The organism is Scopulibacillus darangshiensis, assembly GCF_004341035.1.
In the GTDB taxonomy this organism is placed as follows: domain Bacteria; phylum Bacillota; class Bacilli; order Bacillales; family Sporolactobacillaceae; genus Scopulibacillus; species Scopulibacillus darangshiensis.
Genome location: NZ_SLXK01000016.1, coordinates 1 through 87,249 on the forward strand (window position 1 = coordinate 1; position 87,249 = coordinate 87,249).

81 protein-coding genes, 2 pseudogenes and 2 other annotated features are annotated in these 87,249 nt (G+C 42.1%); of the genes and pseudogenes, 46 read left to right on the plus strand and 37 right to left on the minus strand.

Annotated elements, in window-relative coordinates; all coding sequences use genetic code 11:
- Positions 1 to 183 precede the first annotated feature (183 nt).
- Both EV207_RS11835 and EV207_RS11840 read right to left on the minus strand, forming a co-directional pair.
- Positions 184 to 1,605 (minus strand): alanine/glycine:cation symporter family protein, encoded by a 1,422-nt coding sequence (locus tag EV207_RS11835; RefSeq protein ID WP_132746364.1) that lies wholly within the window; start codon positions 1,603 to 1,605, stop codon positions 184 to 186.
- 200 nt (positions 1,606 to 1,805) lie between these two features.
- Complete coding sequence (locus EV207_RS11840; RefSeq protein WP_132746365.1) at positions 1,806 to 2,210, minus strand: hypothetical protein; 405 nt, start codon at positions 2,208 to 2,210, stop codon at positions 1,806 to 1,808.
- A 252-nt stretch (positions 2,211 to 2,462) separates the two neighbouring features.
- Between EV207_RS11840 and EV207_RS11845 the strand changes: the two genes are divergently transcribed.
- Both EV207_RS11845 and EV207_RS11850 read left to right on the plus strand, forming a co-directional pair.
- Complete coding sequence (locus EV207_RS11845; protein ID WP_132746366.1) at positions 2,463 to 3,329, plus strand: GNAT family N-acetyltransferase; 867 nt, start codon at positions 2,463 to 2,465, stop codon at positions 3,327 to 3,329.
- Between the two features lie 200 nt (positions 3,330 to 3,529).
- On the plus strand, positions 3,530 to 4,528 hold the full coding sequence (locus EV207_RS11850; protein WP_132746367.1) for an NAD(P)/FAD-dependent oxidoreductase: 999 nt from the start codon (positions 3,530 to 3,532) through the stop codon (positions 4,526 to 4,528).
- 20 nt (positions 4,529 to 4,548) lie between these two features.
- Here the strand turns inward: EV207_RS11850 and EV207_RS23735 are convergent, their stop codons facing one another.
- Positions 4,549 to 4,956: a PucR family transcriptional regulator gene (locus EV207_RS23735; RefSeq protein WP_132746368.1), complete on the minus strand. Its 408-nt coding sequence runs from the start codon at positions 4,954 to 4,956 to the stop codon at positions 4,549 to 4,551.
- Complete coding sequence (locus EV207_RS23470) at positions 4,953 to 5,183, minus strand: sugar diacid recognition domain-containing protein (protein WP_132746369.1); 231 nt, start codon at positions 5,181 to 5,183, stop codon at positions 4,953 to 4,955. Before EV207_RS23470 ends, EV207_RS23735 begins: the two co-directional genes overlap by 4 nt.
- Positions 5,184 to 5,348: 165 nt before the next feature.
- On the opposite strand from EV207_RS23470, the gene EV207_RS11865 reads away from it, so the two are divergent.
- The 5 genes and pseudogenes from EV207_RS11865 (at position 5,349) to EV207_RS11885 (ending at position 12,026) form a co-directional block, all read left to right on the plus strand.
- On the plus strand, positions 5,349 to 6,515 hold the full coding sequence (locus tag EV207_RS11865; RefSeq protein WP_132746370.1) for an NAD(P)/FAD-dependent oxidoreductase: 1,167 nt from the start codon (positions 5,349 to 5,351) through the stop codon (positions 6,513 to 6,515).
- Positions 6,516 to 6,529: 14 nt separating this feature from the next.
- A complete protein-coding gene (locus EV207_RS11870) occupies positions 6,530 to 7,495 on the plus strand; it encodes an ornithine cyclodeaminase family protein (protein WP_132746371.1) in 966 nt (321 codons plus the stop codon).
- A 13-nt stretch (positions 7,496 to 7,508) separates the two neighbouring features.
- A pseudogene (locus EV207_RS11875) lies at positions 7,509 to 8,976 on the plus strand (sodium/proline symporter).
- 109 nt (positions 8,977 to 9,085) lie between these two features.
- Positions 9,086 to 10,291, plus strand: a complete 1,206-nt coding sequence (locus EV207_RS11880) for a class I SAM-dependent methyltransferase (RefSeq protein WP_243647036.1) — start codon at positions 9,086 to 9,088, stop codon at positions 10,289 to 10,291.
- A gap of 112 nt (positions 10,292 to 10,403) precedes the next feature.
- Positions 10,404 to 12,026 (plus strand): long-chain fatty acid--CoA ligase, encoded by a 1,623-nt coding sequence (locus EV207_RS11885; protein WP_132746372.1) that lies wholly within the window; start codon positions 10,404 to 10,406, stop codon positions 12,024 to 12,026.
- Positions 12,027 to 12,058: 32 nt separating this feature from the next.
- Here EV207_RS11885 and EV207_RS11890 read toward each other — a convergent pair whose 3' ends face one another.
- A complete protein-coding gene (locus EV207_RS11890) occupies positions 12,059 to 13,123 on the minus strand; it encodes a sulfite oxidase (RefSeq protein ID WP_132746373.1) in 1,065 nt (354 codons plus the stop codon).
- Between the two features lie 262 nt (positions 13,124 to 13,385).
- On the opposite strand from EV207_RS11890, the gene EV207_RS11895 reads away from it, so the two are divergent.
- The 7 genes from EV207_RS11895 to EV207_RS11925 all read left to right on the plus strand — a co-directional run bounded on the left by EV207_RS11895 (position 13,386) and on the right by EV207_RS11925 (position 19,561).
- Positions 13,386 to 14,333: an MBL fold metallo-hydrolase gene (locus tag EV207_RS11895; protein ID WP_132746374.1), complete on the plus strand. Its 948-nt coding sequence runs from the start codon at positions 13,386 to 13,388 to the stop codon at positions 14,331 to 14,333.
- Positions 14,334 to 14,355: 22 nt separating this feature from the next.
- Positions 14,356 to 14,820 carry an NUDIX domain-containing protein gene (locus EV207_RS11900; RefSeq protein ID WP_132746375.1) on the plus strand — a complete coding sequence of 155 codons (465 nt, stop codon included), beginning with the start codon at positions 14,356 to 14,358 and terminating at the stop codon, positions 14,818 to 14,820.
- Between the two features lie 26 nt (positions 14,821 to 14,846).
- Positions 14,847 to 15,308: a GNAT family N-acetyltransferase gene (locus tag EV207_RS11905; RefSeq protein WP_132746376.1), complete on the plus strand. Its 462-nt coding sequence runs from the start codon at positions 14,847 to 14,849 to the stop codon at positions 15,306 to 15,308.
- A 102-nt stretch (positions 15,309 to 15,410) separates the two neighbouring features.
- Positions 15,411 to 17,030, plus strand: a complete 1,620-nt coding sequence (locus EV207_RS11910) for an ABC-F family ATP-binding cassette domain-containing protein (protein WP_132746377.1) — start codon at positions 15,411 to 15,413, stop codon at positions 17,028 to 17,030.
- Between the two features lie 690 nt (positions 17,031 to 17,720).
- Positions 17,721 to 18,182 (plus strand): hypothetical protein, encoded by a 462-nt coding sequence (locus EV207_RS11915; protein WP_132746378.1) that lies wholly within the window; start codon positions 17,721 to 17,723, stop codon positions 18,180 to 18,182.
- A 138-nt stretch (positions 18,183 to 18,320) separates the two neighbouring features.
- Positions 18,321 to 19,346, plus strand: a complete 1,026-nt coding sequence (locus tag EV207_RS11920; protein WP_132746434.1) for a M42 family metallopeptidase — start codon at positions 18,321 to 18,323, stop codon at positions 19,344 to 19,346.
- Between the two features lie 29 nt (positions 19,347 to 19,375).
- Positions 19,376 to 19,561: a twin-arginine translocase TatA/TatE family subunit gene (locus EV207_RS11925; RefSeq protein WP_132746379.1), complete on the plus strand. Its 186-nt coding sequence runs from the start codon at positions 19,376 to 19,378 to the stop codon at positions 19,559 to 19,561.
- A 193-nt stretch (positions 19,562 to 19,754) separates the two neighbouring features.
- On the opposite strand, the gene EV207_RS11930 is transcribed toward EV207_RS11925, so the two are convergent.
- A complete protein-coding gene (locus tag EV207_RS11930; protein ID WP_132746380.1) occupies positions 19,755 to 20,486 on the minus strand; it encodes a SurA N-terminal domain-containing protein in 732 nt (243 codons plus the stop codon).
- A gap of 104 nt (positions 20,487 to 20,590) precedes the next feature.
- Between EV207_RS11930 and EV207_RS11935 the strand changes: the two genes are divergently transcribed.
- The 14 genes from EV207_RS11935 (at position 20,591) to EV207_RS12000 (ending at position 38,792) form a co-directional block, all read left to right on the plus strand.
- Positions 20,591 to 21,319 (plus strand): MBL fold metallo-hydrolase, encoded by a 729-nt coding sequence (locus EV207_RS11935; RefSeq protein ID WP_132746381.1) that lies wholly within the window; start codon positions 20,591 to 20,593, stop codon positions 21,317 to 21,319.
- A 230-nt stretch (positions 21,320 to 21,549) separates the two neighbouring features.
- Complete coding sequence (locus tag EV207_RS11940) at positions 21,550 to 22,842, plus strand: sodium:proton antiporter (RefSeq protein WP_132746382.1); 1,293 nt, start codon at positions 21,550 to 21,552, stop codon at positions 22,840 to 22,842.
- Positions 22,843 to 22,858: 16 nt separating this feature from the next.
- Entirely contained in the window at positions 22,859 to 23,140 is a 282-nt protein-coding gene (locus EV207_RS11945; protein WP_132746383.1) for a hypothetical protein, read from the plus strand.
- Between the two features lie 68 nt (positions 23,141 to 23,208).
- Positions 23,209 to 23,453: a binding site (T-box leader), on the plus strand.
- A gap of 46 nt (positions 23,454 to 23,499) precedes the next feature.
- Positions 23,500 to 23,742, plus strand: a binding site (T-box leader).
- A gap of 85 nt (positions 23,743 to 23,827) precedes the next feature.
- Positions 23,828 to 24,826: an ornithine carbamoyltransferase gene (gene argF, locus EV207_RS11950; RefSeq protein ID WP_132746384.1), complete on the plus strand. Its 999-nt coding sequence runs from the start codon at positions 23,828 to 23,830 to the stop codon at positions 24,824 to 24,826.
- Between the two features lie 21 nt (positions 24,827 to 24,847).
- Positions 24,848 to 26,089, plus strand: a complete 1,242-nt coding sequence (locus EV207_RS11955) for an argininosuccinate synthase (protein ID WP_132746385.1) — start codon at positions 24,848 to 24,850, stop codon at positions 26,087 to 26,089.
- A 20-nt stretch (positions 26,090 to 26,109) separates the two neighbouring features.
- Entirely contained in the window at positions 26,110 to 27,480 is a 1,371-nt protein-coding gene (gene argH / locus EV207_RS11960; protein WP_132746386.1) for an argininosuccinate lyase, read from the plus strand.
- 13 nt (positions 27,481 to 27,493) lie between these two features.
- A complete protein-coding gene (gene argC / locus EV207_RS11965) occupies positions 27,494 to 28,531 on the plus strand; it encodes an N-acetyl-gamma-glutamyl-phosphate reductase (RefSeq protein WP_132746387.1) in 1,038 nt (345 codons plus the stop codon).
- 22 nt (positions 28,532 to 28,553) lie between these two features.
- Positions 28,554 to 29,786 (plus strand): bifunctional ornithine acetyltransferase/N-acetylglutamate synthase, encoded by a 1,233-nt coding sequence (gene argJ, locus EV207_RS11970; protein WP_132746388.1) that lies wholly within the window; start codon positions 28,554 to 28,556, stop codon positions 29,784 to 29,786.
- Between the two features lie 15 nt (positions 29,787 to 29,801).
- The gene (gene argB, locus EV207_RS11975) at positions 29,802 to 30,608 is read left to right on the plus strand and encodes an acetylglutamate kinase (RefSeq protein WP_132746389.1); all 807 of its coding nucleotides are present in this window, start codon (positions 29,802 to 29,804) and stop codon (positions 30,606 to 30,608) included.
- Positions 30,601 to 31,821 (plus strand): acetylornithine transaminase, encoded by a 1,221-nt coding sequence (locus EV207_RS11980; protein WP_132746390.1) that lies wholly within the window; start codon positions 30,601 to 30,603, stop codon positions 31,819 to 31,821. The genes argB and EV207_RS11980 overlap by 8 nt, the downstream gene beginning before the upstream one ends.
- Positions 31,803 to 32,897: a carbamoyl phosphate synthase small subunit gene (locus tag EV207_RS11985; protein ID WP_132746391.1), complete on the plus strand. Its 1,095-nt coding sequence runs from the start codon at positions 31,803 to 31,805 to the stop codon at positions 32,895 to 32,897. Before EV207_RS11980 ends, EV207_RS11985 begins: the two co-directional genes overlap by 19 nt.
- Entirely contained in the window at positions 32,881 to 36,120 is a 3,240-nt protein-coding gene (carB, locus tag EV207_RS11990; RefSeq protein WP_132746392.1) for a carbamoyl-phosphate synthase (glutamine-hydrolyzing) large subunit, read from the plus strand. Before EV207_RS11985 ends, carB begins: the two co-directional genes overlap by 17 nt.
- 451 nt (positions 36,121 to 36,571) lie before the next feature.
- On the plus strand, positions 36,572 to 37,402 hold the full coding sequence (locus EV207_RS11995) for an aldo/keto reductase (RefSeq protein WP_132746393.1): 831 nt from the start codon (positions 36,572 to 36,574) through the stop codon (positions 37,400 to 37,402).
- Positions 37,403 to 37,493: 91 nt separating this feature from the next.
- The gene (locus EV207_RS12000) at positions 37,494 to 38,792 is read left to right on the plus strand and encodes an arsenic transporter (protein ID WP_132746394.1); all 1,299 of its coding nucleotides are present in this window, start codon (positions 37,494 to 37,496) and stop codon (positions 38,790 to 38,792) included.
- Between the two features lie 2 nt (positions 38,793 to 38,794).
- Here the strand turns inward: EV207_RS12000 and msrA are convergent, their stop codons facing one another.
- Complete coding sequence (gene msrA, locus EV207_RS12005) at positions 38,795 to 39,322, minus strand: peptide-methionine (S)-S-oxide reductase MsrA (RefSeq protein ID WP_132746395.1); 528 nt, start codon at positions 39,320 to 39,322, stop codon at positions 38,795 to 38,797.
- A 126-nt stretch (positions 39,323 to 39,448) separates the two neighbouring features.
- Between msrA and EV207_RS12010 the strand changes: the two genes are divergently transcribed.
- The 16 genes and pseudogenes from EV207_RS12010 (at position 39,449) to EV207_RS23790 (ending at position 50,326) form a co-directional block, all read left to right on the plus strand.
- Positions 39,449 to 39,739: a DUF2087 domain-containing protein gene (locus tag EV207_RS12010; protein WP_243647038.1), complete on the plus strand. Its 291-nt coding sequence runs from the start codon at positions 39,449 to 39,451 to the stop codon at positions 39,737 to 39,739.
- Between the two features lie 9 nt (positions 39,740 to 39,748).
- Positions 39,749 to 40,657 (plus strand): DMT family transporter, encoded by a 909-nt coding sequence (locus EV207_RS12015; RefSeq protein ID WP_341539801.1) that lies wholly within the window; start codon positions 39,749 to 39,751, stop codon positions 40,655 to 40,657.
- A gap of 299 nt (positions 40,658 to 40,956) precedes the next feature.
- Positions 40,957 to 41,451, plus strand: a complete 495-nt coding sequence (locus EV207_RS12020; protein ID WP_132746397.1) for a hypothetical protein — start codon at positions 40,957 to 40,959, stop codon at positions 41,449 to 41,451.
- Positions 41,452 to 41,674: 223 nt separating this feature from the next.
- Positions 41,675 to 41,845 (plus strand): hypothetical protein, encoded by a 171-nt coding sequence (locus tag EV207_RS23055; RefSeq protein ID WP_165886923.1) that lies wholly within the window; start codon positions 41,675 to 41,677, stop codon positions 41,843 to 41,845.
- Between the two features lie 552 nt (positions 41,846 to 42,397).
- Entirely contained in the window at positions 42,398 to 42,661 is a 264-nt protein-coding gene (locus EV207_RS23475; protein ID WP_243647039.1) for a DUF6933 domain-containing protein, read from the plus strand.
- Positions 42,662 to 43,093: 432 nt separating this feature from the next.
- Entirely contained in the window at positions 43,094 to 43,837 is a 744-nt protein-coding gene (gene pyrH / locus EV207_RS12030) for a UMP kinase (protein ID WP_132746398.1), read from the plus strand.
- Positions 43,838 to 43,932: 95 nt separating this feature from the next.
- Positions 43,933 to 44,832, plus strand: coding sequence for an ABC transporter ATP-binding protein (locus tag EV207_RS12035; protein ID WP_132746399.1), 900 nt, complete (start codon positions 43,933 to 43,935; stop codon positions 44,830 to 44,832).
- A 1-nt stretch (position 44,833) separates the two neighbouring features.
- Positions 44,834 to 45,571 (plus strand): ABC transporter permease, encoded by a 738-nt coding sequence (locus EV207_RS12040; protein WP_132746400.1) that lies wholly within the window; start codon positions 44,834 to 44,836, stop codon positions 45,569 to 45,571.
- A 9-nt stretch (positions 45,572 to 45,580) separates the two neighbouring features.
- Positions 45,581 to 46,720: a sensor histidine kinase gene (locus EV207_RS12045; protein WP_132746401.1), complete on the plus strand. Its 1,140-nt coding sequence runs from the start codon at positions 45,581 to 45,583 to the stop codon at positions 46,718 to 46,720.
- A complete protein-coding gene (locus tag EV207_RS12050) occupies positions 46,713 to 47,315 on the plus strand; it encodes a response regulator transcription factor (RefSeq protein ID WP_132746402.1) in 603 nt (200 codons plus the stop codon). Before EV207_RS12045 ends, EV207_RS12050 begins: the two co-directional genes overlap by 8 nt.
- Before the next feature lie 357 nt (positions 47,316 to 47,672).
- Positions 47,673 to 48,188 (plus strand): HNH endonuclease, encoded by a 516-nt coding sequence (locus EV207_RS12055; RefSeq protein WP_165886924.1) that lies wholly within the window; start codon positions 47,673 to 47,675, stop codon positions 48,186 to 48,188.
- A gap of 77 nt (positions 48,189 to 48,265) precedes the next feature.
- A complete protein-coding gene (locus EV207_RS23060) occupies positions 48,266 to 48,439 on the plus strand; it encodes a hypothetical protein (protein WP_165886925.1) in 174 nt (57 codons plus the stop codon).
- Positions 48,436 to 48,612, plus strand: a complete 177-nt coding sequence (locus EV207_RS23065) for a hypothetical protein (protein ID WP_165886926.1) — start codon at positions 48,436 to 48,438, stop codon at positions 48,610 to 48,612. Before EV207_RS23060 ends, EV207_RS23065 begins: the two co-directional genes overlap by 4 nt.
- Positions 48,613 to 48,803: 191 nt before the next feature.
- Entirely contained in the window at positions 48,804 to 49,379 is a 576-nt protein-coding gene (locus EV207_RS12060) for a histidine phosphatase family protein (protein ID WP_132746404.1), read from the plus strand.
- A 41-nt stretch (positions 49,380 to 49,420) separates the two neighbouring features.
- A pseudogene (locus EV207_RS12065) lies at positions 49,421 to 50,039 on the plus strand (hypothetical protein).
- 56 nt (positions 50,040 to 50,095) lie between these two features.
- Positions 50,096 to 50,326: an NUDIX domain-containing protein gene (locus tag EV207_RS23790; protein WP_341539802.1), complete on the plus strand. Its 231-nt coding sequence runs from the start codon at positions 50,096 to 50,098 to the stop codon at positions 50,324 to 50,326.
- A 466-nt stretch (positions 50,327 to 50,792) separates the two neighbouring features.
- Here the strand turns inward: EV207_RS23790 and EV207_RS12075 are convergent, their stop codons facing one another.
- Positions 50,793 to 51,401 (minus strand): CGNR zinc finger domain-containing protein, encoded by a 609-nt coding sequence (locus EV207_RS12075; RefSeq protein WP_243647040.1) that lies wholly within the window; start codon positions 51,399 to 51,401, stop codon positions 50,793 to 50,795.
- 296 nt (positions 51,402 to 51,697) lie between these two features.
- Between EV207_RS12075 and EV207_RS12080 the strand changes: the two genes are divergently transcribed.
- Positions 51,698 to 52,159: a hypothetical protein gene (locus tag EV207_RS12080; RefSeq protein WP_132746405.1), complete on the plus strand. Its 462-nt coding sequence runs from the start codon at positions 51,698 to 51,700 to the stop codon at positions 52,157 to 52,159.
- 261 nt (positions 52,160 to 52,420) lie between these two features.
- On the opposite strand, the gene xerS is transcribed toward EV207_RS12080, so the two are convergent.
- From xerS to EV207_RS12170, 18 genes are all read right to left on the minus strand, one after another.
- The gene (gene xerS, locus EV207_RS12085) at positions 52,421 to 53,512 is read right to left on the minus strand and encodes a tyrosine recombinase XerS (protein WP_279389190.1); all 1,092 of its coding nucleotides are present in this window, start codon (positions 53,510 to 53,512) and stop codon (positions 52,421 to 52,423) included.
- A gap of 122 nt (positions 53,513 to 53,634) precedes the next feature.
- Positions 53,635 to 53,889, minus strand: coding sequence for a hypothetical protein (locus tag EV207_RS12090; RefSeq protein WP_132746407.1), 255 nt, complete (start codon positions 53,887 to 53,889; stop codon positions 53,635 to 53,637).
- 264 nt (positions 53,890 to 54,153) lie between these two features.
- Positions 54,154 to 54,564, minus strand: a complete 411-nt coding sequence (locus tag EV207_RS12095) for a VOC family protein (protein ID WP_132746408.1) — start codon at positions 54,562 to 54,564, stop codon at positions 54,154 to 54,156.
- 64 nt (positions 54,565 to 54,628) lie between these two features.
- Positions 54,629 to 55,771 carry a mannitol-1-phosphate 5-dehydrogenase gene (locus EV207_RS12100; RefSeq protein ID WP_132746409.1) on the minus strand — a complete coding sequence of 381 codons (1,143 nt, stop codon included), beginning with the start codon at positions 55,769 to 55,771 and terminating at the stop codon, positions 54,629 to 54,631.
- A 7-nt stretch (positions 55,772 to 55,778) separates the two neighbouring features.
- Positions 55,779 to 57,899 (minus strand): BglG family transcription antiterminator, encoded by a 2,121-nt coding sequence (locus tag EV207_RS12105; protein WP_243647041.1) that lies wholly within the window; start codon positions 57,897 to 57,899, stop codon positions 55,779 to 55,781.
- 92 nt (positions 57,900 to 57,991) lie between these two features.
- Positions 57,992 to 59,923 carry a PTS mannitol transporter subunit IICBA gene (locus EV207_RS12110; protein ID WP_132746410.1) on the minus strand — a complete coding sequence of 644 codons (1,932 nt, stop codon included), beginning with the start codon at positions 59,921 to 59,923 and terminating at the stop codon, positions 57,992 to 57,994.
- A gap of 243 nt (positions 59,924 to 60,166) precedes the next feature.
- Positions 60,167 to 60,964 (minus strand): SDR family oxidoreductase, encoded by a 798-nt coding sequence (locus EV207_RS12115; protein ID WP_132746411.1) that lies wholly within the window; start codon positions 60,962 to 60,964, stop codon positions 60,167 to 60,169.
- 15 nt (positions 60,965 to 60,979) lie between these two features.
- Positions 60,980 to 62,956 (minus strand): oxidoreductase, encoded by a 1,977-nt coding sequence (locus EV207_RS12120; RefSeq protein WP_132746412.1) that lies wholly within the window; start codon positions 62,954 to 62,956, stop codon positions 60,980 to 60,982.
- A 6-nt stretch (positions 62,957 to 62,962) separates the two neighbouring features.
- A complete protein-coding gene (locus EV207_RS12125; RefSeq protein WP_424511367.1) occupies positions 62,963 to 64,096 on the minus strand; it encodes an acyl-CoA dehydrogenase family protein in 1,134 nt (377 codons plus the stop codon).
- Between the two features lie 26 nt (positions 64,097 to 64,122).
- Positions 64,123 to 65,709 (minus strand): AMP-binding protein, encoded by a 1,587-nt coding sequence (locus EV207_RS12130; RefSeq protein WP_132746414.1) that lies wholly within the window; start codon positions 65,707 to 65,709, stop codon positions 64,123 to 64,125.
- Positions 65,648 to 67,036 carry a 3-phosphoshikimate 1-carboxyvinyltransferase gene (gene aroA, locus EV207_RS12135; protein ID WP_132746415.1) on the minus strand — a complete coding sequence of 463 codons (1,389 nt, stop codon included), beginning with the start codon at positions 67,034 to 67,036 and terminating at the stop codon, positions 65,648 to 65,650. Before aroA ends, EV207_RS12130 begins: the two co-directional genes overlap by 62 nt.
- 165 nt (positions 67,037 to 67,201) lie before the next feature.
- Positions 67,202 to 68,233, minus strand: a complete 1,032-nt coding sequence (locus EV207_RS12140) for an alcohol dehydrogenase catalytic domain-containing protein (protein WP_165886927.1) — start codon at positions 68,231 to 68,233, stop codon at positions 67,202 to 67,204.
- Position 68,234: 1 nt separating this feature from the next.
- Positions 68,235 to 69,458, minus strand: coding sequence for an acyl-CoA dehydrogenase family protein (locus tag EV207_RS12145; RefSeq protein WP_132746417.1), 1,224 nt, complete (start codon positions 69,456 to 69,458; stop codon positions 68,235 to 68,237).
- Between the two features lie 51 nt (positions 69,459 to 69,509).
- The gene (locus EV207_RS12150; RefSeq protein WP_132746418.1) at positions 69,510 to 71,147 is read right to left on the minus strand and encodes a class I adenylate-forming enzyme family protein; all 1,638 of its coding nucleotides are present in this window, start codon (positions 71,145 to 71,147) and stop codon (positions 69,510 to 69,512) included.
- A gap of 21 nt (positions 71,148 to 71,168) precedes the next feature.
- Positions 71,169 to 71,423, minus strand: coding sequence for an acyl carrier protein (gene acpP / locus EV207_RS12155; protein WP_132746419.1), 255 nt, complete (start codon positions 71,421 to 71,423; stop codon positions 71,169 to 71,171).
- Between the two features lie 225 nt (positions 71,424 to 71,648).
- A complete protein-coding gene (gene fabL / locus EV207_RS12160; RefSeq protein ID WP_243647042.1) occupies positions 71,649 to 72,422 on the minus strand; it encodes an enoyl-[acyl-carrier-protein] reductase FabL in 774 nt (257 codons plus the stop codon).
- A 527-nt stretch (positions 72,423 to 72,949) separates the two neighbouring features.
- On the minus strand, positions 72,950 to 73,243 hold the full coding sequence (locus tag EV207_RS12165) for a YrhK family protein (RefSeq protein ID WP_132746421.1): 294 nt from the start codon (positions 73,241 to 73,243) through the stop codon (positions 72,950 to 72,952).
- A 66-nt stretch (positions 73,244 to 73,309) separates the two neighbouring features.
- The gene (locus tag EV207_RS12170; protein WP_132746422.1) at positions 73,310 to 74,323 is read right to left on the minus strand and encodes a S66 family peptidase; all 1,014 of its coding nucleotides are present in this window, start codon (positions 74,321 to 74,323) and stop codon (positions 73,310 to 73,312) included.
- 158 nt (positions 74,324 to 74,481) lie between these two features.
- On the opposite strand from EV207_RS12170, the gene EV207_RS12175 reads away from it, so the two are divergent.
- Positions 74,482 to 75,084, plus strand: coding sequence for a hypothetical protein (locus tag EV207_RS12175; protein ID WP_132746423.1), 603 nt, complete (start codon positions 74,482 to 74,484; stop codon positions 75,082 to 75,084).
- Between the two features lie 7 nt (positions 75,085 to 75,091).
- On the opposite strand, the gene EV207_RS12180 is transcribed toward EV207_RS12175, so the two are convergent.
- From EV207_RS12180 to EV207_RS12230, 11 genes are all read right to left on the minus strand, one after another.
- Positions 75,092 to 75,670 (minus strand): RQC-minor-1 family DNA-binding protein, encoded by a 579-nt coding sequence (locus EV207_RS12180; RefSeq protein WP_132746424.1) that lies wholly within the window; start codon positions 75,668 to 75,670, stop codon positions 75,092 to 75,094.
- A 218-nt stretch (positions 75,671 to 75,888) separates the two neighbouring features.
- Complete coding sequence (locus EV207_RS12185; RefSeq protein ID WP_243647043.1) at positions 75,889 to 77,370, minus strand: aldehyde dehydrogenase family protein; 1,482 nt, start codon at positions 77,368 to 77,370, stop codon at positions 75,889 to 75,891.
- Between the two features lies 1 nt (position 77,371).
- Positions 77,372 to 78,121 carry an SDR family oxidoreductase gene (locus EV207_RS12190; protein ID WP_132746425.1) on the minus strand — a complete coding sequence of 250 codons (750 nt, stop codon included), beginning with the start codon at positions 78,119 to 78,121 and terminating at the stop codon, positions 77,372 to 77,374.
- Positions 78,118 to 79,467, minus strand: a complete 1,350-nt coding sequence (locus EV207_RS12195) for an MFS transporter (RefSeq protein WP_132746426.1) — start codon at positions 79,465 to 79,467, stop codon at positions 78,118 to 78,120. Before EV207_RS12195 ends, EV207_RS12190 begins: the two co-directional genes overlap by 4 nt.
- 21 nt (positions 79,468 to 79,488) lie before the next feature.
- A complete protein-coding gene (locus EV207_RS12200) occupies positions 79,489 to 80,709 on the minus strand; it encodes a M20 family metallopeptidase (RefSeq protein ID WP_132746427.1) in 1,221 nt (406 codons plus the stop codon).
- Positions 80,710 to 80,734: 25 nt separating this feature from the next.
- Positions 80,735 to 82,201, minus strand: a complete 1,467-nt coding sequence (panF, locus tag EV207_RS12205) for a sodium/pantothenate symporter (RefSeq protein WP_132746428.1) — start codon at positions 82,199 to 82,201, stop codon at positions 80,735 to 80,737.
- Positions 82,198 to 82,503, minus strand: a complete 306-nt coding sequence (locus EV207_RS12210; protein ID WP_132746429.1) for a YhdT family protein — start codon at positions 82,501 to 82,503, stop codon at positions 82,198 to 82,200. The genes panF and EV207_RS12210 overlap by 4 nt, the downstream gene beginning before the upstream one ends.
- Positions 82,504 to 82,521: 18 nt before the next feature.
- Positions 82,522 to 83,631: a tartrate dehydrogenase gene (locus EV207_RS12215; protein WP_132746430.1), complete on the minus strand. Its 1,110-nt coding sequence runs from the start codon at positions 83,629 to 83,631 to the stop codon at positions 82,522 to 82,524.
- 135 nt (positions 83,632 to 83,766) lie between these two features.
- A complete protein-coding gene (locus EV207_RS12220) occupies positions 83,767 to 85,077 on the minus strand; it encodes a sigma-54 interaction domain-containing protein (RefSeq protein WP_243647044.1) in 1,311 nt (436 codons plus the stop codon).
- A gap of 658 nt (positions 85,078 to 85,735) precedes the next feature.
- On the minus strand, positions 85,736 to 86,827 hold the full coding sequence (locus EV207_RS12225) for a DUF871 domain-containing protein (protein WP_132746431.1): 1,092 nt from the start codon (positions 86,825 to 86,827) through the stop codon (positions 85,736 to 85,738).
- Entirely contained in the window at positions 86,817 to 87,095 is a 279-nt protein-coding gene (locus EV207_RS12230; protein ID WP_132746432.1) for a hypothetical protein, read from the minus strand. The genes EV207_RS12225 and EV207_RS12230 overlap by 11 nt, the downstream gene beginning before the upstream one ends.
- Positions 87,096 to 87,249: the final 154 nt, after the last annotated feature.

Genomic DNA, 87,249 nt, shown 5'->3' on the forward strand with positions numbered 1-87,249 from the left:
GATTTTGACCTTATGGATGGAGGGGATCCAACCTCCCCACCGCGATTTGCTTGCGAAAAATGTGGCGGAGAGATGTATCCAGAGTATTATAAAGGAGTACATGGTCAGGAATATAAACTATCGGATATTCTCTAACCAAAAAAGGACCGGGCGGTTTTTGCCCGGTTTTTCTTAATAGATATATTATTCTTTCGCCTGTGTTTCCTTCTTAGGATCTCCCCAGCACTCAACATTTTTCAGCCAAGGGATACTTGAAGCCCGGAAGACTGGATCTTTGCCTTGTTTCTTTTGATCCATATAATCTTTCAAGACAGCGTAGGCAATTTTCCCAAGTAAGGTAATGGCAACAAGGTTAGTGATTGCCATCAGGGCCATGAATAGATCGGCTAAACTCCAAACTACAGGGACCGCTATTACCGCACCGAATATAACCATTAGAACAACGGCAACACGGTAAATGTTTAATAGTGTTTTTCCATTTGTGTGAAATTGAATGTTGCTCTCACCATAATAATAATTCCCAACAACTGAGCTGAAAGCGAACAGAAGGATCGAAAGTCCTACAAAAGGGCCACCCCATGAGCCAATTAAGGTGTTCATAGCATTTTGTGTCAAGTTGATCCCATCAGATATGGAGGAATTCACCCATTCTCCTGAAATAAGAATCATAAAAGCGGTTGCACTGCAGATGAGCAAGGTATCTGTAAATACACTTAACGTCTGCACCAAGCCTTGTTTTGCAGGATGGCTGACATTGGCTGTCGCTGCAGCGTTTGGCGCACTACCCATCCCGGCTTCATTTGAGAACAAACCGCGTTTGACACCATTCATGATCGCTGCTCCCAAACCGCCGCCGACAATTTCTTTTATTCCAAACGCATTTTCAAAAATTAATGCAATTATATTTGGAATTTCAGTCACATTCATGATTAAAGTGACAAGCGCGACAGCTACATAGATAATCGCCATGAAAGGGACGATAATCCCTGTGAAATTAGCGATTCGCTTAAGCCCGCCAAAAATAATTAGGGCGGTGACAATCGCAAGGATTATACCAAGTAAAAGCCGGTTGACTCCAAAGGATTGTTTAAAGGCAACTGTTATCGTGTTGGTTTGAACAGCATTAAAAATAAGGCCATATGTAACAGTAATTAGCACTGAAAAAAGCACTGCCATCCATTTGGCATTTAGGGCTTTTTCCATATAGTAAGATGGCCCGCCGCGAAAAGTATCACCATTTTTGACTTTATAGACCTGTGCTAGCGTGCTCTCAATAAAACTCGTAGCACCGCCAATTAAAGCGATGAGCCACATCCAAAAGACGGCTCCCGGTCCTCCAGTGGAAATAGCCAGTGCTACACCAGCCATATTCCCTGTACCGACACGGGAGGCTGTGCTGATTGTCCAGGCTTGGAAAGAAGACACGCCAGATTTGTCAGCCGATGTTTCGTCTTTAATAACCCGAAACATTTCCCCGAATAGTCGGAATTGAACAAACCTTGTCCGGATTGTAAAATAAATGCCTAATCCAATTAATAAAATAATAAGGACATTGCTGTACAGTTTGTCATTGATGACCCCTAGAACGGAAGTAAGTGCATCCAATATGTCTTTCACTCCTAAGTTATTATTTATGTAATGGCCGGGTGGAACGACCAATGACATATAATATTTAAAAAGGTTAAAATATTGGGATCTGAAAATCCTGAGGGTTTATTCCTCTGTCATATATATCATGAACAATGGTTTAAAACAAGGCAAAAATGTTTATCTCAAACTAGAAAGAGGATTATTAAAGGGGGTAATTAAATAAGTGTTGAGGCTTTATTCACTACAAGGTTCTGGAAATCCAGAAGAACACCACCCCTTGCCAAGAAATCAATCCCCAGAATAGCATCAAATCCATAACTTCCAAATATATCGCCAAACTGCGAGATAAATTGATTAAAACAATAGCCATTTATGTTTAAGCCATCCAATACCTGTTGGCAGCATAACTCGCTTTGCCCCCCGATGCCATACATCTTAACAGCTCGTCCTTTTTTCAAATCAGTATCCGACATCATCCCAGCATCCACAAACCGATCTGTATCAAAAACTGAAACAGCACAGCCCGTGTCCAGAAGGACATGATCAAGATGCAACGTTTTTTGCCGATATCGCACATTTATTGAAACGATCGGTAATCCATCAATTAATGCCATCTTCATTGGTTACACACTCCGCCATCACTTATATTCTTATAAAACAAACATATGCAGAACACCGAATGACTAGTAATATAAAATATAATCAATAAGTGAAGGAATTAAACAGTGTGATCGAGAAATTTTAGAGATTAACGGAAAAGTAAAGAGATGGGTGTTTTGAAGGGGCGAAGATTGATTTTTATAACCATACAAAGCACGATCTTAAACAAAACTGACGATACAATGATATAATCATGAGAGGCGTGATTTAGGATGTATTGGCATACATATGAAAACACAGATTTATTCCTTCGTGATGCGGAAGATTTTCTTTTAGAAAATGAGGCTGTCAATAATTTGCCTTTAGGGGTTCTTTATAATTTAAGGAAAGAACTCACTCATAAGGAAAAACCATTTTTGGCGGCAATCGGTGAAAATAATAACCCTGTCATCATTTTCGTCATGACCAAATTCGGTCGTCTTATATTAGCGGGAGACACTTCCCATCCAAATTTGGATGCAGCGATAAAAAAAGCAATTGAGCATATTTTAGAATCGGAAATAACCATACATAGTGCCATTGGGGTAAAAGAACTGGCTTTTGCTTTTGCAAATGAATTTACTTTGCAAACAGGCCAGACACAAATGGTTGATATGGACCAAAGAATCTACAAGCTTGATCAGGTTAACCGGATTGATGTCAGCCAAGGCTATTTACGACTGCCAACCCAAGATGAAACTGAACTCTTAAACCGCTGGGTACATGCGTTTTCTAAAGCGACATCTGATCAGCTTTCAGCAGAAGAGGCAGCGGTCCTGGTGCAACAGAAGATTAGCAGTGATACATTGTATTTATGGGATCATAACGGACCTGTTTCCATGGCGAATATGACAAGACCGACCAAAAACGGAGCAGTTATTTCTTATGTTTATACACCGCCGGAATATAAGAAAAAGGGCTATGCCACATCCTGTGTTGCTGCCCTTAGCCAGAAAATATTAGATAGCGGCTATTCATTTGCCAGTCTTTACACTGATCTTGCTAATCCAACTTCGAATGGCATCTATATGAAAATCGGCTATCAGCCTATTGAAGATTCTGTCTTGATTTCTTTTGATAAACAAGCTCTTCATTTTTAAATTAAAGTTTTTATAACGTTTTTTTAGCGAAGTCTTAAATTTTTGTTATATAATCATTGAAGAATATGATACCATTGTAATAAAATAGAGTTAGTAAAAGTAAGACCATATTCATAAAATATTAAAACATTCGAATCCAGGTTTAAAAACCACAAAGTCATATGGATATTGAGTGCTGTTTGGATGGAGGGACTAAACACATGAATGAACATGATGAATTATACGACATAACAATTATCGGCGGGGGACCGACCGGTTTATTTACCGCATTTTATGCCGGTATGAGGCAAATGAAGGTCAAAATTATTGAGAGCATGCCGCAATTAGGCGGACAGCTTGGTGCATTGTATCCTGAGAAATTCATCTATGATGTTGCCGGATTTCCTAAAGTTTCTGCGCGCGAACTTGTTGAGAGCCTGAAAGAACAAGCCTTCCAATTTGACCCAACCATCGTCTTGGACCAAACGGTTGAAAAGCTTGAACGGCTTGAAGATGAATCACTTATTCTTAGAACAACAACCGGTGAGGTGCACTATACGAAGACAGTTGTCATTACAGCCGGAGTCGGTGCATTTCAGCCCCGCCGGTTAGAAGCCGAAACCGCTGACCAATATGAGGGCAAGAACCTTCATTATTTTGTTGATAATCTTAATACATTTGCAGGCCAAAAGGTACTGATTTGCGGCGGTGGCGACTCTGCTGTGGACTGGGCAAACATGCTTGACCCAATTGCAAAAGAAGTAACTTTAATTCACCGCAGAGATAAGTTCCGTGCGCATGAGCATAGTGTGGCACAATTAATGAATTCCAAGGTCCAAATCAGGACACCGTTTGCCGTTAAGGAATTACACGGTGACGGCGAAAAGGTCCATAAAGTTACTATGCAACAAATCAAAGGCGACGAGACTTTTGAAATAGACGTGGATGCCGTGATCGTCAATTATGGTTTTGTCTCATCACTTGGACCAATCAAAGAATGGGGCCTTGATATCCAAAAGAATTCGATCATGGTTAACTCAAAAATGGAGACAAACATTCCTGGTGTCTATGCTGCCGGCGACATATGCTCCTATGATGGCAAGGTGAAATTGATCGCCACTGGGTTCGGTGAAGCACCGACGGCTGTCAACAATGCCAAACATTATCTCGATCCAAAAGCAAGAACACAGCCAATGCACAGCACCAGCATGTTTGGTTAAGAAAGGTTAGAGCCCCCGATCTATTTCGGGAGCTCTTTTATCTGCTTGCAGTTTTGATAACATTTCAAAGCAATATAGAGCAGTAGGCAATGCTCAAAGGAATGGATATCGAGCAATGTCAGCCTGCTGATTCTTTTTAATCTGTAATTTAGGGTGTTACGGTGAATATATAGCGCCTCTGCAGCCTTTGATACATTTAAATTATGCCGGCAATATTCAATGAAGGATCCTGCTAGAATTGAAAAATCCTTTTGGGAGATAAGCCCCTCCACACTAACCATCAATTTTTTCTTCATTGGCTTCGACAGCTGCCGTGGCAGAACCTCAAGTGTTATACGCCAGTCATTATAGGCGTAAAGGCTAGGTTTGATGCCTGCAAGCTCGCCTGCTTGAATGGCAGCCGCAGCATTCGCATATGATTCATTCATGTCGGATAAGTGTTGACCTCTTCGGGATAATAACTGATCATATCGTTTCGCTTGATGACATCAAGCGATGACTGATGGAGCGTCCCAACCCGGTTTGGATCAGTACAGCCGATAATATTGCCCCGTTCATCAGTCATGCTAATTGGAAACTCTAAGATTTCCGATGTTTTTTCGATGATATTTTGTGCAATATGACTAATCCTTAATATTTTTCCCGCCCCCTTAATGACTGAATTATTTAATTGTTAATTATTCTACCACGGTTCAAGAGGACTTGAAACACCAAATGTAAGCGCAAACATTTGTTCAACATAGCCATAGATTTTTACACCATCATGCGTTATAAATAAATTGAAGATTACAAATAGTCGATAGACAGGAGGCGGAAAAACGTGGCCGGTCATGCAGATATTATTATTGTCGGCGGCGGTGTAATGGGTTCCAGCATCGCCTATAACCTTTTAAATGATAGTTACGATGGCAAAATACTTGTGTTTGAAAGAGATCCGCTGTATGAATTTTCATCGACACCAAGGAGTGCAGGGGGAATCCGTCAGCTTTACACAACTGATATAAATATTCAAATTAGCAGGTATAGTCTGCAATGTTACAAAGCCTTTCCTGAAACGATGGCCATTGATGGCGAGCCGGCAGAAATCGATTTTAAACAAAGAGGTTATTTATTTCTTGCCAAAGAAGATATGATGAGCCATATTGAAGACCAATTGGTTGTCCAGCATAAATACGGCGTTCCGTCAGAGTGGCTTGACAAAGAAGCATTATCGAAAATCATACCGGAGCTGAATGTCAGTGATCTAGCAGGGGGGCTGTACTGTGCTGAGGACGGGTACCTTGATCCTTACTCCGTTATGCAAGGCTATATGAAGAAAGCGAAACAACTTGGTGCGAGATATATGCATGAAGAAGTTGACACAATCTTGACTGATCGGAATGGCATTATGGGCATCTGTACGAAGAAAGGGGAGGTTTTCCGTGCTCCAATTGTCATCAACTGCGCCGGGGCATGGGTACCTAATTTAAGTGAAAGAATCGGCGCTCAACTTCCAATTTTACCTTTAAAAAGGCAAATTTTTCAGTTCGATGTTCAAACACCTTTGGATAAACCGCTGCCGTTGACCATTGATCCTTCAGGCATCTATTTTCGCCATGAGGGTGCCGCATTGATCGCAGGCTTTTCCGAAAAGGTCGAACCAGGCATTGATTTCCATTGGGATCGTTCTTATTTTATTGAAAACATGTGGCCAATTCTAGCCGATCGCATTAGCAATTTTGAACAGATAAAAGTGAATGGGGGCTGGGCGGGATTGTACAGCCATAATACGAAAGATCAAAATGCGATCATCGGCGGCTATCCAAATATCAACGGATACTATGTTGCCGCAGGGTTTAGCGGCCATGGCATGCAGCAAGCGCCGGCTGTTGGCAAAGGAATGTCAGAGCTGATTCGAACAGCTAAATATGACACAATTGACCTATCACCTTTAAGAGTCGGACGATTTCAGGACAATGATCTGATTATAGAAAAAGCGATCGTATAACAGGAGGGTATAACATGTTGGTTTTAAATGAAAAAGCTATTGACGAAGCAGCCACAATGAAAGACATCATTAATGCCATTGAGGATGCTTACAGGATATATGAAAAAGGCGCCTTTAATATGCCAAAAAGGTCGCATATATCGGAAGGTGACAACACGCTGTTATTAATGCCTTGCCTTAACCAGAACGGATTTGGGACGAAAATCGTCTCTGTCTTTCCCAATAATAAAAAACATCCTGTCATACAGGGCCTGATGTTGCTTAATGATGGAGAAACCGGCAAACCTAAAGCGCTGTTAAACGGCAGACAATTAACAGCGGTTCGAACGGGGGCTGTGGGCGGGGCAGCTGTCCGATATTTGTCACCGGAGAGTGCAACATCAGCTGGTCTAATTGGCACCGGTGTTCAAGGCATGTATCAATTAATCGCCACATGCAGTGAGCGGACCATTAAGGATATTTATTTATCAAATCGTTCACAAGAAAAAATCCCCGCATTTGCTAAGAAATTAAGGTCACATATTTCGGCGGATACAACCATTCACATCACAGGTTCTGCCGAGGAAGCCGTCCGCCATTCAGACATTATCATCACAGCGACCACATCAAAGACCCCGGTTTTGCCAGATGATCCTGACATCTACAACGGCAAACTAGCGATCGGCATCGGGTCCTTTCAGCCTAATATGAGGGAATTCCCGCAAAGTCTGTTAACAGAAGCAGAGAACATGTTTATCGACTCAAATGATGCCACGCATGAAACCGGAGATCTCATTGACCCGCTTACAAATGGCTGGCTGCGGGACTCACAGATCCTGCCCTTTTCTAAATTAGTCAGCAGCGAGGTGGAGGTCGATTTATCACATGCTGTTCCAAGAGTGTTCAAATCAACAGGGATGGCATTGTTCGATTTGGTCGTCGCCGAGACGATTTATAAGAAAGCCAGAACTGAACAGATTGGCCAATTCATCGAATTATAGGGGGGATGATTAGGTGCATACCATCATTATTGTGGAATTTGTTTTGTACTGCGTTGCCATGCTGGGCATTGGCGTTTATTTTAGCCGGCGGGACCTGAGTCACTCTGATTTTTTGCTTGGCGGCAAAAAGCTTCCGGTGGGCTCTCGCCTTCTCAGAACGGGCCACAGGGGAATCTGCCTGGCTTTTGCTAGGTTACACGGGATTCGTTTTTGCTACAGGGCTTTCGGGGGTTTGGGTCGCTGCCGGTATTGCATTAGGTATAATTTTCTCTTGGTTATTCTTAGCAAAACGGTTTATGAAGGAAACTGATGAAAATAAGGTTCTGACCCTGCCGGATTATCTAGCAAAAAAATTTGGCCGTCATGCCCAACTCATTCGTTGGGTATCGACCATTTTAATTGTCAGCTTCATGATGTTTTATTTCGGGGCACAAATCGCTGGTGCAGGCAAAACACTCTTTGCGGTTTTTCACTTGAATCTTATCGGTGGTATGATATTAAGCCTGGCTATTGTTATCATTCTTTCATTTCTTGGCGGTTTTATTTCGGTTGTTTGGACAGATATGATTCAAAGCATTATGATGCTGGTCACTTTAGTGGTTCTTCCTATTGTTGCCCTCTTTTACATTAATGAACGGGATTTGTCAATTGCACATGCCCTGCAGACCTCAGGAGCCGGGATGGACTCATGGACCGGGGGTGCAATTGGCTTTGCTATTGGCGTGTTGTTTTTCAATAATTTCGCTTGGTTCTTTGGTTTTCTCGGCGGACAGCCACAGATAAGTGCCCGCTTCATGGCCTTAAAAAACAAAAAAGAAGCGAATACCGCAAGCGCCGTCGCCATAATTTGGACAATCCTTGCCTATGCCGGAGCCTTTATGATCGGTTTAACAGCATTAACATTATATCAAAATCATCATTTCGCAGATGTTGAAACAATACTCCCCTTTATGATTCTGGATTTATTACCGCCATGGATCGCCGGACTTCTGCTCTCAGGCATTCTTGCTGCGATCATTTCAACCGCGGATTCACAGCTTCTTGTGCTCACCAGTTCCGTCAGTGAAGACATCGTCCATAATGCACTTGGGTTAAAACTGACCGAAAAACAGCTTGTTATGGTGTCTAGGATCACCATTATTATTGCAGGTCTTGTAGGATTGACGATTGCCTTAACCTCAAAATCTCTCGTTTATCTTGTAGTGAGTTGGGCCTGGGCAGGTGTAGGGTGAACCTTATCACCGGCCATAATCTTAACATTTTTCTGGAAGCGTTATTCGGGAATAGGTGTCGTAGCCACAATTATTACCGGATTTGTCAGCACCGTCGTTTGGATCTCCACACCGCTTGAGCAAATGTTGACATCAAGATTTACAACCTTTTTCATTGCGGCGGCCGCCGGTATTGTCTTTAGCCTGATCTTCCCAGACAATAAATCCGTTAAGAAAAGCAAAGACACAACGGAAGGTGCAGCGTTTTAATAATATTAAGAAAGGCTGTTTGAATTTTTTCAAACAGTCTTTTCGTCTATTTGAACGGATATGCTATGATGGATTTTAGACAATAGACATCATCGAGGTGGGAAAATCAGTGAATTCTAGAAATGATACATTATGGCAAGCGATTTTAACAGTTTCCACAATATTGGAGAACAACACTATTCCATATACCATTGAAGGTGCTGCGGCACTCTTTGTTCAAAACATGGATTTAAATGACATCACATCGGTTGATTTTTCCATCCAATGGGATCTTTTCGACAATGCGTATGACCTGTTCCAACCTTACGAAACAACCGACATCATTAAGCATAAGGGCCAGAATCAGAACCAGTTCTATTTTAAAATAGAAGGAATACGGGTTAACATGGCGTGTTATTTCAACCATGTGGTTGCCGCCGATCCCTATCGTGTGACCGTAGAAGCAAGCGGCATACGATTATGGGTGATGTCACCTGATTATTATTTAGAGCATTTTACTAATGAAGACAACAAAGTAAAAGCAATTAAAACATATTTGAGACATCTTCAAGAAAAGAATACAGAACAAAACGAAGAAGCTTGGAATCAGGAGACTTATGATGCCTGGCTGAAACGGTTTGGAACACCTCAAGAAGCAGCTGCCAAAATTAAAGAAAACCCTGAAGGCAGGCTTTCTTCAATCTATCACCACCTTGGCAGTCTCTCTGACAGAAAAGTGATCAATTTGCTCGGGTCTCACGGGTCAAAAGCTGTTGCGATGGCATTATTAGGTGCAAAAGCAGCAGTAGTTGACCTATCTGCCGAAAATGCAAAATACGCATCCGAATTGGCCCAAGCGGCGGGGGTTGATTTGCGTTACATTGTTTCTGATGTATTAAAATTACCCGATGAGGAACTAACCGGAGAATATGGCCTTGTCTTAATGGAGCTTGGCATTCTTCATTATTTTGTGGATTTAGAACCCTTGGCAGATGTTGTTCAGAAACTATTGCAGCAGGGCGGACGGCTGATTCTGCAAGATTTCCATCCTGTATCAACGAAGCTGATCACTTCTTCAGGAAAGAAGCACAAGGTGATAGGCAATTATTTTGATAAGTCAATTGAAGTGAGAGATGTAGCTTACAGCAAACACTTGTCAGGCGATCATGGCTTGCTTAAAAAAGTGTATCTTAGAAAATGGACATTAGGGGAGATAGTGACAGCCTTTGCCAAAGCCGGCTTGATGATCAAAAAATTAGAAGAAAGCCCCAATACCAAACGTCATGACATCGGCATTCCAAAAACGTTCATTCTTGTTGCTGAAAAGATAAATTAGCATTAATGGAATGTTGCGACAATTCCCTTGAGAATATGTCCTTCTACACTTAATATAAGAGTGTAAGGTTATTTTTACTATAAAAAATAATCCACAAAGGGGAAATGTCCGCATGATGAACACGCCGTTAACTTTGGTATCGATGCTTGAGCGTGCTGAAAAGTATTTTCCGAAGAAATATGTCGTATCTAGAACATCTTCAGGCATTGCAAGGATCAGCTACAAAGAGATTGGGAGTAGGACGAGGGCATTGGCGTCTGTACTGGAACGGCTAGGTGTTAAACGCGGGGAGCGAGTTGGGACACTTGCATGGAACCACCATCGTCATCTTGAGGCTTATTTTGCGATTCCTTGTATGGGGGCTGTCTTACATACCATTAATATTCGTCTTTCCGAAGACCACCTTATTTATATTATTAATCATGCAGAAGATAAGGTTTTGCTTATTGATGAGGATATTGTGCCGCTTATTAATAAAATCAGGGATAAATTGATGACGGTTAAAGCATTTATTGTGATGACGGACAAAGAGACGTTGCCATCGTCCGCTTTAGATCCGGTATTTTCTTACGAACAGTTAATTGAAGAGGGTAATGGGGCATATTCCTTCGCGGCTGATTTGGATGAAAATGAACCAGCGGGTATGTGCTTTACGTCGGCGACAACCGGTAAACCCAAAGGTGTCGTTTATACCCACCGAGGCATCTATCTCCATAGCCTCACGCTCGGGTTAAATGATATGATGGGGCTATCTGAATCTGATGTATGTATGCCAGTCGTGCCGATGTTTCATGTGAATGCCTGGGGAACGCCATTTGCTGCCACATGGTTCGGGTCAACACAGGTCTTGCCAGGACCCTATTTCACACCGAAATTGTTAGCGGAATTAATTGATTCGGAACAAGTGACATTGACGGCCGGTGTTCCGACAATTTGGAATGGTTTATTGAAGGAACTGGAGCAGGGAGATTATGATACAAGCAGTTTGCGGGCAATTCTGTGCGGCGGCTCAGCCGCCCCGAAGTCTATGATCAAAACCTTCGAAACGAAATACAATATTCCTTTTATTGTTGCATATGGTATGACAGAAACCACACCTTTGGTAACGCTGTCCAAACTCAAAAGCTATCAAGATCATCTCACAGAAGCCGAAAGTCTCGAAATCCGCTCTAAGCAAGGTCTTGTTGCACCCGGATTGGAAATAAAAGTGATTAATGAGAGGGGCGAAATCAAGCCTGATGGCAAGGAAATGGGCGAATTGCTTATCAGAGGGCCATGGATTGCCGATGAATATTATCATGATGACAGAACACAGGAAACCTTTCGGGATGGCTGGCTCCATTCGGGTGATATCGCCACAATAGATGAAGAAGGCAATATCAAGCTGGTGGACCGGACAAAGGACCTTGTAAAAAGCGGCGGAGAATGGATTTCATCGGTTGATTTGGAAAATGCTCTAATGGCTCATGAGGCTGTATTTGAAGCAGCGATCATCGCCGTTCCGAGTGTTAAATGGCAGGAAAGGCCGGTTGCTTGTGTTGTATTAAAGGCAGAATATATGAAAGCCGTGACAAAAGATGACTTCATTCAATTCCTTGCCCCACAATTTGCCAAATGGTGGCTGCCGGATGATGTGATCTTTATGGATGAGATTCCGAAGACATCTGTAGGTAAATTTCTAAAACGGGCTCTCAGGGATAAATTAAAAGATTATAGAGTAAGTACGAATGAATAGTTGATTGGGGGACAGCCAAATCGGCTGTCCTTTCATTCAATCTTTACCTTTACGTCACTCACAGCATTATAGCCATAGCCTTTCCGGTTCCATTCCGCTTGTTTAGGCTGCATATTTCCTGCGGAATCAATCGCTCGTGACAATACCGTATACTCGCCTTTTTCGTGAACATCCCAATTATAGGTCCACGATACCCACACGTAAGGCTTAGGATGGGTATGCAACGTGGCATTGTCCCACGTTCTGCCATTGTCCACACTGATTTCAACCCTCGACACGATGCCTTGCCCCGTCCAAGCAATTCCCCGGATTTTATGGACCCCTTGACCTAAAACAGCTAGATTTAAGGGCTGTTGAATGGTCGAATTAACCCTCATGGTTGTCACGGGATACCTCCCAGCATCATTTGTTCGATGTGGATAATAAATGTAATCTGTATCCTGAAACGGCCCTTTAAAATGTGAGTTGATTAATGTTATTTTTTTGACCCATTTTACAGACGCCATCGCATACCACTGTGGAACGATCAGCCGCAATGGGTAACCATGCTTAAAGGGAATGGGCTTTCCGTTTAATTCGTAAGCAATAAGGGTGTCCGGATGTAGGGCTTTATCGATTGGCAAACTCCTCGCAAACGAAAACAAGCCAGGCCTATCTGTTCTTGTTCCAAAATCATAGCCTTCAACAACGACTTCCATGGCTTTGTCCGTGGCACCAGTGTACTCAATTAATGTTCTTAATGGTACCCCTTTCCAACGGGCCTGACTAAGAGCACCATCTTCCCATTGCTCACCAAAAACCTTCGGGTGAAAGAACGCCCGTTTTTCTCCCGAACACTCTAGGAGGACATTAAGCGTTTTGCTGGGTAAGGAGAGGATATCCTTGAAAGAAAATATGGTCGGGGTACGGACGCATCCGCTTATTGGAATATAATAAGACTCATGAGTCAATAGAGGATAACGAAAATGGTTACGGCGATAAAAATATGATGCCGGTGTAAGATCTCCACCCAAAAAGTGAATAGGGGTTTCCTGGTTTTCGGGGACTAACCCCCTTGTTAATAGAAAAGGTTTCACTTTATTCTCTTTATTTAACATTAAAAATCACCCACTAGGTATAGAATGAAGGCATAGATAACGAACAATCCTGGGCTTTAACCTTCGGTGTATAGCTCCCCCTAATTATGACCTACTAAACTTTTATGCTTGCCGTAGCTTAAATAGTCGTTTATTTTGAAGTGGGTATCTCGTTACGACTAAGAGGAATCATACCAAAATTTTCATGTCAATGATTAGCAGTTCATTGATTCTCTTTGATAGAATGAGTAAGGAGGATACCACAATAAAAAGGAGATCAATTATGCAGAATAAACCGCCAATCAATCTCGGAAATAACATTTTTCTTATTGACGGCTTCGATTTGGGCATGCCGTCACGCACCGGATCTTATGTCCTTGATGAAGATGAATTGACGATAGTTGAAACAGGACCTAGTCCATCTGTACCCTATATTGTCCAGGGTTTGAAGGAGCTCGGCAAGACCCCGGAAATGGTAAAATACATTATTGTCACGCATATACACCTTGACCACGCAGGCGGGGCAGGAGTACTTTTGGAGCAATGCCCCCATGCCAAAGTCATTGTTCATCCTAGAGGCGAGCGGCATTTAATCGATCCAAGCAAACTTGCAGCAGGCGCAAGAGCGGTCTATGGCGATAAATTCGATGCCTTATTCGATCCGATAAAAGCGATTCCAGAGGATCGCCTTATTGTCAAACATGAAGGCGACACATTAAAAATCGGGGAAAACCGCACATTAGAATTTTTGGATACCCCGGGACACGCCAAACATCACTTCAGTATATATGACCCTGTCTCAAATGGTATGTTTACGGGAGATACTGTTGGGATCCGTTACGAAGAGCTGGAAAAGGACGGCATCTATCTTTATTTGCCGACAACGTCACCGAACCATTTTGACCCTGATGCCATGCTTGATTCGATTGACCGGATCCGCAAGCGGAACATCGATAAAATATATTTTGGTCATTTTAGTGTGACCGAAAATGTTGAAGAGGTTTACCGGCAAGTGTCAGATTGGATCCCTCTGTTTGTAAAAGAAGGCGAAAAGGCGTTATCCAAAGGTAAAGATGACAAAACCATTTATACAGGTTTAATGAACCTGATTAACAACCATTTAAGCCAATACGATCTACCGGAAAATCACCCAGTCTACCCAATATTGGAGCTTGATTTACAAGTGTCAGCGATGGGAATAGCTGATTACCTTAGGAAAAAGAAACGTTAAAGATAAAGGAAGGTACATTATCATGAACATCAGAAACTCTTCTAAGGCTATCATTGTTGAAAATAATAGACTGCTCGCCATCAAGAAAAAAGATGTTAATGGCTGTTATTATATTTTACCCGGCGGCGGGCAAGAGCATGGCGAGAATCTTCATCAAACCTTGCAAAGAGAATGCCTGGAGGAAATTGGCACGGAAATTGAAATTGGTGAGTTGGTATTCATTCGCGAGTACATAGGGAAAAATCATGAACACGCAGCATTCGATGCCCAACTCCATCAAATTGAATATATGTTTCATTGCCGACTAGTTAATCCGACACAGGACTTTAAAGGCGGTACCAATCCCGATGAGGGCCAAATCAGCGTTGACTGGATCCCGTTAAAGGACCTAATGGACTGCAGGCTTTACCCGCAAAAAGTTAGAAAGCTCATTATTCAAGCTGCCGAAGGGCAAGAGGCCGCAGTGTATTTAGGCGATATCAATTAATAACGATAAATTTTGGAGGAGAGAGTGTGTTATTCAGGATTGGCGATATAAACGCCTGCAATTGGAAGAGAGTTGTTGATTTAAAGCCCTCTCCTTCTCAAATGAACTTTATTGAACCTAATGCTTTATCGATTGTCCAATCAAAATTTGAGGAAGGTTGGCATCCAGCAGCTTTATATGCCGGTGATGAAATTGTCGGCTTTGGAATGTATGGCGAGTTCCGGGAACAAGGGGAAACTGAAGTCTGGCTCGATCGGTTTATGATTGATTATCGTTCCCAAGGGTTGGGATATTCTAAGATATTCCTGCGCAAACTCCTTGAAAGGATGAAGAATGAATTCAATACGAATAAGGTTTTTCTAAGTGTTTATCAAGAAAACAAACATGCTATTAGAATTTACCGATCATTGGGTTTTCAATTAACTAACTCAAGAGACGAAAACGGTGAACTCATTTACATCCTTTGTTTTAAAGATGGACAGATCTAATCCATAAAGCTTTCAATTCTTTCAAATCCGACTAAGGGCTCCCTTTCTTCACTAGAAAATGATATAATCGGCTAGATATTACTTTTGGAGGAATCGATACAATTGATAACAGTAAATAATGTCAGTTTAAGATTTGGCGATCGAAAATTATTCGAAGATATTAATATTAAATTCACGTCGGGTAACTGTTATGGTTTAATCGGAGCGAACGGCGCCGGCAAATCAACATTTTTGAAGATCTTATCAGGTGAACTCGAATCACAAACCGGACATGTTCAAATGACCCCCGGTGAACGGCTTGCGGTTTTAAAGCAAGATCATTTTCAGTACGAAGATTATGATGTGCTTAATGTTGTCATTATGGGGCACGGCCGTTTGTATGAAGTGATGCAGGAGAAAAACGCGATTTATATGAAACCTGACTTTTCCGATGAAGACGGCATTAAAGCTGCTGAGCTTGAGGGAGAATTTGCCGAGCTTAACGGGTGGGAAGCTGAATCAGAAGCCGCAGTGCTTTTGAAAGGTCTTGGAATCGAAGAAAGTTTGCACAGCAAAAAAATGGCGGAACTATCTGGATCAGAAAAGGTCAAAGTGCTTTTGGCTCAAGCGTTATTTGGTAAACCTGACGTCTTGCTCCTAGATGAGCCGACCAACCACCTTGACTTAAAAGCAACCCAATGGCTTGAGGAATTTTTAATCCAATTCGAAAATACCGTCATTGTTGTTTCCCATGACCGCCATTTCCTAAATAAGGTCTGTACAAATATTGCCGACCTTGATTTTGGTAAAATTGAAGTCTATGTCGGAAATTATGACTTCTGGTATGAATCAAGCCAACTAGCACTGAAAATGGCTCAGGAAGCCAATAAAAAGAAGGAAGAAAAAATCAAGGATCTGCAAAATTTTGTCGCCCGATTTAGCGCCAATGCCTCTAAGTCGAAGCAAGCGACCTCCCGAAAGAAACTTCTTGATAAAATAACACTGGATGATATCAAACCGTCATCACGCCGTTATCCTTATGTCCACTTTACCCCTGAACGTGAAATCGGCAACGATTTGCTGAGGGTGGAGGGGCTTTCGAAAACCGTTGATGGCGTTAAGATTCTTGATAACATTAGTTTTACAATGAATAGAGACGATAAGATCGCTTTCGTCGGCAACAATGAAATCGCCATTACTACACTGTTTAAAATCCTAATGGGAGAAATGGAGCCTGACAGCGGATCATTCAAATGGGGTGTGACAACATCTCAAGCTTATTTTCCAAGGGATAATTCAAGTTACTTTGAAAACTGCGAGTTAAGTCTTGTGGATTGGCTGAGACAATTTTCACCACAAGATCAAAGTGAAAGTTTCCTTAGGGGATTCCTAGGAAGAATGCTATTCTCGGGTGAAGAGGCTTTGAAGCACGCCAATGTCCTCTCAGGTGGGGAGAAGGTTCGCTGCATGCTTTCTAAAATGATGCTCAGCGGAGCGAACGTCCTCATCTTAGATGACCCTACCAACCACTTGGATTTGGAGTCTATTACAGCACTGAACAACGGCTTAATGAATTTCAAAGGTTCCATAATGTTTACATCACATGACCATCAGTTTGTCCAATCGATTGCAAACCGCATCATGGAAATCACACCAAAAGGGCTTGTTGATAAACAAACCACTTTTGATGAATTTCTGGCTAATGATGCCTTGCAAAAACAAATAGAAGGCATGTACAACTAAGCGCCCAATAGATCTCAGGCTGTTTACTGATTAAGTAAACAGCCTTTTTTATGTGAAATCGACGCAGTAATCCGTTAAGAAGACGCAATCATCACCAAAGAGGACGCAATACCTATGTTCAAGACGCAATGCATCGCAAAATCGACGCAGTAATCCCCGAAGAGGACGCAATCACCACCAAAGAGGACGCAATACCCATGTTCAAGACGCAGTCCATGACAAAATCGACGCAGTAGTCCCCGAAGAGGACGCAGTCATCAACAAGGAGGACGCAATACCCATGTTCAAGACGCAGTCCATGACAAAATCGACGCAGTAGTCCCCGAAGAGGACGCAGTCATCACCAAAGAGGACGCAATACCTATGTTCAAGACGCATTGCATCGCAAAATCGACGCTGAAATCCGCGAAGAAACGCAGCCATCTCATAAGGATGTAATCTATAAGATTGAGACAATAAAAAAAAACCTGTAAATGTCATTATCTGAATAGTATAATAAAACGAAGGGAACAAAAATTCACTTGAATATTAGGGGGCTTGTCCTTGAGTATTTTTGGAAGTATATTGCCAATCAATTTTCATGTAAATCTGCCGAGAAGTTACGACTGATTATGGAAGCCATCCACATTAATAGTGAGCCTTAATCAAAAGGTGATTTTTGAAATAAATTAACGAAAGAAGGGCGAAATAATGGGATATTCGATTCAAGATTCTATAAAACCGATATTAAAGGAAGCATTTGAAGGGCCTGGAGCGGAGGATGGAAGCTGGTTTACGAATACACAGCTCGATTCGGGAATATTTGGGACCCTTAAAGCGATGTCAGCTGATGAAGCTTCCATTTCTATTTATGGTTCTACGATCGCTAGTCACGCGGATCATATCCGCTATTACCTTTGGGTAATTAACACAATGATTAGAGGCAATGAGCCCGATCGTAATTGGGAGAGCAGCTGGGAAATAACAAGAGTTGATGAAACTAGATGGCACCAAATACAAAAAGATTTGTACCAAGAATACATGATACTTAATGAAAAAATCGATTCACCTGATTTAGAGGATAAAGTCATCAATATTCTGGGGGCTATCGCTCACTCCTCATACCACCTTGGGGCTTTAAGGCAAATGATAAAAACAATTAACGTTGAATAGGAAAGAAATAACAAGGGAGAGTCATTCCGCTTGTCCATACCTTTGTTTATTCAAATTTTTGCAATATAATAGAATGTAAGATGAATGACATAAAGGAGAGATCATATTTTGAATACATACCCTGATACAAAAGAAACTATGGCACTTATTAAAGAACTTACCGAAATCCCCAGCCCTTCTGGAGACACAGAAAAGATTATTAAATTTATTGAAAACCTAATCCGGGATTGGGGCTATGAAATAAAACGGACGAGAAAAGGCGGGCTGTTAATCAGCGCTCGTGGGTCTGATGATACACGCCATCGTTTCTTAACCGGGCACGTGGATACCCTAGGTGCAATGGTTAAAGAAGTTAAATCCAACGGCAGGCTTAAGTTGAGCAGAATTGGCGGCTTCAATTGGAATTCAGCGGAAGGGGAATACTGTGAGATTCACACATCGACAGGGAAGGTGTACACCGGTACAATCCTTATGCACCAAACTTCTGTTCATGTGTACAAAAATGCAGGTGAAGCGAAAAGAGACGATGACAATATAGAAGTTCGTATTGATGAAAAAGTGGAAAACGAGAAAGAGGTCCGGGAGCTTGGCATTGAAGTCGGGGATTTTGTTTCCTTTGATCCGCGTCCTGTTATTACTGAAAGCGGTTTTATAAAATCCCGACATTTAGATGATAAAGCAAGTGTCGCTATTTTATTAAGACTGCTTAAGCAAATAAAGGATGAACATATCACCTTACCTTATACAACACATGTCCTTATTTCAAATAACGAAGAAATTGGTTATGGCGGAAATTCAAATATCCCTGAAGAAACAGTGGAATATATCGCTGTAGACATGGGGGCATTGGGTGATGGGCAATCTTCGGATGAATATACTGTCTCCATCTGTGCCAAAGACTCAAGTGGACCTTACCATTACGGTTTGCGCAGGCACTTGATAGACCTTGCCAAGGAGAATGGCATCGCATATAAAGTGGATATTTACCCTTATTATGGCTCAGATGCTTCAGCAGCGATCAGCGCCGGACATGATATTATCCATGGACTCCTTGGACCTGGTATCGAATCGTCTCATGCCTTTGAAAGAACACACGAAACATCGATATTGAATACTGAAAAATTGCTCTATGCCTATGTTCAGTCAAAGATGGTGACTTTATAAACCGGTAAAAAAACGAATAGAGGGTTATTATGGAACTGCTTAGTCCAGGTAAGATCATCCTCATTTTATTATTTGCCTTTTTAATGTTTGGTCCAAAAAAACTGCCTGAATTGGGTAAGGCTGCGGGGAAAACACTTATGGAGTTTAAGAAAGCAACAAATAATGTATTGGATAACGAAGAGCAAAAGGAAACAAGCGAGAAAACGAGTAAATAAAGAAAACTTGGCTTTTCGCTAGGCCTTTAATGGTGAAGGCCTTAGTTGCAAGGCTTCTGCTTGAATACCCATCTTTGCTGCCTTGCGACAAAGCGAAGCGGAGGAGCATTATTTTTATACTTTATTCCGCTTTTTCGCTTTAGCGAATTTAAACTTCCTTAAAGTATAAAAAAAGGGGAAATGCTCCCCTTTTTTAAACGTTAACCTTTACATCACTTTTTTTCTTAAGCTGATCAACAATCTTACCTAACTTTTCATTTGTCTTTTGTTTTTCTAATTGCTGTTTAATTTGCGGTTTGACTTTTTCTAAATCAGGTGCTTTCTTTTGATTTGCACTGATTTGCTTATAAAAGGATTGGATTTCTTCGTCAGATACTTTGACAGGTCCGACTTCGTTCTTAATGTATTGATCGGATACGAGCTGGTCTGATATTTGTTGTTTTAATTGATCCTTTGATAAGTGATTCTTCTTTAATAATGCATTAAATTCCTTTTCGGTTTTAAATTGACCTTTAATTTTATTGTATTGGTCATCAATCTTTTTCTCCGAAGCCTTGTAACCTTTTTTATCAGCATCTTGCAAAAGCAATTTGTTTCCAACTAACGAACTAATGGCTTGGTCTTTGACCTGCTTGTACACCTTTTTATCATTGATATCTTGCCCTTGTTGCTGGGCCATTTGTTCTAATTGCTTAAGCATCATGTTGTATTCGTTGCCCATAATTTTTTCATCATTTACCGTTGCAACGGTTTTATCTTCACTAACAAGGCCTTTTACCTGCTGTTTCTTATTTTGAGTTTGCGCTGGTTTTTGTTGTTCTTGTTTCGGCTGATCTGATGACTTCTTATCGTCATTATTGCCGCAAGCTGTCAGTCCGAAAGCTAATACGGGTGCTAAAGTAACTAGAGCTAGTTTCCGGAACATGGTGATCCTCCCTTCGCATATCGTTCCTAGTAATTTAACATGTTATAAATGTTCTTGCAATGAATCCAAAGCATCATAAAACAAGACTACATAGGAGGTCTGACATGCCCTATCTAAACTTTATTGGTACTGGATCGGCATTTAATACAAATCTAGGTAATAATTCAGCCTATCTCTTTGATCAAGATGCCTTATTTTTGATAGACTGCGGAAGTTCCGTCTTCGGACAACTGAAGTGCCGAAATAATTTTCAAACATTGAAAGCATTCACAGTATTGCTCACTCATCTGCATCCCGATCATGCCGGCTCACTTGGCGATCTGATTTTCTATTCTTATTACATTGTAAAAAATAAGGTTCAAATATTTTTCCCAAAACCACAACAGGTCAGAACACATCTGAGATCAATGGGTGTGAGTGATGATTTTTATGATCTCCAAGAAATAAAGCAAGACACAGTTATTCACAGTGGGGGATTCCAATTAACTGTAACGCCGCAGGTAACGAATCATGTCCCGGAACTTGATTGCTTCGGCTACTTTATTGGCTACGATGGCAACTCTCTATACTATAGCGGCGATTCAAATATGATTAACCCGATAGCAAAGGAACGATTGGAAAAGGGGAGCCTTCACGCCTTCTATCAGGATACTTGTCAGCTTGATTATGAAGGCAATGTTCACTTATCAATAACCAAGCTTCAACAGGAAATCGGGCAACCCTATCGATCCAAGGTCTATTGCATGCATATTGATGAGACCTTTGATATTGAGCAGGCTAAAGCGTTAGGATTTCATGTTGTTGAAGGCTCGCAGCACGACATTCGATGTTAATTTGGCGGAAAAGTTCTTGAAAGTATCAGCAGTACTTGTTATAATTTAAACAGAATAATTAAATTTAATATCGGTGATTTCTGGAGGAGTCTGTCACAAACAGACTCCTTTTTTGTGTATTTTTAATACCAAAATATCCCATAAACTTTAAAGGAGGTGCTGCGCATCTTTACTTAAATGAGCTAATAAGAATAAATAAACAAGCTATTCGAACACTAATTTTAGGAAGGATGTTGAATTTGGCGAATGAAGAAGCAATTATAGCAATAGGTATTTTCCTTATCACGTATGCCTTTATCATATCTGAAAAAATTCACCGCACCATTGTTGCGATGATAGGCGGCGTATTAATGGTCCTATTTGGGGTCGTTGACCAGGAAACCGCCTTGCACCATATCGATTTCAATACACTTGGTTTGTTAACGGGGATGATGATCATCGTTACAATTACGGCTGAGACCGGATTATTTAAATTTATTGCTATTTGGGCGGCAAAAAAAGTAAAAGGACACCCGATGGCCATACTTATTGTTTTGTCCTTGATAACAGCTGTAGGGTCAGCCTTTTTGGACAATGTCACAACCGTTCTTCTCATGGTTCCAGTCACATTCAGCATCACCCGCCGGCTTGGCATCACACCGATGCCCTTTCTTATTAGTGAAATTCTTATGTCCAACATAGGGGGAACAGCGACGATGATTGGGGACCCGCCTAATATCATGATCGGCAGTGCTGTGAAAGAGCTGTCTTTTATGGATTTTATTACGAATCTAGCTCCAGTTATTATCATTACAATTGTTGTTGTCATGCTAGTCCTCACCTTAATTTACCGCAAACATCTGTATACTGATGATAAGACACGGAAACGGATTATGGACCTTAATGAAAAGGATGAAATCACTGATAAACCGTTAATGATAAAAGCCATTACTGTAATGGGGCTAACGATCTTAGGTTTCTTCCTTCATCAAGCCATGGGGGTAGAATCTGCGACCATTGCATTAGCCGGAGCTTTTCTTTTACTGCTCCTATCTGGTGAACATTATCTTGAAGGAGCTCTAAGCAAAGTAGAATGGACAACAATATTCTTTTTTGTCGGATTGTTTGTCCTTGTCAGCGGACTGGTAGAGACTGGCGTTATCGAAAGATTTGCCGTCTATGCAATTGATATAACCGGCGGGAACGTTACGGCTAGTTCGATTCTTATCTTATGGATGAGCGCCATTGCGTCCGCCTTTGTTGACAACATTCCTTACGTTGCAACCATGATTCCGCTTGTACAGCAGATGGGGGAGCTCGGCATTAACAACCTTGAGCCGTTATGGTGGAGCCTTGCACTTGGCGCTTGCCTCGGAGGAAATGGAACGCTTATTGGAGCGAGCGCGAACGTTATTGTCTCCGGACTTGCAGGGAAAGAAGGCTATAGGATCTCCTTTTTGAAATTTATGGCAATAGGCTTGCCTATTATGTTCATAACAGTAGCCATTTCAACGGTTTATATTTATCTGCGGTATTTAATTTAAGGAAGGAGTGGTTTTCTTGAAAAAGCTTTGCTATGAGGTGATTCATTCATTGATGACGCTCGAAGAAAAGAAAAACAATAAAGACATCGAGTTTACGATCAAGGCAAAAAATGGAGAAGCATTTGAGCTTCTCCATAAGATTAGAAATTTTTTTGAGAGTGACAAAATATATACCGATGTGTTATTTTACACTCAAAAGGAGCAAACATATCAGGTCATTTGTCGTCCAGATTCATACGTACCATTTATCCTTGTTTTGTTTCAATACCAGCTGCTTGAACGTGTAGAATGGGTATAAACCGATAAACTTTTTTCACTTTTCCTCTTGACTTTGAATGACACTTAAGTATAATAAGTATCAACATATAAAAATCAATGACAAAGAGAGTAGTTGCATTTTTCCTGCAAAAAGCGAGCCGGGGCGGTGGAAGCCGGTGCAGAAGATGTGATGAAACGCACTTTTGAGATGTTTGCTTGAACTAAGCATTAAGCTTAATAGAGCAGACCGGGTCATCCCCGTTAACAGATGCTAAAGCCGATTCCGCGCATGATAGCGGAATAATGAGAGTGGTACCGCGGGTAAATGTTGTATACATACGCTCGTCTCTATTATATATAAGAGACGGGCGTTTTTATATTTTTTGGACAATGGAATAGGAATAATTGATGACAAAGAGAGTAATCGTATGGATCTGCGAAGCAGCAAGCCGGGGATGATGGGAGCCTGGTGCAGAACATGCGGTGAACCGCACTTTCGAGATGTCAGCCCGAACGAAAGCAATGCTTTCATAGGGATTGACCGGGTCCGCCCCCGTTAACAGTGAAGAGCCGGTTTCGCGAAAGTCAGCGAAACAACAAGAGTGGCACCGCGGGTAATCTATATCAATACTCGTCTCTTTTTCCGAGACGGGTATTTTTTGTTCTCATTTTTAGTTATCTATATATTGGCTATTTTCCCAATAGTGAAAATAAAGGAGTGAATGTGATGTTAAAAGTTAACCTGGGCAACCAACCTAAACCTGTGTCATTTGAATTAAAAGGCAAAGACTTTTTGACCCTGGCTGATTTGGAACCCAATAACCTTTGCCTCCTTCTAGATGAGGCAAAAGATATTAAAAATCTTCAAAAGAAAGGGATTCCGCATCCATATTTAAGCGGTAAGGTCCTTGGGATGATCTTTGAAAAATCGTCGACCAGAACCAGGGTGTCCTTCGAAGTAGGCATGATGCAGCTAGGCGGCCAAGCGATATTCTTGAGTTCAAAGGATATTCAGTTAGGACGGGGAGAGACGATTGAGGACACTGCAAAGGTGTTGTCCCGATATGTTGACGGCCTTATGATCAGGACCTTCGCCCATAAATCGATTGAAGAGTTCGCTTTACACTCTGAGGTTCCAGTCATTAACGGTCTGACCGACCTCCATCACCCGACACAAGTCTTAGCCGACTTATTAACAATCTATGAGCACAAAGGGGCGCTTTCCGGTCTGAAAATGTGCTATGTCGGTGACGGCAACAATAATATGTGCCATTCGCTGATGGAAGGAGCAGCAAGTAGCGGCATGCATCTTGCCATTGCCAGTCCAAACGGTTATGAACCTAATTTAAAAATAGTTGAAAATGCAAAACGAATCGGACAATTAACGGGAAGTCAAATTGATATCACAACTTCTCCAGAAGAAGCCATTGAACAGGCCGATGTTGTTGTGACGGATGTTTGGGCGAGCATGGGGCAAGAAGAGGAGCAGGAAAAGCGATTACAGACGTTTCGTCCGTATCAAGTCAATCAGTCGTTATGTTCCAAAGCAAAAGAGGATTTCATTTTTCTTCATTGCTTGCCGGCACATCGCGGAGAGGAAGTCACGTCAGACATTATTGACGGTCCGCACTCGGTCGTTTTTGATGAAGCAGAAAATCGGCTCCATGCACAGAAAGCCATTTTAAAAAACTTAATGAGTGATAAAGGTCAAACAAAAATTATTTAACATACAAAGGGGAGAATTACCATGACAAAAGAAAAGATCGTTTTAGCATATTCCGGAGGATTGGACACATCGGTATCAGTAAAATGGATACAGGAAAAATACGGTTACGATGTGATTGCACTTGGATTGGATGTCGGGGAAGGGAAAGATCTTGAAGCGATCAAACAGAAAGCGTTAGACGTGGGTGCAATAAAGGCGATCATGATTGATGGGAAGGACCTCTTAGCGAAAGATTATATTTTACCGGCATTAAAGGCAAACGCGCTGTATGAAGGGAAATATCCTCTTTCTTCTGCATTATCCCGTCCCTTAATCGCGAAGCTGTTAGTTGAAGTGGCGGAACAAGAGGGAGCTGTTGCCGTTGCACATGGCTGTACTGGCAAAGGCAATGATCAAGTTCGTTTTGAAGTGTCGATCCAAGCACTCAACCCTGATTTAAAGGTTGTGGCACCTGTTCGTGAATGGGGGATGACAAGAGATGAAGAAATCGCTTATGCAAAAGAGAAAGGGATTCCTATTCCCGTAGATCTCGACAACCCATTCTCCATTGACGCCAATATTTGGGGGCGTGCTTGTGAAGCAGGTGTATTAGAAAATCCTTGGGCAGAAGCGCCGGAAGCGGCATATGATTGGACGAATCCGATTCAGTCTACCCCAGATCAACCTGAGTATATCGATGTGACTTTTGAGGAAGGCGTGCCAGTGGCATTAAACGATGAAAAGCTGCCATTAGTTGAACTTATCGAAATCTTAAATGCAAAAGGCGGTCTCCACGGTATTGGCCGGATTGACCATATTGAAAATCGCCTTGTTGGCATTAAATCAAGGGAAGTGTATGAAAATCCAGCCGCAATGATACTAATCAATGCCCATAAGGAATTGGAATTTTTGACATTAACAAGAGAAACATCCCAGTTTAAAGCAACGGTCGATCAACAACTGGCTAAATTGATCTACGACGGGTTATGGTACTCACATTTGAGAAATGCCCTTGATGCTTTTATTGCTGAAACGCAAAAAGTAGTTACTGGGAAAGTTCGGATAAAACTCCATAAAGGCTCACACGTCGTGATCGGACGTGAATCGGCAAACAGCCTTTACAATGAAGAATTGGCAACTTACACCCAAGGCGACGCCTTTGATCACAACGCTGCTGTTGGTTTTATTAAATTATGGGGACTGCCAACAAAAGTCTTCTCTGAAGTGCATAAAAAAGAGGACTCATGTGTGGCGGAACCGGCAAATATGAATAACGGCCAATAAAAAGAAAGGAGGGGGATACTATGGCAAAGCTTTGGGGCGGACGTTTTACAAAAGAAACAAACAAACTTGTAGATAGCTTCACAGCTTCAATATCATTTGATCAAAAATTAGCTGAAGAAGATATTGAAGGGAGTCTCGCTCACGTCCAAATGCTCGGTGAGTGCGGCATAATCACTTCTGATGAAATGGAAAAAATAAAATCTGGATTAAACACCATTTTAAAAAAATTGAATACAGGGGAAATCGAATGGCAAGTCCAGCATGAAGACATTCATATGAACATCGAGAAACTGCTTATTGATGAAATCGGTCCGGTTGGAGGAAAGCTCCATACCGGCCGGAGCCGAAACGATCAAGTGGCAACAGATATGCACCTTTATCTTCGGAAGAAAACAAATGTACTCATAACTTTACTCGAAAAGGTCCAAACTGCTCTATTAGATCAAGCGAAGGGAAATATAGACACCATTTTACCAGGTTATACTCATCTGCAGCGCGCACAGCCTGTATCCTTCGCTCATCACCTTTTGGCCTATTTTTGGATGTTCGAGCGGGATAAAGAACGGCTTCAAGACAGCTTGAAGCGGATCAACATTTTACCATTAGGCGCCGGGGCGCTGGCGGGGACAACATTTCCAATTGACCGCGATCGGGTGGCTGAACTATTGGCTTTCGATGATGTCTATCCTAACAGCATGGATGCAGTAAGTGACAGGGACTTTATTCTAGAATTTTTATCAATCGCATCCATTCTAATGGTCCACATGTCGAGATTATCGGAAGAAATGGTGATTTGGAGCAGTCAGGAATTCCAGTTTATTGAACTTGACGATGCCTTTTGCACAGGATCAAGTATTATGCCGCAAAAGAAAAATCCGGATGTCCCTGAGTTATTAAGGGGAAAAACAGGACGCGTGTTCGGGGATTTAGTAAGTCTCCTGACGGTTTTAAAAGGATTGCCATTAGCCTATAACAAAGATCTACAGGAAGATAAGGAAGGCATGTTTGATACAGTGGAAACCCTAGAAGGGTCCCTAACCTTGCTTGCTCCTTTACTAGATACAATGGTGGTCAATACCGATAAAATGCGAAAGGCAGTGACGCAAGACTATTCAAATGCGACAGATATTGCTGATTATTTAGCTGTTAAAGGCGTGCCTTTCAGAGAAGCACATGAGATCATTGGAAAAATCGTCATCTATGCCATTGAAAAAGGAAAATATCTATTAGACTTGCAAATGGACGAATATAAAACATTTAGCCCTTTATTTAAAGAAGATGTCTATGAATACCTAACACCAGAACATGTTGTTGGAGCTAGAACTAGTAAAGGCGGCACAGCCGCTGGACAGATTGAACAACAGATTAAATTAGCGGAAAACCATATTTAAAAGGGGGACCAACATGAAAGTCGGCATCATTGGAGCAAACGGATACAGCGGGGTTGAACTGATTCGCTTACTAAAGCAGCATCCCAATGTTGACATTGAAATGCTCATTTCTCATTCGACAAGCGGTAAAAATGTCAAAGAGCTTTATCCTCATTTATCCGAAGTTTGTGAAAAGACTTTAGAAAGCATTGATGTTCAAGATGTATCGGACAGGGTTGATCTATTATTTTTCGCTACACCTTCAGGGGTCAGCCAAGGCCTGGTTCCTAAATTTATAAATAAGGGCGTGCCATGCATTGACTTGTCCGGAGACTTTCGTTTGAAAGACCCTGATGCCTATACAAAATGGTATCAGAAGCAAGGAGCTGACCGAAGTGATCTTGAGCAAGCTGTTTACGGTTTAGCGGAAATTAATCATAAGGAAATAAAAGAGGCGAAGCTGATCGCCAATCCTGGTTGCTATCCGACCGCTTCATTATTAGGCATTCTTCCAGCAATAAAGATGGGCATCACCCAGCCTGACACATTAATCATTGATGGAAAATCAGGGATTTCAGGAGCGGGCAGAGGCGTTTCAATCGGGTCACATTTTTGTGAAGTCAATGAAAATATTAAAGCTTATAAGCTTGGCAGCCATCAACATATTCCAGAGATTGAACAAACCATACAGGACAATGCAGGGATTGACACAAACATAAGTTTTTCTCCCCATCTTGTACCGATGACAAGGGGGATCATGTGCACGATCTACGCCGATTTGAAGCAGCAACTATCCACTGAAGAAATCGTGGGATATTATAAGGACTTTTATCATAAAAGCCATTTTGTAAGAGTTAGAGAGCCTGGTGTTTGGCCGGCTACCAAAGAAGTATATGGATCGAACTATTGTGACATTGGATTAATTGCTGATTCCCGCACCAATAGGCTAACCGTGGTTTCAGTCATCGATAACGTTGTCAAAGGGGCTTCCGGGCAGGCGGTTCAAAATATGAATCTTTTAAATGGCTGGGACGAATGGACGGGACTAAACCTGACTCCCGTGTATCCATAAAGAAAATGAAGGAGGATAAGAGATGACTCAGATTATAGATGTTGATATTGAACACATTCATGCATTATCTCATGGCGGTGTCGCCGCCCCAAAAGGATTTAAAGCCGGTGGCCTTCATTGCGGCATTAAGTATAAGCGGCCTGATCTTGGCTGGATCCATTCTGAAGTACCAGCTAATGCGGCAGCTGTCTACACCACCAATCAGTTCCAAGCTGCTCCTTTACTCGTTACGCAAGACAGTATTGCCATTGAACAAAAACTGCAATCTGTCGTCGTCAACTCCGGAGTCGCCAATGCTTGTACCGGTGATGAAGGAATGACCAATGCGTATCACATGAGGAAATTATACGCTGAGCATGTTGTGGCAGAAGAACACCATATAGCTGTTGTTTCAACCGGATTAATCGGTGAACAGCTTCCTATGGAAAAGGTCAGCCATGGCATTCAGCAAATTGCCTTAGAGGATATGAATGAAGATCTATTCGAAAAAGCGATTTTAACGACGGATACAGCGACAAAACATGTGGCCCTGCAAATGGAGATTGATGGAAAGACAATCACGATCGGCGGAGCAGCAAAGGGTTCAGGAATGATTCATCCCAATATGGCAACGATGTTAGCCTTTATGACCACAGATGCTGCCGTTTCGCAAACTTATCTTCATCAAGCCTTAAAAGATATTACAAACAAAACATATAACATGATAACGGTCGACGGCGATACAAGCACAAATGACATGGTCCTCGTCATGGCTAATGGACTCGCGGAAAACAAACCCTTATCAAAAAAACACCCGCAATGGGACTTATTTGTAAAAGGATTAGAACACGCGTCGCAAACATTGGCAAAAATGATTGCTAGAGATGGCGAAGGTGCAACAAAACTTGTTGAGGTACAGGTTAAGGGTGCGGCTGATGATCATGCAGCACAGGCTATCAGTAAAGCCGTTGCCGGGTCAAACCTTGTTAAAACGGCCATTTACGGCACAGACCCAAATTGGGGCAGAATTGTTTGTGCTGTTGGATATAGCGGCAAGCCTATTGATACCAACAACATCAAAGTTACATTGGGGCCAGTTACCGTCGTAGAAAAAGGCTTGCCTGTCCCATTTAATGAAGAAGAGGCCAAAAGTTATTTACATCAAGAAAACATTCACATTGCCGTTGAACTGGATGAAGGACAAGGTACAGCCACAGCATGGGGCTGCGATTTAACCTACGATTATGTCAAAATCAATGCTTCTTATAGGACATAAGGGGGCTTTTTGCAAATGACCTATCTCGTTATCAAATGCGGCGGCAGTGTACTGGAAAAATTACCTGAATCATTCTATGAAAACATCATCAAGCTGCAAGAAAGCGGACAATACCAGCCTGTTATTGTCCACGGCGGCGGACCGCTCATATCCAGCCTGCTTAACAAGTTAAATATCAAAGTAACTTTTCATGACGGATTGCGTGTCACAACAGAAGAGGTGCTTGATATTGTCGAAATGGTCTTAAGCGGTAAAGTAAACAAACACATTGTTAAGAATCTGTATAAAGCTGGCGGTAAAGCGTTTGGTCTAAGCGGTGTTGACGGAAATTTACTGACAGCTGCTCCAATTGAAGAAGGCGGCAATCTTGGCTTTGTCGGAAAGATCGTCGATGTTCAAACGGATGGGTTGAAACTGCTGACTGAACAAGGCACCATCCCTGTGATCTCTCCCATTGCGTTAGACGCTAAGGGCCAGCGGTACAACATTAACGGTGATACAGCGGCAGCAGCAGTTGCAAAGGCTCTAAAGGCCAGGCTCTGTTTTATAAGCGACATTCCAGGCATTTGGGTTGAAACTGAAGGAAAGAAAACAGTTATGAAGCAAATTACCCGGAAAAAAATCTTACAATTGATCGATGACAAAGAAATCGTCGGAGGAATGGTACCAAAAGTCAAAGGAGCAATGGAAAGTCTTAAGGATGGGGTACCCGAGGTCGTGATTTTGAACGGTCTTGATGATAAGAGTTTACTGGATTATGCAAACGGCGGAGAAGCTGGCACAAAAATTACCCTTGATGAGGAGGTGGTTACCCATGCCTGAACAATTAACGACAACCCAGTCATTAATGGCGACCTATCAGCGTTTTCCCCTTGAATTAGCAAAGGGAAAGGAAAGCTTTGTTTGGGATACAGACGGTAATCGATATTTGGATTATACATCGGGCATCGCAACTTGCAACCTGGGGCATGTACCTGATGAAGTTAAGGAAAAAGTGGAGCACCAGCTTAGTCAGCTTTGGCATTGTTCAAACCTATACCAAATCCCGCAGCAGGAGCAGTTAGCCGACATACTCATCCAAAAATCGTGTCTTGATCAAGTTTTCTTTTGTAACAGTGGTGCTGAAGCGAATGAGGCGGCAATTAAGCTGGCCAGAAAATACTCGCAAAAGATCAAGCAACAAAAGGCATTTGAAATTGTAACGTTTAATCAATCATTTCATGGCAGGTCCATGGCAACCTTATCGGCCACTGGTCAGGAGAAAATCCAAGATGGCTTTTACCCTCTTGTCGATGGCTTCCGCCACTTGCCTTTTAATAATTTTGAAGCCTTGAATGAGGTATCTAATGGCAGAACCTGTGCTGTTCTTCTTGAACTAATCCAAGGAGAAGGTGGCGTCATCCCTGCCGATATAGAATGGGTTCAAGAGCTCGCAAGAATCTGCCAAAGAAATGGCTTGCTGCTGATGGTTGATGAAATCCAAACGGGTATTGGCAGAACAGGAACTCTTTTTGCTTATGAACAATATGGCATTGAACCAGATGTCATTACGTTAGCCAAAGGATTGGGCTCAGGTTTTCCAATAGGAGCGATGCTTGCTAAGACAGATGCTGCCAAGGCATTCGATCCCGGCAGCCACGGCAGCACATTCGGAGGTAACCCTTTAGCTGCAACGGCTGGCAAAGCAACACTTGAAACGATCCAACGTTATCACTTGCTTGAGTCGGTGCAAGAAAACAGCAAGTATTTAAAGCGGAAATTAGACATATTGAAAACTAAGTTTCATCATTCGATTGTTGAGATTCGGGGAAAAGGGATGCTTTTAGGGGTGGTTACAAAACAGGATGCCATTACGGTTGTCCATGAGGCAAGAAAAAAGAAGGTGCTCATTTTGTCGGCTGGTCAAAATGTTGTACGAATATTGCCTCCTTTGACAACAGACCGTGCAGAAATTGACTCGTTCCTTTCTGTCATGGAAGAGATTTTTGACAGCCTAGAGAAAGAAGGGGAGGACCTATGGAAAAAGGATATTTAGTCCTGGAGACCGGCGATATATTTGAAGGGATGTTGATCGGCAAGAAAACCATTTCTGCCGGTGAGGTCGTTTTCAATACTAGCATGACCGGATACCAGGAAATCCTTACAGACCCGTCGTATGCCGGGCAAATGATCACCTTTTGTTACCCGCTGATCGGGAATTACGGCATCAATCATTTTGATGATGAGAGCTCGAAGCTCCATTTGTCAGGAGCAATTATCAGCGATTTATGTCTGTCACCAAGCCATTTTCAGTCGGTCAAAACCTTTGCCGAACATCTTGAAGAAGCAGGTATTCCTTGCATCGCAGGCGTTGATACAAGGGCGATTGTAAAGAAGATCCGAAAATACGGGACGATGAAAGGCTTAATTACAACGTCACCTGATCAAGGGTTGGTAAAATCTTTTGTTCATGATCCAATCTTTAAGACTTCCATGATCGATAAGGTATCAGTAAAAAATATAAAACAGTATGCGGGTGACGGACCGCACATTGCGTTAGTCGACTACGGCTATAAAAAGTCGATGCTCCAGGCGCTTTTGAATGAAAGGTGTAAGGTGACGGTCATACCATATTCTACAACATTTACTGAGCTTTCATCCCTAAAGCCTGACGGTGTGATGTTCAGTAATGGGCCCGGGGACCCAATGGCACTTCAAGCGTTATTTCCAGAAGTCAAAAAAATAACGGAGCATTTTCCAACCCTCGGGATATGTTTGGGACATCAAATGATCGCCTTAGCCTATGGCGCAACAACAGAAAAACTGCTATTTGGCCATCGCGGCGCTAATCACCCCGTTAAAGAAATGCTAACGGGCAAAGTTTGGATGACATCTCAGAACCATAGCTATGTCGTAACACATAACAGCATTAACACGGATATATTTGCTGTAACTTACCAGAACGTCAATGACCGAACGATTGAAGGGTTGAAGCATAAAAGCCTGCCTATCGAAACTGTCCAGTTTCATCCAGAAGCTCACCCTGGTCCGGATGATACCCATTATATCTTCGAAACCTTTATTCAAACGCTAAGAAATGCAGGTGACATAACTTATGCCGCAACGAGATGATATTCAAAAAGTGTTAGTCATTGGGTCTGGTCCAATCGTGATTGGGCAGGCCGCTGAATTCGATTATGCCGGGACACAAGCATGCTTGGCTTTAAAAGAAGAAAATATTGAAGTTATTTTAATCAATAACAATCCAGCGACCATTATGACAGATGAAAAAGTGGCAGACAAGGTCTATATTGAGCCGCTGACAATTGAATCGATTGAAGATATTATTAAGAAAGAAAAGCCTGATGGTGTGATTGGCACACTTGGCGGCCAAACGGGATTAAATTTGGCTGTTCAATTATATGAAAAGCAGATTTTGCAAAAATATCATGTTGAATTGCTTGGCACATCCGTCGACTCCATTCAAAAAGGGGAAGACAGGGAAAAATTTCGGCAGTTAATGCTTGATATAGATGAACCAATTCCGGAATCAAAAATTATCCACACATATGAAGAAGGGCTCAAATTCGCCGAAGTCATAGGCTTTCCTGTGATCATTCGCCCTGCTTATACACTTGGCGGTTCGGGAGGCGGCTTTGCTGAAAATGTTGAGGAATTAGAATTGGTATTAAATAGAGGACTGAGTCTGAGCCCTATTCATCAAGTGCTTATTGAGAAAAGCATCAAAGGCTGGAAAGAAATCGAATATGAGGTCATGCGTGATGCGAATGATACATGCATGATCGTCTGCAACATGGAAAATATCGATCCCGTAGGTGTTCATACAGGAGATTCCATCGTTGTTGCACCATCGCAAACCTTGTCAGATGTTCAATATCAAATGCTCAGGAACGCTTCACTCAAAATCATCAGGGCATTAGAAATAGTTGGCGGATGCAATATCCAATGTGCTCTTAATCCTGATTCAAATCAATATGTGATTATTGAGGTTAACCCAAGGGTGAGCCGTTCCTCTGCTTTAGCTTCAAAAGCAACAGGCTATCCGATCGCAAGAATTGCTGCAAAATGTGCAATAGGGTATCACCTTGATGAAATCTTAAATCCGATCACCGGAACAACTTACGCATCATTTGAACCGGCACTCGATTACGTCGTCATGAAAATGCCCCGTTTCCCATTTGACAAGTTTACAGAGGCGGATCGGACGCTTGGTACACAAATGAAAGCTACCGGCGAGGTGATGGCGATTGACCGAACCTTTGAAGGGGCATTAAACAAAGGGTTACGGTCGATGGAATTAGGGCTATGCAGTCTTCATTTTCCTGGATTTAAAAAGGCGGAATCTGAAGAACTCATGTACCATTTGGAAAAAACAACCGATTTGCGTTTGTTTGCCGTTGCCGAATTGTTAGAAAGAGGGATGACAACAAAAGAGGTCTGGCAAAAGACAAAGATTGATCCATGGTTCTTAGAGCGAATAAAAGGGATAATTGATCTCGAACAGAAATTGAAAACTTATTCATGGGAACAGATGCCTTTATCCCTCCTTAAGCAAGCCAAGCAAATCAATATCAGTGATAAACGGCTTGCCCAAATCTATAAAACGACTGAACACGAGGTAAGACATAAATGCAAGACATCAGGCATAAAACCGGGATATAAGCTTGTCGATACCTGCGCTGCAGAATTCGAAGCGGAGACCCCATATTATTATTCGACATGGGCTGGGGAAGATGAGGCCGATGTCAGCAATAGCCCAAAAATCCTTGTTATTGGTTCCGGCCCAATCCGAATCGGGCAGGGCATTGAATTTGATTATTGTTCTGTTCAGGCGGCTTTGGCTGTAAAGAAAAAAGGCTACGAAGCGGTCGTCATTAACAATAATCCCGAAACAGTCAGCACCGATTACACAATTGCCGATCGTCTCTATTTCGAGCCTTTGGCGTTGGAAGACATTTTAAATGTCGCAGAAAAAGAAAACGTCAATGGTGTGCTGATCCAGTTTGGCGGACAAACGGCTATTAATTTAGCTAAAGCATTAGAAAACGAAGGTCTGCATGTTTTGGGCACAACGACCGGGGCTATTGATCAATTGGAGGATCGCAAGCAGTTTTATGACATTCTTAAGAAACTGAAGATCCCGCACATTGAGGGTGAAACTGTCAACCACATTGATGACCTGAAATCTGCCGCCGTCAAACTTGGTTTTCCAGTTCTTGTCCGGCCATCATACGTCATTGGCGGTCAATCGATGTTCATTTTTAATCATTTGGATGAATTAGAACACTATATACAATATCACGGTGTGTTTGATGACCAATCCTGGCCATTATTAATTGATCGCTATATTCCTGGCCTGGAATGTGAGGTAGATGCGGTCAGCGATGGGGAACAGATTTTAATACCGGGGATTTTCGAGCATATTGAAAAGGCTGGCGTCCATTCAGGAGACAGTGTAGCGGTATTCCCGCCCGTATCCCTCTCGGAAAACATCACTTCGACGATTGTTTCTTATACGGAAACGATTTGCAAGGAACTTAAGGTACGCGGATTGATGAATATCCAGTTTGTCATTTCAGATGACACCGTATATGTTCTTGAAGTTAATCCGCGGGCGTCACGAACGATCCCTATAATTAGCAAAATAACAGGTGTCCCTATGGTAGAAAGGGCCGTGTCTGTGCAGCTTGGTGAAACCCTGAAAAAACAAAAGTGTGAATCCGGCCTTTTAGGGGAACCTGATTTTTACTCAGTCAAAGCACCGGTTTTTTCATCGGCAAAATTGAAGGATGTTGACCATGTTCTAGGGCCGGAAATGAAATCAACGGGTGAACTGCTAGGGCTGGGGTTTACATTTGAAGATGCGCTAGAGAAAGCATTGTTTCCGCAAGGCGAGAATATTTTTAAAGATGCATCGGAAAAACCCCTCATTATATGTTCGGTATCAGAACAGGAGAAAACCGAAAGCATCGGCATTATAACTGCGCTGCAGAGCAGGGGATTTCAAATTGCCGCTACACAAAGTACGGCCACGTTCTATCAACATCAAGGCATCAATGTACCATTTGTTGTTAAGGATATTTCTTCTATAAAAGAACATCTGAAAAAAGAGAACGTGGCGGCGGTGATCAACATTCCAACTCAAGGCCGTAAAAAAACATCCTTTGGATTTAATTTAAGAGAGCTTGCCGTCCGCTATCAGGTCCCGTTATTCACCTGTTTGGACACGGTAAAGGCAGCATTATCACTCCCTCAGAAAAGGATCCCATCTTCGGTATTAACACTTTCAGAATATAGAGAGGACAGCCTTGAGCCTTTGGACTTAAACCGTTAAAACGGTTTAAGTCTTTTTTTGGTTAATCAGAAAGTATAACTTTCTGACGCACATAAGTGCAACTACGCCTCTGTCTTCGCCAAAGGCTCGCCAATCGGCGAGTTTTCTTTATCGTTTAGGAAGGGATAAAGTAGTCGTCTTGTGACTTCCGGATAAATCATCAATTATTTGTATAAATGATGTTAGGACTTTTATCGGACTGTGATTCCGTTATTCGGTTATTCAAGAGGTTATTTGAGTTAATTTTTAGCAAATAACGGAATCTGAGTCCTATAATGGATGAGCGAAGCTTTTATTGCCATTTGTCAGGGTTTTCAGCTTCGGCGGCGGGCTGACATATGCGGGATTACTAATAAAATGGATGTGCTAGGCCCATAACATAAGCATTACCTTTTACCTTCACCTGAGATCTATGAGATCATATGATTATCCATTAAAGGAGGCGTTAATCATGGTCAAAAGCTTAATTGAGGGGGCAACACTACATAATGGTGTTAACATGCCATGGCTCGGACTTGGCGTGTGGAAAATGGCAAATGACGAAGAAGTGATGACCGCTGTCAAAGGGGCGCTTGGTGCGGGCTACCGAAGCATTGATACGGCAGCAGTTTACAAAAATGAAGAGGGCGTTGGGAAGGCTATAAAACAAAGCGATGTCCCTCGCGATGATATCTTCTTAACCACAAAAGTATGGAATAGCGACCAAGGCTATGACTCGACATTAGAAGCATTTGAGGCAAGCTGTCAGCGTCTAGGTGTTGATTACCTTGATTTGTACCTCGTCCATTGGCCCGTTGAAGGGAAATATAAGGAAACATGGCGCGCCCTTGAAAAATTATACACTGACGGCAAAGTACGAGCGGTCGGGGTCTGCAACTTTCACACTCATCATCTAAAAGATTTGTTGGCGGAATCAAAAATTAAACCGATGGTCAATCAAGTGGAATGCCACCCGCTGCTTAACCAGAAAGAGCTTCACGATTTTTGCAGAGCAGAAGGCATTCAATTAGAAGCCTGGAGCCCGCTCGGCCAGGGTCATCTTCTTGAAGACCCTACGATAAAAGACATCGCTTCCAAATATGGGAAGACGCCCGCGCAGGCAATCATTCGCTGGGATTTGCAGCGCGGCATTGTGACCATCCCGAAATCATCAAACCCAAACCGTATCGGGCAAAACGGGGATGTATTCGACTTTGAACTGTCGAAAGAGGATATGGACCACATTGATGCATTAAATAAGAATGAAAGATATGGTCCTGATCCAGATCATTTTGATTTTTAATGTAAAGATGGGAAAAGAGCTGTTCTTTTTTGGACAGCTCTTTTATTATGTACATATGTGCATTTTGCTGTGACTTTAAGGAGGAAAACTTTTGGTATCAGTGATTTTAGCGTTAGTTATCTTTTTATCAACTTTGATATTAGTGATTTGGCAGCCCAAAGGCCTTGGGATTGGCTGGACGGCATGCGGCGGGGCAATCCTCGCTCTTATTGCCGGAGTGGTGAGTTTTCATGATGTCAGAGCGGTCACTGGCATTGTCTGGAACGCTACGTTCACGTTTGTTGCCATCATAATCATATCGCTTATTCTTGATGAAATCGGTTTCTTTGAATGGGCGGCACTCCATATGGCGAGGGCGGCAAAAGGACATGGCGTCAGAATGTTTATCTTCATTACGCTTCTAGGTGCTATCGTCTCTGCCCTTTTTGCCAATGACGGGGCAGCGCTGATTTTAACGCCAATTGTCCTGGCTATGGTCCGCGCCCTGAATTTCAAAGAAAAAATGGTTTTGCCTTTTATTATGGCAAGCGGCTTTATTGCGGACACAACATCACTTCCTTTTGTGGTCAGTAACTTGGTGAACATTGTCTCAGCCGATTTCTTTAACATTGGCTTTGGCGAATATGTCTCAAGAATGATCATACCGGATCTCTTTGCTTTAGGGGCAAGCATCCTTGTGTTATATCTCTTTTTCAGAAAAAGCATTCCGAAATGCTATGATCATGACCAATTAAAAGAACCAAGAGATGTTATAAAAGATGAGCGGATGTTCCATCTGTCATGGTATGTTCTCGCCATCTTGCTTGCTGGCTATTTCGTTGGCGAGTTGTTCCATATCCCTGTCTCTTTCATTGCAGGGGTAATCGCAGTATTCTTTTTAATCATGGCTAAGGGGAGCCCAGTTGTTAAAACAAAGCGGGTCATAAAAGGGGCCCCATGGGCTATTGTCTTTTTCTCAATTGGTATGTATGTCGTTGTCTATGGTTTGAAAAATGTCGGTCTAACCACGGTATTAGCTGATGTGATTCAAGGCGCTGCCCACCAAGGACTTTTCGCAGGTACGGTCGGCATGGGCTTTATTGCTGCTATTCTATCATCCATTATGAATAACATGCCGACCGTCATGATCGATGCCTTGGCTATTGCTAATACGGATACGAGCGGCATCATGAGAGAAGGACTCATCTATGCCAATGTCATTGGTTCAGACTTGGGACCAAAAATCACGCCGATCGGCTCGTTGGCGACATTATTGTGGCTCCATGTTCTATCCAAAAAAGGGGTCAAAATCACATGGGGCTATTATTTTAAAATCGGCATTCTATTAACAATACCTACCTTATTTATTACTCTAATAGGACTTTACATGTGGCTGTTATTCATTTACTAAAGTTACCAATTCTTCTGAATGAATTGATTGCGCCCGGATTCTGCACGCTCCTCTTTGTAGCGGTCCGGGTTCTTTTTGTAGAAATGCTGATGATAAGCTTCAGCAGGATAGAAGGTGGCAGCAGGGAGGATTTGTGTAACGATCGGTTTATTGAACCGTCCGCTTTTTTCCAAATCAAGCTTCGATTGCTCTGCCATTGCCTTCTGCCTATCATTATGGTAAAAAATCGCCGTCCTATATTGAGGCCCGCGGTCAAAGAACTGCCCGCCTTCGTCGGTCGGATCAGTTTGCGGCCAATACAATGCAAGTAGCTCTTCATATGGGAAGACTTCTGGATCGAAGGTGATTTGAACAACCTCATAATGACCTGTTTTTCCTGTACAAACCTCTTCATAAGTAGGGTTCTTAACATGTCCCCCAGAATAACCGGAAACCACTTGATGAATGCCGGGCTGCTCGTCAAACGGTTTCACCATACACCAAAAGCAACCTCCCGCAAATGTTGCTTGTTCAAGGTTTTTATCTTTCATCGCCAATTTCCTCTCCTTCTGTTCTGTAAGCTTTAGATTATCATAGACATTTTAACGTTGGCAATTATCGCTGCTTGGCTTTATCATATCAGGTATGGGAATCACATACATAAGGGGGCGACGGTGGTGGATGACCGTTATGCGATAACGAAAGAAGAACAAGAGCAGGTTATTTCAAAGTACTTCACACCGGAAGGAACTTTAGCGCAGTTTCCAAGTAAAGAAAAGAGAAAGATCATTATCCTGAATGAACTCAATAACCGTTGTTTTCAGCCAGGTAAAGAATACAATGAAAAGGAGATTAATGCTTTGATCAAACCGATTTATTCCGACTTTGTAATGATCAGACGTTATTTAATTGAATATGGTTTTCTTGACAGAAAAAAAGATGGGGCAGCTTATTGGGTTAAAGAGTAGGGAGGCACGATGATGGGCAAGCAAAAGGCGTACGGTTTTGCGATCCTAGGTGCCGCGTTGTGGGGTTTAATTGGCTTATTTGTTAAAGGGCTCTATGAATTCGGTTTTACGCCCTGGGAGGTTGTGGCCATCCGGGTAATCGCGTCCTTCATCATCATGGTTAGTGCCCTTGGCTTTTTAAATCGTGACCTGTTGAAAATCAAGGCAAAAGACAGCTTTTATTTTATTGGCACTGGGATCATCAGCATTGTCTTTTTTAACTGGTGCTATTTTGCTGTGATCGATCAATCTTCTTTATCTCTGGCTGTTATTTTATTGTATACTGGACCCATTTTTGTGGCACTCATCTCCAGGCTGTTATTTAAAGAGGCCTTAACACGGTCTAAGCTGACAGCACTGATCAGTACGATCACAGGCTGCGGATTTGTTGTTGGCTTGCTTCCTTTTTTTAAGGTGACTGTCTCATGGTATGTGCTGCTCGTTGGGCTTGGTTCCGGTTTTTGTTATGCCCTTTACAGTATCTTCGGAAAATATGTCAGCAGCAAGTATTCATCATTGACAATCACAACCTATTCCTTTTTATTTGCCAGCCTATTCATGATTCCAGCCGGCGGTTTGTGGGATAAAGCCAGATTATTTTTAAACTGGGAAGTGCTTGCCCTAAGTATCGGACTCGGCCTTATTCCTACATGTCTTGCCTATATTTTATACACAAACGGCCTGTCATCCATTGAGGCAAGCAAGGCGTCCATTCTCGCCACCATTGAACCTGTCGTAGCAATCATACTTGGTGTGACAGTCTTACATGATGCATTTTCAAGCTGGCAGTTCATTGGCATTTTGCTAGTTTTCGTTGCTATCCTATTAACAACTGAAAGAAAAAAGGCAAATAAAAAATCTGCCATGATCGATTCATAGTCTCTATTTCTTCAGTTCAATATATTCTCTAAGCTGCTTTCATTACCCCAATTCTTTACGCCAGATCGCATTCCGGAAGCCTTGCTTGGGAAAACTAAATCAAAACTGGAGATGGACACTTTTAGTTTTACCTATAATGAATATCGCAAGTTTATCCGGTTTCACAAGGCTTTTTTCTTTCATCTTTAAATTTATCTTTCCACTTTTAGCTGGTACAACCCTAGTCACTATTATTAGTTCTTTTTGGATTGATAACAAATTACAACGAACAGGAAAAGGTTACAGGCTATCTAATTGAATTGCTTGAAAAGATCAATGTTATTCTATTTCGTATTGAAAATGAACTTTTTAGTTTTTCAGACTTAAATTTTTTAACAGGGTTTACCATTTATGAAATCGACGGTAATGTTCTAAGAAAGATCCCTAATGCTGATCATGGGACAACTGGCGCAAGTAAAGATGTTATTCCTCTAGATGATGGAAAGTACGAAAATTATGCTTCTGTACGATTAGCAAAGGAAAAGGATAAAACGAAATATACCCTCCCATTACAACAAGAAGTACGCAACGGTTATTATATTGTTTCATACCGCATGAACATGGGAATAGATCCAAATAAGATATGGATATTTAACTTTCACGTCAATTCTGAAACTAATGAAATGGCGTGGAATTTGCTACAAAACGATGATATACTTAATGTAAGTGAAGTGTATCGTTTATTCCATGCGTTATGTCTGATAATTCTTAGGAATGAAAATGGAATGGAGGAATTTCGCAATGTCAGTTCTTAAGGAAAAGGTTAGGACCATAGAGTTCCGTTCACAAAAAGAAATAAATAAACGCCGTCAACTAGAGCGCGAGCAATCAATCAATAAGGTACATGAAAGGGTAAAAAAAATTCTCAATGGTCAAATAACAGATAATAAATAGGTCAAAACCAAAATACATTTTATATCTTGGTTTTTTAGGGTAATAACTTTTCTAACAGCATACAATAATTATCAGGTGATCAACATGAAAAACATAAGCCAAGAAGGCCAAGATAAGGCAAAAATTATACCGTATAAATCGTTGCCTAAAAGTGTCCAGTTTAAATCAATGAAACAAATTATTGAAGAAAACAGATCGAAAAGAGCAGACATGATTAAGAAGTTAAATAAGAAATGGATGAATAACAAAAGTTAATCCTGAATAACTTGCATTCGGATCTCTTGAAATTGAGGTCCGATTTTTTATTTATAATTATGATATTATTATAGTATAAAAGCCGGAAACGCTTTGGGTATATTGGCATTTAGAAGTAAATCAATAATATTATGGTGGATTATATTGGCAGTTAATATTACACAAGGACTAGGCTTTGTTATGATTCCATCGTCTTGGGTTCAGCGTAGACTAACAACATAAGCACGTGCGCTTCCTGCGTTACGGAAGCTCCTAAAGAGGTAAGGCGAAGAATTCGAATTTTTGGCGGAAATAATACATCACGGCTTTTCAAAAAACGCATGATACCGAAAAAATCTCATGCGTTTTTGCAACTCAATTAAGGCGCCGACGGCTCAATAGCAGCATATGCGAACGCCCGTCAAAATACTTCCCCAGCACCGGTCAATGGATGATGAAAGCTTTCTACATACATATCAATTAGATGCTAGCGAGTATGAAGAGATTTCTAACTTTTTTTCATATATAGAGACAAACCTTTACACCATAATTAGAAATGGAGGCGGAAAATGTATGCTGACGATTCAATGTACCAAAAAGCTAAGGGATGAATTAAAGATACAACCTCTTAAAGAAGTGGAAAGTAATGATCCCCTATACTCTTGGCATGCTGATCTGTTTTTAGTTAATCGCAAGAAATGTGTCCTGGTCCTTAATAATAAGACGAGGTATAATTTTGTTCTATATGGCCTAAAAAAGCCGGACTTAAAGAACCTTGATGAGATTATTATTAAAAATATCGCAGAAAATTTAAAAGCCGACTTAACCGTTTTCTGAATCGTTTTGTGATGCTAAAGTTGCCGGAAACGTATTCAGGTGACGCCATGAGAAATGCCTTAGCTGGTATTTGACATTGCACATAAATGTAATCTTTTGTATAATTTAATGAGTTTATATTGACGAAATCAAATTTAGGGAAGAGGGAGGAGTTCTTATGGCGAAACCCATGGCGTTTTTTCGTTTTACTTATTCCTTTCCGCTTCCTATTTTACTTTTCAGGGACAGGGGCTATTAGCCTTTGTTCCTTTTTTTATACTTTAAGAATGTTTAACGCTAAAGCAAAAAAGCGGAACAAAGTATAAGTGCACTGGCTAAAAAGCGTAACATCCTGTTACAACGCAAGTACTTGCACGTCATGTGCGGCGCAACTAAAGCTTTCGCCATTAAAAGCGCGTCAAGTTTTCTTTATGTAAAAAAAGGAGGATGATCATGACCAAATATAAAAGGGTACTGATTAAGTTAAGCGGGGGAGCTTTGGCTGATTCTGATGGGAACAGTTTTGATTCCGATCATCTTAATCATATCGCAAATGAAGTTTTATCGATTGTCAACATGGGCACTAAAGTCTCGATCCTTGTTGGCGGCGGTAATATTTTCAGGGGAAAGCTTGCCGAAAGATGGGGGATTGACCGGGTTGAAGCCGACAGTATCGGTACTCTGGGGACGGTTATTAACAGCCTCATGCTTAGAGGTGTATTAAAAAGCAAAACCGACAAGGAAATCCGTGTCATGACCTCCATACCCGTTTCAACCTTTGCGGAGCCCTACATCCGGCTGCGCGCCATCCACCATTTGGAAAAAGGTTACATTGTAATTTTTGCAGGCGGCAACGGTCAGCCTTTTGTGACAACCGACTATCCAAGCGTTCAGCGTGCTTTGGAAACAGAATGTGATGCGATCTTTGCTGCCAAACAGGGTGTCGATGGCGTCTTTACAAGTGACCCCAAACAGGATAACCATGCAAGAATGTACAGGAACCTCAATTATAAAGATGTTGTCCAAAATGATATTCAAATCATGGACCAATCCGCTTTATTGCTTGCTCGGGATTACAGCTTGCCTGTCCATATTTTTAATTTCGACAAACCCGGCGTCATGAAGAAACTATGCCAAGGAGAGCACATTGGGACGCTTATTAGCCATGAGAAAACACAAATATCTAAAACTAAATAATATGACATTTGTCATATCCATTTTATGACGTTTTCTACTGACCCGAATACCATTCCCATCGTACAATAAACATATCATGATGGGGGTGAAGAAGGTTGGATAGTATTGTCACTTTAAAAGAAATAACGAAGACGTACAGAGCTCAAAAAGCAGTCGATCATGTCTCATTCTCGATTAACAAAGGTGAAGTTGTTGCCATTCTTGGATCCAATGGAGCCGGAAAGACAACGACAGTCATGATGATGCTTGGTTTACTGGCGCCAACCCACGGGACCGTTCAGCTTTTTAATAAAGATCCAAGGAGTAAGGCGGTTCGGGAAAAGATTGGGGCGATGTTGCAGGAAGTCAGTGTCATGGATGGCCTTAAGGTCAAAGAGCTGCTCCAGCTATTCCGCAGTTACTATCCTAATCCGTTGACCGTGGAAGAATTAATCAATTTAACAGGCTTAGAAGAAGCTGATTTAAAAAAGAGGACTGAAAAGCTTTCAGGCGGGCAAAAACGAAGGCTGGGATTTGCATTAGCGCTGGCAGGAAACCCGGATTTATTATTTTTTGATGAACCCACTGTTGGGATGGATATTACCGCACGCGGGCGATTTTGGGATACCATTCGCACTTTCGCAAAGGCTGGCAAAACAATCATTTTCACGACTCATTATTTGCAGGAAGCTGATGACTCAGCGGAGAGAATCATTTTATTTAATAAAGGCGCCGTTGTTATGGATGGCACACCGCAAGAAGTCAAACAAAAGCTTTCAAAGAAATCCGTCTCATTTATAACAGATGACGAGGTGCCGCTTAAGGTGTATGAGCAGCTTCCGAAAGTGACCCATGTCTATCGAAAAAGAGAACGGGTTTATCTTAATACAGATGATACGGATGCTGTGATCAAAGCATTGATAAAAGAAGACTATAACATGAGCCATATTCAGATTGAACAAGGCCGGCTAGAAGAGGCATTCGAGCAGTTAGTGGCTGGTAGGGAGGTATTGTAAAATGGGCGTCTTAGGGATGCAAGTTAAGATGGAGATTTTAAGAATACTCAGAAACCCCTATTTTGTTTTTTGGTCACTGTTCATGCCCATTTTATTTTATTTCATCTTTACTAAAATAGTTAATACAGGTGCCGCCGATCAATCACAATGGCAGGCGCATTATCTCATGTCCATGGCATCTTTCAGCGTGATGGGGTCAGCCATCATGACACTTGGCATTCGGATGGTTCAGGAACGAACACAAGGATGGTCGACATTTGTTCGGATAACACCACTTTCTGGCAGTGTTTATTTTTTCGCCAAAATGTCAGGTCAGATGGTGATTCATATCCTTTCGATCATCGTTATTTTCATTGCCGGAGCTTTGATTAACAGTGTATCGCTGTCTTTGATGGCATGGATCGGATCTGGGCTGTGGCTCCTGATTGCCTCCCTGCCATTTCTCGGACTCGGTATATTGGTTGGAACAATGAAAAGAGTTGATACGGCAGCTGGTGTGAGCAATGTCGTGTATATGCTACTCGCGATCACTGGAGGGCTGTGGTTCCCAATGGATATCCTCCCACATTTCATACAGGCGATTGGCAAATGGCTGCCGGCCTATAATTTTGGCAATGGCGCATGGGCGATTGTCGAAGGGAAAACACCGAATCTGAGCAATATTTTGATTTTAACAGCATATCTGATTCTGTTCATGATAATATCAAATTATATTAGAAAAAAACAGGAGGCGGTGTAGCCCTATACAATGAAAGAGAACAAAGGCTTTCAGTTCTTCCCGAGACAATTTGGGTTTTTTCCTTATGTCTTCTTGGTGTATGTCATCTTGCCTATTATCTATTTAATTCATGAAAACACCATTAAGCTGCTTACCGGCTTTTTATTAGTGGCGATATTCCTTTTGACTTACCGCCAGCTTTATTTTGCCGCAGGGACTAGGAAGTTTTCCTACTGGCTGTCATTACAGTTGACTGTCATTTTTGTACTAAGTACTTTCTATAGTCCCTACAATTTATTTTTAGGCTTCTTTTCTGCTAACTTTATTGGCTGGTATACAAACAAAAAGGCCTTTAACAGGGCGTTATTTGCTTTTATCATTGTCGAACTCGTCCCTTTAATGATCTATGCTTTTGTATCAGATATTCGCGACCTTCTTTTTTTTATCCCATTTTTTATAGTCATGATTATGTCGCCGTACGGCGTTAAATCAATGATGAGGCGGGTGGAGCTCGAGAAACAGCTTGATTTGGCAAATGAGCAGATCAAGATGCTGGTTAAAAGGGAAGAGCGGGTGCGGATCGCCCGTGATCTCCATGATACACTGGGGCATACCTTGTCACTGATCACACTGAAAAGCCAGTTGGTGGAGAAACTCTCTATGAAAGATCCCGAACGGGCGAGAAAAGAGGCGGAAGAAATCGAACATACCTCCCGTGCAGCGTTAAAACAAGTCCGTGAGCTCGTGTCGGATATGCGGTCAGTCACGATAGGCGAAGCCCTTTTGGAAATGCGGGAGATATTAAAAGCCTCAAATATCTCATTTTGTTATCAAGGCGTGAGCAAAACAGATAATGTACCCGCCCTTACACAAAATATACTTGGTATGTGTCTGCGCGAAGCCGCGACGAATATCGTTAAGCATAGCCGTGCTAACCATTGCCATGTTGTTATTAGGAGAAGTAAACGAGAGATAGAAATTATTATCAGCGATGACGGGATAGGATTCGGGAATAAGAACGTAAATGGCAATGGTTTAAAAGGGATGGAGGAGCGGCTCGCACTCATTGAAGGGTCATTGTCGTTGACATCCCATAACGGGACCGAATTGTCACTCCGCGTTCCAATTATCATTAAACAAAACACGGAGGAAGAGGTGCTTTGTGATTAATATTATCATTGCTGAGGACCAGCGGATGCTGCGTGGTGCCCTAGGGTCTTTATTAGATTTAGAAGAGGATATTAATGTCATTGGACAGGCTGAAAATGGGGAAGAGGCACTCAAGTTAATATTGGCTCTTAAACCGGACATTTGCCTTATGGATATCGAAATGCCCATGAAAAGCGGGTTGGAAATTGCCGAGGAATTGAAGCAAAGCGGGTCATCATGCCGGATCATTATTTTAACGACCTTTGCCCGGCCCGGCTATTTCGAACGCGCAGTAGAAGCTGATGTGCAGGGCTATCTATTAAAAGACGGGTCCAGTGATGATCTCGCCGCGGCTATCCGCCGTGTCATGGAAGGAAAGCGCGAATTTTCACCCGAGCTTGTTATGAGTCATATGCGGGATAGGAACCCTTTAACAGACCGTGAACGTGAGATCCTGCATTTGATCGCTTCGGGGAAAACGGCTAAGGAGATATCAACGCATCTTTTTTTATCACCCGGCACCGTCCGTAACTATACCTCTGACATTTTTAATAAGTTAAATGTAAAAAACCGAATTGAAGCCATCAGTATTGCGGAAGAGAAGGGGTGGATATAGGATAAACGAGCTTCATATAACATAACAAAAGGTGGCTGTTTTTATACCGTCAATGACTAGCTTGGCAAGTTCATCAGGGCTACTTAATAGACTCTAACCCTGACCCGCCCTTTTTGGGGTGGTTTTTTATTATCCTTATCTAAGCGAAAAATTTGTCCTTTAGTTAACGAAGTATGATATAATTTTACTTATGGGAACGTTTGTTCCCTAACCGCACAAAACCACTCCAAAGTTTGACATTCCTATCTACCCTAAAATCCTAAGTTCCAAATAAAACAACTAAAAAGTTTATAGAATTGGGTGTTCATGATGCCTTATGGACAAGCATGTCAACTATATACAACGTGTAAGATGTGCATGAAAAACAAATATGCGCTAGAGTTCCCACGCCATGTTGAGATAAGAAACACAAGATGGGCAAAAGGCTTCTATTGCCGCGAATGTCACAATGGAGACGGTGAACAATGGATTGACCTTTTCGATTACCCATATAATTACGACAGCACGTTATTATTAGGCAAAACGATTAAAGTTAGGGGAAGGAGGAAAAAGGGGTGGTTTCAATATTATCTTACAATAAAGCGGGCAAAACAATTAGTGCAGGAAGGAGCAGCTAGTATAGTCCACCCAGGGCTCATTCATTTACTATACAACAAAAAGGAACTCAGAAGGTTAATCATTGAAGGCAATCATTTTATTTGTTTTTATTGCGGAGAATATGGCGATACAATCGACCACATCATCCCCAAATCCAAAGGCGGCCTCACTACACCCAAAAACTGTGTTTGTGCCTGCCTTCAATGTAATCAATTAAAAAATGATCTGACATTGGCGGAATTTTTGGAAAGGCACAAAATGACAAATGTTACTTAACTCCACTTTAAAATCAGTCGAAATTTAAGTCCAAAATGTAATTTTAAAAGATTAATATTTTCGGGAGGTTGTTATTATTGTCAGAATCGGCGAAGATATTTATAAGTTCTGCTGCTGACCCCATGGATTCATTTTGGTCAGAAGATAACGTACGACGCTTTAAAGACGATATCTTGCGTGATATAATGGAAACAGAACCAGCACTTTTCCGCGATTTTGCTATAAAGCTAATAGGAGGGGTTAAGCAATGACCACAAAGTTTCTTCGTTTTGAAGATGATAAGGTCATCCACGTTGCCTCTGGATCCATAAATGCTGATAAAAATTACATTGAAGCAAAGGCAAAACGGTTTGATGAAACTAATCGTCGTTTACAACAAGCATTTGGTAAATACAAAAGACGTAATAACTCTAACCACAAATAAATTGGAATAATACGTCTATTCAACAATCAAATGTTCACCATAAATTTTTTAAGACTTCTTTCCGAAGAGGTCTTTTTAGTAGGTACAGATAATGCCAATTAAAAGAAGGTATTAAGAGGTAAAATAAAATTTACGGAAGGTCCCATTGAATAACTCTGACATAGTGGAAAATATTCAAGGAGGGAAGCATTTTGGAGTTAGTTTTTATTAGACACGGTCAGGGAGAACATACATTAGATTTACCTCATAGTCTGCAAATAGAAAATCCATCACTAACTGCTGAAGGGGCAGAACAAGCAAGATTATTAAGATATCAAAAACCTTTAACGAATAAAGATATAATAATGATTAGCCCGATCAGAAGAACGCTGCAGACAGCATCTATTTGGAGTGAAAATATAAACTGCCGAAAAATTGTAAATCCCTTGGTGTCTCCCAGAGTGTTTCCAATCCACAAAGAATCGGACACACTGCCTTGTGATAAAATTATGGATTTAGAAGTCATTAAAAATGATTTCCCAACTTATGAAATCGAAATGAACCTTCCTCTCAATTTATGGACTGAGGGGATAAACGTGTTGTCTGAAAGTGAATTTTTAATTTTAGCTAAAGAATTCATTTCCTATTGTAAGCAATTTCAAAAGGAAAAGATTTATTTGGTATCACATGATGGTACCATAACTTCTTATCGCCAAATGTTGTCTGGAAAAAAACTTACTCGAGAAGATTTCCCTAAAGAAACAGGTTGTTTTGAAATTAGTTGTTGATTTAACGGATGGCGATAGTGAACAAACAAATGGAGGTATTAATGAACGAACTCCCAATCACACTTCATTTGGATAACGTAACTTTCCAATTGAAAGAAAATCAAAATTTTGAGTGGCTTAGTGATTTAGGTAAAGCCTTTTGCGTTTTTGATAAACAAGATTCCGGCAATTTATGCTAAATACAATCAAAAAGATTCTCCATTTTTTCGTTATAAACAATTGCCAATTGAACATCGGTTGGCTTCATTGGATCGTATTTTTTGTTTCCACATAAATGTTGAAAGGAAAAATTATGTCGCTGTTGATTTTTATGATGGAAGCATATTATATGATTTTAAGAATAATATTACGAAGATTTGTGATATAGACCTTTATCAAAAAAAGCCCTTTAAAAATACAATGGGCAGACTCTGGGGTTCCTCACGATTTATGTCACCGGAGGAATTTGAATTGGGTGCGGACATTGATGAAGTAACAAATGTGTTTAATATGGGAGCAATGGCTTTTGCGCTTTTAGGCGGTGAACTGGATTGTTCATTCTCTAAATGGGATGCGGGAAAAAATCTTTATGAAGTGGCAGCCAAGGCGGTAAAGACTACTCGACATCAGAGGTATTCATCGGTCGAAGAATTCTATTCGGCCTGGGTGGCAGCTCTGTAAAACAAGAAGTGTTTCCAGATAAAGAAACGGCGGGTTTTCAAAGGGGAGACTATGAAGTGGATTATGTAAGTGAGCTAAGGAAATTAGTCGGTCATAAACCTTTAATACTAACTGGTGCTGTGGTTTTGGCTTTAAACAAAAAGAATGAGTTGTTATTACAGCATAGAACAGATGGTGGATGGAGATTGCCTGGAGGTCTAATGGAATTAGGCGAAAGTTTGGAAGATACAGCACGAAGGGAGGTTAGAGAAGAGACAAATCTTGCCGTTGGAGAACTAAATTTTTAGGAGTATTTTCCGGCGAGGACTATTACTTTAAAGTTTCTAATGGTGATGAATTATATTCCGTAACAGCTGTTTATATGACAAATGATATTAAAGGCAGTATTAAAATAGATAAAACCGAATCATTTGATATTCAGTTCTTTAGCCTTGATAATTTGCCTGATGGTTTAACTGAAGAATATCGCAGTTACATAAATCCTTTTATTAATGAATTGGTTAAATAATGTTTTAGAACTCAACTAAACTGACAAGGGGTCAACATGGGTGGCGTCCCCATGTAGCCCGTCATGAAAAAATTGAGATGACATAGGTTTCCTCCTACCTTTGGGTTCCAAAAGAATATTCTATAACCTTTTTCCCAAATCATTTAGGTCTGCCGAATTTTGGAACCTTATTGTCTAACAAAAAATCTTTTCAAGATCCTACTCTTTCCATCCATTTGACGAATGACAGCTTCCCCAATACATATTCACTTTTTTCGGTGGTAAAATCTTCGGGCTTTTGCGCGGTTCCCGCAATCCGCCATTGTACACCAACGACGGCTTTTGTTTCGGCTCGAATCGAAAAACAGCCACCCGCATGGATCTCCTTCACATAGCTTTACCCTGTTCAATTTTCCCGACAGTAAAAGATCGATTGCCGATTTCACAATCGGATGAAGCATACAGTTAAGTTGATCTTCACCCCTTTGAAATGTTAGGGCAAATTCGCCGTCTCTTGGAATAATTTCTGCAAAGTAATTGGCCTTCGTAAAATATTTATTCAAAATGGCAAGGTCAAAAGTATCGGTTTTCTTGCCAGTTGCAATTGAGCGGAACAACCGAAAAATAGCTTCCCGTAACTCGATAGCCTCCTCTAGAGCCTTTTCAGCTTGATCTGAATGACGTCTTGCTTTCTCAAGTAATGCCTTTTCTTGAGAAGTGTTTAAAATTTCCGCGTGTCGACTCCAAGCCAACAATTTTTCGTAATTTATTAACCATTCATTCGGATTGTCTCCGTTATGCCAACCAGCAGTGTTGGCGAAATCTAAACATAAGCGTTCCCCGATCAAAATCAAAGTTCCTGCATCTGTGTTCAATTTTGACAGTTTGATCACCTTCTTTTTATATAACCATTGTAGAGTATGTTGACAGTTATAATCAACCGCATTATAATATAACCATCAAAAATGCCATAGAAGGTTATACATTGCCGGGAACATTGTCCAAAACAATCAATTGAGTTTTGAAGGGAGCGGGTGAAAGTGAATATTAAAACTTATCCGTTGACACCAGAGCGTCTGATGGGAAAGGGGTGAGAGTCAGCTTTTAATCAACCGGTCTGGTATTAACAATTGACTGTTGTGTAAATGAATTATTTTTTGGAGGGGTTAGGATGAATGAAACATTGAGAAATTCAGTTAAAACCATGGTAAAAGAAACATTTGAAGGACCGCCTCGTGAAGGAGGTATGTTCACAGAGTCACGGCCAAACAGCGGACTTTTTGGGACTCTTGATCAGTTAACCGCAAATGACGCTTCAATTGCGGTTAATGGGACGACGGTTGCGGCTCATGCTGATCATACCCGCTTTTATTTATGGGGAACGAATGCCATCCTGAAAGTCGGCAAGCAGCCAGAAATGGATTGGGGGGGAAGTTGGAAAATTAATTTAGTGGATGAAAAGGGATGGAATCGAATTCGGGAAGAATTACGACATGAATACTTAACATTTTTAGAAACACTCGATGTTATTGAATGGAATGAACCACTTACAAAAGAGGTATTAGGTTCTTTGGCTCATTCGGCATATCATCTTGGAGCAATTCGGCAAATGTTAAAAGTGATCAAGAAGTAGCTTTAAAATAAGTTTGATCATTTCATTAATGTTACTTGGATATCGCTAAGCTTGCCTTTTATAGTAAATAAAAAGAATCCATTTTGATCAACCCTTTTCAAAATGGATTCTTTAGAAAGGGAAGACGATAATAAGCAACCGGCAGTTAACTTATAAAAAAAAGCTAGTTGACATAATATATATTATAGGAATCAGTTAATAAACATAAAAATCCCGATTTTTTAGGTTTTATAAGTGCAAACAACGCCCAAACAACATGATTTACTTTTCATGTGTTTGAGCATCTTTTTTAAACCCGTCCATTTTATCAATGGCTTTTTTCATTTCAATATTCGTCATATGTGTATAAATCATCGTCGTTTGCACTGATTCGTGGCCAAGATGTTTTTTTAGCTTTGGAATGTCATTGTTTTCCATATGATAACGGGTGGCAAATGAATGTCTTAATTTATGCACAGATAATGCCGGTTTACCAAAAGCAACAGCATATTTTTCAACGATTTTTTCAATAGCTCGATTTGAGAGTCGTCGTGAAGCTTTTTTAGGGCCAATTGAGGTTGACACAAATAATGCTTTTTCTTTTTTACTGAGCTGGTAGCGCGTTTCACGGATCTCCAGATAATCTTTCAAATCAATCATAGCTTGCTCACTGAAATACACATACTGTTCTTTGCCGCCTTTTCGAGTAACGCGGACACTATGTTTTTTAAAATCAATATCATCAAGACTCAAACCGGCTAATTCAGATAAGCGCAGCCCTGATCCCAGTATAAGCGAAACCATAGCTGTATCCCGTTCCCGGTTTTTTAAATGAAAATTGTAAACTCTGATGTTTTGTTTGTGTTTTTCGCCGTAATCCGAGGCAATAAACTGTCTAAATTGCTCATATTCATCACCGTGTAGAATCTTGCCTTCAATGCGGTTTGCTATCGTTTCCTGATCATCTTTAACGACGTTGAAATCAATTTTCGCCATGACATTTCGATAAATATACGGTTCAAAGGTTTCAGTTTCAGCGATATTTTGCAGATAATGAAAAAGTGATTTTAATGATGAAATTTTACGATTAACAGTTTGTTTGCTGTTGCCCAACTGTAATTCCAAATGTGATAAAAAGCTTTCCATATCCTTTATTGATAAGGATTCCAGTGTTTTTAAAGTTAATTCCTGACGTTTTCCTATATGCATACTTTCCGCAAGCAGCCAATCAATAAAAATAATATAATCATGACAATAATTTAATAGCGTTGATGCAGCCATTTTGCGTCTCTTATGATCAATGAACTCCCCCATATACCAAGGAAGCTCCCCCGCCTTAATCGTTAAACGCTCATAATATGTATTGTTAGCCAAAAGAATCACCCCAGGCTATTATAACATTTAAAATAATTACGTAAAATTATTTTTTGACGTAATTAGTAAGTTGATGGAAAAATGAATTATCACAATATTACGAATAACCTAATTGTGATATGTTACGTAGTCTTGAAATAAATAACAATTGCAATAATCGCAAGAAAAAATGTCACAGCATAAATGATAGTCAAAACGGCTAGATTTCTTTTGTGATTTTTAAAATGACCGGCTTTTAATAATTCTTCTTGCTCCTCTTCCCCTTCGATTCCTTCGAGCTTCTTGATCGTGCCGTTAACTTCCTTACCCACAAAAAGTGTGCCAAATAAGGAGATCAGGACAATAATAATAACCATAACGGATAAGAAAATATACATCCATCACCCTCCTTTCGCTGCCTTTTTATATTTCAGTATATAGACGTATTTTCGAAAAAGTCAAACCATTAAAGTCAAATCATTTAAAGTTGCGTAGACAATTTAAAACGAGGCTCGGACAGAAGTTTTTACTAATAGAAAAATCCGAACTCATACAGACGCCATATCTGAATAGTTCGGATTTTTATTTATACATAAGAAACAACGAAGCGTTCCGTCAAAATACTTCACTTTCCACGGGCACGGCTTCGTTTCTTTCATAAATTAAGCTTTGGTATAGTTCAAATCCCAAGTAATACCGAATTTGTCTTGTACTTTAGCATATTTCGCACCCCAGAACGTATCCTGCAGCTCCATATGTACAGAACCTTGTTGACTTAATGCATCATACAATGCTTGAATTTCTTCCTCATTTTCCAATTCAAGCGCGAGTGAAATATTATTGCCAAATTGAACAGGTTTGCCTGGAAAAGTATCGGATACCATAACTAAAAAATCACCTTTTTTAAAACGGCCGTGAATAATTTTTTCAGCCGCTTCCGGCGGTGTCGGGAAATCCGCCTCACCGTAGGTTTGGACATCGGAAATTTCCCCATCGAAGACGTCCTTGTAATACTCCAGTGCATCTCTCGCATTGCCGTCAAATATTAAATAGGGTGTAGCTTGATTTTTCAAGTGAACCACTCCTTAAATTTAATATAATTACAATATCTCACAGTCTTGGTAAAAACGCCAGATATTATTTGATTTTGAACGCTTCATAACTTCGGACAATGTCATTTATTATATTGTTATCATCAAGCCCACAAATGCTTTTCAATACGTAAGGAACGTTATTCTCACGGATCATACGTTGCAGTTCGACCGCTTCCGGGTCCTCCTCAGCATCAAACAACAAACATGCTGCAATGGCTTTGGCAAGATTTTGATACGGCAGCTCTAATTTTCTCGCCTCTGTCACCGGTTTAATCAGCCGATCTTCAGGTCCAAGCTTTCGAATAGGCGAACGGCCAACACGAGTGACGCTGTCATTTAATTGTTTATTTCGGAAACGCTCTAAAATTTTTTCAATGTATATTTCATGTTCAGACGGATCCAACTGATAGCGTTTGACAAGATAGGCACCTGTTTCTTCAACAGTCGCCTTAACTTTATCGTAGACGGCTGGATCATTTAGTGCCTCATCAATGGTTGTTTTGCCTGCCAAGTAACCGAAATAGGCCGTTGCGGCATGGCCCGTATTCACCGTAAATAATTTACGTTCAATAAAGGGTGCCAGGTCTGGCACTGTCGTCATTCCCTTAACAAAAGGTATACTTCCTGTTGCCTCAACAATCCACTCATGATAAGGCTCAACCAGAACATCCAAAGAATCATGTGTGTCTTGAATGGGAACTATCCGATCTACAGCTGAGTTGGAGAAAAAGACGCGCCCTTGCAATTTTGCTTTGGTTTCTTTATTGAGGGCGGTTAAAATATATTCTTTAAGTCTATCGGTCGCTGAAATTTGATTTTCACAAGCAATAACATACACTTTATCATCAGTTTCCTTAACCCTTTTTGCCAGACCTTTCGCAATCAAAGGGGCGATCCGTGGTAAAATATTTGGGCCAATGGCGGTCGTGATAAAGGTCGCCGTTTCAATAGTACTAACCACTTGATCCTCTTGGGTCATATTATTTAAGCCTGAGACATTATTGATTTCGAATACCTCTTGAGGCTGGGACGCCGTTTTGACGTTGTAGCTCCCCTGTTCATTTAATTTTGTGATGATATCATCAGCTATATCGACAAATGTCACATGGTAACCGGATTGTGAAAATAACGCTCCAATAAATCCGCGGCCAATATTTCCCGCTCCGAAGTGAACAACGTTTTTCATGATAAACTCATTCCTTTTTGAATTTATTTTGAAGAAAGTTAAAAAACGCTTCTTCTAATTTTTTTCTGATCATTTTTTCATTTGCGGAAGAAAAAATCATCAGCGTTTCATCGTCTTCTACAATAATCGTACTGATTAAACTTACAATCTCAAGCTGGATAGGGTTCAAATATTCGGGAGCAAGAATAAGGAGCATATTTCTTACTTCCATCTGCTCGCCATCCATCCCTTTCAGCATGTACGGTTTCTCCAAATGAGCAATATGGAAAAGCATGTCTTTCACCGCTTTATGCCGGCAATGAAAAAGTGCCATGCTTGTGCCGGGAATCCCGAGTCCCCCTTGTGCTTCTCGCGCAAGCAGTTGCATGACGACAGTTTCTGCATCTGTGACTAAGCCCCAATTGAAACAAATGCTCACCATCGATGTGAGCAATGATCTATAATCTTCACCATTTCTAGTGTGGTATACATGTAAATGATCCAATACGGATCTGATGCTCGACTGGACATCATCTACATCATCCATAAATTGTTCCAATGGCATCACGTTGACCGGATATGCGGTGAGTTTGTTTGTCATGCCGTTATTTATCTTGAAGTGCCCTTTTCTTGTCAGATCACGAAGGTTGGTCCCTAAATAATCGTGAATCGCTTCGATATCTTTCTCACTCAACAACGGATTAACATACACATAGTCAATATTTGCAAAAGGCAGTCTGACTGTTGAAATAACGATATCGTAACTTTCCATATTCAATTTTTGCATTTCCTTTATTGAGGAAATGTCGATTGATTTAATTTCTCCCACTTCTTTTTTGATCCTGCTTGCCAGCATTTTGGACGCACCGATACCAGTGGGACAAACCACAAGAGCCTTGATACTGATATCTTCTTTCCGTAATTCCAATGCCGAGCCAAAATGGAGAACAATATAGGCAATTTCATCATCTGGAAAAGAAATATCTTTGAATTCCTTCTCAAGACTGTTGCTTACAGCCATGAAAAGAACAGGATAGCTTTTCTTTATTTCTTCAGTGAGGGGATTGTACGATCCCAACTTTTGTCTAATTCGAAATATAGAAGGTTCCATGTGGGCTATTAAACCCTGAAAGAGTGAAAAATCGGATGTTAAATCAACATTTAATTGCAGGGAAACATGTTGAATCACCCTCTTTAACGCCCTTCCGGTTATGACACTGTCGTAGTACGCTTCTTCGGCCCGCTGTAATTTCGATCCCTTTAAATACAAGGCTAAGAAACCAATATCCGGCTTTTCCATAGCGATATTAAGTTTTTCTGAGAAATCAGCGGCCATTTCCTCAACGAGCCGGTAATTGCCGGTGTCCACTAAATAATCAAGCGCCACTTCATCCGGTAATAAGGAAAAGCCTTTTTCAATTCTTTGCAGAGAAATGCAGACTTGGACCAAAAAGCCAACATAATCACTGTCAGCCAAATTAGAATGAGCGGACACGATTTTCGCATTGACCACCTTATCAATGACCTGCAAATACCGCTGCTTAAAATAAGATAAGATGAGATCATCAGATGGCATGGCATCGTCCGAAAAAAGAAAGAGATTTTCGATCAGCTCTTCGTTAAAATACATGAGAAAATAGCTTCCCAGCGCCTTTCTTTTAGCACTTTCCGGAGCAATGATCTCAACACCGACGCCTCTTTTCCTTAATAACTGAACAGCAAAGTTATTAAGCCAGTCCGTTAAATCATCCAGATACGTCCCTAATGTTGTAACAGAAACGTTCAATTCATGGGCTAAGGCAATTAATTTTACGGGCTCTTCCTCATCCAACAGTCTGATTAAAAGCAGAAGTTTACGCTGCTCTATTGAAATATCCGTCGGCTTGATCTTAACCAAATGTTGAATCAAACGGAAAATATCCCCGTCCGAACCGGTAATAACTAAACCGTTATCTTCTGATTTATTAAGCTGCAGGTCAAACCCATCCAATATTTTCTCTGCATTTTTCAAATCCCGATGAATGGTCCTGACACTGACATGGAGAAAAGTTGCGATAGACAAAGGTGTGTGTTTGCCGCTCGTCTTAATAACTAATTCCAATATCGCTTTTTCTCTTCCGGTAATATACATAACATCAGCCCATTTCATTGGAAGTCGCGTAAAACAGTACCCTCTGAAGACCAATTGATGCAACAAATATAAAGAAGCAGAAAGATGTTGTCACATCTTCCTACCCACATTCATTTAGTAAAGGATGTTCCCATCGCGTCCATTAGTTCTTCAACAGTACTTGCCGTCGCCATTTTCTCTACATTCTCCATATCTGAGCATGTGACGGCAATAGCGGAGAGCATATCCAGATGAGTGCCGTCTTTACCTGCAATACCAAACAATAAACGGACCTTTTGACCATCAAAATCTACGCCATCGGGAATTTGTATAATCGTGACGCCAGATTTGAGAACCTCTTTTTTCGCCTCTTCTGTTCCATGCGGAATGGCAACGTCATTACCCATGTATGTTGACGTCAACTCATCCCTGTCAATCATCGCTGCAATATATGATGCATTGACATAACCGCCGTCTGCTAGTACTTGTCCGGCAAATCGGATCGCATCTTCTTTATTGGTGAATGTCTTATTTAAGAAGACATTTTTTCTAGGCAAAATGCTGCTTTCAGCTTCATCTTCAGTTTCAAGCTGCTCACCGTTTGGCAGTTCTTCTGAATTCGATTTCTCTGTCGTTGTTCTTCCGTTCTCTAACTGATCAACAAGTTCATCATATTTCGGACTGGCTAGAAAATTATCAACGGAAATATGATAAGCATGAGGGACTTGGTTTTTTGCTCTTGGTGTCAATTCTTCTTGTGTCACGACAACCTGAGCATCATTCGGAAGTGAACTAATTGCTGTATTCGTGACTTTAACATCCAGGCTAGCTTCTTTCATTTTCTTTCTTAAGATCGAAGCACCCATGGCACTTGATCCCATGCCGGCGTCACAGGCAAAAATAATATGGTTGACTGTATCAGACTCAAGTTCTTTGTCATTTTGATCTTGTTCAAGCATACTGGCAACGCTGCTTTTCTTTCCTTTCATTTCTTGCATTTTTTTCGATGCTTCTTCCAAATTCTCTTCTTTTTGCTTTCCTGTTTTTAAAACAAATGTGGAAACAGCAAACGAAACGATGGCAGCTGCCAAGACACCGCAAATATTTGCAAGATACGCGCCTGCACTTCGGGGTGTTTCAGCCAAAACAGCAATAATGCTTCCTGGAGATGCCGGTGCAATCAAGCCTCCATTAAGGACAACAAATGTGAAGACACCGCTGATTCCCCCCAATATTACTGCCACAAATAGGAGCGGGCGCATTAAAATATATGGGAAATAGATTTCATGGATGCCGCCAAAGAATTGAATGATTGCCGCACCTGGTGCTGATTGCTTGGCCGCTCCTTTTCCAAAGAAGGTGTATGCAAGCAGCACACCGATACCCGGGCCGGGATTAGCCTCAAGTAAGAATAGAACCGATTTCCCATGATCCCTCACTTGCTCAAGACCGATCGGTGATAACACCCCGTGGTTGATCGCATTATTTAAAAAGAGGACTTTGGCTGGTTCAATAAATACACTAGTCAGCGGCAGAATGCCTGTATGAACCATCCATTCAACGCCAACAACTAACCATCCAGTAAAGATACTTACTGCAGGGCCCACTGCTAAGAAGGAAATGATGGCTAAAATTCCGCCGAGAATACCTGCTGAGAAGTTATTGATCAGCATTTCAAAACCGGCTCTTACCTTACCTTCGATCAATGAATCAAATTTTTTGATCACATAACCGCCTAAAGGCCCCATAATCATTGCCCCAAGAAACATCGGAATATCAGAGCCGATAATGACGCCCATCGTCGCAATTGCCCCTACTACACCGCCGCGATGATCATGTATTAATTTACCTCCAGTATACCCAATTAGTAACGGGAGTAAGTATTTTACAGTCGGGTCAACAAGTGCCGCTAGTTTTTCATTAGGGATCCATCCGGTCGGAATAAATAAGGCTGTGATAAGTCCCCAAGCAATGAACGCCCCGATGTTCGGCAATACCATCGAGCTCAAAAAGTTGCCGAACTTTTGCACGCCGACCTTAATGCTTTTATTATTTTGGTCCATTATTCTCTTCCTTTCTTCATAACCTTTACTTTAATCTTAGGTTATGGAGCGCTTTCAAACAATGAATACTAAACCTAACTTTGTCACAGGCTGCTGTGCCAAAACTTTTATTAATGACCTAATCTGCAAACACGTTTTTTCCAAATAAAAAAAAGACCTTTTCGGCCTTTATTTTTAGCACTAGTTTTTCAATTATAATATCTAGCCTCAGGTCTTTACTATAGCTGTTTTATATAGGAACAATCACTTTATTAAATCCTCAATTTCCGGCGGGTAATGGTTATTCATGGTTAATCCTCCGTCTAATTTTATCACTTGTCCAGTAAGAAAACTAGAGGCACCGCTTGCTAGGAACAAGGCAAGGTTCGCGACGTCATCGGGCTGTCCAAGTCTTCCAAGAGGTGTTTTGGCAACCACACCATCACGGTATTTTTCATAATGATCCCCGGTATAGAAAGTCAATGAATCCGTATCAACAACACTGGGAGTAATACAATTTGCAGTGATCCCTTTTGGTCCCAATTCCGTTGCAAAATAGCGTGTTAGAGATTCCAATGCTGCTTTGGCGGAACCAATATTGGCATAGCGAGGCAGTGTGAGCCCGCTTCCCATCGAGGAAATCGTGATGATCCGGCCTTCGCGTCCTTCCATTAACGGCACCACGCGCTGCACGGCTTGAAGTGTACTATTGACAACCACTTGATACGTCTTTTCAATATGATAATCCTTTACCTCGAGAATCGTCTTGAAAGCAGTTGCTGCCGCGTTGGCGATAAAGATATCGAGCACACCCCACTCGCTTTGAACATGGTCAAACATGGCATCAATGTCTCCCCGGGAATCAAGATCAGCCCTAAAAATTAGGGCCTGTCTTCCCATTTTACGAATTACTTCAGCGGTTTCCCTAGCGAGTTCCTCCTCTCGGCGATAATGAATGAGAACGTCAGCACCTTCTTCTGCAAATTTCAATGCAGTCGCTCGCCCGGTTCCCCTTGAACTGCCTGTGATTAATACTTTTTTATTCGTTAATGTGTCACCCATGGATAATCTCCCTTTCTAGTTTTTAGCCGATGCCTCTTCCGTTATAGAATCATAGATAAGGCTGTAAGCTTGCTGAATCGCTTTTGCTGCATTCAGTTCGCTGGCAATGTCACTGCCGCCGATCGTTTCAATCGGAACATGCCCTTTTAGTGCATCGAAGAGCTCCCTATTTTCAGTTTGGCCTGTACAAAGAATAACTTGATCTGCCTCAATAAATTGTTGTCCATCATTATTTTGAACCCAAACGCCATCTTCAGTAATTTCTTTACATTCAAAGCCTTTTAAAATGTTGACACCCAACTGTCTAAGCTTCGATATCAGCACCCAACGTGTCGTCGGACCGACTCTCTTTGCAGGTTTTGGAGATCTGGAAATGACTGTAACATCAACACGATGAGACTGTTCAGCCTGGGATTCGGCGATAAAATGGGCAAGGTCACAACCGATTCCACCGCCGCCAACAATGGCAATTCTTTTTCCCAATGTGACTGTTTTGGATAAAATGTCGGAATAGGCAGCAACATGAGGAAGATCTGTTCCTTTTAGCAGCCTAGGAATGTTTGGTTCTACACCGGTCGCAATTATGACCTTATCAAATGCCCTTAATTCATCTATTGCAGGTTGATAAGAAAGCTTCACATTTACGTTCAAACGTTCAAGTGACGTTTTATAAAATCGGATCGTCTCAAGGAAGTTTTCTTTCCCGGGGATTTGAGAAGCTAAAAGGAATTGGCCGCCTAATTGACCCTTGGCTTCAAAGAGTGTCACCCGTTCACATTTTTCAGCCAACGCTTTGGCCGCCGCAAGCCCGGCAATCCCACCGCCAACCACCGCAATGTTCTGTCTCTGCTGACCGTGATGATCTCTGTCTTTCAAGCCCCATTTCCATTCGTGCCCTGTTCGCGGATTGACAAGACAGCCAACCGGCGATGGAGGATGTCCCATTGTGTGATCAAGGCATTCCTGGTTGCAGGAAATACACACATTCAATTCTTCACGGCCGCCCGTCTTTGCTTTTTGAGCGAAAGATGCATCGGCAAGCCAAGGCCGTGCAGGCGCGACAAAGTCCATTAACTGTTGATTCAGAACATCATCAGCACATTCAGGAGTATGGATGCGGTTAGCACCGATAACAGGGATATTTACTGCTTGGCGAATCTCAGATGCAACATGAGCAAAAGCGCCGGCGCGAACAATGGCAGCAACCGTTGGAACCCGTGATTCATGCCAACCGACACCGACATTTAATGCATCGACACCGTGCTTGGCCAGCTCCCGCGCAAATTGAACCGTTTCGGCGCGCGTCGTGCTGCCATCCATATAATCGTCACCAGACATCCGGTATATGACCGGATAATCGGACCCAAGTGATTTGCGAATGCCTGAGACAATTTCAAGCGGCAGCGCCATTCTTTTATAAAAATCGCCGCCATACTTATCCTCCCGTTGATTGGTAAGCGGCGAGAGAAATTGATTAAGCAAATAACCTTCAGAACCCATGAGTTCAACTGCATCGAACCCTGCAGATTCGGCAAATACCGCTCCATTAACAAATGCATCCCGGATGTCATGAATCTCTTTTGTCGAAAGCGCGACAGGTCTTTCTTTCGTCACCTTTGACATGATGGCGCTAGGGGCAACGGGTTCCAGCCCGGTTTCAGAGCTTTTGGCATAACGGCCATTGTGCTGCAATTGCAAAGCCATTTTACCTCTAGCCAAATGGACTGCCTCTATTAGTTCTTGAAGTTGGACGCGATGATCCTGTTCTGTTAAACAATACATATGATCGCCGCCTCCGCTTGGAAGAACGGCAGCACCACCGGTAATAATAAGAGCTGCGCCGCCTTTAGCTCTTTCGCTGTAGAAGGCTTTAAGCTGATTTAATTGCTCCCTGTCACCCTCAATACCAAGATGCATGGCCCCCATAAGGATGCGGTGATCCAAGGTCAAACTTCCGATATACCCTTTTTTAAAAAGCAATGAAACGGTCATATTGTCTCATCCTTTATCAAAAAAATGTTTGGCAATAACCGCTTTTTGTGTTTCGGCCGTGCCTTCTTCAAACCACTGCATTCGGGCATCACGATAAATTCTTTCGATTTCACTGCCTTTAAAATAACCGATTCCGCCAAAAATTTGCAGTGCTTTATCAGTAACCCTTTTCACCATTTCAACACTGTAAAACTTCGCCATTGATGCTTGTGCCGGTAGCAACGCTTCCCGATCTTGAAGTTTTCCGGCATTTTGGCACAAAGCCTTAGCGGCTTCAATATCTGTCGCCATTTCGGCGATGTAGGACTGGATAAGCTGCCTCTTTGCTAAAGGCTTGCCAAATGTGACTCTTTCGTTTGCCCTTTCAATTGCAAGATTTAGGGCCCGTTCTGCAAGGCCGACACAGGTCATCGCAACAGAAATACGGCTAGGATCTAGGAAGCCATTTAAAGCGGCTATTAGACCTTGACCAGGCTCACCGAGCAAGTTTGCGACTGGGACACGGGCATCTTTTAATTCCAAATGGGCATGCCCTGTCCCGGTTTGGCCCATCGTCCCAGGCATTATCCTAATTTCCAACCCCTGGGTATCCCTTGGCACCATTAAAGCCAATGTACCGTCATAACCTGTAGTCCCCTCCAAACGCGCAAAAAGCAGGAAATAATCCGCAATATCGCCAAAAGAAATCATCCACTTTTCTCCATTGACAAGATAGTCTGAGCCATCTTTCCGTACCGTTGTTTTAAGATCAGCGCCAGATCCGCTATTGGGTTCTGTTAAGGTGAAAGTGGTTATGACATCACCAGCAATAAGAGGTTTAACAAACCGTTCTTTCTGCTCATCATTCACGATCGGCAAAAGCGGCCGCCAAATCCCGTTACAAACATGAACGATGACCCTAACTGAGCCGTGGGATTGCGATAGAAGCTTAATGATTTCTAAATACTGTGAAAAAGGAAGACCGCGGCCCCCTAATGATTCCGGTGCCGTCAGGTTTAGATAGCCGCGCGCTCTCAGTTCGTCCCAAATGTCTTTTCCACACTCGCCTGTTTCTTCAATCCTTTGAGACATCTTCCGAAGGGGACCATTGACATATTCCCTTGCTTCACATTTTAATTTCTGAAATATTTTATCATCCAAGACCATTCCCCTGCCTTAATTAGGTATTAACTTTTGATTTGAAGTTTGTCAGCGATCATTTGTCTCAGAATATATTTTTGAACCTTTCCTGTCACCGTCCGCGGCAGCTCATCAATTAACTCAAGGTGTTCCGGCCAATAGATTTTGGCGGTATTCCTAGATTCCAGAAAAGAGGTGAGATCCTCTAATGAAAAAGCCTGAGGGACTTTAAGCGACACATAGGCGCAAATCCGCTCGCCTAACCGCTCGTCCGGCATCCCGACGATTGCAACGTCTTTAATGTTCTCATGCATATATAAGATATTTTCTATGTCAACTACCGGGATCTTTTCCCCGCCGCGGTTAATGATATCCTTAACACGTCCGGTGATGCTTAGATAGCCGTCTTTATCGATCGTGGCTAAGTCACCAGTAATGAAAAAGCCGTTTTCGTCGATGACATCCCCATACCAATCATGATGGCCGAGATAAGTTGTAAAAGTCGCCGGCGTTTTAACACGATACATGCCTTCCCTACCGGGAGTAACCTCGTTGCCCTCATTATCTGTAATCTTCATTTCCATCCCTTCAATGACTTGCCCGTCGGTTCCCCATTCCTTTTCATCATTACTGAAAGGTGAACCGACGCTGACAAGGCATGTTTCCGTTGAACCCCAACCGCCAACGACCTTGCAGCCCAAAGCAGACGTTGCATCATGAGCAAGCCGCCTTGGGACAGATGCACCGGTCGCAACAAAGATTTTCAGCCCTATTGGCGGGTTTGGTTCTCGGGAAATATCCGCTAAAAACGGCGTCGCAGCTTGGACAAAAGTCGAACCATAATCCTCAATTGCCCGGCGCGCTGTTTCGACATCCCATTTTGCCTCTAAGACTTGTTTGGCCCCAAGTGACAGCGCTACAATCATTCCGTACAGAAAACCGGTCTGGTGGGCGAGTGGGGAAGGGACCCATATCGCATCCCTCCCGGTTAACCCTAATGTTTTCGTATGAGCATGAACCGCATAGCTCAAAGTGCCGTGTGTATGGATCACACCCTTAGGCTCACCCGTCGTGCCCGATGTAAAAAGGAGTTGGGCATCCGTTAAAGTGGTTGGACTGCGGCCATTTACTTCTTCCAGATCAGGCTCATTTTGAGCGAGCCCGCCCAAACAATGTTCAATATCAAACGGATCCCTTGATTTAATCACCACAATAGATTCCAGGTCGATCAGGTTAAGCTTAATACGGTCAGCCATCGCTTTATATTGATAGTGATTAAACTCTTTAGGGACGATCAGCATTTTACTTCTTGATTTCTCCATAATAAAAGAAACTTCACGGTCCCTCAGCGTCGGTAAAATCGGGCAGGCTGCTGCCCCGATCTTCCAAATGGCCAACGTTACAACAACAAATTCCCAGCTGTTTGGCATCATATATGCAACAAATTCCCCTGGTTTAATGCCCTTCTCGATAAGACCCTGGGCGGTGCGATTCGCTAGATTCTCTAACTGGCCATAATTTAATTCAATCGGTGCCGACAGACTGAGGTCAACGATAGCAGCCTTTCCTGGATCAACCTTTTTTAGATGGTCCAGGAACAATGGTTCTTTTTCCGGTTGACATTCTTTTCCCATGCTGCAATTGTCTCCTTTCCCTTTTTCTTTCACTCTTTTCAATTCTCATATCGAGTCCTAATTGTTTCATATGATCCAGGAATTCAGGATAAGAAATTTTATAGGCATTTGGGAAGCTTAAATCACTTTCCCCATTGGCTCGTGTCGCGGCTATTGCAAAAGCCATTTCAACACGATGGTCATTGTAAGTGGAGATGGAAGCGGCCTTTAAATCATCTACCCCCATAATGATCAAATCATCGCCTACTTCCTTAATATCAGCCCCCATTTTATTTAGTTGGAGCATTGCTTTAACCCGGTTGGACTCCTTTAATCTTCCTGGACCGATGTTTCTCAAAACCGTTTTCCCTTTGGAAAGTGCGGCGAGAACGCTTAATGCTGGAATTAAATCCGGCATGTTCCTCATATCAATTTCAAGACTGGCGGTTGGCTGGATGCCGTTATGTTTGATAACGATTTGGTCCTTTTCATGGTCGGCTTCAATTGGCAAACCCATTTTTTCCACAATCTCCAAGATTCTCCCCTCAGGATGGGAGCCCCCTGCAGAAATGCCTTCTAATATTAAATCGCTTGGGTGAAGTGAAGCCAAAACAAGTAGAAAGGCTGCTGATGATAGATCAGGTTCTAATGTAAGATCGGCAGGATGATAGTTTTGCTTAGCAGGGACCGTCCACGTTCGGCCGTTTGGATGTTCGATGACATTAATGCCAAATTGGTTCATCATGTTAATCGTTAAATTGATATACGTCTTTTCATTTAAAGGAGGTATGGCTTCAACGACAGTATCTTTAGATGCCAAAGGCGCCAAAATTAATAATCCTGAAATCCATTGGCTTAATGTGCCCTGGATTTGTACTTTGCCCCCTTTTGGTAAACCGGGATAAACAGTGATAGGCAAACGGCCGTTATCCGACTCGTTTTTTATCCCCATATCCGATAAAGCATTAAGCAAGGGTTCCATTGGCCTTGCTTTTAATGCTTTTTGACCATCATAAGTCGCAGGACCGTTTTGGGAAAAGGAACCAAGGCCAATTAAGAACTGAGAGGTTGTACCAGAGCTGCCGACACGAACCCCCCCGTTTACAGGTATGTATGGACCACCTTCGACAATGTAACCATGTTTCGTATTGTTTATTTTTATACCTAAGTCCTTTAAGGCATTAAGGGAATCCTTAATATGGACGGCATATGATTTACCTGTAATGCGGGTCTTGCCTTTAGCTAATGAACCGAAGATCAACGCGCGATGCAAATGGTACTTTGACGATGGGACACGGACTGCACCGTTGATTTTCCCATGGTATGAACTGATTTTTAACCTTCCCATTGGGTAAAACCTCCATGTAACGTGGTTTTAATAGATATATATTCTTTTTGTGGTGAAATAACACTTAAGATTCTGTTTTATATCAATACAAAAAGACCCGTACACCTTTAGGGTACGAACCTTTTTGTAAGCATTTTATTTTTTTGGATTGGAGGATTTCAGATGTCATTTCCGATTTGGTTCAATCACCCAACGCCCTGACATGCGAACATCTTGAAATGCTTGATTTATATTTTCGAGAGCAATAGTTCCCGCAATAAGCTTCGTTGGGTCTAGCTTTCCCGCAGCGGTTAATTCCACTAGTTTACCGACGTCCTCAATAACCGATCCATAGCTCGTTATGACCTGAATGCCCCGCCGGACTGTCTTGGCGATTGGGATTGACACGGTATCATCCGACATGCCAATAATGGTCACCTTACCACCTGGCCTTACGATGTCCAATGCCAAGGCTACCGTCTCCCTACTGGCAATCGTGTCAATGACAACATCTATGCCGCCTGATTTTGACCAGCGGCGAATGGTTCTCGCTGTGCGCCTTGCATCATCCATTATGGTAAAGCCTGCTTCTGATCCGTATTCTTCCGCTATTTTCACACCTGAAGCACGCCGAGTAACAGCACCCAAATGGCCAACGGAAAAAATATCAGCAAGTTGGAGAGAAGCCAGTCCAATTCCGCCGGTACCTATGACAATCACCGTGTGCCCGGCTTGTACACGCGATAGATTCATGGCGTGAAATGGCGTTGCATAGGCATCCACCAACACTGCCGCCGCAGCACTTGAAAAATGGTCAGGGAGCTTAATCAATTGGCTTTGCGGTACAATGACCTGTTCTGCAAAGCCCCCTGGTCTGTGATAGCCAATCACCGCTTGTCTAATACAAAGATTGGGCTGATTGTTCTGGCATGCTGCACATGTCCCGCAGAATATAAAAGGGTGAACCGCGACATGATCACCTTCCTGGAAGTCTCCCACTTGCTCTTCTATTTCAACAATTGTGCCTGAAATCTCATGTCCCATTGTCAATGGGAATGATGTGCCCGCCGGTACGGCTTCACCCTTCACGACTTGACGATCACTGCCGCACACACCGCAGGCTTCAACCCGGATCCGGACTTCGCCTTGCTTTAATGGCGCGGCGTCTATCTGGACTGTGGAAAAGCCATCTTCTGTTGTAAATTGTGCGGTGAGCACGTTACTTCTTCCTCCTCGCCCGTTCACGGCGGCGGGCATTTGTCAGCATAGCCTCAGCAATCGTCATTTTTTGCATTTCCGCTGTGCCCTCTTCAAACCAAAGAGAACGTGCATCCCTATAAAGCCGTTCAACTGGGCTGCCTACCGAGTAACCGATTCCTCCGAATAAAGATAATGCCCCGTCGGTGACTTCCCTGACCATCCGAATCGCATTGCCTTTTGCAAGGGACGCTTCGAGAGAAATATCTTCTCCCTTGTCAAATTTACGGGCAGCATCCAAACATAACAGCCGTGCGCCTTGAACAGCCATTTGCATTTCCGCAAGCCTCATTTGAATGGCCTGACGGCTGGCAATGGCCTTGCCAAACGTTGTCCTTTTGCGGACAAATTGCAGCGTAGCATCAAGCGCTTCTTGTGCCAAACCGACTGCGCTTTGGGCAATGCATGCCCGGCTTTGATCCAGAAACCCGCGAACAGCAACACCGAAGCCTTCCCCAACGTCACCAAGCACGTCATCTTCGGCGACTTCACAGTTTTCAAATGTGATGATGGCATGTGAACACCCTTTATCACCCATCATATGGGGCATCGGTTCCAAATTCATACCTTTCGTGCCGTTTGGAACCAGGAATGCGGTCAAACCGCCGCGGCCAGCCTCACCTTCCATTTTAGCAATCACAGTGATAACCGAAGCTTCCTCAGCGAACGTAATGAGATGTTTGCGCCCGTTCAACATGTACTTACCGTTTTCATAGTTTGCTGTCGTTCTCAGATCGATGCCAGTTCCATTATCAGGCTCAGTTAAAGCAAAAGCAACGAGAGCCCCTTCATCCACTAGTTTGGTAAGCCAATGCTCTTGCTGTGCCTTTGACCCTTGACCAACAGTACGCCAAATACTGTTGTAGGCGTGAAAAATCATCCGAATCGATCCATGACAATGCGATATCTCCTCAAGAATCGGAAAATAAAGGGATAGCGGAAGGCCTTCGCCGCCTACCCACTTGGGCTGGGTCAGTTTATGAAATCCTAATTCACGGATCCTGTCCCATAAAGCATCAGGTATTCTCCCGGCGCGTTCGATCTGTTCCGCCCAATCCCCTGATTCTTCTTGGCGAAATTGCAAGACGCGATTGCGGATTTGATTCGCTCGTTTAACAAGTTCAGAATCGATGGTCTGCCCGTTCAGTTGAATCGCATCTGGTTCAGAGGCATTTAAAATACTCATTCCCAATCCCCCGTTCATGTTTTAGTCTCTCGCCTTGAAAGGCGGTTCTCCCTATGCTCCCTGACGAAACCGGTCACGCAAATCCCTATTTTTGATTTTTCCGGAATGGGTCATCGGCAGTTCGCTTAGGAATTCTAACCGATCAGGAAATTGGAACTTCGCCAGACCGTGTTCACTAAGAAAATGGCGCAATTCAGGCAGGCCAAACCGCTCGGTACCTTCTTTTAACACAATACAAGCAACGGTTTGCTGACCGAGTGTCTCATGCGGAGCACCGACGACTGCGACTCTTTCCACAGCATCATGACCCGCAATGACGTCTTCCACACTCTTTGGATCAATTTTCGTGCCGCCGCGGTTTATTACATCGTCAGCCCGGGCAATAAAGCTGTATCGCCCATTTTCGTCCTGCCTCAACAAATCACCGGAATGGAACCAACCTTCATCATCCCACTGACGGTTTGCGGCTTTTTCATTTTTGTAGTAACCGGCACAGAAGTTTGGACCGCGCGACCATAATTCTCCCGGCTCGCCTTGCTTCACATCACAGCCTTCTTCATCGACCAAGCGAATCTCGATATCCTTAAGGCCAAAGCCAACCGTGCTGCTGACCGCGTCGATTGGGTCATCCGGCTGATTTGCCGTAGCCACAAAGCCTTCCGACCAGCCAAACATGCCGCCGACTTTAATGCCGCCGTCCGTTTGCAGCCTTTGAAGAACTGTGCTTGGAACGGGGGCTCCTGCATAGATAAACACCTTAACACTTGATGTATCGGATGATTTTAAATTGGGCGAATTAGCAATATGAATCACATGCGGCGGAGCACCTATGATGAAATTGGGCTTTTCGTTTTCAACCCATTTCAATGCGCGGTTTGCCGAAAAACGGTCAAGAAGCAGAATTCGGCCGCCGGTTGCGATCGTCATCATGACACCCGCAAGCATCCCGGTTTGGTGGCTGATCGGCGCAAGGTCAAGAACACCGCATCCAGGCTCATAACCAAAGTTATCTACTAAAGACCTTGACGACCAGAGATAATTGGCGTGCAGATGGACGATTCCTTTTGGCGACCCGGTTGTGCCTGATGTAAACACCATGACAAATGCATCTAATGGTTTGGGTTTATTCTCATCAAGCAGTTCTTTTGAAAGCGTCTTTCCACTACGCCGCAATGATGTGAATGTCTTAATATCATTATTTTTGAGGGAATCGGTCCCTTGCAAAATAACGTGTGTTAATGACTTAATGTCCTTTTGAATGGCGATTGCCGCATCGTATAAAGGTTGTCCGCGATAATAATCTGCGACGATCCAAGCTTTGGCATCAACTTGCTTAAGGCTTTGAATCAGTGCCTCCCGTCCGAGATCGACTTGTAAAAATACACCAATCGCACCGATTCGCGCGGCTCCAAATATGGCAATGACATAGTCAAGTGTATTAGGCATCTGAAGAGCGACCGTATCACCTTTTCGGATACCCATTTCATATAGATTGGCTGCAACCGATTCGACTTCTTCCCACATTTCCTTATAAGTGAGGCTTCGCTCTTCGTCCTTATGTACGACTTCAGGATAAAGCTTTGCATCACGCTCCAATACATCGACAAACGATTCATTCGTCCACATGCCTTTTTCAATGAATTGAAGGGCGCGTTCTTCTGTCAGTGTTTTTCCGCCAAATTCGAACAAATTCTTTCACTCCCTTATTAGTTAGGCCAAGCGATTTGATACATACTCGACAACGCCGGTGACGGTAGAAAGTTGACCAAAATCCGAATCCGGAATCTCGATGTCAAATTCATCTTCGAACGCGATGGCAAGTTCGGTCAAGTCAAGTGAATCCGCACCAAGATCATCAACAAACAAGCTGCTTCCATTGACTTCTGACGGCTCGACTTGCAATTGGCTGCAAACGACACTGTTCACTCTTTCCTCAATTTGGTCTTTTGTTAATGTTGATGACATGTTATCGCTCTCCATTCGTTAAAATAGTATGGTAATGTATATAAGATAGCCAATGCATGATGACAAAAACACCACTGGCCGTATGTCATGCCAGATGGTGTCTGAAGTATAGTCGTATTATTGGCTAGCTTTTCCATTTTTATAACCTAAAGTGGCAGTCACATATTAGGGAACATTTTACTCCTATTATGCTAATCGTTCAACTTTTCTGTTTGAAACACATCGCTAAGGGACGAGCAAGGTTATCCCGCCATCTAGGCGAAGGGTTTGTCCGCGCAGCATTTCCGCCTCTTTTGAACACAAAAATAACGCGGTATTGGCGATATCATCTGGCGACACCATGCGATGGTAGGGCATTTTTTTCTCAATCGTCTTAAGCGTTTTATCCATTTCCGGAAAATGCCCTAATGCATCAGTCTTTACCGCCCCAGCTGAGATGGCATTAACGTTAATTTTGCGGGGAGCGAGTTCCACCGCAAAGTACCTAACCAGTGATTCTAAAGCAGCTTTACTTGCCCCTACCGTTGTGTAATAGGGGAATACATGATCCGAACCGAATGAAGAAAGCGCGAGCATTGCGCCACCTTCTTCAGGCATTAACTGTGCGGCTTGTTGGGCGCCAATGAGAAATGCGCGTGTATTAATGTTAACAGTCCAATCCCAGCCTTTAACATCGACTTCCATTGCCGAACGATTGCGTCCTGAAGCTGCATTATGTACAAAAATATCAAGACGGCCAAACTCCGCCCGTATTTTATCAAACATGCTGATGATCTTTTCCTCTTGAGCCATATTAGCGCGCACAATTAGAGCGCTTTGACCCAAATCCTCAATCTCTTTCGCCACCTCTCTTGCTGCGTCACCATTTCGAAAATAATTGATGACCACATCGGCGCCTTCTTTTGCAAAACGCAAAGCTAGATGACGGCCGATACCGCGTGAACTCCCTGTTACGCATACCACTTTTCCTTTATATCGTTTGTAACCGGCTTGGTCCACATGCATCTACCTCCTAAAATATGTAGTTCCTAACCCATCCAATTCTAACCTCTTTTTTAATAATTCTATATAGAAAACTTGGCGATTGGCAAGCCAAAGTCGCAGACAGAGGTCAAGTTGCCCTTTGAGAGGAGTTATATATCATGGAAAATGTGTTACTTTTACAGAAATGATTTACCAAATGAACTGTGTGTTTTGTTTTTACCATTTTATTACTTATGAACGGCATTTCAACCTCTCTTTGGCCGTCTTTTGTTGTTCATCACCTCTATGAAAGACATTTCTTGCTTTTATTTACTGCTTTTCGTCTTTCATCACACCCACTCTACGATGTTTTCCTATCATTTATTTTTTTTGATTTGCTCCTTCAGCCTTTCTTTAACCTGCTAATGGGAAAAAGCCATGTGAGTCCTTTAACTTGCCCACATGGCTTTTGATAGTATATATATTTATCTTAAAGAAAATCCACAGCAGCAATCTTAAATTTTCCGGATGGTTTCACATGAAAGTATAATCCATCTTTTTCTCTACCAAAAATGGCTGTTATTCATCAATTTATCTTTGACGTGCAATTTATGGGCAATGCGGATTGCGGGCCTGATCAGCATCTGGGCGCTGCCGATGACAAATAGCCAAGTACCTGCCTCAACCAAACTTTCATAAAAGAAAAAGAAGCTGCCGATCAAGAACCATGTTGCTATCATTACATCATTTAAAATATGAAACCATTCATACCTTTGATGCACCTTAAACTGTCGTTTGGTTGAATCGTCAAGATGATCATACCCATTATCGCTTTGTAATCGGTCATTGCCTTTCATACCTACTCACCCCTATTCTCCCTCATTATAAAACGTTAGAAGGAGATCATGCAAAAAGGGGTGGTTTTATATAAATCTTTGCAAGACTGTCCCTTTGCCGTCTTTTACCTCGACCTCGGCATAAGCGCCATTAATGAAAGTGATTTGCGGGGGGACATGACCGCAATCAATGTCATAGATGATAGGGATGTTAAGTTCATCAAATAGGTCTTTGTAAACATCTACAACAGTGTAATTGTCAATAGGTTGATTGGCGTCACTTCGCCCAAACAGAATACCTGAACAGTTTTCAAACCAGCCAGCCAGCTTCATTTGGACGAGTGATCTGCGCAAATCGGTTGTCGACATCTCACAATTTTCAAAATACCATAAAATAGGTTCTCCATTAATTTTCTCTTTCCTAAACTTTTCAACGTCCCCATAAGGCGTGCCAATCAGATGCCTGATAATATCTATGCAGCCGCCAAGTAAGCGGCCTTGCATGTTAACACTTTTGTCTCTGACCGATTTCCAATATGTTGGTTTCGTTAAATGGTAAACACAAGGTGACGGATTATCATGCTGCCACTTTTCTTGATATTTTTCAGATGAATGCTGAATGATATAGTCACCGGATTTTGTTGACAGAACCGCTTTCCACATCGCAGTCGTTTCATCTGAATACTCGCCTCTCAAATCTATTAAATTTGTGCCATGAGCCGTAGCTATCCCCGTTTTTAAAGTGATCGCGAAGAGCAACATACTAGTGTCCGAATAACCCAAGATCCACTTCTCTTTCATATTTTCAAAGTCTACACTAGACAGCATCTCAATTAACAGCTCACCGCCCCAAGGAGGGATGATGAGGTCTATGTGGCTGTTCTGCACCATTTGATTAAACTCTTCAGCACGCTTTTTGGCAGGTGCTGATTTTGCCTTGTCTTGTGTCCAAACCGTATTGCCAGATATAACTGTGTAACCCTTCTCCTCCATGCGCCGGGACGACTCCTTCACAAGATCATGCAGCTCCTTCTCAACACCCGATGAAGGTGCCGTCACACCGATTGTCGCTTCGCTTTTCAAAAATGGATATGTAATCATGGATAACCCCCCTCTAAACGTTTAAATAACTTTAACAAAACCCGTGTGGTTGGGCAAGAAAATTCAGGTAATTTTTTTGAATAGGATCCTTTACAAAACATGCGTTCGCATTTATAATTAAGTAAAGACTTTAAATTCTATTAGAAGGAGTGTGACTAATGGAGGAATTATTGCGCGGTTTTATCAAGGATTTTGAATCTTTCCATGGTGAATTTCATGATTTTCGAGACAACGTTAATGAAAGACTGGAAAAATTAGAGTCAGGAAATAAACAATTGACTAAGAGCCAAAAACGTATGCAATCCGATTACGAGAATTTAAATCAAAATCAACAGCGATTAGAATCCAGCTTTGAGCAGTTAAATCAAAATCAACAGCGTTTAGAATCCGGCTTTGAGCAATTAAATCAAAATCAACAGCGATTAGAATCCGGCTTTGAGCAGTTAAATCAAAATCACCAGCGATTAGAGTCCGGCTTTGAGCAATTAAATCAAAATCACCAGCGATTAGAATCCGGCTTTGAGCAATTAAATCAAGGCCAGCAGCGTTTTGAAAAAGATATGGCCGGCGTGAAGGAAGATGTTAGGTTAATAAAGCATGATATGTCTATTATTTTGAGTGATGTCACTTTTACACGAAAAGTCGCAGAAAAGACCGATCTCCGTCAACAGCAAATGGAAACGGACTTAGATCTCTTGTTCGAGAAAACAAATGCAAACGAACGGACAACCAGAAGAATTGAAGCACGATTGAATGCATAATGCTTTTTTAATTATTTCTTTCCCAAACATCAATCACTTCCTGAATCGCTTGTCTTACCTTTTTGTAGTCAAGCGTTTGCCAATACTTTAATATTGGAATAAGACTGCGATCTTCCGACATTCTGATTTTCTCGATTAATAAAAGAATCATACCCCTATTCCTATCTTTTAATTGAGAAACATAATCATATTCTTCCCGTTCAGCAGCAGCCTTTAGCTCTTTAAATAATTCATCGGAATAAGTGTCCCTTTCTATCTCCCAGCCTTTATCGGTGTATATAAGGAGAGGCAGTCTGTAATCATAATCAGTAGTTAAATACCCACTCTTGATCATCCAATCAATTCTAGCCATCACATCTTCAAGCTTAAGAGATTTATAATACCCATAGACTGGCGATTGGTTTAGTTTTAATTCTAGGACCTTTTTTTCTTTAGATCCTTTTAAAACCTTGGCAAGAAGCCGCCTTCCTCCAGTCAATATCATTTCATCAGCACCGCGTAATATAGCCTTGATTTCGTTTTGAGGTAATTGTTTAATTCCTTTTGTGTCAAGCTGATACTGAACTCTTTTAACCCGTTTTCCCATTTCAGTCACTCCAATTAACTTTTGTCTATAGACTTCTTTATATCCAAAATTTTTTGATTATATGCCTTTCGTTAAGATTAAACCAATAAAATAAGTTGCTCGCAAATAGCTGACATTTAGTATAACTTGATTACGTCAATTCACCAAGTAATTCCTATTCCGTGAATAGCAAAAAAACAGCCCACCCTTAAACATCTTATAGAATGGGCTGCAGGTATTCATAATGACGTTTTTATTGCGACATTTTTCAACTGCGTGTAATTCCTTAGCGCCTCAAGGCCTTTTTCCCGGCCAAAACCGCTTTTTTTATACCCGCCGAACGGCATTTGAATGCCTCCTCCGGCTCCATAATTATTAATGAAAATTTGACCGGCGCGGATTTTTTCCGCAAGGCGATGCGCTTTGCCGATATCCTTAGTCCAAATCCCGGCAACAAGACCATAAGGCGAATGATTGGCGAGCTTTAATGCTTCCTTTTCGGTCTCAAATGGGAAAACAGCAATGACAGGCCCGAAAATTTCCTCTTTGGCTAATCGGCTGTCAGGAGCGACATGATCTAAGACGGTCGGCTGGAAGTAAAACCCACCTTCAGACCCCTCGACGTTCGCCCTGTTGCCGCCTGTTTTGATCGCTACACCCTCTTGCTTTGCAAAATCTATATAACTTTCAATCTTACGGCATTGTTTTTCCGACAAAATCGGGCCAAGATCACAATCATCAATCCCCGGGCCGATTACAAGCGACTGCATTTTCTCACATAAAGCGTCAACAAATCTATCATGGATGTCCTTTTGCACGAGCAAACGAGAGCCGGCGGAACACGTCTGGCCAGCGTTCTGAATAATGGAGCGCATGACCGTATTCAAAGCCTCATCCCAATGGCAGTCGCTGAAGACGATGTTCGGTGATTTCCCGCCTAGTTCAAGGGTGACCGGTGTAATATTCTTTGCTGCAGCAGTCATGACGGCCATTCCGGTTTCAACCGAGCCTGTAAATGTCACATGATCGACGCCGGGATGGTCAGAAAGTGCTGCCCCTGCTTCATAACCATAACCCGTTACAACGTTAAACACACCTTTTGGCAACCCGGCTTCCTCAAAGAGCCTAGCAAGCTTCAAAGCCGTGGCTGGCGTATCTTCAGCCGGTTTCATAACAACGGTATTACCTGTGGCTATAGCTGCCGCCGTACTACGTGATGCGATTTGCAGCGGATAATTCCAAGGCACAATATGGGAGGTTACCCCGACAGGTTCCCGAACGGTAAAATCCAGAATACCAGATGCTATTGGAATCGTCTCCCCTAGAATTTTGTCAGCCATTCCGGCATAATATTCGAAATACCCGGCACCGGCCTCAACGTCCGCTTTAGCTTGTGACAAAGGTTTTCCGGTATCAAGCGTTTCCATTTCCGCAATGCTGTCTTTATCCCGGCGAATCAGATCCGCCATTTTCCATAATATACGGCCGCGGGTCTCAGGCTTAAACGTTTGCCAAATTTGAGATTCAAAAGCATCGCGGGCAGAAGCAACAGCTCTGTCAATATCAGCCTTTTGCCCTCTTGGGATGTGATACATAATCTCTCCATTTGCTGGATTCATGACACCAATCGTTTCACCAGTATCTTGTTCCAGCCATTTTCCGTTAATGAACATTTTACTGATATTCGCCGTCATATGATGATTCACCCCTTGAAGGCTCATGTCATATCCCCCTGCCGCCGTCAATGTTAAAAATAGATCCCGTCACCATTCTCGCTTCATCGGAGCTTAAATAAACGATCGCATTAGCAATATCTTGTGGCTGGATCAGCTCGCCTAAAGGAACACTATCCTTAAAAATGGCGTTCCTAGTATCCTCGGCATTTGCCCCTTCCGCTGTAAATTTCCCGAGCATCTGGGTATCAGCAGGTCCTGGATTGACAGCATTGACGCGAATTTTATTTTCGGCTAATTCAATGGCCAAAGCTTGAGTGAACGCGAGCGTCGCTCCCTTGGATGCTATATAGGCATTCAATCCCGGCCGCGGACGAACTGCGGCTATGGATGCCACATTAACGATCACACCGCCGCCCACCTGTTTTTTCATTGCCGGCACAACAGCACGGCTTGTCAGGAAAATCGATTTCGTATTAATCGCCATAATCCGGTCCCAGTCCTGTTCGCTTACCTCTTCAATCGGTGTAGCCGCCTGGGCTATACCGGCAATATTAACCAATGCATCAACCCGGCCGAAGCGTTGCAAGGTTTGATCAATCAAATCACCAACTTGCTCTGGAACTGTAATGTCTGTTTTTACTCGAAGAAAGTGATCTTTACCTGGGTCTTGCAGTTTTTCAACATTTAGATCGGCTGCTACAACCATAGCGCCTTCTTCTAAGAAACGTTTTACCGTTTCCTGGCCCATTCCACCGGAAGCACCAACGATAATGGCCACTTTATCTTGTAATCTCATTTCAAATTCCTCCCCATTCCGCTCTTGTTAATGACCGCTTCTGTTTCTCCGCCTTTCAAACGCAATCCCAACGTAACCAAGAAACCGATAATCAAAAATGCGACGATAATATAAAGGCCGCTATATATGCTTCCTGTAGCATCCGACACTGCACCGATGGCGTATGGACCAAGAAATCCGCCTAGATTTCCGAGCGAATTAATGGTCGCTATCCCGACGGCGGCGGAAGCCTCAGTTAAAAACAAGGAAGGCAGCGACCAAAAAGGTCCGAAATAGCTGAAGGTAGCCATAATGACAATGGCCAGCATCACAATAGAAAGGACCGCCGAATCCGAAATATAAATAAGAGCTGTCAAACCCGCGGCACAAACAATTAATGGTATGGCAGTATGATAGCGGCGTTCAAGCGTTTTATCTGAATGGCGGCTCCACCATACCATTGCGATCCCTCCGGCGATATATGGAATCGCTACAACGAAGCCAACACCCGTGTCAGACAGACTTTCAGAAATGTTTTTCACAATTTGCGGCACCCAGAAACCGACCCCGTACAAAGCTATAACGACACAAAAATACATGAATCCGAGCAGCCAGATCCGCCCGTTAAATAAAACCTCTTTTGTGGAAAAATGATGGCGTTCAAGTTTCTGATGGTTCTCTTTTTCAAGTTCATTAGATAACCAAGTCTTCTCCTCATTTGTAAGCCATTTGGCATGCAGTGGCCGGTTAGGAAGAACAAACAGCGTTAAAATCCCTAAGATGACCGCTGGCAGTCCCTCAATGATGAACATCCAGCGCCAACCATCAAAACCACCCCAGTGAACATAATCGAGAATAAATCCAGATAACGGGGCGCCGATAATATAAGAAATAGGAAGGGCGACCATAAACATCCCGACCGACCTCGCGCGTTCCTTAGCTGGAAACCAATAGGTCAGATATAAAAGAATGCCTGGGAAAAATCCCGCTTCTGCAATACCTAGGATGAACCTTATGGTATAAAGATGAACTACATTTTGTGCGAAACCCGTTATCATGGCAACAATGCCCCAGCTGATCAATATACGGGCAATCCAAACACGGGCGCCTATTTTATGCATTAACATGTTGCTTGGAATTTCGAAAAGGAAATAACCGATAAAAAATATCCCCGCCATTAAGCCATACTGTGCACCTGAAATACCCAGATCTGCATTCATGTCTAAGGACGCATAACCTAAATTGACACGATCAAGATAGCTGACAACATAAAGAATAAGTACCATAGGAATAATGCGTAACTTTATTTTGCTGATTGCGGACTTCTCCACCGGATGGATTTTACCAGCTGATTGACCCTTTGGCATGTTCATCTTCCCTTCACTTTTTTAGCTTTTATTTAAAAAATTCAAGGCAGCCTCCCGGTAAATCTGTGTTGTTGTCGCGAGCTCTTCCAGCTCAACATATTCATTAATGTGGTGGGGTATTTCCCGGTCACCTGCTCCTGTGGTTACAATTGGGATGCCGGCGATGTGCAAAAAGGTCCCGTCTGTTGCACCGGGTACACCATTGTAAGTCGGTTCTTTACCGGTAACCGATGTGTATGCAGAAGCAATCGCCCGGACAACGGGGTGACCTGCGTCTGTCTTGGTCCATGGCCGGTCCTCGATCACCTCTAAGTCAGCTTTAAAATCCGGATCCTCTTCCGCAAGCTGATCAAAAATATCCTGAATGTTCTCCTTTAATTGATGGTGATCTTGACCAGGTATCGTTCGAATATCAAGCGTTGTCATGCATTGGTCCGGCACAACATTGATCTGGGCATCTCCGGCAACCGGGGCTTGCAGAATCGTTGGCGTTATACTAGGCCAGCCGAGCTCAGGATCTTTTCCTAACCGCTTCTTTTCATATTGTTCAAGCTTATCGAGTTCACATATTATTTTTGCCATCCTCGTATTGGGATTAATGCCGCTCAGCGGAATAGCGCCATGGGCCATTTTGCCATACACCCTGACAACGACTCGCATCGCTCCCTTTTGGGAAACACAAATTTGATTTTCTTCAGGCTCACAAATAATCGCACCATCAACATCGTCAGCCCACCCTTGTTTGATAAAGTGCTTGATGCCGATCATCATGCCCTCTTCATCACAAGGAATGCATAAAATAATCTTGCCTGTAAAAGACTCTTTATCTTCTATTATGGATTGAACAGCTGTTATAGCACATGCCAGGTTCCCCTTTGTATCATTGGTCCCCCTGCCATACATGAAGCCGTCAACAACTTTAGCCGCAAAGGGATCATGCTCCCATAATGATCGATCCCCTTCAGTCACAACATCCGTATGGCCTTCGAATAATAATGCCTTTCCCGGTTTTCCTGAATCCAATATGCCAATGACATTGGGTCTCCCGGGCACAACTTCCTCAATATGAACCTCTAACTCTAGTTTTTTTATATAAGCAGCAACAAATTCAGCGACCTTTTGCTCATTTTCGTTCGGCTGATCAGGACGATAGACGCTTGGTATTCGGACCAATTGCTGCGTCAGATTTATGACCCGTTCCTTGTCTCTTTTATACCGCTTGTCTAAGACTAAATTTTCCATTAAGGACTCTCCCCTTCAATCGATTTTAGACGCTCCAAAATTTAGAGATAATTTTATTTTGTTGAAAAACGTCAACATCCTTTGTTAATAGACTCCCGGCAACATAGCCAAAAAATGACAAAATGACCGGCATCACAATAGCGTGCATCCCAAATGGACTTGGAATAAAGGTGCTGAAGCAGATATATGACACAACACCGACAATGATGGAAGTCAACGCGCCATAGGCATTGCCCCTCTTCCAATACAGCCCCATAACGACCGGCCAAATAAATGCCGCTTCAAGCCCGCCAAACGCAAACAAATTGAGCCAAATTAACAAATCAGGCGGTTTGATTGCCATGATTAAAACCAGAACACCAACAATTCCCGTTATCCCCATACTGAGACGCTTCACACGCTGATGTGATGCGTTTTGTTTAATATAGTTTAAGTACACATCCTTTATAATCGAGGAACTGACAAGTAAGAGCAGCGCATTAACGGTGGACATGATGGCCGCCATAGGCGCTGAAAGGACGACACCGGCAACCCATGCGGGCAGTACCTTGATCGCAAGCAGCGGCATCACCTTATCCCCTACTTTAATATCTGGCATGACAGCCCTTGCGAATACACCCGAAAGATGCATGCCGAGCATGACCACACCGACTACAATCGTTCCGATAATCAAAGCTCTGTGCATCGCTTTGGAATCCTTGTATGACATCGCTCTGACGGCTACCTGAGGCAGTCCGACAACGCCGACACCGACAAGAATCCAGAAAGAGGATATGTAAGCAGCGGAAAATTGATGATCGGGTCCATAGGGTGTAATGAGACCTGGATCGATGGCTTTCAGATCAGAAATAATGTTGTCGACACCACCGCCGGCAATGATTGTGCCAATTAAAATGATCAGGGTTCCGGCAAACATCACGATGCCTTGAATGGCGTCAGTGATGGCGACAGCGCGAAATCCGCCGATGATAACATAGACTAAAACTGAAATAGCGAAAATAAACAAGGCTGACAGATAAGGCAATCCCGTTACCGATTGAATCAAACGGCCGCCGCCGACCCATTGCGCCGCCATTGATGAAAAAAGGAAAATAATAATGCTTAAGGCGGATAAAATGACAACCCATTTGCTTTGGTAGCGCTCCCGCAAAAAGTCAATGAGCGTGACAGCCTTAATCTTCCTTGCCATAATGGCAAACTTCTTACCGAGAACCGTAAGAACGATATAACCGGTAACAACCTGGCTCATCGCAAGCAAGACCCAGCTTAAGCCTACCGTATAGGCCACCCCCGGACCGCCGATAAAACTGGAAGCACTTCCGTAGGTCGTAACCATTGTCATCGCAAGGATAAAACCGCCAAGCTGCCGGCTCCCGAGAAAATATTCTTGAAGAAAATCATCAGATCTTTGGGTTGCTTTTGAAGCATAAATGCCGACAAGAAAAACAACGATAATAAAAAGAATCATTGGTATTACAACTGACCAGTTCATTTATGGTCACCTCTATCTTGATCAGGCATGTCATCGAGAGGAATCTCTTTAAAAAGGAATTTAACAGCAACGATAAGTAAAATAGTGATAACAATGAAACCAACGACACAACTGTAAAAGAACCAAGCTGGAAGTCCCATCACATAATGGTAATCGGCCACTTTTTTAGAGCCCAAACCAAATGCAAAGGCAAACCACCAGATAAAATTTATGACAGCCAAAATAATGCCGATGATCGCTTCACGGTTTGCGATTTTATAACGCGGGTCAACCAGCAGCTTGCCTGACTGATTTTTTACCATTTTGTTCTCCTCCTCTTGTTACTGTGACCCGTTATGAACTTGTTCTCGTTCACTTTCCAGCAGCGTTCTTAACCGCTCTAAGATCGCATCACCCATGTCAGACGTTGTCGCTGTTCCGCCGAGATCAGGTGTGCGGACTTTGCCGTCAACAAGCACGTTTTCAATGCTTTCAAGAATCAAATGATTTAACTCGCTGTAACCTAGGTGATCCATCATCATCCCAACACTCCAAATTTGCGCGATAGGATTAGCTATTCCTTTTCCCGCGATATCAGGGGCGGATCCATGGATAGGCTCAAACATTGAAGGGTATTTCTGTTCAGGGTTAATATTGCCTGATGGCGCGAGCCCCAGCCCCCCTACAATCGCCGCCCCTAAATCTGTGAGAATATCACCAAATAAATTGCTGGCAACGACAACATCGAATTTTTCCGGGTTCGACACAAAATAGGCAGCTAGGGCATCAATATGATAAAGATTTGTCTCAATCGTATTGTATTGCTGACTAATCTCCTTCACGATGTCATCCCAAAATGTCATAGAATGATTCATGGCATTGGATTTAGTCGCTGCAGTGAGCCGTTTAACATTGTGGCATGACGCATACTCATAGGCATATTTTACAATCCGCTCGGTCCCGTATCGTGTAAAGACATTGTTTTGTACAGCTATCTCGTACGGTGTGTTTTGGTGCAGACGGCCGCCCATATTCGAATATTCGCCTTCGGTATTTTCCCGGATAACAACGAAATCCAAATCATCGTGACTTTTATGCCTGAGCGGACTCTCGAGACCCTTTAATAATTTTATCGGGCGCATGTTGACATACTGTTCAAAGGTTTTGCGGATCGGCAGAATCAATTCCCAAACAGATATGTGGTCAGGCACACGCGGCTCACCAACGGCACCAAATAAAATCACATCAAAATCCTTAAGAATTTCCATTCCATTATCAGGCATCATTTTTCCATGCTTCAGGTAATACTCACAATTCCAGTTAAACGATTGAATATCGAATTTAAAACCGCCATGCATCTCTTCAATTAATTGCAGCACTTTCATTGCTTCATTCATAATTTCGGGCCCTATGCCATCACCCGGAATAACAGCCAGTGAATGATGTTTCATAAAACAGGTCACCTCTTTCCTTTAAGAGATTATAATGCAAAAATCATGCCAATTCTATTATACTGATTTATTGCTATTTTTCGATAATTATCCGTTTCAATATACAACAGTGTTGCAAATATGCATCAGATCAATTCAAGAAATGTTATACTTTTTTATCTTCCGCCAAAGTGTGCTTCGGTCAAAACCAAGCCTTTCCGCGGCTTTTGTTTTATTTCCTTTTTCCTCCTTAAGTGCTGATATAATAGCCTGTTTCTCAAGGTCAGGGAGAGCCGGGTTTCGCACAGCAGACTTATCCACCTTTTTCTTAAAAAAGTGGGCATCTTTCATCGTCAAGGTCCCCTCTTCAGTTAAAAGGACCATTCTTTCAACAACATTCTTCAACTCCCTGACATTTCCCGGCCAATGATATTGTTGAAACAAGGTGAGCACATCTTGACTGATCGCATCTATTTTTTTACTGCTTTTCTCATTAAATTCCCTTAAAAAGGAATCTACTAATTCCGGAATATCTGAAAGCCGTTCACACAATAGAGGCAATTCCAGCGTCAACACATTCAGCCGATAATATAAATCTTTGCGAAATGCCCCTTCTTCAACCATCGTTTCCAGATCTCGGTTTGTTGCAACAATGATGCGAACATCAACAGGTACCACCTTCTGACCTCCGACCCTGCGAATCTCGCGTTCTTCAATCGTTCGCAAGAGCATAGCTTGGATTTGCAAAGGCATTTCACCAATTTCGTCAAGGAAGATTGTTCCGCCGTGAGCAAGTTCAAAAAGCCCCATTTTTCCGCCTTTGGCCGCACCGGTGAACGTTCCTTCTTCATAACCGAAAAGCTCGCTTTCTAGTAAACTTTCAGGTAAAGCTGCACAATTTATGGCGACGAATGGTCCGGCAGCCCGGGAACTGCTTAAGTGAATCCCTTGTGAAAACCATTCTTTCCCGGTCCCCGATTCACCCAAAATCATCACCGTTGCCTCGGTTTTGGCGAATTTATTCGCCAAGATCCTGCACTCTTCCAAGCGATCTGATGAGCCAACGATGTTTGATAACTGATGTCTTGCCTCCAAGCCGCTTTGATGCAGCTGTTTTCTAATCTTCATTTCCATCTTTTGAATGTTATGTATTTCTTTAAAATTAGAAACAACACCAATAACCTCCCCATTTTCAAGGATGGGCAAGCGATTAATGATCAGCTTATGGTTAAGCTCTGTGGCAATATCGCCAAATTCCGTTTTACCCGTTTGTAAAATCCTTAGCAAATCGGTGTTAGGAATAAATTCCGTCAGTTTTGAACCGACAATATGGGCTGGCAAACCCAATAATCTAGTGGCATGCTGATTGGCAAGACAGACTCTCGTCTCCTTATCGATCACTATAATACCATCATGCGATGAATCGATAATAGCCTGTGCCTCTTCCGTTGCGAACCGTTTTAACACCTTAACCCCCCCAGACGATGTTGGTTCTTCAAGACTTCTACAGTGGGAGTTCATTTCCCTTGTTTTCGCTTGAATGATGTTCATTGAAAAAAGCAATCAGCCTTTTGGGCTGGCTGCTTTATGTGAGCTTGGCATGAGTGCAGACTTTAGGGTGCAAGTCCCGAACAGTGAGGGCAGTAGTAACTGTAGCTTAAGACAAGGATATGCGGGGCGACCTTCATATCTGATGGAAGTCGGCGACAAACGGTGCAGCATATACTGTCGCAATATCGATGACGCGCAATCCCGTAAGAGGCCCCTCTCTGACATCATTCACCCTTTTCGCCTCCAATCTCTTGTAACTATTAGACAAGTTCTTCATTTAAAAAGTCTATGTCATTGAGATGAGAAGACATGCCTGGAAGTTTTATTCAGGTAACTAAATTATGGGTGTTTCGAATGTAATGGGCATATGACAAAATGACATAATGAAATCCTTTCAAACAAGCTATTTAGATGCTATTAGCAGATCCGATTACTAGAAGCTTTGAATAGAGAAAGAAGACTGGAGCACAAGGGGTTTTTACCGCGCATAATTCCTGGTTGGCTATCATCAAGTAAAAAGACAATGGGATTATCCCCCATTGCCTTTTTTAAGCCGTAATTAATCAATCTTATATTAACCTTTATTTTTAAGACTAAAAGATCCCCAAGGCTTTATATAATCTAATAGAAATAATTCTTCGTCAACCACTTTTCCTATGATATTCTTTCGTTTGTCCTGTGGCATATCCTTTAAAATAACCTGTAGTTCACCTTTATATTTGCCAAATGAATTATTTCCAATTGAAATTTGCCCTCTTTTTTGTGAAACACTAGTTCGTAGGGGGAATTCTTCATTTTGATATTTTTTTCTTACCTCAGTAGAACGAATCATATAATCACTTATGTCTCCGCGTCGAATATGCTTTTCGTTGAATAATATCCTTTCCTCAACATCAGACATGTTATGTTCGGTTTGAACCTTTAATTCAATTAAATTCCGATTTAATTCGCTGAGTAACCGTAATTCAGCATCACTCGCATAAGCATTGCCAATAACAACATCATCAATGCATCCTGTCGCCCACAAATGTTTTGCCTGGATATCTATTGGCAACTGACGATGCTGTTCTAAGGTGCAGAGGCCATCATTAATGTCCCAAGGCCCTATAGCACCTCCTTGAGATGTAACAAATGCAGCAGTTCGTATCCCATACCTCTTAAATCTTCGGCTACAGCGAACAAAAAAATCATAGGGTAAGCCCGTAAACCGCTGAGGATAAAAGTTATGACATCCTAACAGTCTATCTTTGTTGGGCTGGTGCGAGAGTATATTTTCTAAGTAGTTAATATCGTTACTCATATTTAATTCAATATTCAGCCCATATTCATTTTGCGTCAGTTTAGCTTCTCTTAAGCCATCAAATCCCACATCTAGGCGAATCCCATCAGCTCCAAGTTCTGAAAAGAGGCGCAAATCATCATAATTAATGCCTAATTTTTGAAAAACAGCTGGAGCAATATCCAGGATAACCTCGATATTTTTACTTTTTGCATGATTAATAATTTCGCTGAAATCAGTAATGATATCCTCTTTTTCCTTGTTAACAGAAAGCAGGCACGTAAAAACCCGCTCGAATCCATAATGTGAAGCTTTTGTTAAATAGGACATATCCTGTTCTTTTGTGGAGTGTTCCGGATAAATCGAAACGCCCAATTTACGCGCCATTTTTAAAGTCTCCTTTTAACTGTTTCATAAATCCTGTTATATACATCCGGTATTTTGCGGATAAAATTGCCGCACAAATAACTGTTGGTACAACGACAATACTTACCATGTGCTTACCTGCGAAAACAAACAAAATCATCGAAAAACCAATAACCCCAATTGAACTAGCGATCATCTTTAATAAAGACCCATTTGTCACCCATTTTGAACGGTAGGCTATCCATTGACCCATAAAGAAGGCGGCTAAAGCACCGATCACCTCAATCATTTGCCATTTCCCCTTTTAATTGCTGTTTTTCATATATTTTAAAAAATGGATAGTAAATGACTCAAACTTCGCACCTTAATAAACTAGTGTATCCCTAGTGTTTCTAAGTTTTGTCAACGTTGAAAAATGTTCCTTGACAAAGAGTCTAAAAATA

What these genes read in the sequence shown, in the direction of transcription:
- acpP (WP_132746419.1), bottom strand. Translation starts at nt 71,423, where the DNA reads ATGTCATCAACATTAACAAAAGACCAAATTGAGGAAAGAGTGAACAGT.
- EV207_RS11930 (WP_132746380.1), bottom strand. Translation starts at nt 20,486, where the DNA reads ATGTTCCGGAAACTAGCTCTAGTTACTTTAGCACCCGTATTAGCTTTC.
- EV207_RS12040 (WP_132746400.1), top strand. Translation starts at nt 44,834, where the DNA reads ATGGGCGTCTTAGGGATGCAAGTTAAGATGGAGATTTTAAGAATACTC.
- panF (WP_132746428.1), bottom strand. Translation starts at nt 82,201, where the DNA reads ATGAACTGGTCAGTTGTAATACCAATGATTCTTTTTATTATCGTTGTT.
- EV207_RS12105 (WP_243647041.1), bottom strand. Translation starts at nt 57,899, where the DNA reads ATGAAATGGGCTGATGTTATGTATATTACCGGAAGAGAAAAAGCGATA.
- msrA (WP_132746395.1), bottom strand. Translation starts at nt 39,322, where the DNA reads ATGAAAGATAAAAACCTTGAACAAGCAACATTTGCGGGAGGTTGCTTT.
- EV207_RS12190 (WP_132746425.1), bottom strand. Translation starts at nt 78,121, where the DNA reads ATGAGATTACAAGATAAAGTGGCCATTATCGTTGGTGCTTCCGGTGGA.
- EV207_RS11980 (WP_132746390.1), top strand. Translation starts at nt 30,601, where the DNA reads ATGCCTGAACAATTAACGACAACCCAGTCATTAATGGCGACCTATCAG.
- EV207_RS11940 (WP_132746382.1), top strand. Translation starts at nt 21,550, where the DNA reads ATGTTGAATTTGGCGAATGAAGAAGCAATTATAGCAATAGGTATTTTC.
- EV207_RS12165 (WP_132746421.1), bottom strand. Translation starts at nt 73,243, where the DNA reads ATGAAAGGCAATGACCGATTACAAAGCGATAATGGGTATGATCATCTT.
- EV207_RS11885 (WP_132746372.1), top strand. Translation starts at nt 10,404, where the DNA reads ATGATGAACACGCCGTTAACTTTGGTATCGATGCTTGAGCGTGCTGAA.
- EV207_RS12230 (WP_132746432.1), bottom strand. Translation starts at nt 87,095, where the DNA reads ATGATTGAGGTGATCGGTGCTTTAGCCGCCTTCTTTATGGGTCAATGG.
- EV207_RS12210 (WP_132746429.1), bottom strand. Translation starts at nt 82,503, where the DNA reads ATGGTAAAAAATCAGTCAGGCAAGCTGCTGGTTGACCCGCGTTATAAA.
- EV207_RS23065 (WP_165886926.1), top strand. Translation starts at nt 48,436, where the DNA reads ATGACCACAAAGTTTCTTCGTTTTGAAGATGATAAGGTCATCCACGTT.
- EV207_RS12055 (WP_165886924.1), top strand. Translation starts at nt 47,673, where the DNA reads ATGAAAAACAAATATGCGCTAGAGTTCCCACGCCATGTTGAGATAAGA.
- EV207_RS11935 (WP_132746381.1), top strand. Translation starts at nt 20,591, where the DNA reads ATGCCCTATCTAAACTTTATTGGTACTGGATCGGCATTTAATACAAAT.
- EV207_RS11900 (WP_132746375.1), top strand. Translation starts at nt 14,356, where the DNA reads ATGAACATCAGAAACTCTTCTAAGGCTATCATTGTTGAAAATAATAGA.
- EV207_RS11955 (WP_132746385.1), top strand. Translation starts at nt 24,848, where the DNA reads ATGACAAAAGAAAAGATCGTTTTAGCATATTCCGGAGGATTGGACACA.
- EV207_RS12180 (WP_132746424.1), bottom strand. Translation starts at nt 75,670, where the DNA reads ATGGGAAAACGGGTTAAAAGAGTTCAGTATCAGCTTGACACAAAAGGA.
- pyrH (WP_132746398.1), top strand. Translation starts at nt 43,094, where the DNA reads ATGACCAAATATAAAAGGGTACTGATTAAGTTAAGCGGGGGAGCTTTG.
- argC (WP_132746387.1), top strand. Translation starts at nt 27,494, where the DNA reads ATGAAAGTCGGCATCATTGGAGCAAACGGATACAGCGGGGTTGAACTG.
- argJ (WP_132746388.1), top strand. Translation starts at nt 28,554, where the DNA reads ATGACTCAGATTATAGATGTTGATATTGAACACATTCATGCATTATCT.
- EV207_RS11925 (WP_132746379.1), top strand. Translation starts at nt 19,376, where the DNA reads ATGGAACTGCTTAGTCCAGGTAAGATCATCCTCATTTTATTATTTGCC.
- EV207_RS12225 (WP_132746431.1), bottom strand. Translation starts at nt 86,827, where the DNA reads ATGGCGCGTAAATTGGGCGTTTCGATTTATCCGGAACACTCCACAAAA.
- EV207_RS11850 (WP_132746367.1), top strand. Translation starts at nt 3,530, where the DNA reads ATGAATGAACATGATGAATTATACGACATAACAATTATCGGCGGGGGA.
- EV207_RS11845 (WP_132746366.1), top strand. Translation starts at nt 2,463, where the DNA reads ATGTATTGGCATACATATGAAAACACAGATTTATTCCTTCGTGATGCG.
- EV207_RS12015 (WP_341539801.1), top strand. Translation starts at nt 39,749, where the DNA reads ATGATGGGCAAGCAAAAGGCGTACGGTTTTGCGATCCTAGGTGCCGCG.
- EV207_RS12045 (WP_132746401.1), top strand. Translation starts at nt 45,581, where the DNA reads ATGAAAGAGAACAAAGGCTTTCAGTTCTTCCCGAGACAATTTGGGTTT.
- argF (WP_132746384.1), top strand. Translation starts at nt 23,828, where the DNA reads ATGTTAAAAGTTAACCTGGGCAACCAACCTAAACCTGTGTCATTTGAA.
- aroA (WP_132746415.1), bottom strand. Translation starts at nt 67,036, where the DNA reads ATGGGAAGGTTAAAAATCAGTTCATACCATGGGAAAATCAACGGTGCA.
- EV207_RS12100 (WP_132746409.1), bottom strand. Translation starts at nt 55,771, where the DNA reads ATGAAAAACGTTGTTCACTTCGGAGCGGGAAATATTGGCCGCGGATTT.
- carB (WP_132746392.1), top strand. Translation starts at nt 32,881, where the DNA reads ATGCCGCAACGAGATGATATTCAAAAAGTGTTAGTCATTGGGTCTGGT.
- EV207_RS11895 (WP_132746374.1), top strand. Translation starts at nt 13,386, where the DNA reads ATGCAGAATAAACCGCCAATCAATCTCGGAAATAACATTTTTCTTATT.
- EV207_RS12185 (WP_243647043.1), bottom strand. Translation starts at nt 77,370, where the DNA reads ATGAGCCTTCAAGGGGTGAATCATCATATGACGGCGAATATCAGTAAA.
- EV207_RS12090 (WP_132746407.1), bottom strand. Translation starts at nt 53,889, where the DNA reads ATGTATATTTTCTTATCCGTTATGGTTATTATTATTGTCCTGATCTCC.
- EV207_RS11995 (WP_132746393.1), top strand. Translation starts at nt 36,572, where the DNA reads ATGGTCAAAAGCTTAATTGAGGGGGCAACACTACATAATGGTGTTAAC.
- EV207_RS11890 (WP_132746373.1), bottom strand. Translation starts at nt 13,123, where the DNA reads ATGTTAAATAAAGAGAATAAAGTGAAACCTTTTCTATTAACAAGGGGG.
- argB (WP_132746389.1), top strand. Translation starts at nt 29,802, where the DNA reads ATGACCTATCTCGTTATCAAATGCGGCGGCAGTGTACTGGAAAAATTA.
- EV207_RS12080 (WP_132746405.1), top strand. Translation starts at nt 51,698, where the DNA reads ATGAATGAAACATTGAGAAATTCAGTTAAAACCATGGTAAAAGAAACA.
- EV207_RS23735 (WP_132746368.1), bottom strand. Translation starts at nt 4,956, where the DNA reads ATGAATGAATCATATGCGAATGCTGCGGCTGCCATTCAAGCAGGCGAG.
- EV207_RS12175 (WP_132746423.1), top strand. Translation starts at nt 74,482, where the DNA reads ATGGAGGAATTATTGCGCGGTTTTATCAAGGATTTTGAATCTTTCCAT.
- EV207_RS23055 (WP_165886923.1), top strand. Translation starts at nt 41,675, where the DNA reads ATGAAAAACATAAGCCAAGAAGGCCAAGATAAGGCAAAAATTATACCG.
- EV207_RS23475 (WP_243647039.1), top strand. Translation starts at nt 42,398, where the DNA reads ATGCTGACGATTCAATGTACCAAAAAGCTAAGGGATGAATTAAAGATA.
- EV207_RS12215 (WP_132746430.1), bottom strand. Translation starts at nt 83,631, where the DNA reads ATGAAACATCATTCACTGGCTGTTATTCCGGGTGATGGCATAGGGCCC.
- EV207_RS11985 (WP_132746391.1), top strand. Translation starts at nt 31,803, where the DNA reads ATGGAAAAAGGATATTTAGTCCTGGAGACCGGCGATATATTTGAAGGG.
- EV207_RS12195 (WP_132746426.1), bottom strand. Translation starts at nt 79,467, where the DNA reads ATGCCAAAGGGTCAATCAGCTGGTAAAATCCATCCGGTGGAGAAGTCC.
- EV207_RS12115 (WP_132746411.1), bottom strand. Translation starts at nt 60,964, where the DNA reads ATGGGTGACACATTAACGAATAAAAAAGTATTAATCACAGGCAGTTCA.
- EV207_RS11870 (WP_132746371.1), top strand. Translation starts at nt 6,530, where the DNA reads ATGTTGGTTTTAAATGAAAAAGCTATTGACGAAGCAGCCACAATGAAA.
- EV207_RS12200 (WP_132746427.1), bottom strand. Translation starts at nt 80,709, where the DNA reads ATGGAAAATTTAGTCTTAGACAAGCGGTATAAAAGAGACAAGGAACGG.
- argH (WP_132746386.1), top strand. Translation starts at nt 26,110, where the DNA reads ATGGCAAAGCTTTGGGGCGGACGTTTTACAAAAGAAACAAACAAACTT.
- EV207_RS11840 (WP_132746365.1), bottom strand. Translation starts at nt 2,210, where the DNA reads ATGAAGATGGCATTAATTGATGGATTACCGATCGTTTCAATAAATGTG.
- EV207_RS12110 (WP_132746410.1), bottom strand. Translation starts at nt 59,923, where the DNA reads ATGGACCAAAATAATAAAAGCATTAAGGTCGGCGTGCAAAAGTTCGGC.
- EV207_RS12170 (WP_132746422.1), bottom strand. Translation starts at nt 74,323, where the DNA reads ATGATTACATATCCATTTTTGAAAAGCGAAGCGACAATCGGTGTGACG.
- EV207_RS11915 (WP_132746378.1), top strand. Translation starts at nt 17,721, where the DNA reads ATGGGATATTCGATTCAAGATTCTATAAAACCGATATTAAAGGAAGCA.
- EV207_RS12120 (WP_132746412.1), bottom strand. Translation starts at nt 62,956, where the DNA reads ATGACCGTTTCATTGCTTTTTAAAAAAGGGTATATCGGAAGTTTGACC.
- EV207_RS12145 (WP_132746417.1), bottom strand. Translation starts at nt 69,458, where the DNA reads ATGAGTATTTTAAATGCCTCTGAACCAGATGCGATTCAACTGAACGGG.
- EV207_RS11920 (WP_132746434.1), top strand. Translation starts at nt 18,321, where the DNA reads ATGGCACTTATTAAAGAACTTACCGAAATCCCCAGCCCTTCTGGAGAC.
- EV207_RS12130 (WP_132746414.1), bottom strand. Translation starts at nt 65,709, where the DNA reads ATGGGAAAAGAATGTCAACCGGAAAAAGAACCATTGTTCCTGGACCAT.